We start from the raw sequence: 115,343 nt of genomic DNA, 5'->3' as shown, positions 1-115,343 counted from the left end.
TCCTCGTCCGAGCTCACGTCCGCGGTGAACGCCCGGGTCCCCGGACCCAGCCCGGCGAGTTCGTCGCGGACCCGCTGGACGTCGGCGGCGGAACGTCCGCCCACGAAGACGATGTGGTCCCGTGCGAGGTCCTGCACGATGGCCCGGCCGATGCCGCGGGTGGCGCCCGTGACGAGCGCGGTGCGGACGGTGGTCGTGTGAGTGCTCTGCTCAGTCATGACGCCATGCTAACGAGCGCCCCGGACACCATGGGCGGCGCATACGGCCGCGGCCGGCCCGGGACGGTACGCACGGCGCACGGCGCACGGCGCACGGTGAAAAACATGTGAGCGCCGAGTGGCATTCACTCCCCCGCGCGAGGCTCCCGTTCGGAGGGCTCGCCCTCAAGGTACTCCCGCACCGCTCGCGCACCGGCGTCCCTGGCGGCCACGTTGAAGTCCCGCAGGCTCTGCCGGTCCAGTGTGACCTCGATGACCCGCCGGCCGGCCACGGGTGCGGCGAGCGCGGCGGCGAGTTCGATCGCGGTGTCCGCGCCCACGTACTGGACCCCGTACGCCGCACACAGCTCCGCGATCCCCACCGTGTGGGGGGTTCCGAAGAAGCGCTCCACGGTCGCGGTGTAACGCGGGTCCCGGCCCAGGTCCCCGTGTTCCAGGGTCTGGAAGATCCCGCCGCCGGAGTCGTTGACCACGATCATGTGCAGGTCCGGAACGCGTTCGCCGGGTCCCAGGAGCAGTCCCCCGGCGTCGTGCAGGAACGTCAGGTCCCCCATGACGGCACGCACGGGCCGCCCCGTCCCCAGTCCCACGCCGTGCGCGGTGGCCACGGTCCCGTCGATCCCCGCGAGCCCGCGGTTGGCGATCACCGCCAAGGGCCCCCGGGCGCGGGCCACGAGATCCAGGTCCCGAACGATGTTGGAGGACCCCGCCACGAGTACCGACCCGTCCGCGCACGCTGCGTCCCACACTGCCCGCGCTACGTGCAGGCGCGTCAGCGAGGGTTGGTCGTCCGCGAACCGCAGCACCGCGGCGTCGGCGGCGGCTCCCGCCTCGCGCCACGCCTCGAGCCACCCGGGTTCCGCGGGTCCGACGGCGCTCGCTGCCTCCTCGAACGAGCCCACCGCGTCCTCGGGGCGCCTGCCGTGCTCGAACCACGGGGCGGGATCGGGTCGCACGGCGATCACCCGCACGTCGGGGCGCTTGAGCAGCGCCGAGACACGGCGACTCAGGGTCGGGCGGCCCACGAGGATCACCGAGTCCACGCGCTCACCGAGGGGTGAGTCCAGCACGCTCTCGTAGGACGCGATGGCGGCCTCTCCCGCGCGCGCCTGGGACGAGGGTTCGGCGAGCAGGGGCAACGAATGCTCCAGCGCGAAACGCTCGGTGGTAGGCCCCGCGCCGTCGCCGGCAAAGATGAGGGGATGCGCGGTGCCCGCGGTCGCCGAGGGTGCCGGGGGCGCCGAAGACTCAGAGTCGGAAGACACCCGCCGCGCGGCATTGGAACGCATATCCGCGCCGTCGGCCTCGGAAGTCACACGCACGGGCTCGTTCCATGGCGCCGACTCCGCGATTCGCACCGATTCGGCGGGCGGGAGGAACGGCTCCAGGAGCACCGACCACGGGTGCACCCGGATCCGCGCGGCACCCACGGAACGCACGGGCCGCACCTCCCTCGCGAGGTCGCGGGCCCAGCTGCGCAGGTGACGGTGGTCGTCGTCGCACACGGGGTACAGCGGATCGCGCAGGGCCACGTTCACATGCACGGGTCCGGGCGGATCCTGCGCATCGCCAGGTAGGGCGGCCAGGACGTGATCCAGCAGGGACTCGGTGTCCTCGCAGTGCTCCGCCCACGACAACTGCGGATCGTCCGGCGGCAGCAGGTCCACCGCCGCGCGCACGAAGTTGGCGAACATCCCGGGTTGCCGCGTGGTCTGGTTCGCGCCGGTGCCGCGCAGTTCGGGCGGGCGGTCGGCGCTGAGCACCACCAGGGGGACCCCCGCGTGGGAGGCCTCCATGACCGCCGGGAGCAGCTCACCCACGGCCGTCCCGCTCGTGGTCACCACGGCGCACGGCAGGCCCGTGGAGCGGGCGATGCCGAGGGCGGTGAAGGCGGCGTCGCGCTCGTCGATCCGCACGTGTACCGACAGTGCACCGCTGGCCTGCGCTGCGGCCGCGGCATATGCCAGCGGCGCGGAACGCGACCCCGGGGACACCACGAGGTGTTCCATCCCGCGCATCGCGAGGGCGCGCAGGACGGCGGTGGCCGAGACGTGGCTGGGGCTGATCACGCTCCAGAGCGTACCGACCGGCACCGACACGCACAGCGGCCCCGGTGCCGCGCCGTCGTCGACGACGTGGACCGGGGCCGCAAAGGTCACTCAGGGACGGCTCAGATGGCCCACTCCCCCGCGTCCGCGCGGAGGTTACCCAGCACACCCGGGGTGTTGACGCTGTCGTCCTGCACCATGCCCGCGGCCTGCGTGCGACCGGACTGTGGGTCGATGAGCAGGAACGAGCCCAGCGCGTGCGACTGCGTGTACGCAGTGGTGAACAGCGGTTCGGCCACGCGCACGGTCACCCGGCCGATATCGTTGAGCTCGAACGACTCCACCGATTCCGCGGCGAGGCTCTCGAGGTTCAGCCGCCCGTCGAGCGAGCCCACGATCCCGCGCACCACGCGCGTGGTGTGCTTGAGCAGCACGCGCTGGCCCTCGCGCAGGGGCTTCTCGTCGTCGAGCCAGCACACCACGGCCTCCACCGACTTGGTGCCCGACGGCGCCCCGGCCGGTTCCGCGATCAGGTCACCGCGCGTGATGTCGATCTGGTCCGCGAGCGTGAGGGTCACGGACTGCCCGGCCACGGCGTACTCGGCGGGAGCCCCGGCCACGTCGATGCGCTCGACCGTGGTGGTGCGCCCGGCCGGTTGCACGGCGACCTTGTCCCCCACGGCCACCGAACCGGAGGCAATCTGGCCCGCGTAGCCGCGGTAGTCCACGAACTCCGGGGACAGTGCGGCGGACTGCGGGCGGATGACGCACTGCACGGGCAGCGCGAACCGTTCCGCCTGGGTGAGCTCGGACGAGTCCGGGAGGTTCTCGAGCCAGCTCAGCAGGGACGGACCGTCGTACCACGGGGTGTCCTGGGAGGCCTCGACCACGTTGTCGCCGCGCAGCGCGGAGACCGGGATGATCCGCAGGTCCAGCACACCCAGTTCGTCCGCGAGTTCGTGCAACTGTCCGCTCAGTTCCCGGAACGCTTCTTCCGCATCGGGCAACAGGTCGATCTTGTTGACTGCGACGATCAGGTGCGGCACTCCCAGCAGGGCTCCGACAGCCAGGTGGCGCCGGGTCTGCTCCATGATCCCGTGGGTGATGTCCACGAGCACGATCAGCGCGTCCGCGGTGGAGGCACCCGTGACGGTGTTGCGCGTGTACTGCACGTGCCCCGGGCAGTCCGCGAGGATGAAGCTGCGCGCGGGCGTCGCGAAGTAGCGGTAGGCCACGTCGATCGTGATGCCCTGCTCGCGTTCGGCCCGCAGCCCGTCCGTGAGCAGCGCGAGGTCCGCGGCGTCCAGGCCGCGGGACTGGCTGACCCGTTCGATCGCGTCGAGCTGGTCCACCAGGATGTTCTTGGTGTCGTGCAGCAAGCGGCCCACGAGCGTGGACTTGCCGTCGTCCACGCTGCCGGCCGTGGCGATCCGCAGCAGGCTTGCTCGGTTCTCGGTGCTCATCTCTAGAAGTAGCCCTCTCGTTTGCGGTCCTCCATGGCGGCCTCGGACACGCGGTCGTCCGCGCGGGTGGCCCCGCGTTCGGTGAGGGTGCTGGTCATGACCTCAGCCAGCACCTCCTCCGCGGTCGTGGCCGGGGACTCCACGGCACCCGTGCAGCTCATGTCACCCACGGTGCGGTAGCGCACGGTGCGCTGCTCCACGGTCTCGTTCTCCCGCGGGCTCACGTACTCACCCACGGCGAGCCACATCCCGTCGCGGCTGATCACGTCCCGCTCGTGGGCGTAGTACAGCGGGGGCAGGTCGATGCCCTGCTCGGTGATGTAGGACCAGATGTCCAACTCGGTCCAGTTGGACAGCGGGAACACCCGCACGTGCTCACCGGGGCGGTGGCGCGTGTTGTACAGGCTCCACAGTTCGGGGCGCTGGTTACGCGGATCCCACTGGCCGAACTCATCGCGCAGGCTGATGATGCGTTCCTTGGCGCGGGCTTTCTCCTCATCACGCCGGGCGCCGCCGTAGACGACGTCGTGCTTGCCCTCCGTGATCGCGTCCAGCAGGGGAACGGTCTGCAACTGGTTGCGGGTGCCGTCCGGGCGCTCAGCCAGGCGGCCGTCGTCGATGTAGTCCTGGACCTTGGCGACCTCCAGACGGATCTTCAACCGCTCCACGGTGCGGTCCCGGAACTCCAGGACCTCCGGGAAGTTGTGCCCGGTGTCCACGTGCAGCACGGGGAACGGGATGGGGGCCGGCCAGAAGGCCTTGGCGGCCAGGTGAAGCATGACCACCGAGTCCTTGCCGCCGGAAAACAACAGCACGGGGCGCTCGCCCTCGGACGCGGTCTCGCGGAAGATGTGGATGGACTCGGCCTCGAGACGCTGCAGCTGGGAGAGTGTCACGGACTCGGAGGTGGTCGTGGTCATAGGTGGATCCCGCATTCTGTCTTGCCCACACCGGACCAACGACCGGCGCGGGGGTCTTCTCCGGGCGCGACCTTGCGCGTGCACGGTGCACACCCGATGGACGGGTAGCCCTGGCCCAGCAACGGGTTGACCACCACGAGGTTCTGCTCGGCGTAATCGACCACGTGGTCGAAGCTCCAATCCACCACAGGGTTGAGCTTGACCATCTGGTGGTGCTCATCCCACTCCACAGGCGCGGCGTTCGCGCGGTGGGGTGTCTCCTCGCGCCGCAGCCCGGTCACCCAGGCCTCGTAGCCGGCCAGGGCCTTGTCCAGCGGCGCGACCTTGCGCATCCCGCAGCACAGGCCCGGGTCACGGTCGTGGAGCTTGGGACCGTACTTGGCGTCCTGCTCGGGCACGGTCAGCTCGGGCAGCAGGGTCCGCACGTTCACTGGCCAGTCCGAGGCGAAGCGATCGCGGGTCTCGAGGGTCTCCGGGAAGTGGTAGCCCGTCTCCAGGAAGAGCACGTCCACGTCCTTGACGTGATTGCTCACCAGGGCGGGGACCACGGTGTCGGAGGCCATGGAGCACGCGACCGCGAGCTTCTTCCCGAAGGTCTCGGCGGCCCACGCGAGCACCTCGTCCGGGTCCGCATCCCGCAGTCCGAAGCGCTGCTGCGCCTCCTCGACGAGCGCCTTGAGCTCCTCGACGGAGCGGGTGCGTCCGGGGGAAGCGGCCGCGGGGTCCTGCTCGATGGTCGTGGTGTGAGCGGACGACGACGCGTCCGCCGCGCCGCTGTTGCCTGCGGTGTCGGTCCTGGTCATTTCAGTGAATCCTCCTGGGCGTTCAGGGCCCACTCGGCGAAGCTCTGGTGAGCCTCGCGCTCGTCGAGGAACGTGCGGGTGACACGCTCCACGTAGTCGGACAGGTCGTCTGCGGTGATCTTCAGCCCGCGCACGGTGCGACCCAACCCGCCCTCCTCGCGGTCCGGGGAGGCCAGGCCGCCGCCCAGGTGCACCTGGAACACGTACTCCTCACCGATGTACTGGCCCTTGAGGCCGATGTCCGCGGTCTGGATACGCGCGCACGAGTTGGGGCACCCGTTGATGTGCAGGGAAATGGGGGTGGGGATCTCCACATCCTGGAGGCGCTGCTCCATGTCGTCGATCACCCGTGCGGCAAGACCCTTGGTCTCCACGAACGCGAGCTTGCAGAACTCGATCCCGGTGCACGCGATCGTGGACCGGCGGAACGGGCTGGGCTTGGCGTGCATCCCCCACGGGCGCAGCGCCTCGATCAGGGAATCCACGTTCTCCGGGGCCACGTCCAGCACCAGGACCTTCTGGTGCGGGGTCAACCGGATCCGGCCGGAACCGGCGGCCTCGGCGGCGTCGGCGAGCGCCACGAGGGCGTCACCGCTCAGGCGACCCGCGGTCAGCGCGAAGCCCACGTACTTCTTGCCGTCGTTCTGTTCGTGGACCCCCACGTGATCCGCGTGACCCACGGCGCGCTCGGGGGCGGGACCGTCCGGCAGCTCGCGACCCAGGTACTCGTCCTGGAGCACCTGGCGGAACTTCTCCGGGCCCCACTCGGCGAGCAGGAACTTCAACCGGGCCTTGGTGCGCTGCTTGCGGTAGCCGTAGTCGCGGAAGATCGCAGTGACCCCGGCCCACACGGGCACGACGTCCTCCGGCGCCACGAACGCACCCAGGCGCTCCCCCAACCGCGGGGACACGGACAGTGCACCGCCCACCCACAGGTCGTAACCGGGACCGAGTTCCGGGTGGTTGACCCCCACGAAGCTGACGTCGTTGATCTCGTGCACCACGTCCAGGGTGCGGCTGCCGGTGATCGCGGTCTTGAACTTGCGCGGCAGGTTCACGTAGTCCGGGTTGCCCACGAACTCTGTGCGCAGCGCCTCGAGCTCGGACGTGGGATCGATGATCGGATCCGCCTCGACGCCCGCCACGGGGCTGCCCAGGAACACGCGGGGGGTGTCACCGCACGCCTCGAGGGTCGTGAGCCCCACCGAGTCCAGCCGTTCCCACATCTCGGGGACGTCCTCGATGCGCAGCCAGTGCAGCTGGATGTTCTGCCGGTCGGACACGTCCGCGGTGCCGCGCGCGAAATCCCGGGAGATGCCACCCAGCACGCGCGTCTGCTCCGTGGTCAGCTGTCCGCCGTCTAGGCGGATGCGCTGCATGAAGTACTCGTCCGAGAGCGATTCGGCGTCCAGCTTGGAGGTCGACGCACCGTCCACGCCCTGCTTGCGCTGCGTGTACAGGCCCAACCAGCGGAACCGCCCGTGGACGTCGTCCGCGGGGATCGAGGCGTACCCCGTCTTGGAGTACGTGTCGATGATCCGCTGCCGGACGTTGAGCGAGTTCTCCTCCGCTTTGAACTCCTCGTTGTGGTTCAGCGGCGTGCGGCCGCTAACCTTCCACTGGCCCAGATCGGTGCCCTTGCGGGGTCCGCGCACGCGGCCGGACGCCGCGGCGGGGGCCTTGTCCTGGGTGTCGGCGGAGGGTGTCATGGGTGCTCCTTGGGTGAGGGGGAGGCAAGTCGCTCCAACGTACCGAGCGAGCCCTCAGTGCAGCGATTCACCGTCACAAACCCGTCACATAGCCGGCATTCCCCCTGGTCACCCGCGGGTACAGGCCGACGTCGCTCGACCGGCACCGCGGCGTCGTCGCCCGCTGTTCCCGGGCACGACGACGCGGGCGGAACCGCGGTCCCCGCGATCCCGCCCGCGCATGCATGTGGTGGTGCTACCAGCTCAGCCCTCGAAGGACTTGGGCGCCTGGCGAGCGCGGCGCTTGAGCTCGGCACTGCTCTTGCCCTGGTACCCGCGGTACTTGGGGCCGTTCTTGCCGTTCTTGCGGCGCTTGTCCTGGTTGCGGCCCTTACCCGGCTTGTCGCTCACGCCACCGGGGAACTCGGGCTGGTCCTCGCGGTTCTTGTGGAAGACCTGGACCACCGCGGGGCGCGGCATGGAGAACTCGCCGGCCCCGGCGCGCGTGGGCAGCACGTAGTCGGGGAAGTACGAGCGGGGCTGCTCGAACGTGCCGTCCTCACCGGGGTGCTGCACGGCCACGTAGACCATGCCCTCGGTGTCGTGGATCACGGGACCGCACGTCTCCGCGTCCTGCGGCACGGCCAGGAACTGCTGCACGCGACCGCGATTGGCACCCTGGAGGTCCACCTTGAACAGACCGTCGTTGTAGCCGATCTTGGAGGGCGCACCGTCCGTGGAGATCCACAGGTTGCCGGCCTTGTCGAAGGCCACGTTGTCGGGGCACGAGATCGGGGAGACCTTCTCCTTGGGGAACCCGCCGAAGTACGTCCCCGAATCCTTGGTGGGGTCACCGCACACGAGCAACAGGTTCCAGTCGAAGCGCGTGGCCTGGGGCCGGTTATTGCGCTCGGTCAGTTCCAGGATGTACCCGTCACGGTTGCCGGTGCGGGGATTGGCCTCGTCCACGTCCGCCTTGCCGGGCTTGCCGCGATCGGAGTTGTTGGTCAGCGCCGCGTACACCTTGCCGGTGTGGGGGTTGGGCTCCACATCCTCCGGGCGGTCCATCTTGGTGGCGCCAGCCTTGTCCGCGGCGAGGCGGGTGTAGACCAGGACCTCCTCCACGGACATGCCGCGGACCATGGACTTTCCACCCTTGAGCAGGGGCAGCCACTCGCCGGTGCCGTCGAACTCGCCGTCGCGGGGCAGCTGGCCCGTCCCAGTGATCTCGGGGGCCTGGGAGTTGCCGCGCAGCCGGGCCACGTAGAGGTCGCCCTCGGAGAGCAACTTCATATTGTGGGCCTTGTCGCCCTTGCGGTATTTGCGGGACGAGACGAACTTGTAGATGTACTCGAACTTCTCGTCGTCACCGGAGTACGCGACCACCGTGCCGTCGTCACCCACGCGCACGTTCGCGCCCTCGTGCTTGAAGCGGCCCAGCGCGGTGTGCTTGATGGGCGCGGAGTTGGGGTTCTGCGGGTCGATCTCCACGATCCAGCCGAAGCGGTTGGGCTCGTTCTTGTACCCCTCGATCCGGGCGTCGAAGCGCTTCTCCACCTCGGGCCAGCGGCGGGACGGCATGGTCGTGGGGAAGCCGTAGCGCTTCTCCTCGGCGGTGCCGGAGGTGATGAAGTACTGGTGCACGTTCTCCTCACCGGAGAGCACCGTGCCCCACGGTGTCACACCGCCAGAGCAATTGTTCTGGGTGCCCAGCACACGCTTGCCGGTGGGGTCGTCCTGCGTCTTGAGCAGATCGGACCCCGCGGCGGGCCCGTCCATCACGAACGTGGTGGTCAGCGTGATGCGACGGTTGCGAGCGCCACCGCGCACATAGGTCCACGGCTCCCCCACCTTGGTGCGGGAGATCTCCACGACCGACATGCCGTGCGCCTGGATCGTGGTCTTGACCATGTTGGTCAGGTTGGTCTTGTCGTAGCCCGCCGGGAACATGGTGTTCTCGTTGGTGTACTCGTGGTTGTTCACCAGCACGCCCGTGAGCCCGTTCGGGTCCGGGATGATGTCCAGATAGTCCGAGTTGAACCCGAACTGCTTGGCTTGCGCTTCGGGGGTCTGGTTCTTGGGGTCGAACTCCGGGGAGTCGTAGAACAGGGGGTCACCCCAGCGGATGATGGGCGACCAGTCGTAGCCCTTGGGCACCGAGAGGTCGTCCACGGTCATGTCCACGGGCTTGATGGGCGTGAAGTCCAGGCGGGCACGGCCCTGACCCCAGTAGGCGTAGGTGGCCTCGGCCGGCTGGGCAGTCGCGGCGACCACACCCACGGTCACGGCCCCGGCCATCCCCAGCCCCAGGGCGGCACGGCGGCTGACGGCTGCGGAGATGACGTCGTGCACGTACTCGTTGCCGGATGTGTTCGCGTCCGGGGTCATGCACTGGCTACCGCACTTGAGTTCACACGTGAGCGGGCTTCGCTTGCCGTTGACGTGGCCCAGCATGGGCAACAGGCGACGGCGTTCGGGTGCTTGGGTCATGGCGTGGCTCCCTGGGTGGGACATGCGTTGATGCATGTCAGCGAGTGGTTCCGCTGCTCAGCCCACCATCACGGCGTAATCGCCACGCAACCACCGGGCGAACGACGGGTTAATTGCGCGTCTGTCACGGACCACCTTCGGGGCCCCGCACGCCGCGTGCCGCATTGTGGCGACTTTGGGTCCCGGGCTGCATACAGGGGCGGGTTTCACCCCCCCGTTGACGTGCTGGGGAAAGTTCGAGCCACCTTGGCCCCTCATCATGGATCGGGACTGCTGTACGGGGGGGGTGACATCTGATCTGGCTTGCCCGTCGGGCGGCCTGGAAGGATATGCACCATGCCCGCTGCATATCCCCGAGAGTTCCGCGAAGACGTCGTTCGTAAGGACGCGTTCTGCGGGCGGATCGTGGGCTACTCCATGGATTCCCGGATGAAGGCCCGCCTCGCGGTGAACGCACTGGTCAATGCGGCCACGCGGCGCGGGAATCTTTCTTCGCGTTGCTGCAGAAGAACGTCCTCGATCGCCGTCGCTGGCGGACCCGTGACGAGCTGCGGATCGCGATTATCACCTGGATCGAACAGGCCTACCACTGGCGCCGTCGACAGGTTCGCCTGGGCCGTTTGACCCCGATGGAATGCGAGACCATCATGAACCCAGCCGTGGACCTCGCGGCTTGACACTACAACTGTCACCTCACCGTGCAGCAGTGCCCATGCCTACATGGAGGATTTGAAGGCGCTGCACGGCGACCGTATCGAGGTTCACCTGGATGATCGGGGGAGAACTCTGGATGTCGTTGATCTCGTGAGCAACGTTGCCGATGGCACCGAGCTGTACATGTGCGGACCCATTCGCTTGATGGATGCTGTCCGCAGGGCGTGGTCCGATAACGGCCTGGACCCTACCAATTTGAGGTACGAGACGTTCGGGAACAGTGGATGGTACGAGGCCGAGCCCTTCGAAGTCCATATTCCCCGATTGAACTTCAGGACCACCGTGAATTCGGATGAGTCGATGCTCGAAGCGCTGGAACGCGGAGGTGTGGACACCATGTCGGATTGTCGCCGGGGAGAGTGTGGTCTCTGTCAGGTGAAGATTCTGGAGCTTTCCGGGGAAGTTGATCATCGAGACGTCTTCTATTCCGACCGCCAGAAGGCCCCGAACGCTACAATGTGCTGCTGCGTCTCCCGCGCAGTAGCAACTCGACCGGATTCAACTCCGGAAAACCTCGCACAGTCAGCCCTCGTAACCATCGACGTTCCCTGAAAGGCATGTTTTGGACATTCGCCGTAAGATCGACATTTCCAAGATGTCGGCATATCAATGGGTCATTGTTGCACTAGCCGCGTTTCTCAACGCCCTCGACGGGTACGACGTGTTGGCAATGGCCTTCACCGCGACCTCCGTCTCCAAGGAGTTCGAACTCACAGGAGCCCAGCTGGGCTGGCTGCTGAGTTCCGGTCTGATCGGCATGGCTGCTGGGTCACTCTTGCTGGGCCCGTTCGCTGATCGTTTCGGACGTCGCAAGATCTTGTTGGTCGCGGTTGGCATCAATGCCGTAGGTTTGTTCCTTTCCGCCACGGCGAACTCCGCCCTTGAGCTGGGCGCATGGCGAGTCATCACCGGGCTGGGTGTGGGCGGCATCCTCGCAACGGTTACGGTCATCACCAGCGAGTACTCCAATGTGAAGAATCGCGGCATGGCCATCAGTATCTACACCGCCGGCTACGGGGTGGGTGCGACACTGGGTGGAATGGGCGCCACCCAGCTGATTCCCGCTTTCGGATGGCGCTCCGTGTTCCTTGCCGGCGGCCTTGTGACATTGTTCGCAGCCGTTTTGATCCTGGTGATCCTGCCAGAATCTGTTGATTACTACCGTGTCCGACGCCCCAAGAATGCCGAAGAGAAGTTGGCTGGAATTGCCCGACGGATCGGGCTCAAGGGGGACGTTTTCCTGGGGGATGCACCCACCACAACCAATTCGTCACAGGGTAGCGTAACTCAGCTGCTTGGTGGCCGGTACCGGGTTTCGACCATCCTGCTATGGGTATCGTTCTTCGTCATCATGTTCGGCTTCTACTTCGCGAATTCGTGGACGCCGAGACTTCTGGTTGAATCCGGGATGACGGAGCAACAAGGCATTGTGGGGGGTCTGATGCTGACCATGGGTGGAACCTTCGGTTCGCTGATCTACGGTGTTCTGACCATTCGGCGTAACGCGCGCAACACGCTCGTGGTGTTCACTATTCTTGCGGCCGTGCTATTGGTGGTATTCATTACTACTACATCAATTCCGGCTCTCGCATTCCTGAGTGGTGTTGTCGTGGGAATGCTCATCAACGGCTGTGTTGCGGGACTCTACACCGTGGCGCCTCAGACGTATGCGCCGGAGGTGCGAGCAACCGGTGTCGGATGGGGTCTCGGAATTGGCCGGGTGGGAGCCATTCTGGCACCCATTCTGGTGGGCACCCTCCTCGACGGCGGCTGGTCACCGACCCAGCTCTACATCGGGGTTGCGGTCGTGGTAGCTCTAGCAGCCTTCGCGGCCTCGCGCTTGAAGCCCCATATCGATACTCCTTTGGTTGAATCCGCCACCGAGGAGCCCACTCCGGCTGCCCGTCGCTGAACCGGACTTGCCAAGAAGGGGCCGATCCTACCCATGCGTAGTGTCGGCCCCTTCCGCCGTCTAAACGTCCCCGCCCCGCAGCACCTCGTACGTGCGGGAGATCCGCTCGAGCCACCAGTCACGGCGCGGGCCCGTGACCGCGTGTTCCGTCAACAGATCCTCCGAGACCGCCACGTCCCGCACCGGGAGGTAGCCATCCACCGGGCGCAGGGGCTCGGCGGTGACGTCCGCGGTCATCAGGGACAGCGTCCCGAGCCCGCACGCGTACGGCAACTCCGGTAACGCCGCGGCGAGTGCCACGCCCGCCCGGATCCCCACCGAGCTGTCGATCGCGGAGCTGACGACGGCGGGCAGCCCGGCCTGCGCCACGATCTCCAGCGCCCGGCGTACCCCGCCCAGGGGTGCGACCTTGACCACGATCAGATCCGCCGCGTCGGCCCGAGCCACGGCCAGCGGGTCCTGCGCCTTGCGCACGGATTCGTCCGCGGCGATCAACAATTTGTTCCCCGCGTCCCGCAGCCGACGGCGCACGTTGGCCAGCCCCGGCACGGTGGCCACGGGTTGCTCGGCGTACGCGAGCTCGAACTCGCTCAGGGTGGTGAGTGCGCATACGGCGTCGTCCTCGCTCCAGCCCATGTTCGCGTCCACGCGCAGTTGCGCGTCCGGGAGGGCGGCGCGCACGGCGGCGACGCGAGCGACGTCGTCCGCGAGGCTCTGTCCGCGTTCGGCGACCTTGATTTTCACGGCGTGCACCGCGCCGCCGTACCCCGCAAGGACCTCCGGGACGCGCTCGGCGGGGACGGCCGGGACCGTGGCGTTGACGGGCACCCGGGTGCGCACGGGGTCGGGGAACCCGGTCCATGCCACCTCGATGCCCGCGCGCAACCACGACGCCGCTTCGGCGTCCTCGTACTCGGGGAAGGGGCCGAACTCGCCCCAACCCGCCGGGCCGTGGAAGACCACCGTTTCCCGGGCGGTGACCCCCCGGAACCGCACGCGCATGGGCAGGGAGACCACCCGAGCGGTATCGAGCAGATCGGACAGTGGGGGTATGGGCGTCACCGAAGAGAGCATGGCCCTAGGGTACGTGTCCGCCTTGATCGAAACGTCGGTTACTGTCCCCTGTTTGGCGTTACTGCATAGAGTTTGAGCCCATAACTTTTTGTGTAAATGCATTTGTTTACATGCGAAACGCACCTTTATGCCGCTGCGCGCCGGAAGTCTTCCCTCGACACCCCACACCCCGTGGGCCGTTCGGCCCACGGAGCGTTCGCAGTCGCAATTACGTGCCACAACGCATGGTTGTGCCCGACGTATTCTGGAGGGGTCACAGGTGTCGTGAGTCCGGGGGGATGATCGCGACACCACAGGGGGAATCGGGGGATTCGTGTTGCATGTCTTTGCGCTGTCCGAAATCGCGTCCGTGGGGGAAACGTTGCAGGCGTTCCTGCAGGGCGGCAGCCGCGTGCTGTTGATGATCGCCATGGTGCTGTTCCTGGCGTACCTGCTGTTCTTCCTCAGCACGGTGTCCATCGCGAGCGCCATCACCACGTGGCACCAGATCCGGCGCAGGCCCCGTCAGGCCGCGCACCCGCGCGAGATGGCGCCCGTGACCGCCGCCGAGGACCAGCCGTACCAGGAGCTGCCCGCGCGCGGTCGGCACGCGCTGAAGGTGAAGGGCTGAACCGTGATCCTGGTCTTCGGTCATCGTATCGACCTCATCCTGGTGCTCGCCGTGGTCCTCGTGGCCCTGAGCGTCCTGTACGGCATGTTCATCCTGGTGCTCTCCCGCTTCGAACCGCAGCGCTCGCAGCACCGTAGGGTGAAGATCGCCACCGTCCCCGGCCACCACAAGGTGGTCTTCGTGATCCCGTGCCTCAACGAGGAACGCGTCCTGCGGCCCAGCCTCGAGCGGCTCGTCGGCTTGGACCACCCGGACCTCCAGATCATGGTGATCGACGACGGTTCCGACGACGGCACGGCCGAGATCGTGCGCTCGTTCCCGGACCCGCGCGTGCACCTGTTCCAGCGCACCCTGCCCCACGCCCGCGAGGGGAAGGGCGAGGCGCTCAACGCCGCCATCCAGTACCTGCGCACGAGCGATCTGATCGCCGGGACGTCTCATTCTGACGTGGTCGTGTGCGTCATGGACGCGGACGGACGTCTGGACCCGCACGCCCTGGACGACGTCATGCCCCTGTTCAAGGACAACCGCCTGGGCGCGGTGCAGATCGGCGTGCGGATCAACAACCGCCAGCAGAACCTCCTGGCCCGGATGCAGGACCTCGAGTTCGTGCTCTACACCCACGTGTTCCAGCGGGGCCGCCGACACCTGGGCAGCGTGGGACTCGGCGGCAACGGCCAGTTCGTCCGGCTCTCCGCGCTCGACGGGCTGGGTGTGTCCCCGTGGTCGCGCAGCCTCACCGAGGACCTGGATTTGGGCGTGCGACTGCTCATGGACGGGTGGCAGACCGAGTTTGTCTCCACCGCGTCCGTGCACCAGCAGGGACTCGTGGACGTCAAGCGCTGGGTCAAGCAGCGCACCCGGTGGTTCCAGGGCCACCTGCAGTCCTGGAACCTGGTGCCGTGGGTGCTGCGGGACCTCACCGGCAGCCGCCGAGCGGATCTCTTGTACCACCTGACGAGCCCGTTCCTATTGCTGCTTACGTCCTTCCTGTCCCTGGCGTTCGCCTTCTGGGTGCTGGACCTCGCGGTCGGGATCGTCACGGGTCACGCCGTGGTTTCCGGGTGGTGGCTCTCGTCCTACCTGATCGCGTTCGGACCCGCGCTGCTCTACGGGCTGGTGTACTGGTCGCAGGAACGTCACAGCGGTCTGAACCCGGTCAAGGCCGTGGGCCTGGTCCACCTCTACGTGCTCTACGCCATGCTGTGGTACGTGGCCGGCTGGAAGGCCGCGTGGCGCGCGGTGCGCGGCCACAACGGCTGGGCCAAGACGGAACGCGTGGTCGAGAACCAGGAGCAGGTGGACTCCTCGGCCCGGGAGCTCACGGTGGAGGCCCATGCATGAGGAAACGCGGCGTCGTCGTACTCGTCGCGACGATCGTGCTGGTGCTCGCGGTGATGGCCGTCATGAATAACCTGTGGCGCGTGCAGCCGTGGGCGGACGGGGAGGTGCACGGGCGCTGGCAGGTCATGTACACGGGCTACGGCACCGTGAAGGGCAACGACCGGCAGGTGCTGCTGGAACCCCACACGGCCGAGGCCGCCATCGTGACCCACGGGGCGCTCGTGCACACGGTGGAGAACTACGACGACGCCGACTTCGCCGTCACGGTGCGCACCGAGGAGCAACTGCGCCGCAATGACGAACCCAATGCGTGGGAAGTGGGCTGGGTGCAGTGGAACCTGCGTGACAACGACCACTTCTACGCGGTGGCGCTCAAACCCAACGGCTGGGAGATCTCCAAGCAGGACCCGGCCTACCCGGGGGCGCAGCGGTTCATCGCGTCCGGTGGGGACCGGACCTTCCCGGTGGGCAGGGACTACCGGGTGGAGATCACGCAGGACTGGCCCAGGATGACGGTCACGGTGGACGGGACCGAACTGGCCACCGTCACGGACGAGGAGACTCCCTACCGAGGTGGCGCGATCGGGTTGTACACGGAGGACGCCAAGGTCCTGTTCCACGATTTCGAGATCATGGGGCAGGGCTGACGGGATCGTCCGCGCCGGGCTGGCGCGGGGTGCGCACGGCGTGCTCTTCGACAACACCGGTGCCGCCGCGGACGCCAACGCCATGCACGCGATCGCCACGGGCAACCTGCTCACACACTTCGGGAGGACCGAACTCAAGCCGGTGGCCGACTACACGGACGCCATGGTCGAGAACTACGACGCCGCGGTGTACATCGGCGCCGACCACCGCGTCCCGCTCCCCCAGGCCTTCCTGGACGACGTCCGCTCTACCGACAAGCCCGTGATGTGGTTGGGCCGCAACATCGAAGCCCTCGCGGGTCCCGACGGCGCGCAGAACGCCCAGTTCCGGGACAAGTACCGCTGGGACCCCCGCGCCGCGACCACGGTGGACAGTTCCAAGGTCACCTCGGTCGAGTACCAGGGCGAGAAGGTGCACCGGGAGACCCAGGGTGCCCCTGAGATCGTGGTCCCGTTCACGGGCACGAACGACAAGGTGGAGGTCCTGGCGACGTCGCAGTGCACCGAGCGCGGTAAGCCCACCTCGTGCACGCCGAACGGTTCCCCGGAGGCCCCGTGGGCCATCCGCTCCGCGAACCTCACCTATTTGGCCGAGGTGCACCTGGACTACATCGACGCGAACGACGTGTACCTGGTCTACACGGATCTCTTCTACGACCTCGTGGGTTCGGACGCCCCCGCGGTGAAGCAGGCCGCGGTGCGCCTGGAGGACGTGGGCCCGGAGTCCGACCCGAAAGACCTGCGCCGCGTGGCCCAGGACGACGTGGACGAGTGGAAGGACCGCCTGGACGCGGGACGCTCCGTGATGGAGCACGCCGGTCTGGGTGAGCCCACGATCTTCGAGACACCGCACTACGGCGGTTCCGTGAACTCGTACGTGGCCATGGCCCAGGAGTACGACGCGCGCTACGAACAGGGCGACTACTACGCGGGCATCCTCACGGGGCAACCCTCCGAAGCCGGTAAGTCCTACAGCCAGCAGTTCCCATTCACGGTGAGCGATATCTACGGCGGAACGGTGTACCCCGAGAACCTGGGCAACATCACCGAGGGCGAGCAGAACAACCATGCCGCCCGCACCCCGGAGTTCCTGGTCTCACGGGCCAATGCGAACCTGACCGTGCGCGAATCCACCGCGAGCTTCTTCTTCCACCCATACCTGGACATTGAGTACCTCAAGAAGACGGTCACCGGCATCAAGAAGCTGGGGTACGAGTTCCGACCGGTCACGGAGCTGAAGTAGCGTCCGGGTCGGCGCCCCCGGGCGGGCACCCTGGACCCAGAACGTGCGAACACCCGGCCAGGATCACTGACCGGGTGTTCGCACGCGTGTGAACGTCAGGGGTGGGCGGCCTTCGGCGGCCGGGAGCCCCGCACGGTGATCATCCCACCGCGCCCGGGCCCACCGAACTCACCAGGGGTCCGTTCACCCCCGGAGCGTTACTCGCTGATCTCGGAGTTGCTCGTGGGGTCCTCGTCCACGCCCATGCCCGGAACCTCGGGGTTGGCGGCGTTGGACTTGACGGCCTCCTCGATACGCTGACCGATGTTCTCGTCCACGTTCTTCCAGTACTGGAAGGCGTTCGAGAGCACCGGCTCCTCGACACCTTCGAGGGCGCCGGCCACGGTCTGCACGAACCGCGCGCGCTGCGCGTCGTTGAAGACCTCGCGGATCAGGGTGCCCGGCTGACCGAAGTCGTCGTCGTCCTGACGCAAGGTGTAGGCCTCGCGGACCAGAGCGCCGTCGTCCTCCCAGCCATTGTCCACGGGGCCGGTCTCGTCCGACCAGGAGTCACCGAAGGAGTTCGGGGCGTACACCCGCCGGGCACCGCTGTGGTGATACGTCATGCTGCCCTCGAAGTTGTAGGTGTGCACTTCGTTGATCGGGCGGTTCACCGGCAGCTGCTGGAAGTTGGTGCCGACGCGGTAGAGCTGGGCGTCCGCGTAGGCGAAGGTGCGCCCCAGTAGCATCTTGTCCGGGGAGTTGCCGGTGCCCGGGACCATGTTCGCCGGGGAGAAGGCCGCCTGCTCGATCTGGGCGAAGAAATTCTCCGGGTTGCGGTTCAGGGTCATGGTGCCCACCTTGTGCCGCGGGTAGTCCTTCTTGGACCAGGTCTTGGTCAGGTCGAAGGGGTTGAACCGGTAGGTCTTGGCCTCCTCGTACGGCATGATCTGGAAGTACAGGTCCCACTTCGGGTACTCGCCCCGCTCGATCGCCTCGAACAGGTCGCGACGGTGGACGTCGCCATCGGCTCCGGCCAGGCGCTCGGCCTCTTCGTTGCTCAGGCTCTCCACGCCCTGCCGCGACTCGAAGTGCCACTTGACCCAGAACTTCTCGCCCTCGGCGTTGACCAGCATGTAGGTGTGCGAGCCGTAGCCGTTCATGTGGCGCCAAGTCTTGGGCAGGCCGCGCTCACCCATCAGGTAGGTGACCTGGTGGGCGGACTCGGGGTTGTTGGTCCAGAAGTCCCACTGCATGGTGCCGTCACGCAGCCCGGAGTCCGGCAGGCGCTTCTGCGAGCGGATGAAGTGCGGGAACTTCATGGGGTCGCGCACGAAGAAGATCGGGGTGTTGTTCCCGACCATGTCGAAGTTGCCTTCTTCGGTGTAGAACTTCAGGGCGAAGCCACGGACGTCACGCCAGGTGTCCGGGGAGCCCAGCTCGCCGGCCACGGTGGAGAAGCGGGCCAGCATCTCGGTCTTCTTGCCCGGCTGCAGGAAGTCCGCCTTGGTCCACTGCGAGACGTCCTCGGTGACCTCGAAGGTGCCGAACGCGCCGGCGCCCTTGGCGTGCGGACGACGCTCGGGGATGTTCATCCGGTTGAAGTGCTGCAGGGTCTCCACCAGCTGGTGGTCATGCAGCACGATCGAACCGTTGGGGCCGGTGGTCAGCGAGTTGCGGTCGCTGACAGCGGGGATGCCGGCCTGGGTCGTGGACCCGGTGGCGTGCGGGGTGGGTTCCGTCATCGCGTACTCCTTGATGGGGTTGGGATGGGTGGGTGAACCGGTGGCCCAGATGGGTTCCCGGAGCTCAGGGGTCTAGACGGGCACCGCGGTCGCACCGGCCCGCTGGGCCGAGCAGTCGGAACACACGCCTTGGTAGACGACATCGGCCACGTGGATGCTCATCCCGTGGGTCTCGCTGGGAGTCAGGCACGGTGCATGCCCCACGGCACAGGCCACGTCCTCGATGCGTCCACACACCGTGCACACGGCATGGTGGTGGTTGTCATCGACCCGGGTCTCGTACCGCGCCGGGGAGTTCGCCAGGTCCAGTTGGCGCAACAGTCCGGCGTCCGTGAGCGAGTGCAGCACCACGTAGATGGACTGCACCGTGATCTCCGGTAATGCCGTGCGCACGTCCGCGAGCACCTCGTCCGCAGTGGCGTGCTGGTGGCGCTCGAGCGCGTCCAACACCGCCAGCCGGGGCTTGGTGACCCGCAGTCCGGCCGCCCGGATCCGATCGGTCCACGGCACGGGCACGACGGCGCCGCCGCCGTTCTCCCGTCCCCCGGGCTGATCGGTCAGAGTGGTCGAGGTCATAACTTCACTATGTCATGTTTTGAGTTACTCATCAAAAGGTTGCGGGGGGTGCCGGACGACGTAGGGGTGACGGGAGGGTGAACCCTCGGGGAGGGCGGCTTCCCCCTCCTCACCCTCTAGCGCCGCGGCAAACGCTCTCCACTACATCCATGCCGCGATCCGCACGGTTTTTCCTTGTTTTCTGGTCGTTCTGCACCACAGATGTTCCCACCCGCTGTCCAGCGGCGCGTCCGTTCGCGCGGGCCATCGACGACGCCGCCCGCGGCCTCCGCGGCGCCCAATGGCGGGCGGCCGTACTACCTGTCCGGGTGCTTCACGGCAAGGTACAAACCCGCGAGCCCACAGAGGGTCTCCAACAGGGGCAGGTCACACTGTCACGAGTTCGTGCACCAGACCCATTTGGTTCCCCTGGTCGGCCGGCACCAGATCCGGGAACCTTCAGCTCACAAAAGGCGGCGAAGAAAACAGCTTCTCATTGCCCCCCTCGTAGACTGCACGGTAGACCCCCGCCCCACCGAGTAAGGCAGCCACCCACCGTGTTTAACCACGCGTCCTTCATCTGGGGTGCCGCGGACATCCTGCGCGGCACCTATAAGCAGCATCAGTACGGGGATGTGATCCTGCCGTTCACGGTCCTGTTCCGCCTGGACGCTGTGCTGGCCCCCACCAAAGAGGACGTCCTCGAGGCCATCGGCCCCACCTACGTGGACACTGAGCCGCCCCTGGCGATGATCCGCAACCGCACCAAGCAGGCCGGCAACGAGCACACGTACAACTTCTTCAACCGCTCCCGCCACACCCTCAAGACTTTGCAGGGTGACCCCGACAACCTCGAGGAGAACCTGCGGGACTACGTCAACGCCTTCTCGGAGAACGTGCGCGAGATCTTCCAGAAGTACGAGTTCGAGCAGACCATCTCCGGCCTCGCCCAGCACGATCTACTCCTGCAGGTCCTGCAGCACTTCACCAAGGCCAACCTGCACCCGGACGCGGTGTCCAACGAGCAGATGGGCCACATCTTCGAGGAACTGATCCGCAAGTTCGCGGAGGCGTCCAACGAGACCGCGGGTGAGCACTTCACCCCGCGCGAGGTCATCGACCTCATGGTCACGCTGCTGCTCCACGACGACGAGGAGCTCACCACCCCCGGCATCGGCCGCGACGTCTACGACCCCACCGCGGGCACCGGCGGCATGCTCTCCGCCGCCGAGAACAAGATCAAGCAGTTCAACAGCGAGGCCTGGGTCAACCTGCTCGGCCAGGAGATCAACCCCGCCTCTTATGCAATCTGCAAGGCGGACATGGTGGTCAAGGGCCAGCCCATCGACAACATCGTCCTGGGCAACACCCTGACCAATCCAGCCTTCGAGAACCGCACCTTCCACTACTGCCTGTCGAATCCACCGTTCGGCGTGGATTGGAAGCAGCACCGCAAGGCCGTGGAGACCGAACATCAGATCGCAGGGTTCGCCGGCCGCTTTGGCCCCGGCCTGCCCCGCGTCTCGGACGGCTCGCTCCTTTTCCTGATGCACCTGATCTCCAAGATGCGCGAACCCAGCGCCACGGAGGAGAACCAGTCGGCCGGCCGCGCGGCCATCGTGCTCAACGGCTCCCCCTTGTTCACGGGCGGTGCCGGTTCCGGGGAGTCCAACATCCGCAAGTGGGTGCTGGACAACGACTACCTCGAGGCGATCATCGGTCTGCCCACGGACATGTTCTACAACACCGGTATCTCCACCTACGTCTGGGTGCTGTCGAAGGACAAGGCCCCCGAACGCCGCGGCAAGGTCCAGTTGATCGACGCCACCGGCATGTTCGTGAAGATGCGCAAATCCGTGGGTTCCAAGCGCAAGGAACTCTCGAAGGAGAACATCAAGGAAATCGCCGACCTCTACGCCGCGTTCACCGAGTCCCAGCACTCCAAGATCTTCCGCACCGAGGACTTCTTCTACCGCACCATCACGGTCGAGCGCCCCCTGCGCCTGAACTTCGCGTTCACCGCCGAGCGCATCGAGCGCGTCATGGCCTCCAAGCCGGTCGCCAAGCTCCCCGAGGACGACGCCGCCGCGCTCCGTTCCGCCCTTCACACCCGGTCCCAGCGCGCGGCCGGTGAGGTCAGTACCAACAAGAGCGCGTTCACGTCGGAACTTCTCGATGTCCTGGTCGAGGCCGGGCTGCAGCTGAAGCCCGCGGTGCTCAAGGCCATCGTGAATGAGCTGAGCGAACGGGACGAGGACGGCGAGCTGCAAACCAACCGCGTCCTGAATCCAGAACCGGACTCGACACTCCGGGACACCGAGAACGTCCCGTGGGATCAGGACATCCACGAGTACCTGGAACGCGAGGTCAAACCCTTCGTCCCCGACGCCTGGATCGACGAGTCCAAGACCAAGGAGGGCGCGGAGATCCCCTTCACCCGCCACTTCTACGAGTACGTCCCACCCCGACCGTTGGATGAGATCGACCGCGACCTCGACGAGGTCCTGGGCCGCATCCGCGCGCGTTTGGAGGAGGTGAAGCGGTGAACTGGTCATGGACAGAAGCCGCCGCGGGTCGGGATGGGTCTTTGTCGCTGCCTGCTGGCTGGACGCAGTCAAGAGTCGGCCATGTGTCACGGATTATCAACGGAATGCCGTATGACTCAAAGTATTTCGGCACAGATGGCGAACCGCTCATTAGAATTCGCGATCTTTCCACTACTGATGTTGAGACTCGTTACAACGGCCCGCAACTCACCGAATATCGTGTCTCAAGGAATACGCTTCTAGTAGGAATGGATGGCGAATTTAATACTGGTCGATGGAGTCTTTCAGAGCCCGCATTGCTCAATCAACGAGTGCTTGCCATCGAATCCGGTCCATACTGGAGCAAATGGCTTGAATATTGTCTACCATTCGCTCTCAATGTTCTAAATGACCTGGCGTATTCCACAACCGTCAAACACTTGAGTTCCTTTGAAGTGGCCAGGGTCCGCATACCCACCCCGCCCGAGGGCGAGATGAAAAAGATTGCAAATTACCTCGACCACGAGACCGCCGAAATCGATGCTTTGATTAAGCAGCTTGCCGAAGTAAAGACTCTTATCAGTGACCGGCGGCGAACGATAATCGATAATTCGTTCGCGCACGCCGCGTGCCCTGAGGTCGCGCTGAAATATCTCGGGGTACTTCATTCCGGTCTCACGCTGGGGAAACGTTATGAAGTCGCTACCCAGAAATACCCCTACCTTCGCGTGGCTAACGTTCAGGCTGGGTACGTGGACCTGTCGGAAGTAGCAGAAATCGATGTCCCACCCGCGGTAGCAAGTGAGAATCGCCTTGAACCCAATGACGTATTACTAACCGAGGGCGGGGATCGCGACAAACTGGGCCGCGGCGCCCTTTGGAAGGGACAAATCGATCCCGTCCTGCATCAAAATCATGTTTTCGCTTTCAGGTGTAACTCAAAACTCCTTCCCGAGTACTTGGTTTATGCACTGGAGTCCACTTCCGCGCGGATCTACTTCGATCAGACGGCTCGACAGTCAACGAACCTAGCATCCACCAATTCGACAGTCGTCAGGAATTTCAAGTTTCCTGCGCCCCCTACTGTCGATCAGCACTCGATTGTCGAGCGCCTGGATCATGAAATGTTAGAAATGCAAGAAATGCTCGCGAATTCCAATAGGGTCATCGACCTCGCCCGCGAGCGGCGCGCCGCGCTCATCACCGCCGCGGTGACCGGGCAAATCGACGTGACCGCTAAGAACAAGCCTGCGGCCGAGCAGCTCGAGGACGACGTCGCGCAGGGTCTGCACAGGGAGTACGCATGAGTGCACCGCATCAGGAAAAACCATTCCAGAGGGAGATCGCGGAGTACTTGGAGGGGCACGGGTGGTCCCACTCCCGCAATTCCCAGGGCTACGACAAAGAGCGGGCGCTGTTCCCCGAGGACGTTCTCGGGTGGCTGCAAGACACCCAGCCGGAGCAGTACGCGCGGATCGTGCCCGAGCACGGGGATGACGCCGCGCGGGCCAAGGGCGAGCGCCGGATTCTGGACCGTCTGGCATCTCAGCTGGAGCAGTCGGAAAAGGCCGGCGGTGGCACCCTCAATACGCTTCGTCGCGGCTTCTCGGTCCCCGGGGCGCAGCGGTTCAGCATGCTCACGGCTCCCCCGGCGGACGACCGCAATCCTCGGATCACGGAGCGCTACGCGAAGAACCGGGTGCGGGTGGTGCAGGAGGTCGGCTACTCCACGCGGAAGAGCGACCGCATCGACCTGGTGCTGTTCCTCAACGGGCTGCCCGTGGCGACCGTCGAGATCAAGACGAACTTCACGCAGTCGCTGCAGGCGGCCATCGAGCAGTACAAGACGGACCGCACGCCAGCCGGTGAACCGCTGCTGACCCCGCATCGAGGTGCACTGGTGCACTTCGCACTCACCGAGAACGACGTCTACATGACCACCCAGCTCAGGGGCGCGGACACATTTTTCCTGCCCTTCAACCAGGGGCATGACAACGGAGCTGGTAACCCGCCGTCGCATGACGGTGTACCCACGTCCTACTTCTGGGAGCACATCCTGGACAAGGACACGTGGATCACGATTCTCACCAAGTTCGTCTACGTGAACCACGAGAAGAAAACCGATCCCCGGACCGGGCGGATCACGGAGTCCAGCCAAATCCGCTTCCCCCGCTTCCACCAGTGGCGCGCGGTCACCAAGCTGACCGAGGCGGCCCGGACTGAGGGCCCGGGGCAGAAGTACCTGATCCAGCATTCAGCGGGTTCGGGCAAGACGGACTCCATCGCGTGGACCGCCCACCGCATGGCCTCCCTGCACACTCCGGAGGGCGAGAAGGTCTTCGACACCGTGTTCGTCATTGCGGACCGGCAGGTGCTGGACCGCCAGCTCCAGGACGCGGTGGATCAGCTGGTCGTGACCACGGGAACCTTCGAACCCATCACCTCCGGTTCCGAGGGCTCCAAGACCGAGCGCCTGCTGGAAGCGTTGCGGGCGGGCACGCAGATCATCGGCGTGACCCTGCAGACCTTCCCGTACGCCCTCGCCAAGATCCGAGAAAAAGGCGGCACGTTCGAGGGCAAGCGCTTCGCGGTGATCGCGGACGAGGCGCATTCGTCGCAGACGGGGGCCGCGGCGTCGTCGGTCAAGGACCTGCTGTACCGCAACGACCCGACCGCGGCGCAGACGGGCGAGGAGACCGAGCTGGAGCCGGGCGCGGACCAGGACGCCCTGGTCCAGATGGCCGCACAGGCGGACGACGGTCGTCGGATCAGCTACTTCGCGTTCACCGCAACCCCCAAGGCCAAGACCCTGGATCTGTTCGGCGTCCCGGGTCCGGACGGTAAGCGACAGGCCTTCGACTTGTACTCCATGAAGCAGGCCATCCAGGAGGGGTTCATCCTGGATGTGCTCAAGAACTACACCACGTACGAGATGGCCGCCCGGATCGCCCTCAAGGGTGCGGACCCCGAAACGGTGCCCGAGGGCAGGACGGGGACTGCGGCGTCGTCGACCGAGGACGAGGTGGACGTGCGCAAGGGGACGCGCGCGTACATCGGGTTCGTGGAGCTGCACCCCACGAACGTGGATTCCAAGGTGGACGTGATCCTCAAGCACTATCAGCACACCGTGAAGAAGGAGCTGGGCGGGCGCGCGAAGGCCATGGTGGTGACGGGGTCGCGTGCGTCCGCGGTGAAGTACCAGCGGGCGTTCCAGAAGCACATCGAACGCGAGAAGCTGCCGCTGCAAACCCTCGTGGCATTCTCGGGCTCGCTGCCGGATCCGGATGTTACCGCGATCGGTAACGCGGCCGTGCCGGAGGTGACCGAGGCGTCCATGAACCCGGAACTGCGCGGGAGGGACCTGGCCGGGGTGTTTAGCCAGGAGGACCAGAACATCCTGATCGTGGCGAACAAGTACCAGACGGGCTTCGACCAGCCGCTACTCACGGCCATGTACGTGGACAAGCAGCTCTCCGGGATCGCCGCGGTGCAGACGCTGTCGCGGCTCAACCGGCGCGCGGACGGCAAGAAGAACACGTACGTGCTGGACTTCGTCAACGACCCCGCCCAGATCCTGGCGGCGTTCCAGGACTACTACGAGGACGCGCGCATCGAAACCGATTCGGACCCGGACCTCGTGGCCAAACAGATGACCAAGCTGGATGCCGCCAACATCTACACGCCCGCGGAGGTCGACCGGGTGTGGGCGGCGTGGTCGGACAGGAACGGCAAGCGCGGCGCGCTGACCTCGGCGCTGGTACCGGCGGTCGAGCGGTTCACCAACCGCTGGTCCCGCGCCGTGTACGACGACGACGCCGCAGCGCGCGACGAGCTCGACGAGTTCCGTTCCCTGCTGGGCCAGTACACGAAGTCCTATGCGTTCTTCTCCCAGATCCTCAACTTTGGGGACACGTACTACCTCAAGCTCTCCGTGTTCGCGGATCTGCTGGCACGCCTGCTGCGCGAGCAGCTGGACGGCGGCGAGCGCGAGACGGTGACTGCGGACGACGTCGTCCTCACCCACTACCGGCTCGAGAAGCAGCGGGGCGAGGACCTGCAACTGGAAGACGGCGAAGCGCGGGGTCTGCAAGGCATGACCGAAGCCGGCATGGCCCGCCAGCAGGAACGCGAACGCGCGGCCAAGGCCGAGCTGGTGGAGAAGGTCAACAGGTTCCTCGGGGGGCTGGATGCCAGCGATGAACACAAGGTAAGCGCGGTGGAACTACTGGTCCGCGAGGCCGCCGAGAACACTGACCTGCAGCAACAGGCGCGCAACAACACCAGGGCGGACTTCTCGCATTCCCCGCAGGTGCGTCTTGTGCTGGAGGATTCCGTATGGAATCAGAACCGCCAGTCCGAGGCGATCGCCAAGCGACTCCAGGAGCTCCCGCCCACCGATCTGGTGGAACTGGCCATGGCGTTCGATTTGTGGGAACGGTCGCGGGCAGGGTAGGGCTTATCCCTGAAAGCACGTGTTAGGGGGCCGCGAGGCCGGGGAGAACTCAGGAGTACGAGTGAATACGACACGACGCGGTGGCACGGGGGACGTGACAACCGCAACGGACGGGGCGCCGCGCAAGCGGCGACTGGTGGGGATCGATGCCACCCGGGGGCTGGCACTGATCGGGCTCATGGCCATCCACCTGCTGCCCGCGTGGAACGAACAGACCGGGGAGGCCAGCTGGTCCTGGCGGTTGTTCTCCGGGCACTCGGCGGCCCTGTTCGCACTGTTGGCCGGAGTGGGCCTGGCGCTGGGCTCCGGCGCCCGGCAACCACGCGAGGGGCGAGCCCTGACCGCTGACCGGGTGAGTGTCCTGGTCCGCGCCCTGCTGATCGTCACGGTGGGTATGACCGTCAACGCCGCGATGCCGGAGGACCCTCCCGCCTACAACATCCTGTTCTACTACGGCATGTTCTTCATCCTGGCCATCCCGTTCCTGCATGTCCGCCCCAAGACGCTGTTCATCTGGGCCGCCGGGTTCGGGATCCTCTCGCCCCTGCTGATGCAGCGCATGCTGGATGTCCTGCCGGAGTGGTGGTATTACAACCCCACGCTGCCCAATGTCCTCAGCAACCCCGCGGGCACGCTTTCTCAGCTTCTGCTGACCGGCAACTACCCGGCGCTGCCGTACATGACGTACCTGCTGGTCGGGATGGGGCTGGGCCGCTTGGATCTACGAGTAGTGCGCACCCAGGTCCGCTTGGTGATCGTGGGCGTCGCGCTCACCGTGTTGGCCCAGCTCGTGTCCGCCGTGCTCCTCTACGGCCTCGGGGGCTACTCCGTATTGCAGGAGGCATCGCGCTTAAGCGAGTCCACGCTCGACGAGATCCTGGTGTGGGGTACCGACTCGCTACCAACCGACACCGGGTGGTGGCTGGCCATCACGACCCCGCATTCCAACACGCCGCTGGCCATTGCGACCAGCCTCGGGCTGAGTCTGGCGGTGCTGGGGGTGTTCCTGCTCATCAGCCAGAAGATCGGGGACTGGCTCGTGCCGTTGTCCGCGATGGGATCGATGACCCTTACGCTCTACTCGGCGCACCTGCTGGCCCTGTCCCTCGAGCTGCATTATGACTCCCCCTACCTCTGGTACCTCGTGCACGTACTGGTGGCCGTCGTCTTCGCCGTCATCTGGCAGCGGACTCTTGGGCAGGGACCGCTCGAGCGGGTGGTCGCCTACTGCGCGAAGGGGACGCGCCGCCTCGTCGCCGGGCGGGGCGGCAATGCCAATCCTGGAAAGACCCGCAACTCCTAACTGGCGTCAACCTCATCCCGCGGTACCCGCTCTGGCGTTCGACCTATTGGAGCGGCTGCGGCAGAGCGAGGGCTGCTGATCATCTGGGAATCTCCCGGCCAACACTGGTCAAGCTGCTGGAGCAAGGTGATATCCCATTCACCAAGGTCGGAAGGCACCGCAGAGTCCTGCTGACTGATCTCATTGCCTACGAAGAACGCCTCGAGAAGACACGCCGCGAAGGTCTCCGACAGGCAACTCACGAGGCAGCGAACCACGGCACATACTTCGACATCCCGGCAGACCCGGCCACCCGGTAAATCCCCATGTCGTTCCCGGTGGTTCTCGATGCATGCGTATTGATTCCCATGCCTATCGCAGATCTACTACTGCGTCTGGCCACGGCCAAGCAATTCAGGCCGCTCTGGTCGAGAACTACGAGAGCCTCGTGCCCGCCATGACCAATGACCCCAAGGACAGACATGTGCTGGCGGCAGCGGTCCGTTCAAGAGCCGAGCTCATCGTGACATCCAACGAGAAGGACTTCCCGGCGACCGCCCTCAAGCCCTATGACGTTGCGGTGCGGTCTCCGGATGACTCCTTACTCGACCAGTTGGATTTGGACCCCTCAACCGTGGTCCGCATCGCCAAAGAAGTGGTGGCTGACATGCGGAATCCGAAGATCACGTGGAATGGGTACCTCGAGGGTCTCGCTCGCGTCGGCTTGCCTCTATTTGCTACGGAACTCGAAAAGCGGGCCGTAGGAGTCGGCTAGAAGCCAGTTCCAGGGGACACCCCACAATGCGGACTCCCCATCCTCATCGTCCCGGCCGTCGCTACGCCGGCGCTCGCTCCCCCACGCTCATTCCTCGAGTGCTCATGAGGGAACCCTATGCCGGACCCACTTCCCCGCGGGGCATCCCGTCACCGCAGCCAGCCGGGGTGGGCGTCACCCGTCAGCGCGGTCAGCCAGTAGTCCGGCAGCAGGTCCGCCAATCGCTTCCACACGACCGCCGTGGGATCGTCCCGGTCCGCCACCGCCGCCAGGACGTCCGGCCCGTACGCCGCCAGCCGTTCCCGGCACACCCCGCACGGGCTCAGCACGACGACGCTGCCATCCGCCCTGCGGTGCACACACACCGAGGCCACCACCCTGAGGTCCAACCGGTGGGCGGCACAGTACGGTTCGATCTCGTGGCACACCTCGACCGCGGCATTCGGCATGTCCGGGGCGGTTCCGGTGACCACGGTGCCGTCCTCGAGCAGCATGGCCGCCGCACCGTGCTCCGACCCGTCCGGAAACCGGGTTTCGAGTAGTGCCTTGCACTCGGTCACGACGTAGTCCAGAGCGGAAGTGTCCATGGCCGGAGCCTATCGGGGAGCGCGCCGCACGGGTCGATTGGCCAGTCGGCCAGAGTTGCCCGCGGTGCGACCATGTTCCGACGCCGGCCCGGCGGATGATCGAACCCTCGAACCGACCGAGGTGACGGTCGCACGGTGGAGCTGCAGCGGCGTCGTCTCCTCGCGGACCTGCGTGTCCACCAGGCCGCGATGCGACGTCGCGAGAGCGACACCCCGCCCACTGCCTGACATCTGAGGCACTCTCGAGCCACCGGGTGCACTTTCAGGCGCGTCGAGGCCAGGAATATCCGCTGTTCGTGGCTTCAACGTGCCTCACAGTCCGGGGGCTGGCCAGAACGTGCCTCAAAATGCGCACGTTGGTCCAAACGCGCCCCAGAGTTCGAGGACTGGCAGGGACCCGCCGCCGTCACCGTGACGCATTGCCCCACCTGACCCTCGGCGATACTGGTTAGGCATCAATCGGCCGGAAAGTGTCGTGGGTCACGCAATTGGCGGTATGAATGTACCCACCGGTCGAACCGACCCCCGCGCACCCTGCGGCGGCGTCGGGCCGGTGGGTCCATCGCATCACTCCCGTGGAGGCACCATGACACGAACCCTCAGCCGACGATCGTTGCTGGCCGCAGCGGCGTCGTTGCCCGTGATCGGGGGCCTGTCGGCCTGCGCGGGAGGCCCGCGCGCGACCGACCGCACGCATCAGCTGGTGTGGTCCACCTACGGCGTGGGCACCGGGACGTACAACGACCTCGCGGCGGTCGCGAACACCCTGACCCAGCGCACGGGACGGCAGATCCGGTTGATGACCTCGGACACCGGCATCGGGCGCCTGGCCCCGCTGATCAACGGCACGGCCCAGTACTCGCGCACCGGGGACGAGTACTACTACGCGTTCGAGGGCAATGACGAGTACTGCTCCGAGCAGTGGGGCCCGCAGGCGCTGCGCCTCGTGTGGACTCCCCCGGGCAACTACGGGGTGCTGGTGCGCAAGGACAGTGGCATCGAGACCGTGGCGGACCTCAAGGGCCGCAAGTTCCCCAAGCTGATCGCGAGCACGTCCATCAACCGCAAGATGGAGGCGATCCTCAACTACGGCGGCCTCACCGGCAAGGACGTCCAGATGGTGGACGTCACCTACAGCGGCCAGATCGAGGCACTGAAGACCGGTCAGATCGACACCCTCTACCAGAACGTGGTGGGCGCCAACGTCTCCGAGCTGGCCTCCCAGTACCCCATCCGCTGGCTGGGCCTGGGCGGCGGCACGCCCTCCCAGTACGCCACGTGGAAGGAGCTGGCGCCGATGGTCAAACCCGGCGAGTTCTCCAAGGGTGCGGGCCTGACCAAGGGGGAGACGGCGGTGAACATGCAGTACACCATCCCGGTGGTCGCCCGCGCGGACCGCCCCGCGGACGAGGTCGCCGCACTGGTCGCGGACATGGACCGCTACTACCCGGACTACAAGGACACCACCCCAGACGCCCACCGCTTCGGCACGGACCAGATCCAGCTCACGCCCCTGGTGATCCCGTTCCACGACGCCATGGTGGAGTTCCTCACCAGCAAGGGCCGCTGGAGCAAGGACCTGCAGACCCGCCAGGACGCCCTGCTGGAGCGCGAGCGCCGCATGCACGAGGCCTGGCCCGCGTTCTGGCAGGACCACAAGGACCGTGAGGACCCCAAGTCCACGCGCAAGGAGTGGGTGGACTGGAAGAAGGCCAACCTTCCCGAGCTCCCGGACACCCCCGGCACCCTGCCCGGCACGTCGTCCACCACCGCACCCTCCGGAGGCCACGCATGAGCACCCCGTACCAGCCTGCCGACACCGTTGGCCCCGCCGATGCCGTGACTCCCGCCGGCACCGCCGGGCCCACCACCGCCCCCGGGCCGGCCATCGACCCCCGCACCGGCGCTGAGATCACCGCCACGCACCCGCACGGGGGCGACGACGCCGCCCAGCCCACCATGCCCTCGGACGTCTCCCTGCACGATGCGAGCCCGCGCCTGACACCGTTCTGGCGCAGCCTGGTGATCGTGCTGACCATGGTGGGCGTGCTGCTGACCATGAACCAGGTGTTCTTCTGGAACGTGGGCGGGGTGACCATCCCCACCAACTCGTTCCTGTACCTGCTGATCGCGGTGTTCGTGCCGATCGTGTTCATCGTGACGCCCATCCGCAAGCACGCCCCCGGGGCCGCGGCTCGGCAGCGGCGGGGCGTGCCGTGGTACGACGTGCTGCTGCTGCTGGCCGTGGTGGGCACCAGCGCGTACTTCGCGGTGCATGGCATCGAGATCCAGGAGTACGGCTGGCAGTACATGGCCCCCACCCTGGCCACCGTGCTGAGCTTCGTGTTCTGGGCCCTGATCCTGGAGACCCTGCGCCGGGCCGCCGGGCTCGTGGTGCTCGTGATCGCGTTCCTGTTCTCCGTGTACCCGCTGTTCGCGGGGATCATCCCGCTGTCCTTCCTGCAGGGCATCTCCTACGACCTGCCCACCCTGGCCCAGGTGCACACCATGGGCGTGGACAGCGTGCTGGGCCTGCCCCTGCAGACCGCGGGCACCATCCTGGTGGGCTTCCTGCTGTTCGGCGTGGTGCTGCAGCACACCGGCGGTGCGGACTTCTTCCACGAGCTGTCCATGGCCGTGTTCGGCCGCTACCGCGGCGGCTCCGCCAAGGTGGCCGTGGCGAGCTCCGCGGCCATGGGCATGATGAGCGGCTCGGCGGTGTCCAACGTGCTGACCACGGGACCCATGACCATCCCGGCCATGAAGCGCTCCGGGTTCAGCGCCCGGGTGGCCGGGGCCGTGGAGGCCACCGCGTCCTCCGGCGGCTCCATCACTCCGCCCATCATGGGCACCGCGGCGTTCCTCATGGTCTCCTTCGTGGGCGTGCCGTACACGTCCATCCTGGTGGCGGCCACCATCCCCGCGATCCTCTACTACCTGGGCATCTTCCTGCAGATCGACGGCTACGCCGCCCAGCGCGGACTGCGCGGCACTCCCAAGAACCTGCTGCCGCGCGCCCGCCACGCCCTGGCCATGGGCTGGCCCTACCTCGGCGCCCTGGCCGTGCTCACGGCGCTGCTGTTCACCACGGACTCCGAGGCCCGGGTGCCGTACTGGGTGGTGGCCATCCTGCTGCTGATCGCCCTGGTCAAGCCCAGCGTCAGGTTCGGCCCCCGCCAGTGGGTGGACATGGGCGTGGACGTGGGCAAGACGCTGGCGCAGATCGTGGGCATCATCGCGGGCGTGGGCCTGATCCTGGGTGGGCTGACCGCCACGGGCGTGGCCCTGTCCCTGTCCCGCGACCTGGTGGCCCTGGTGGGCGACAACGTGGTGCTCATCCTGATCGCCGGCGCCGTGGTGTGCTTCATCCTGGGTATGGGCCTGACCATCTCCGCCGCGTACGTGTTCCTCGCCATCGTGATGGTCCCGGCCGTCACGGCCCTGGGCGTGGACCCGATCGCCGCACACCTGTTCGTCATCTACTGGGCGTCGGTCTCCTACATCACCCCGCCCGTGGGGCTCGCGGCCTTCGCGGCGGCCGGCATCTCCAAGGCCTCGCCCATGGCCACGTGCTTCTCCGCGATGAAGCTCGGCGCCGTGAAGTACGTGGTGCCGTTCGGCTTCGCGCTCAACCCCGCACTGGTGGCCCAGGGCGAGCCCGTGCACATCGGGCTGGCCTTCCTCTCCAGTCTCGTGGCGGTCTACGCGATCGCCGCGGCCATGGGCGGCTGGCTCACCTTCGTGGAGCGGCAGCTGCCCATGGGCCTGCGGGTGGTTCTCGCCGTGGGCGGATTCATGATGTTCTTGCCTGGGGCCCCGGTCACGCTCATCGGTCTGGCACTGGTGGTCGCGGCCGCGGTGCTCGCGCGCCTGCGCCGGCCGCGCAACGTCGTCGACCCCGAGACCGGGCAGATCACCAGGGTGCCGGAGGGAGCCGAGGTTCCCGACGCCGCCCGCGGCACGCACGGTACCGGCGGTGTCCCCGCGGGTGCGCACGCCCCGCACGAGAACACGAAGGAGAACGCATCATGAGCGCAGAGAACACCGACGTCCTGACCGTGGACGTCACGGACGGGATCGCCCTGGTCACCGTGAACCGGCCGGAGGTGCGCAACGCGATCAACGCGACCGTGCTGCGGGCCATCACCGAGACCCTCTCGCAGCTGGCCGAGAACGACGACGTGCAGGTGCTGATCTTCACCGGCGCCGGGGACAAGGCGTTCGTGGCGGGCGCGGACATCAACGAGCTCGCCGTACGCACGCCCAAGGACGGGCTGAAGGCCACCATGCAGGGCGTGTACGAGAAGGTGGAGCAGTTCCCCAAGCCCACCATTGCAGCGGTGAACGGCTACGCGTTCGGCGGCGGGCACGAGCTCGCCCTGGCATGCGACATCCGCGTGGCCTCCACGAACGCGCAGTTCGCGCTACCCGAGACCGGGCTGGGCATCATGCCCGCCGCGGGCGGCACGCAGCGCCTGGCCAAGCTCGTGGGCCTGGGCCGGGCCACCGAGATCGTGCTCACCGGGCGACGTGTGAAGGCGGACGAGGCCCTGGACATGGGGCTGGTGACCGAGGTGGTGGAGCCGGACGAGCTGCTGGTTACCGCCCGTGAGACGGCGCAGGCCATCATGGCCAAGGGCCCGCTGGCCATCCAGCTGGCCAAGACCGTGATCCGCCACGGCTTCGACGTGGACCACCAGACCGGGATCCTGTTGGAACGCCTGGCCCAGTCCGTGCTCTACAGCAGCGCCGAGAAGGCCGAGGGAACCACCGCGTTCCTGGAGAAGCGGACCCCCGATTTCCACAGTGCAGCACAGAAGGACGTGAGCAAGTGAGCGAGAACCCCCTGAAGGAGATCCAGCACATCACCGTGATCGGTGCCGGGGCCATGGGCTCCCAGATCGCCATGGTCTGCGCCCTCGCCGGGTACGACACGGACGTGGTGGACATCAAGCAGGAAGCCGTGGACAAGGCCTCCGAGCAGCTGCACTCCCGCATGGACCGTGACGTCAGCAAGGGCCGGCGCACCCAGCAGGACGTGGACGCCGCGTTCGAGCGCCTGACGTTCTCCACGGACCGGGACGCGTGCGCCGCGCAGGCGGACTTCGTGATCGAGGCCGCTGTGGAGGACCTGACCATCAAGCGTCAGGTCTTCGCGGAGCTGGACGCGGTGTGCCCCGAGCACACCATCCTGGCCACCAACTCCTCGAACATCGTGTCCTCGCGCGTGGCGGACGCCACCCACCGCCCGGAGAAGGTGTGCAACGTGCACTTCTTCAACCCCGCGCTGGTGATGAAGTGCGTGGAGGTGGTCCCCCACGAGGGCACCTCCCGTGAGACCGTGGAGACCGCCATGGAGCTGGCCCGCTCGATCGGCAAGGCCCCCGTGGAGCTCAAGAAGGAGGTTCCGGGCTTCGTGGCCAACCGCCTGCTCGGCGCTCTGCGCACGGAGGCGCTGAAGCTCTACGAGGACGGGGTGGCGGACTACAAGGACATCGACGTGGCCGCCAAGACCGCCCTGAACCACCCCATGGGCCCGTTCGAGCTCATGGACATGGTGGGCATCGACGTGGTCTACCTGATCCGGCTGGCCGAGTACGAGCAGACCGGTGACCCCGCGTCCCTGCCGGCCGAGTCCATCAAGGCGAAGTACGAGGCCGGTGACTACGGCCGAAAGACCGGCCACGGCTGGTACGACTACGAGTAGGACCCGCTAGGTTCCGGGGACCTCTGCGGCCTGGCCGCGGGGGTCCCCGTAGAGGTTCTGGGCCAGGCGCACCACGGCACACAGCGCGGGGTTGGGGTCCGCCGCGCGCCACATGAGCTGCACGTCCAGGGGGCGCTGCGGCTGGGCGAGGGGCCGGAACACCACGCCGTCCGAGGCGACGTTGTCCCGCACAGTGTCGAGGCTCAGGGCGCAGCCGATCTGGGCGGCCACGAGCACCACCAGGGTCCACGAGTCCGGCGCCACCTGGGCCACGCGTGGCACGAAACCCGCCGCTGTGGCGAGGGAGGTCAGCCGGTTCTGTAATGCGGCCCCCGGACCCGAGGGCAGGATCACCCAGGACTCCTCGGCCAGCTGTGACATCTCCACCCGGGGCGCGTCCGCCAGCGGGTGGTTGCTGGGCAGCACCACCATGACCTCCTCGTGGCCCAGCACGGACGAGCGCAGCTCCGAGGGGATGAAATCCCACCGCCCGATGGCCACGTCCAGGGAGCCGCCCAGCACCTTCTGCATGGCGGTGTGGGAGAACTGCGAGCCGTGCAGCTCCAGGTGTACCCCGGGGCGGTGGGTGCGCACGTGGCGGGCCAGCTCCCCCACCTGCCGGTTGATGGACGCTCCCGCGAACCCGAGGCGCACGCGCCCGGTCTCTCCGGTCATGGACTTGGCCACCGCGGTGCGGGCCTGTTCCGAGGCCGCCACCAGCTCGCGCGCGGGCTCCAGGAGGGCCGCCCCGGCCGGGGTGAGCGAGACCTGCCGAGTGCTGCGCTCGAACAGCTGAGCACCCAGGGACTTCTCGATGCTCTTGATGAGCCGGCTCAGGGGTGGCTGCGCGATCCGCAGGTTGGCGGCGGCGCGCCCGAAGTGCAGTTCCTCGGCAACCGCCAAGAACGCCTTGGCTTCGTGGACTTCCATGGGCGGAGCCTACGTGATTGTTGCCACACGCGCATCAGTCCATCGCTCTTCTTGTATTGGACAGAACCTAATGACGGTGATTGTGTGGGATGAAACACATTCCCCGTCCCAGTGGAGCGTTCATGTCCCTCACCCAGGATCCTGCGACCTCCGGGCCGCTCAGCGGAGTGGTCGTCGCGGACTTCTCCCGCGTGCTCGCGGGGCCTTACTGCACCATGCTGCTCGCGGACATGGGCGCCACCGTGGTCAAGGTGGAGAGCCCCACCGGGGACGACACCCGCGGGTACAAGCCGCCTAGCCGGGACGGGGTGGGCACCTACTACCTCTCCGTGAACCGCAACAAGCACTCCATCGTGCTGGACCTGCGCGATCCGGCGGACCTGGAGACCGCCTACGAGATCATCGACGCCGCGGACGTGTTCATAGAGAACTTCAAGCCCGGCGGGCTGGCCCGCTACGAGTTGGATCCCGAAGCCGTGGCCGAGCGGTGGCCCGGGCTCATCCACACGAGCATCACCGGATTCGGCACGGACCGCGGCGCACACCTGCCGGGCTACGACCTGTTGGTCCAGGGCGTCTCAGGCTTCATGTCCGTGACCGGCTCCGCGGACGGCCCACCCCAGCGGGCGGGCGTGGCGATGTTCGACGTCCTCACCGGGCTGCACGCCGCAGTGGCCATCCTGGGCGCCCTGCACGAGCGGGACGTCTCCGGCAGGGGCCAGCACATCCATCTGGATCTGCTCTCCTGCGCGCTGTCCTCCCTGGTCAACCAGACCACGGGCTACGCGGCGTGCGGCAACGACCCCCAGCGCATGGGCAACGACCACCCCAGTCTGTTCCCGTACGGACCGTTCCCCACCGCGGACAAGGACCTCATCATCACGGTGGGCAACAACCCCCAGTTCCGGCGTTTCGTCACGGTGCTGGGCCTGCCCGAGCTCGCGGAGGACCCGCGCTTCGACACCGTGGAGAACCGCAACCAACACCGTGAGGAGTTGCGCCCGCTGCTCAACAAGGCGCTGTCCTCGGACACCGCCGAGGTGTGGGCGTCCCGGTTGCAGGCGGAGGGCCTGCCGTGCGCCCCCATCCTCACCATCCCCGAGGGCGTGGAGTACGCGGCCTCCCTGGGCCTGGACCCCGTGGTGCAGGTGGGCGAGGGCGACGAGGCCGTGCCCCTGATCAAGAACCCCGTGACCTTCAGTCGCACCCCGGTGCGCTACGACAAGGCCCCGCCCGCCCTCGGTGCGGACGGCACCGATGTCATGGCCTGGCTGCGTTCCCGTCGCGCCGCCCACGACGACACCCCCGCACCAGAGCGCGCGGCCGTCGGTGCAGTGCTCGCCGCCGCGCACGACGGCGCCGCCGGTTCCCCGAGCGACGCCCCGAACCGCGCGTAGCCCCTCCCCACACCAGAATCTCGCGCCGCAGCGAGGCGGAGCCCCGCCTCCCGGCCACCGAAAGGACCCGTGATGAGCGAACTGCTCGAGAACCCCGACTTCTTCCTGCTGGACCAGGAACTCTCCGCCGAGGAGATCGCCCTGCGCGACCGCGTGCGCGCCTACGGTCAGGAGCACGTGCTGCCCGCGATCAACGCGTTCTGGGAGCGCGGCGAGCACCCCCTCCCCGCGTTCAAGGGCCTCGCCGACCTGGGGGTCGTGGGAACGTTCATCGAGGGCTACGGCTGCCCCGGACTCTCCCGCCAGGCCGCCGGGTTGGTGGCCCGTGAGATGGGCCGGATCGACGGCTCCGTGAACACGTTCTTCGGCGTGCACTCCAACCTGTGCATGGGCAGCATCTACATGCTGGGCAATGAGGAGCAGCGCCAGCGGTGGCTGCCCACCATGGCGAAGATCGAGACGACCGGTGCGTTCGCGCTCACCGAGCCCACCCACGGCTCGGACTCGGTGTCCCTGGAGACCTCCGCGCGCCGGGACGGGGACCACTGGGTGCTCAACGGGCACAAGCGGTGGATCGGCAACGGCCACGCCGCGGACGTGATCGTGCTCTATGCCCGGGACGAGGCGGACGGACAGGTCAAATGCTTCGTGGTGGAGAAACAGGAGGACGGCGAGTACCCGCAGGGCTACCTCCCCACCGTGATCGACGGCAAGATCGGCAAGCGCGCCATCAACCAGGCGGACATCGTGATCGAGGACCTGCGGGTCCCCGAGGAGAACCGGCTGGAGAACTGCCACAGCTTCAAGGACGTCAACAAGGTGCTCAAGGCCACCCGCGGCGGTGCCTCGTGGGAGGCCGTGGGGCACGGCATGGCGGCGTTCGAGATCGCCGCGAACTACGCCCTGGAGCGTGAACAGTTCGGGATGCCGATCGCCAGCTACCAGCTGGTGCAGGAGCGGCTGGCCACCATGCTCTCGGACCTGACCTCCATGCAGCTGCTGTGCACCCGCATGGCGCAGTTGCAGGAGCGCGACCAGCTCACGGACGCCATGGCCTCCATGGTCAAGATGACCACTTCCCGCAAAGCCCTGGCCATGTGCCGCACCGCCCGGGACATGCTGGGCGGCAACGGGCTGTTGCTGGAGTACCACATCGGCCGTCACCTCACCGACATGGAGGTGGTCTCCACGTACGAGGGCACCGACTCGATGCAGGCGCTCATCGTGGGCCGGGAGATCACCCGGATCTCGTCCTTCACGCGCACGCGCAGCTGACGGGTCCGGGCTGGTGGGTACGCCGTAAGGGTTCGTGAGTTCTGTTCCGGGCCTCGCCGCGAGAAGATGATGGGCATGGTTAACCGCGTAGGTAGTCAGTCCTTTGCGACGAGCAGTACCGCTTCGACCTCATTCGTGGGACGTCGCAGGGAACTGAAGGAAGCGCGGGCCACGGTGTCCCGCTCGCGGTTGACGACCCTCACGGGTCCCGGAGGCGTGGGCAAAACCCGCCTGGGGATAGAAGTCGGTCAGCGCTTGCAGACCCATTTTCGCGACGGTGCGTGGATGGTGGATCTGGGATCCCTCAACCCTGGTGCCCCCATCAGCCCGATAGTCGCCTCCGCCCTGGCCATTCAAGACCAGTCGAATCGCGGGGCGCTGGAACGAGTGACGGACTACCTGCAGGACAAGGAGTTGTTGCTGTTCCTCGACAACTGTGAACACGTGCTGCCCGGGGCCGGGGAGTTGGTGGACCGTGTCCTGGCCACGGCCCCGGGGGTGAGGATCCTCACCACCAGCCGTGAGCCCCTGAGCATGGCCGGCGAGGCGATCTATCCCGTGCCTCCCTTGGCGACACCCTCCGTGGAGGACGACCATGCGGTTCAGGACCTTGAACGCTTCGAATCGATTGCCTTGTTCGTGGACCGTGCACGGAACGTGGTGGGTGACTTCGCGATCACTCCCGAGAACCAGAGGGCCGTGATCGAGTTGTGTACGCGCCTCGACGGCATGCCACTGGCCATCGAACTCGCCGTTGCGCGGTTGCAGAGCATGTCCGTGACCCAGTTGCTCGATCGCCTGGACCAGCGCTTCCGATTGTTGAGCCGCGGGTCTCGCACTGCTCAGCCCCGGCACCGGACACTCCAAGCGTTGATCGACTGGAGTTACGAGCTCTGCACCCCGGAGGAGCAGGTGCTGTGGCAACGGCTGTCAGTCTTCCCCAGCAGTTTCGATCTGGAAGCCGCCGAGGAGATCTGCAGTTTCGATGGTCTCGTCCCGGATCTCGTTCTGGACTTGTTGGATCGCCTTGTGGCCAAGTCCATCCTGCTCACCGAACGCAACGGGGAGGCAGTGCGCTACCGCCAGCTCATGACCGTGCGTGAATACGGCGCCGACCGGCTGAACGACGGCGCGGCCACTGAGCTGCGCCGTCGTCACCGGGATTGCTTTCTTCGCAGGGCGGAAACCATGGTCGAACAGTGGTCTACTCCGCGCCAGGGTGAGTTCATCCTGCGCGCTCGCACGGAACGCCCCAATTCCATGGCGGCATTGCAGTGGTCCGTAGCCACCCCCGGTGAGATCAACGCTGCTGCACGCCTGGCGGTGGCGTTGCGTCACCACTGGGTGTCGGACGGTTACCTCAGCGAAGGACGTTTCTGGCTCGACCGTGTCCTGGGCGAGTACGACGACGCCCCGGAACGACACGAACGAGGATCCGCGTTGTGGGTGGTCGCCTGGGTCAGCCTGTTGCAAGGCGATCACGAAGCTGGCGCGGAATACCTCGCCGAATGCCGACGGGTAGCCACGGCCCTCGGGGACGACGGCCTGCTTGCTCACACGGAGCACTGGAGCGGTTTGTACGGCATCTTCACAGGGGACCTCTCCTCCGCGATAGTTCACTATGAACGCGCAGTAGCCGCCCACGACCGCGTGGGCGATCTGCACAGCCCTGACGACCGAACTGCTCTCGTGGGTTGCCGCTTCCACCCGTGATTTCCCGCGCGCCGTGGAACTCTCTGGCGCCGCGGCCTCCGTGTGGCGCAGTCTGGGAACCACGATCCGGGCGTTCGGGCCCCACATCGACGAGATTTCCCGGGCCTCCGCCAAGCGTGTCCGACAAGGACTCGAACCGGGAACGTCGGATTCCTCACCCTTCGAGCACAAGCGCTTGACCAAGGAGGAAGCGATCGCGGTGGCACTCGCCGAACCGCAGGATGCCGATCAGGAGACGGACATCCAACCGCTGACCCGCAAGGAATGGCAGGTCGCTCAACTGGTGGCTCGGGGGCTGACCAACAGGCAGGTGGCCGAAGAACTGGTGGTCTCGCCGCGCACCGTGGACGGCCACGTGGGTCGCATCCTCACCAAGTTGGACGTCACGACCCGCATGCACATCGCATCGTGGGTCGACGGCAGACGAGGAATGTAAGGCGCGAAGCACGACATGCACTGGCGCCCCGGATCGAGAGGTCCGAGGCGCCAGTGTCAGCCGGTCAGCGCGTGAAGAAACGCTGGTGCGGCTGGGACTCAGACGGTGATCATTGCCGCGGAGCGCACCGAAGGAAATACGCCTGAGAGGAACTCCTCGATCTCCGCCGTGTCCCCCAGCGGGAAGATGCCGGCCACGTACTGGTCGGGGCGAACCACTACCACCGCACCGTCCGCGCTGATACCGCGCTCCTCGAAGATGTCGTGCCCCTCCAACGTGCCAAACACCTTCTCCATGTCCGTCAGTCGGAACGTGCCGGTTTTGGGCTTGAACGCCTCCGGCACGTCCGAGACATCGAATTCGGTGTGCCGCTGGCGGTGGATCAACTTGGTGTCGAACAGATCGGGAGACAGCGATCCTTCAGCCCAGTGGGCCCAATCCTGGAGGGTCTGGGAAACTCCCGGAGCTGCGTCGTCAGCGAAAACGTAGACACGCCACCGACCGTCCGCGAAGTGATCGTGACCGATGTGCATGGGCACCAGATCGCACACACGGCCCACCATGGCGGACTTGAAACGCCTACCGAGCGGGTATCCCTCAGCGAGTTCCTGGTGCTTGGTGTCCGCCGTGATCATCGATGGCTCGTACTCGGTGAGGTAGCCCGCGTTGAACTCGGCGTTCTTCGTGTAGAAATCCTCCAGTTCGTTGGGGTTCTCGAACTGGTCACTCGGCTGCGCCATGAGGGTGGACCATGCCTTGTCGAACTCGATCAGACGATGGGCGATGTCCTTGCGCTCCTCCGCGTAGGTGCGCAGCAGTTCCACGGGGCTGTTTCCGGAGAGCACGTGGCCCAGTTTCCACCCCAGGTTGAACCCGTCCTGCATGGACACGTTCATACCCTGCCCCGCCTTGGCCGAGTGCGTGTGGCACGCATCCCCGGTGATGAACACGCGGGGGTCCTGGCTGGAGGTCTTCTCCGAGGCGCGGTCATCGAAATGGTCGGAAACGCGGTGACCCACCTCGTAGATCGAGTGCCACACCACGTTCTTCACATCCAGCTTGTACGGGCTCATGATCTGCTGCGCAGTGGCGATCACGTCCTCGAGTGGAGTCTCACGCACGGAACGATCACCCTCCGCCACTTCACCCAGATCCACGTAGAGCCGGAAGAGGAACCCGCCCTCGCGCGGGATGAGCAGGATGGTGCGACCGGTCGAGGACTTGATGGTGCACTTCTTGCGAACGTCCGGGAAGTTGGTGTCAGCGTAGATGTCCATCACGCCCCACGCATGGTTGGCCTGCTTGCCGTGCAGTCGATACCCCAGGGACTTGCGCACATTGCTCCGAGCGCCGTCCGCCCCCACCACATACTTGGTACGCACCTGAAGCTCTTGGCCCTCGTCGGGTCCGGCCGTGCGGCGCAGGGTCACCGTGATCGGGTATTCGCGGTTCTCTTCCTCGGGGGCGACTTCCATGTCCACGAATTCGTAGCCGTAATCCGGTTCCATCCGAGTGGGCGCGTTCTTCATGAACCGATTGAAATGATCGATGATGCGCACCTGGGTGATCAGCATCATGGGCCATTCGCTGAATTCTTCCGGCAGTTCGCGGGTGCTCATCTCGCGGATGATACGTTCCGGGTCCTGGGATCAGGCTTCCAGAAAGCCATGTCCGTGATGGTGTGCGCTTCTTCGTAGATCTCGTGGGCGAAGCCGAACGCCTGGAACGTCTCCATGGTCCGGGAGTGCACGCCATCCGCATTGGCCAACGGCAATCGGTGTCCCCGGCGTTCGATCAACCTGGTGTTGACCTCTGGGAACCGGGACAGCTGTGCTGCGGTGATCGACCCGGCGGGACCGCACCCCACGATCAGCACATCCATGGTGTCGGGCAACTCGGCGGGACGATCCACCCCCGAGCCCTGAGCGGGCATAGTCATGGGATCACCGGTTTGATAGCCATCTACATGAAACTGCATGATATCTCCTTGGAGGAATGGAATGACATTCTGTGTTTTGTCTCACACGATATGGATCTCACTCGGTAACTCACAAGCAGTTCAGTCGCTACAGACAACATCCGCCTCAAAAACTGGATCGGCTAGCATGAAATTGGCGTTGTCGTAAGGGTAGGACTACGCAATTCGACCATTCGGACGAAATTCATATTGATTAGTTACCGAACGCTTTTGATATCTGGCAGATCTCGCCGTCGGAATTCGCCCCCAATGAGCACGCTAGGTCCGAATGTCGCCCCAGAACTCGTTCGCCCACTGAGCCCCCCTGGTGGCGCTCTCGGCCCGGGCGGCCCACCCCGGAACTCACAGCACCGTCCGGGCGGAACGTGTCACCATGGGGACGGGCCCGCCACACCCGGGTGGGCCCACCTGTCCTTCTATCGGTGAGGTAAGTCTTCCGTGTCCCACGCCCCCTCCCCCCGCGGCCCCGAGGCCTCCTATCCGCAGTTCGCCGGCCCACCGGCCGGGACCTCCGCTCGCTCGGTGACCACCCGGACCGTGGTCGGTGCCTTCCTGGCGCTCGCGGTGCTGTGGGGTCTGGTCATGCTCATCGCGTACGGCAGTCTGCACACGGTCACGGGTCAGGCACTCGACGAGGTCGCCCTGGCCCAGGCCAAGGCCGACCGCAATGTCTACTTCCCCGGCGCGGCCCTCGTCCTCGCGCAGTACGTCCCGGAGCTCGGGGCGGTGGCCGCCGGTGTCCTCGCGCTCGTGTGGGCCGTGCGCTACCGCCGTTGGACGGCCGCCGTATGTGCCGCGGGGGCGGCGTTCGCTGCGAACGTGACCACCCAGTTCCTCAAGCACGGGGTGCTCGACAAACCCGATTTGGGGATCCAGCAGATCGCGTCCAACTCGTTCCCGTCCGGTCACACGACCGCGGCGGCCTCCGCGCTCATGGCCGTGCTGCTCGTGGCGCCTCCCCACCTGCGGGCCAGGGCGGGGCGCTGGGGAGCCCTGATAGCGGCGGTCATTGGCATGCTCACCATCCTCAACGGTTGGCACCGTCCCACGGACGCCGCGGCCGCGCTGCTCATCGTGGGCGGGTGGGGCGTCGTGGCAACCCTCGTGGCACGCGCCGTCGACGCCGCTCTCTCCCGTACCGACGCCCGCCCCGGAGCGGCATCGCTCCAGTTCTACCGGCAGTTCCGGAAGAACCGTTCGCGTAGACGCCAGGACATCGAATGGAGCGAGGACCGGGGCGAGAGTGCCTATCTTCCGCCGGCCCACGAGCGCGCCGAGCGGCAGTTCGCGGAACAGCAGCGTGGTGAGCAGGAGCGGGCGGCATCGTACCCGCAGGCTCAGCAGGGGTACCCGCACGCGCAGTACGGGCACCAGCAGCCCCAGCCGACGTGGTCGCAGCCCGCCCCCTACGGAGCGCCCGTGTACCGCCCGCGATTCCCCGCGCGACCCCGGTTGGGCACCGCGATCACCCTGACCGTGGTGGCCGCGGCATTGCTCGCGGCAGCAATCTGGTGGCCCTCCCCGACCGTGGCGGGCACGCTCGCCGGGCGGGTCACGCTCACGGCGGGGTACGTGGGCATCGCGGCAGCCGGGGCCCTGGGGTGGTCGCTCGTGGCGCGGCGACTGCGCGACACGACCCGGTGACTACGAACGCAACTGCTATCGAACGTCCGGGAGTGACGACCGGCTAGATCGCCGCCAATCGGTCCAGGAAAACCCTGGCCACGCCGGCCTGGTACGGCAAGCGGTACATCGAGGCGGTGGACGGGCCCTCACCGGAGAGGCCCACGTCCCGAGCGCGCCGGATGGCCAGCTCCATGGTGTCCGCCTGCTGGGACACGAAGTTGCCGGTCACGGGCGAGCCGTGGCCCGGCACGAACACCCGGTAGCGTTCCAGAGTCGCGAGCGCGCGCAAGGACTCCACCCAGCGCTGGGGGTAGGCGTCCTCGAAGTTGGGGTCCGCCCCCTCCTCCACGAGATCACCGCAGAAGACGACGTCGTCCACGCCCACGCACACGTCGTTGTCCGTATGACCGGGGCCCAGGAAGAACAGGGTGACGGGGCGTTCCCCCAGGTCGATCCGGGTCAGGGAAGGCCTGCGACCGTCCCCCGGAAGAGTGTTGGTGGGCATAACGAGCTGGGTGTCCATGCCCTGGCCCTCACCCATCTCGGGTTCCTGCGTGCTCACGAAACTGCGCTGGTACTCGCCGACCTCCGCCATCGCGGCCGCGCACGCCTTGTGCGCCCAGAACTCGGTGGCCCCGGCGCGCGTGAACACCGCGTTACCCATGTAGTGGTCGTAGTGCGCGTGCGTGTTCACCACGGTGAGCGGTAGCTCCGTGAGCTCACGCACCGCGGTCAGGATCTCCCGGCCCTGGCGAGGCCCCGCACCCGTGTCGATCACCAGGGCGCGCTGAGTGCCCAGCACCAGACCGGAGTTCAATCTCCAGTTCTCGGTGCCGATCACATAGACGCCGGGGCGCAACTCCTGGGTGCGTGCCATGGGGCTCACTCTATCGGCAACCCCGCACCCTCTACGTATCGCCGCAAGCCACCGGGGCATGTGGCACGACGCCGCTCCGGCCGCCCCGCGCGACGGGAACCCGCGGCGGGGCGGTGCTACTGTGTGCCGCGTGTTTTCGACCAACCCCGACACCCCCGTGACCCCGGCGGGCCGCTTCGCGCCGTCGCCGTCGGGGGACCTGCACCTGGGAAACCTGCGCACGGCCCTGGCCGCGTGGGGATTCGCGCGGGCCACGGGGCGCCGCTTCCTGTTGCGCGTGGAGGACCTGGACCGGGTCAAGAAGGGGGCCGCACAGCGCAACGTGGCGGATCTGCGGGCGATCGGCCTCGACTGGGACGGCCCCGTGGACCACCAGTCCGAACGCATTCCCCGATTCCTGGACCGCGTACAGGATCTCACCGAGGCGGGCCTCACGTACGAGTGCTTCTGCACGCGCAAGGAGATCCACGCGGCGGCCTCCGCTCCCCACGGCATCCCGGGCGCGTACCCCGGCACGTGCCGGAACCTGAGTGCGGCCGAGCGCGCGCGACGTCGTACCCAGCGACCCCCCGCCATCCGGCTGAGGGCGCAGACGCGGGAGTTCACGGTGCACGACCACTTCGTGGGCGAGTACACGGGAGCCGTGGACGACATGGTGCTCGTGCGCAACGACGGGACGCCGGCGTACAACCTGGCCGTGGTCGTGGACGACGCCGAACAGGGTGTGGACCAGGTGGTGCGCGGGGACGACCTGTTGCCGTCCGCTCCGCGACAGGCGTATCTCGCGGGGCTGCTGGGGCACCGGGTTCCCGAGTACGCCCACGTGCCGCTGGTGCTCGGTCCCGCCGGGGCGCGGCTCGCCAAGCGGGACGGCGCCGTCACGCTCGGGGAGCTCGAGGACATCGGGTACACGGCGCAGGACGTGCTCGCGTGGCTCGCCGGCTCTCTGGGCATCGTCCACCCCGTGCGCACCGCCGCGGACGTGCTGGACCGCTGGGACCCGAGCTCGTGGCGGCGCGAACCCGCGACCTTCACACCGTGGCCGGTGACGCGTCCGTAGGGCCTCCGGAGCGGTAGGGTTGTGAACTGTTTCATACGGCTCACATGGGATCTGCGTCACCTCCCCTATACAGTGGACGCAGTCCAACGACCCCGTACCGGAAGGCACGAGTATGTCCGATCAGGCGTACCAACTCCTGGCGATCCTGGCATATTTCATCGCCATGATCTGCATTGGCCTGTGGGCCAACAGCAAGACCAAGAACCTCGACGACTACATGCTGGGCGGGCGCAACCTCAAGCCCGGCGTGGCTGCGCTGTCGGCCGGCGCGTCGGACATGTCCGGATGGCTGCTCATGGGTCTGCCCGGTGCCGTGTACCTCTCGGGTCTCGTGGAGGCGTGGCTCGCGATCGGGCTGACCATCGGTGCGTGGGTGAACTGGAAGATCGTGGCACCGCGGCTACGCGCGTACACCGAGGTCTCCCACAACTCCATCACCATCCCGTCCTTCCTGGACAACCGCCTCAAGGGCAACACCCGCGTGCTGCGCGTGATCTCGGGTGTGATCATTCTGGTGTTCTTCACGTTCTACGTCTCCTCCGGCATGGTGGCCGGCGGTGTGTTCTTCCAGTCCTCGTTCGGCACCAGCTACCTCACGGGCATGCTCCTGGTGGCCGGGGTGACCGTGCTCTACACATTCTTCGGAGGCTTCCTGGGGGCGTCCTACACGGACCTGTTCCAGGGTCTGCTGATGCTGGGCGCGCTGCTGCTCGTGCCGATCGTGGGCATCTTCCTGGTGGGCGGGCCCGGTGAGATGGCCACCCGGATCGAGAACGTGAACCCCGACGCGCTGTCCCTGTTCGCGGGCGGCACTGCGGTGGGCATCATTTCCTCCCTCGCGTGGGGCCTGGGCTACTTCGGCCAGCCCCACATCATCGTACGCTTCATGGCGCTGCGCACCCCCGCGGACGCCAAGTCCGGGCGCCGGATCGGCATCGGCTGGATGATCCTCACGGTGCTGGGTGCCATCGGCACCGCCCTGGTGGGCATGGCCTACTACGGCAACCGCCCGGGCCAGGAGCCCACGGACCCGGAGGCCATCTTCCTGGACATGTCCCAGGTGCTCTTCCACCCGCTGATCGCGGGCCTCGTGCTCGCCGCCGTCCTGGCGGCCGTGATGTCCACGATCTCCTCGCAGCTGATCGTCTCCTCCTCCGCGCTGGTGGAGGACCTCTACAACCTGGCCGTCAAGCGCACCCCGTCCCCCAGTGCGCAGGTGTGGCTGGGCCGCGGTGGCGTGCTGCTCGTGGCCCTCGTGGCGGCCGCTCTCGCGTGGGAACAGAACTCCACCATCCTGGACCTCGTGGGCTTCGCGTGGGCCGGCTTCGGTGCCGCCTTCGGCCCCGTGGTGCTCATGAGCCTGTTCTGGCGCAAGCTCACCAACGCGGGCGCCATCAGCGCCATGGTCGTGGGTGCCGCGACCGTGTTCCTGTGGCAGTACACCCCGTGGAGTGACCTCTACGAGATCATCCCGGGCTTCATCCTGGGTGGTCTGGTGGGCATCATCGTCTCGCTGGCCACCCACCGGGAGAACCCCGAGATCCAGCGCGAGTTCGACGAGACTCTCCGCCTGGTCCACCACCCCGAGCAAGCCGATCCCACCGCCGCGGCCAAGGCGGCCGCCGGTGGCACCACCCCCGGGACCGTCTGAGTTCCACGGCCTGCGCCGCGGCGCAGACGGACGACGCCCTCGCACCGCACGGTGCGAGGGCGTCGTTCATTCCTGCGAAACCCGTTCCGCCGGGGCGCGCGGGCTCAGAAGCCGAGGTCGTGCAGCGAGGACCGCATGGTCCCCGCTGACGCGCGCAGCTGCTGCTTCTCCGGCTCGCCCATGGGAATGCGCAGCTGCTGGCCCACACCGGCGCCCCCCACCACGGACGGCACGGACAGGGCCACGCCGCTCACGCCGTAGTAGTCCTCCAGCACGGTGGACACGGACAGCACCGACTGCTGGTCCTTGAGCACGGCCTCCGCGATACGCACCCCGGCCAGGCCGATCGCGTAGTTGGTGGCGCCCTTGCCCTCGATCACACGGTAGGCGGCGTTGACCACCTGGTCCTTGAGCTCGTCCAGGCGCTCGGTGGTGAAGGGCCGGCGCCCGTCCACCTCCCACTCGCTGAGCGGTACCTGACCGATGCTCGCGGAGGACCACACGGGGAACTCGCTGTCCCCGTGCTCACCGATGATGTAGGCGTGCACGCTGCTGGTGTTCACCTGCGCCTCGCTGCCGATCAACCAGCGCAGCCGGGAGGTGTCCAGCACGGTTCCGGAGCTCATGATCCGCTGGTGGGGAAGCCCGGTGATCTGCTGGGCCACCACGGTGAGCACGTCGCACGGGTTGGTCACCAGCACGAAGACCGCCTGCGGCGCCTGCTCCACCAGTTGCGGCATGAGCGACTTGAGGATCGCGGTGTTCGCACCGGCCAAATCCAGGCGGGTCTGCCCGGGGCGCTGCTTGGCGCCGGCGGTCACGAAGACGATGTCCGCGTCCTTGAGCACGGCGACGTCGTCCGAGCCCTCCACCCGGACGCCCGGGGCGAACATCTGGCCGTGGGAGAGGTCCAGTGCCTCGGCCTCCACCTTGGCGGTCTGCAGGTCGTAGAGGGCGATGTCCGTGGACGTGCCCCGGATCATCGCGGCGTAGGCCAGGGATGTCCCCACGGATCCCGCCCCCACGATCCCGATCTTGGTTCGGCGCACGGTAGTTTCGTTTGACGGGCTCACGGCTCATTCTCCATTCGACGCACTCGGTCCGACCGCGCCCGCGGGGGACCCGCGAACCCGGATCAGCTGACGGGGACGGCGACGCCGTTCGGTGGCGTCCCGCGCGGTGGGCACCGCGCGGTCCCCACCCCATTTTCGGCCGCGACGGCGATGCCTGGCAATGAGCAGCCCACGTCGGGGCGGTGATGTCCCGCGCCGTCGTGGGCTGCGCTCTTCGAGTGTGCTTCAACGCGGAGGCCACGGCCGACTTTCCAGACACTCCCAAGCCACGGCCACGTTTGAAGGCGCTCCCGGGTCCGGGCCACACGCCCTGCCCAGGTCAGCAGTGGTAGGTGTCGGTGGGGGCCTCGAAGTGCATGTCGTAGCCCTCCGGCAAGCGCATCCCGAATGCCGACGCCAGCCCCAACACCTTGCGGGCCCGGGCCAGTCGGGGCAGGTCGGAACCGTTGCGGATCTGACCGCCCTCGGCCTCGAACTCCCCCAGGAACTCGGTGGCCCAGGACAGCTCGCTCAGGGACGGGGACAGGCCCTCGTTGACCGTGGCGGTCTGCTCGGGCATGAGGCACAGCTTGCCGGTCATGCCGAACTCGTCCGTGACGCCGGTGGCCTCGGCGAGCTTGGCACCCAGCGCGCCCACCGCCGGGCCGTCGATGGGACCCGGGAGGTTCGCGGCGCGGGAGGCGATGGTGAACTGCGAGCGCGTGTACGCCAGCGCCATCGGGTTCTCGCCGAAGCCCGTATCACGGCGGTAATCGCCGATCCCGAACGCCAAGCGATACGTGGAGCGCGCGGTGGCGATGTCCTGCAGGTTCTGCACCCCGCGGGCGGTCTCCACCAGGGCCACGATGCGGGTGCCGCGCAGTATCTCTGCGGTGCGGGTCACGTGCTCGGGGGACTCGGTCATGGCCAGCATCACGCCGTCCAGGCCGGGGACGTCCCTCAGCGCCAGGAGGTCGTCCTCCCACCAGGCGGTGCCGAAGCCGTTGACGCGCACCCACGCGCGGTTGACCTGACCCTCCTGGTTACGGGAGCCGAGCCACGCGATCACGTTCTCGCGGGCCTGGGCCTTGTCCGCGGGTGCCACGGAGTCCTCGACGTCCAGCACCACGGCGTCCGCGGCACTCTGCGCGGCCTGGTCGAAACGGGACGTGTGGGAGCCGTTGACAAGCAGCCACGAACGGGCCAGTTCCGGGCCCACGGCGGGGGTCTCGGTGGGATCGATGGTCATGGTGGTTTCCGCAGTGGTGGTGGTCATGAGAGTCACTTCGCGATCTGTGTCTGAGAACGGACACGCCCCCTCTGACCTCGGTGTCCGGGCACGTGCGGGCGGTGAGCCGCGGCTGCGCGGGTGCTCTCCGGCCCTCCCGTGCGGCGTGACGGGTGAGGTGGGGTAGCGCGGGCAAGCCGATCACACGGACCGGCCTGGACGATGAGGGGCCGGTGCGGGTCGTCTGCCAGTCGTGCTGCCCGGTGCTTCCGCGCCGTGAGGTGAACGGTCGGACCCAGGGCGCACGTGGTGATGCACTCCGGGGTGGGGCGAAACTTCACCGTAACGCAGCTCACAGCGGATCTCAAACGGGGTGTCCACGGCCGTCCCGTCCGCACCGCACCACCTCCGTGGTCAGGCTTCAGCAGCCTCCACCCACCTGCACCGCCCCGGCCCGGCGCAACCGTCCAAACCCCCCACCGCCCGGGCCGCGCTCGCACACCGGGCCCGCGCTGTCCGCCCGCGCACGGGCCCCGCTCAGCCGTCCCGCCGCAGCGCGCGGGAGGTCTTGGCTGTGGCCACCGCGTTCCACGGGTCCTCGGGCCAGGGGTGCTTGGGGTAACGGCCACGCATCTCGGCCCGGACCTGGGCGTAGGGCCCCGACCAGAAGGACGCGAGGTCATCGGTGATCGCGAGCGTGCTCCGCCCCGGGGAGAGCAGGTGGAACTGCACGGGCACACGCCCGGCCACGACGCGCGGCGTCTGCGCCCATCCGAAGCACTCCTGCAGTTTCACCGCGACCACCGGCGGACGGGCGGGTTCGTCCTCCGAGAAGACCGCCGGGTAGTCGATCCGGGCGGTGTTCCCGCTGGGAACCATGAGCCGCTGGGGGACCAGCTCGTCCAAGCGCGCCGCCTCCGGCCAGGGCAGCAGCCTGCGCAGCGCATCGACCACGCGGATCGACCGCAGCGACCCGCCACGCGCCACGTCCCGCAGTTCGGGGGCGAGCCATTCGGTCACGCGCTCGACCAGGGCGGCGTCGTCGACCCCGGGCCACGGCTCCCCCAGGTGACGACGCAGCAGCGCGAGCCGGGCGCGCAGCCCGCGGGCAGCGTCGTCCCACGGCAGCAGGTCCAGGCCCTCGGCGGCGAGCGCGGCGCGGATGGCGGGCACGGCCGTGTCCGGATCCGCGCGGACGGGCGTGGCGGAGAGCTCGATCGCGCCCACCGCACGCACCTCGCGGGTGCTCACGCGACCGTTCGAGAAGCTCGCGCGCGTCTCAGTGCGGGCAAGCGGACCGGCGGCGAGCTGCGCGTGCGCCAGGTCCAGGGGTGCCGCCGCACGGATCACCGCGCCGGTGCCCGCGGCAACCCTGCCCGCGGCGCGCGTCAGTTCGGCGACGGCCAACCACTCGTGGTGACGCAGCGGGCTCCCGGTCTCCAGCCCCGCGCGTGTTCCGGAGGCGAGCAGCCATTGGTCCCCGTGGGCATCCATCCGCCGGGCAATCCACTCGGGCCGCGCCAGGGCCACGACGACACCCTCCCGGACGTCGTCGGGCACGTCCGATTCCGGCCCGCGGGGCGGCGCGTCCTTGTTCTCCTCGGCTCCCTCCGCCGCACCGTCGCCCGCCAGCGCGGGGTGCGCCGCCATCCGCTCCAACCGCTGCGCCTCGCGGCGCCACCGAGCGGACTCGCCACCGCGGGAGGAGCGCAGCCCGCGCACCAGCGCGGGGACGTCCGCAGCGGGCACGCGGACGCCGTCGGAGACGGCGGCGATGACCTCCGCCGCCGTTCTAGCACCCACGAGGTCCGCTCCGTCCAACAGGGCGCGACCCCAGCGGGGTTCCACCGGCAGGGAGACCAGCAGGCGTCCGAGGCCGGTGGCGCGGCCGTCCTCGGCTACCGCGCCGAGGCGCGTCAGCTCGGCTTCGGCGTCCGCGCGGGCACGGTGCGGCAGCGGGTCCGGCAGGGCCATCCCCTCACCTCCCGGTGAGCCCCACACGGCGAGCGCGAGGCACGCGGCGGTGAGGTCCGCCGTGCGCACCTCGGGAACGGAGTGGGCGGGCATGGCGCCCCAGGCGGCGTCGTCGTAGCAGCGCACCACCGTGCCCGGGCCCTGGCGAGCGGCGCGGCCGGCGCGCTGCTCGGCCGACGCCTTGGACGCCGAGACCGTGACGAGCCCGGAGATCCCGCGCCCGGCGTCCCGGTGGGGCTGGCGGGCCAGACCAGAGTCCATCACGAGGCGCACGCCGTTGACGGTGAGCGAGGACTCTGCGAGGGACGTGGTGACCACGATGCGCGGGCGCTCCCCCGGCGCGCGGCCCGCGACGGCGCGGTCCTGCTCGCGCGGGCTGAGCTGACCGTGCAGTTCCAAGACCTCGGCGTCGGTGAGGCCGCGCAGCTCGGCCGCCACACGGGAGACCTCCCGGGCGCCGGGGAGAAACACGAGGGCGTCCACGGTCGGGTCGGTGGCCACGGCGCGGGCATGAGCCGCCGCGGCGGTGCGGGCCACATGAGCCAGGAACGCGGGGGTGACACCCCGTTCGTCGAGGCGCTGCGGGCCCGGCGCCCACTCCACTGTGAGCGGATGCAGCGCGGACGGGCAGTCCACCACCGGAGCGGGCGCGTCCCCTCCCAGCAGGGCCGCAAACCGTTTCGCCTCCACCGTGGCGGACATGGCCACGAGCACGAGGTCCTCCCGCAGCTGCCGCAGCTCCGCGAGCATCCCCACGAGCAGGTCCGACTCCACGCCCCGCTCGTGCACCTCGTCCAGCACCACGGCCGCGGTCCCGGCCAGTTCCGGGTTCTGCAGCAGTCGGCGCAGCAGGATGCCGGGGGTCACGAACTCCACCCGAGTGGCCTTCGACGTCCTGCGCTCGCCCCGCACGCTCCAGCCGACGACGCCGCCCGGCTCCGTCACCGTGAGCGCGGCCAGCCGGCGCGCGGCGGCCCGAGCGGCCACCCGGCGGGGCTGGACGACGACGACGCGGCCGGTGACGGGATCAGCATCCGCACCGGACGCCCCTACGAGGTTTTCCCGGACCGCGTTGGACACCATCGGCGGCACGAGAGTGGTTTTGCCCGTCCCGGGCGGGGCCTGCACCACGGCCGCGCCCCCGCGCAGCGCCTCCTGCAGAGCCGGCACGGACTCCGCGAACGGCAGGCCCCGGCCGATCCGGCGGACGTCGAACGGGGCGGCACTCATGGGTTCCAGTATGGCCGAGCCCTCGGACGTGGTTGTTAGGGTGGGCAGCCCCCGACGGAGAGGTGGGCATGAACTCGACCGCGAAACGTGGCCGCGCACTGGGCATCGGCGCGATCGTCGCCGGTGTCATCCTGTTGGTGGTGACAGCGGTGACGGGAATGCTCACCTTCACGTTCCTCACCTTGACGTTCGTGGCCGTGGTCGTCGGCGCGTGCGCGGTCGCGATGGCGGGCCGCTCGAACGGCCACGACCGAGCAGTGTCGGCGGGCACAGCGACGTCAACGGACCCGACGCCGAGTGGGACGGCGCCCCGGCCACCTGCCTAGAGTGGTACCCATGACCAACGCGCAGCTTCCCGAGCAGGTATCCGAGATTTTCGACCCGCAGCAGTGGCGTCCGGTGCAGGGCTTCGAGGACCTGCAGGACATCACCTACCACCGCGGGGTGGAACGGGACGGGGACGTGGTCAGGGATCTGCCGTGGGTGCGGATCGCGTTCGACCGGCCCGAGGTGCGCAACGCATTCCGTCCCGGGACCGTGGACGAGTTGTACCGCAGCCTGGATCACGCCCGGATGTCCTCGGACGTTGGCGCCGTGATCCTCACGGGCAACGGCCCCTCCGCCAAGGACGGCGGGTGGGCGTTCTGCTCGGGCGGCGATCAGCGCATCCGCGGCCGGGACGGCTACCACTACGCCGAGGGTGAGACCGCGGACTCCATCGACCCGGCCCGCGCCGGGCGCCTGCATATCCTGGAGGTCCAGCGTCTGATCCGCACGATGCCCAAGGTCGTGATCGCCGCGGTCTCCGGTTGGGCCGCTGGCGGCGGCCACTCGCTGCACGTGGTGTGCGACCTCACCATCGCGTCGAGCGAGCACGGCAAGTTCAAGCAGACGGACGCGACCGTGGGTTCATTCGACGCCGGCTACGGCTCCGCCTTGCTGGCCCGCCAGGTGGGCCAGAAGTTCGCACGAGAGATCTTCTTCCTCGCGGATGAATATTCCGCCGAGGACATGCACCGGATGGGCGCGGTCAACCGGGTGGTCCCGCACGCGGACCTCGAGACGACGAGCGTCGAGTGGGCCCGCAAGATCACCGCTCAGTCCCCGCAGGCCGTGCGGATGCTCAAGTACGCGTTCAATCTCCCGGACGACGGCATGGTGGGCCAGCAAGTCTTCGCGGGCGAGGCCACCCGCATGGGCTACATGACCGACGAGGCCGTCGAGGGCCGGGACGCCTTCCTCCAGAAGCGCGACCCCGACTGGTCCGCGTTCCCCTACTACTTCTGAACATCACGGCATGTCGGATTATCCGAATGATCCCGCGCTGCCGGGTGAGCCCGTGCCGGCACCCGAGGCGCGGGCGCTGCCGAGCGACGTCGTCACCCTGGACGGGCCCGTCCCCGGGGACCCACTCGAGCTCGTACCGCGCCTGACCGCAGCCCTGTCCCGACCGGGCCCTGCGGTGGTCGTGGCGACGTCTGGCTCCACCGGGCGCCCCAAGAAGACCGTGCTGAGCACGCAAGCTCTCACGGCCTCCGGTCGCGCCACCGAGCGTGCCACGACAGGCCCCGGTCAATGGTTGCTGTGCCTACCGGCGCACTACGTCGCGGGCATCCAGGTGCTGGCGCGCTCGGTGCTTGCGGGCACGCGCCCGGTCGCGATGCCCACCGAGCATTTCACCCCCGCCGCGTTCGCGGACGCCGCGCAGCGGCTCACCCATCCGGTGCGCTACGTCTCGGTGGTGCCTACGCAGCTGCAGCGCATTCTGGACCCGCGCGACGGCGCACCCGACCCGCGCGCCGTCGCCGCCCTCGCCCGCTTCGATGCCGTCCTCGTGGGCGGCTCCGCGCTGTACCCCGACCTCGCCGCGCGCGCCGCGGACGAGGGCGTGCACGTGGTGCGCACGTACGGGATGTCGGAGACGTGCGGGGGCTGCGTGTACGACGACGCCGCGCTCGACGCCGTCACCGCCGGGATCGTCCCCGACGGTGCACCGTCCAGCGCCGTACCCGACCCGAACGAGCGCCGGGAGGGCCGGATCTGGCTGGGCGGGGCGGCCGTGGCCGACGGCTACCTGGACGATCCCGCCCAGACCGCGGACCACTTCCGTGTGATCGGCGGCGTGCGCTGGTACCGCACGGACGACCTCGGTGTGCTGCGGGAGGACGGGACGCTCAGGGTGCTGGGCCGCACGGACGACGTCATCAACACCGGCGGTGTGAAGGTCTCCGCGGGACTGGTCGCGGCCGAACTGCAGCGTGATGAGCGGGTCCGCCAGGCACTCGTGCTCGCGGTGCCGCACCCGGAGTGGGGGCAGGCGGTCGCGGCGTTGATCGCGCTGCGGGAGGGCTCGGACCTCAATGCCGTGGAGCGTGAACTGTCCTCGGCGATCCGGGACGGGCTCGGAGCCCCCGCGGTGCCCAAGCTGTGGCGTCACGTGGCGCAACTGCCCATGCTGGCCACGGGGAAACCCGACCGCCGTTCCGCCGAAGCGTTGTTCGCCAGCCCCGATGTATAGCGCGCCGGCGTTCCACGGGGCCGGGGTGTGGCTGCCGACCGCGACAGGCCGGGCGGTCCTGCGTGACGAACCCACGGACGGGACGAGGTGACATCATGCCCGCGCACTCCCTCGACCTGGTGCTCTCCCCCGCCTCAGATGATCTGATCCGCTCGCGGTGGGCGGCACTGCACGGGGCCGGTCTACCGAGCCTCGCCACGCATCGCGGTGCGTCCAACGCCCCGCACATCACCGCACTGTCCGCGCCCTCGATGCCCGAACACGTCCTGGCCCGAGCACGGGAGATGTTCTCCGCATTGTTGCCGTGTTCCGTGGACATCCCTGGGTTGCTCGTTGTGGGGCACGGGCCGTTCGTGCTCGCGGAGTCGGTGATTGTGCCACCCGGGGTCACGGAGGCCGTCCGCGAGCTGGAACGGATCGCGGCGGAGTCCCGACCCCCGGCGCGCCCGTGGGTTCCGCACCTGACCCTGGGTAAGCGACTCACCGCGTCTCAGGTGGGTAAGGCCTTGGAAGTACTCGCAGACGTGCCCGCACCGCGCGCGGTCGAGATCACGGGCCTGCGACGGTGGGATCCCGACCAGCGCGTCACCGCCATGGTGGTGGGCTGAACCGGACCGGGCGGCTTACCGCGTTCGCGCCGTCGTCATCCCTTGGGCTCGGCGAGACCGCGCATGTCTGACGCACTCAGGCGCCCCAGCGCCCGACCGGAATCCGCGACCGCCTCCACGGCCGGGCCGCTGAGACCGCCTGGGCTCATCGTGTCCCCGGAACGTGTGCACGTGCACAGCGCGTGAAACAATGACACGAACCCGTCCCCGTTCTCGAAAGGTTGCACCGTGGCCACACCAGCTCAGTGGGTCGAGGGAGCACGTCTGCGTACGCTTCCCATGGCCGCGGCCCCCGTGATCGCCGGCACCGCCGCCGCCCAGTGGATGGCTGCCGCACGGTTGGGCCCCGCGGTCCTCGCGCTGCTGGTCGCGCTGTTCCTGCAGATCGGGGTGAACTACGCCAACGACTACTCGGACGGCGTGCGCGGGACGGACGACGATCGCGTGGGCCCGTTGCGTCTGACCGGCTCCGGTGCGGCATCCCCCCGCGAGGTCAAGACCGCGGCGTTCGTGTGCTTCGGGCTAGCCGCGCTCGCGGGCATCGCGCTCGTGGTGGTCTCCCAGCAGTGGTGGCTCGCCGCGGTGGGTGTCCTGGCGATCCTCGCGGCATGGGGCTACACGGGTGGCAAGAAGCCCTACGGGTACATGGGACTCGGCGATCTCTTCGTGTTCATCTTCTTCGGTCTCGTGGCCACCCTGGGTACCACGATCACCCAGGCCGGGCGGCTCAACCTGGAGTCGTGGGTCCTGGCGATCTCCACCGGGCTGTTCGCGTGCGCGCTGCTCATGGCCAACAATGTCCGGGACATCCCCGGGGACCGCGCCGTGGGCAAGAAGACCCTGGCCGTGCGTCTGGGCGATCCGAAGGCCCGGCTCACGTTCACCACGGAGCTGTTCGTGGGGATGGTCCTGCCGTTGCTGCTCGTGCCCCACAACCCGTGGGTGCTGCTGATTTATGCCGTGACGCCACTGGCCATCGGCGCGGCCGTGACCGTGCTCAGGACCACCGACCGGCGCGAGCTGATCCCCGTGCTCAAGCAGTGCGGTTTCATCAACCTGGGTGTGACCGTGCTCTACGCGATCGCAGTGCTGGTGCACCAGTACCTGGGCTGACACTCCCCGCCGCTTGAATCACGGCGTCGCGCTCCGGGTGTGCGCCACCGCGATCGCTGAAGTGCCCCGGGCCAGAACCCCGCGGGCGGACGCTCAGACGTCCTTGCGAGCCTCGCGGTCCGTGTAGGAGTCCTCGATCTCCTGGTCCTCCAGGGCCACCCGGTTGGTGGGCTTGGGGGTGCGTGAGATCCAGCGGTGGAAGTCCTGGCCCGCGGCGTAATGCAGCTTGGGGAAGAAGATGTAGCAGATCGCGAAGGCCGCCACCACGGCCGCGATCCCGGAGAAGACCAACCCCAGCCCCAGGTACATGCACAGCAGGAAGAGCACCACCAGGATGCCCAGGCGCAGCAGGGAATACTTCACGAAGTTCACCCGACCATTCTACGGGCCCGCCCTGGGTGCTTCCCGGGCACCGTGGTTGCCTGCGAAAAGCCCCGATCTGGACAGGACGTTGCCCGTGCGGGGCATCGGCCTCGAACGCCCTCCCCGCTCAAGGCCCGGCCCTGGTCAGGACGCCTTCCTGCCCGGGCTCGATCCGGACGGGACGTGCTCCCGCACCCGCGAGGTTGACCCGAAGAGGAACTGCCCAGTCCACTCCCCTAGGATGATCCGCATGGGCAGAGCGATCCTGATCATCGGAGCAGGCGCCCTCGCTGTGGGCGTCATCATTTACGCGCTCATCGAGTGCGCGCAGTCGGACAAGTACGCCGTGCGGGCCATTCCCAAGTGGGGTTGGCTGTTGGTGATCCTGCTGTTGCCGGTGGTCGGGGCGGTGCTGTGGCTCTTCTTCGGCCGCCCCCGCAAGGACGACGCCGCTCGCGAACCCCAGCGCGGCCGCGGCCCGGACGACGACCCCCAGTTCCTGCGCAACCTCGAGGAGCGGCGCAAGCAACAGGAACGCGCTCGCAAGCTCCAGGAATGGGAGAACGAACTCAAGCGCACCGGTCGCGCCCCGGGCGAACGCCCCGACGCCGAGGAACCGGTGTTGGATCCCTCCGACCCGCGCCTCGCTGCTCCCTCCCCCGACCACCCGGCGGGTGATGTCCGTGCGGACGGCCCGGACGACGCCGCCCCCCGCAGCGGCTCCCACTCGGAAGACTCAGACGCTCCCCGGGCCGATCCCGACGCGGACGGCCTGGACCCCGACGATCCGCGCGGCGACGACTCGCGTCCCGGTGGTTCCACTCCCCGGTAACGAGCCCGAGATACCCCCTGAACATGACGTGAGCCCCGCCCCATGAGGGACGGGGCTCACCTGTTTCGCGAACTCATGTCACGGGCTCATGCCCGCGGAGGACTCACAGGCCCGAGTACGAGTGCAGGCCCGGGAACAGCGTGTTGACCACCGTGAAGTTGAACACCACGCACAGGTAGCCCGCGATCGACAGCCACGCGGAACGATTGCCGTTCCAGCCGCGGGTCACGCGCGCGTGCATGTAGGCGGCGTAGACGGTCCACACCACGAAGGTCCAGACCTCCTTGGTGTCCCAGCCCCAGAACCGACCCCAGGCCTGATCCGCCCAGATGGCACCGGCGGCCAGGGTGAAGGTCCAGAACACGAATCCCACGGAGTTGAGCCGGAACGAGAAGTTCTCGAGGGTCACGGACGTGGGCACGGCCCGCAGGAAGCCCAGGCGGGCGTCCTCGCCGGTGGCCAGCTTCTTCTCGCGGCGGGACTGCAGCAACTGCAGCACGGCCATCGCGAACGTGATGGTGAAGATCCCGGAGGCCGCGACCGCGATGGACACGTGGATGATGAGCCAGTAGGACTGCAGCGCGGGCTGCAAGGGGGACACGGGGGTCGGGAACGCGATCGTGGCCAGACACAGCATGATGAGCACGAGGCCGGAGACCATGGGTCCCACGAAGCGCAGGTCCTTGAAGAACAGCGTCACGAGGTACACGCCGGCCACCACCAGGGCGCCCGTGGTGCAGAACTCGTACATGTTGGCCCACGGCACACGGTCCGCGGCGACACCGCGGGAGGCCACCGCGAACGCGTGCAGCAGGAACGCGATAACCATGAGGGTCACGGCCACGCGCGCAGCCGGGCGGCGGCTGTTGTGCTGGTAGTCCAGCGCCTCGAACTCGTTCACGCCTTTGGCGCCGTCCGCCGAGGTCCGGAACTCATCCGCGACGGATTCACCGGTCCCCGCGCCGTCGCCCGACGCACCCCCGGCGGAAGAGCGAGTGGACGCGGAGCGCGACACCGTGGAACCGACCGTGGCGGAACCCGCCGCCCGGGCCCCGGAATGCGCGGCCGTGGCGCCCACGAGTTCCTTGGCCTCGCCCTCGGCGGTGTCACGCCGGGCACGTTCAGTCAGGCCGAGGGTCTTGGAGTGGGAGGCCATGTCCCATACGAAGGCCACAAACACCACCAGGTAGGTCATGGCGGCCAGGAGCATGAACCATTCGCTCCAGTTGCCCAAGGTCACGTTGATGTTGCTACCCATTAGTTCACGCCTTCGAATTCAGGTGGAACTCCCGCACGCCGCGGTCCTCCCACAATGACGTCCACAGAGCTGTCAGTTTTTCCGCTTCCGCGCCCAAGCGGTGGTCCTCGCCACGCGCCAACAGTCCGTACTCCAGAACAGTACACCGCACCCCGTTGGCGTCCTCCGTGGTGGTGGCCCGCACCCACGCCCTCCGGCGCGCGATGAACAGGCTCATGATGAGCCCGATGAACGCGAGCACGAAGGAGATGAACGCGGGGATCCGCCCGGGGTCGCTGTGCACGTCCAGACCCACGTAGCGCTTCACGTCCAGGAACTCCACGCTGCCCTTGCCGTTGGGCAACTGCACCTCGCGGTGCTGACCGTCCAGCAGGATCGGGCCGTTGGCCGAAGTCATGGAGTTCAGTTCCGTGAGGTTCTCGGTGTTGAGCACGTACACGTTCTGCGGTTGCCCGCTGTCCAGGCCCAGGTCCCCGTAGAACGAGGACAGGATCAGCGCGGGGTTGTTCAGTGCGGGGTCCGCGGAGCGCGGGATCTCCCCCGGCTCCGAGACGGCCGTGGGCAACAACAACCCCACGAACCCGAGCTGATCGGGGCGGGCGTCCGGGACCTTGAGGGTCAGCGAGGACGTGTACACGGAGTCCGAGGGGACCGTGACCACGGGGCCCTCGTAGGCCACGTTGCCCTCCCCGTCCGTCACGCGGATCACGGGCGCGTAACCGTTGCCTACCAGGTACACCTTGGTGCCGTTGACGTTGAGGGGCTTGTTGACCGCGAGGTTCACGTCCTGGGGTGTGGCCCCGGGTTCGTCCGTGACGGTCAGGTCCGCGTTGAAGTCGGTGGGCTGACCGTAGTGCCGGGGATCGGAGGTGTCCCGGTTGAACGTGGCCTGGAAGTTGTTGAGCCGCACCGAGAAGGGGTTGAGCCAGTCCGGGTCGAAATTGGTCCCCGGGTTGAAGGAGTCGTAGTCCACGAGGGTGTTCACGAAGGACTCCCCCTCCACGATGATCTTCTGCCCCTTGTACCCGAACAGGGCACCGATCGCCACGGAGACCAACACTCCCAGCAGCGCTACGTGGAAGAGGATGTTGCCCACTTCCTTGAGCATCCCGCGCTCGGCCGCGACCGACGGCGCCGCGGAGCCCAGGTCCTGTGTCTGCACCCGGTAGCCGCGCTTCTTCAGGGCGGCGGCGGCCTGCTCGACGGCGTCGTCCGGGGAAGGTGCGGCAGCGCCGTCGCGCCCGCCCAGCATGACCTTGCGGTACTGCGGCAACCGGGAGATCCGGCGCGGGGTGCGCGGCGGCTTGGAACGCCACGCCTTGAAGTGCTGGACGGCGCGCGGGAGCACGCAGCCCACGAGCGAGATGAACAGCAGGAGGTAGATCGCGGAGAACCAGTAGGAGGAGAAGACGTCGAACAGCTGCAGGCGGTCCAGCCACGGACCCATGGTGGGGTTCGCCTCGATGTAGCTGGTCACCGCGTCCGGGTCCTGGACCCGCTGGGGGAACAGGGATCCCGGGACCGCGGCGATCGCGAGCAACAACAACAGCACGAGGGCCGTGGACATCTTGGTCAGTTGCCGCCAGGCCCACCGGGCCATGCCGAGGGGACCCAGCGAGGGGACCTCCACGTCGGAACGCTGCGCCTTCTTCGGGCGTGGCGTGCGCGTCTCGGTCATATCGGCATCACCCAATCGGTTACGAATTCGGACTGGACCCACGAGACCAGTGCGGACCACACGCCCGTGGCCATGGCGGCCCCGATGAGCACGAGCACGGCACCGCCCACGCGCTGCAGCGTGAGACGGTGCCTGCGGAAGAAGGACATGGCCCCCATGCCCCGGCGCAACGCCAGGGCGATCAGCACGAACGGGACGCCCAGTCCCAGGCAGTAGGCGGTGGTGAGCACCACGGCTTTGCCGGTGGACGCGCCGTCCACGTAGACGAGCGCCTGCACCGCGGCGAAGGTCGGGCCGATGCACGGGGCCCACCCCAGACCGAAGGCCATCCCCAGGAGGGGCGCACCCCACAGCCCCGGGGGCGGGCGGCGCTCGATCTTGCGGTCACGCTGGAACCACGAGAAACCACCCATGAAGACCACGCCCATGAGCATCACCAGGATCCCGAGCACCACCATGATCCACTGCTGGCCCAACAACCACGCGAACGCGCCGAGCTGCGCGAGCACCACGGACATCAGCACGAACACCGCGGAGAACCCCAGGACGAACAGCACCACGCCCGTGAGGATCCGCCCGCGCCGTTGTTCCCGCAGGTCCACCCCGGTGAGCCCGGTGATGTAGCCCAGGTACCCGGGCACTAGGGGCAGCACGCACGGTGAGGCGAAGGAGACGAATCCCGCGAGCAGCGCCACGGGCAGCGCGGCAATCAGTGAACCGTCGAGGACGACCTCGGCGAAGGCATTGCCGTTCATGCGGATTCAGCCACCGTGTCCTTGATCAGGGCGTCCAGGGTGGATTTGTCCGCTTTGCCCAGCACGCGGGCGGCCACGCGACCCTGCTCGTCCAGAACAAGGGTCGTGGGGACGGCCTGCGGCGGGACGTAGTCGCTCAGTGCGAGCAGCACGGCCCCGTTGAGATCGGACGCGGAGGGGTAGTCCACCCCGTAGTTGCGTTCGAACGCCTCCGCGGTGGGCTGCTGGTCGCGCAGGTTCACGCCCAGGAACTGCGCGCGGTCCTGGTACTCGTGGTGCAAGGCCACGAGGTCCGGGGCCTCCGCGCGGCACGGCGCGCACCCTGCGTACCAGAAGTTCACGACGGCGGGCTTGCCGCGCAGGCTCTCGGCGCTCACGGTGCTGCCGTCGAACATCTCGGCATCGAACTGCACGGGCTCCCCGCGCTGCTCCGGCGCGTACTCGCTCACGGAACCGTCACCGGCCACGTAGCCCTTCTCACCGCCGGCGTTGGCCTGCTGGGCGAGGCTGTCGTTGCCCGAGGACGAGCACCCCGCGAGCGCGAGCCCCAGACACGCCACCACGGCGACCGCTCCCGTGCGCACTCGGGCACGGGCAGGCAGGGAACGGGCGGATGAACAACGCGGAGAAGTCACGGGGAGAACACCTGGGAAGAGGTCGTGGGGTGAGAGATCAAATTATGAGCCGGGAAGCTGATTGACGCCTGGATAGAGGTGGGCGGCGGGTTCCCGGTAGGAGACCTCCGGGACCTGCGCGGCGTCCACGTCCTCGAACGTTAAGGACGTCAGGGACGCGAGGTTGCACTCACGCCGCCGCGGGTCGTGCGGCAACGGACGGCCCTGCGCGGACAACCGCGTGAGCCAGATCGGCAACTGGTGGGACACGGCCACGGCCTGGGCGCCGTCGCCACCGCGGCGCACCGCGTCCCGGGCGAGTTCCCGCACGGCCTGTGCCATGCGCTCGACCTGCGCCTTGTAGGGCTCACCCCACGAGGGCCGCAAGGGGTTGAGCATGTAGGGCCAGTGCTTGGGCTTGGCGAGCTCACGCCCGGTCACGTGCAGACCCTGGAAGTGGTTGGCCGGTTCGATCAACCGCTCCTCCGTGCGTACCTCGAGCCCCAGCTCGCGGGCCACGGGTGCGGCAGTCTCCCGCGTGCGGGTCAGCGGCGAGCACGCCAGCAGAACGATCCGATCGCCATCCTGGACCCGCCGGGCCAGGTCCGCCGCGGCGGCCTCGGCCATCCGAGCGCCCTTCTCGGACAGGTGGTAGTCCGGGAGCCGCCCGTAGACCACGTGCGCGGGGTTGTGGACCTCGCCGTGGCGCAGGAGGTGAACGGTTGCTGAAGGCATGCCCCCAGTGTCTCAAACCCCGCTGTCAGCCCCCAATCGGTCCCGTCGGCACGGAACTGACCCCGTCAGGACAGCACTGCGCGTCAGGACAGCACGGCGCGCAACCGGGCGGCGTCGATGCGCAACCGGTCCCACGGGGCTCCGTCCACGAAGACCACGGGGATGTACTCGGCGTAGTCGCGCAGCAGCTGCAGATCGCCCGTGATGTCCCGCTCGCGGTACTCGCTGCCCGTCTGCTCGCACACCCCGGTCACGACCTCGCGCGCGTCCTCGCACAGATGGCATCCCGGTTTGGTCAGCAGCGTCACTGTGTGCGCCGGGCGCGGGCGGGTCCAGTCCGCGCCGGAGAGCAGGGGCGTACGACGTCGCTCGCGCCCGTCCTGCCTCCCCGCGGCACCGGCGCCCGCGCCGGTTTCACGCGCCGTCGCCGTTGCGGGTTCCGCCTGCACGGCGGGGCCCGGTTCGGCCGGACGGGCGGGATCGAGACGGTCGGGGCTCACGGGCTGCTGCGTCATGCGGCCCATGCTACGCACGCGGACACTGCGCACACGATGAAGGCCCCGTTCCCATAGCGGGAACGGGGCCTATCACGGGCGCGCTTACTTCTTGTTACGGCGCTGGTGACGAGTCTTGCGAAGCAGCTTGCGGTGCTTCTTCTTGGACATGCGCTTGCGGCGCTTCTTGATGACCGAACCCATAGGATCCCTCACAGTTCTCTGGACAGTGGTATTTGCTGGGGGCCGCGGGTGAACACCGCCCCGCCCCTGCTAACGCGGGGGCAACATACGTTTAACGGCAAACTACTGGCCTACCTTACCGTGCGACCCCGCCGGGCCCGAAAACGGGCGCTCAGGCGCTCGCGCGGCGATCGGCGTCGAGTTCCTCGTCCTGCTCTGGCCGCCCGTCCTGCTCCGTGACGGAACGCCCCCGCGGCGTGGCCGTGCGCTTGTCCCGGGACGACGCCACACGGTCCAGCGAGCGTGGTTCCGCGACCGAGGCGCGGGAGTCGTCCGGGTCCACGCCGGCTTCCTCGTACTGGTAGGTGATGTGTTCGGCCACGAGGCGGGCGGCCAGGTTGTGGTCCCCCGCTTCGAGGGCGCCCACGATGGCCCGGTGTTCGGCGCGGATGCGGCTGGACGTGGTGCTCCACAGCGGCACATGACCCACGAGTGCCAGGGTGTACTCGTAGATCGAGTCCCGCAGGGCAGTGAACAATGCCGCGTTCACCGCGTTGCCGCCCGCCTTGACCAGCGCGATGTGGAAGCTCACGTAGAGGTGGTGGAACTGCTTGAGCCCCAGGTCCTCGTCCATCTGCGCCATGATCGCGTGCAGTTCCTCGCGCGGGATGCTGTGCTTCTCGGCGTTCTCGAGGGCCGAGGTCTCGAGCATCACGCGAGTCTGGACGATGTCACGCAACGGGTGCTGCGACGTCGCTATGTGCAACTGCAGTGCGGGACCCGCGGACGCGGCCGGTTCGCGCACCAGGATGGGGAGAATGCTGCGGTGCGGGCCCTCGAAGAGATTGACGATGCCCTGGGCCTCCAGGATCTTGAGGGTCTCACGCATGGAGTTGCGGGACACCCGGAAGATCGCGGCCAGGTCCTTGTCGGTGGGCAGTCGTTGACCCAGCACCAGGTTTGCGTCGAACAGCTCGTTCTCGAGCCATTGCAGAACCTCTCGATGCGTTGCCATATATCCCACCCTAAACGTCGTACGGCGCCCGACCGCCGTATGGCACGGTCGGGCGCCCGGCGCGCCGCTCTCCGGACGCGGCCGTGCTCAGATGATGCCCTGGGCCACCATGGCCCGGGCGACCTTGAGGAACCCCGCGATGTTCGCACCGGCCACGTAGTTGCCCGGCATCCCGAACTCCTCGGCGGTCTCTGCGCAGCGATCGTGGATCCCGCGCATGATCTCCCGCAGGCGTTGCTGCGTGTAGTCGAAGCTCCACGAGTCGCGGGACGCGTTCTGCTGCATCTCGAGCGCGGACGTGGCCACACCGCCGGCGTTGGCGGCCTTACCCGGCGCGAACAGCACGTCCGATTCCTGGAACCGGTGCACGGCCTCGGTGGTGCACGGCATGTTGGCACCCTCGGCGACGGCCACGATCCCGTTCTCGAGCAGGGTCTTGGCCTGACGGCCGTTGAGCTCGTTCTGCGTGGCACACGGCAGCGCGACCGTGCCGGGGACGTCCCACACCGAACCGTCGGAGACGAATCGGGCACTCGAGCCGCGCCGTTCGGCGTACTCGCTGATCCGGGCCCGCTCAACCTCCTTGACCTGCTTGAGCAGCTCGAGGTCGATGCCGTTGCTGTCCACCACGTAACCGCTCGAGTCCGACGCCGTGAGCGCCTTGGCGCCGAGCGACTGGGCCCGCTCGATCGCGTAGATCGCCACGTTGCCCGAACCGGAGACGATCACGTCCCGGCCCTCGAGGTCCAACCCGCGGGTCTTGAGCATCTCCTCCGCGAACATCACCGCACCGTAGCCCGTGGCCTCGGTGCGCACGAGCGAACCGCCCCAGGACAGGCCCTTGCCCGTGAGCACACCGGACTCGTAGCGGTTGGTGATGCGCTTGTACTGACCGAAGAGGTACCCGATCTCACGCCCGCCCACGCCGATGTCACCGGCGGGGACGTCCGTGTACTCACCGATGTGGCGGTACAGCTCGGTCATGAAGGACTGGCAGAACCGCATGATCTCCGCGTCACTGCGCCCGGACGGGTCGAAGTCCGATCCACCCTTGCCGCCGCCGATGGGCATACCGGTCAGCGCATTCTTGAAGATCTGCTCGAAACCCAGGAACTTCACGATGCCCAGGTACACCGACGGGTGGAACCGCAAGCCACCCTTGTAGGGACCCAGCGCGGAGTTGAACTCCACCCGGAACCCGCGGTTGATGTGCACCTGGCCCTGGTCGTCCATCCACGGCACACGGAAAATGATCTGACGTTCGGGTTCGCAGATACGCTCCACGATCGCGGAGTCCAACAGATCCGGATGGCGAGCCACCACGGGACCCAACGACTCGAAGACCTCGTCCACAGCCTGGTGGAACTCGGACTCACCCGGGTTGCGCGCCGTGACGATCTGCCGGATGGGGATCAGTTTCTCGTGCATGTCTCTCCTGCCCTCTTGAAAGGTCTGCGGCTCCCACTCAACCGCGGCGTGAACCGCGGTTGCGTCGCCGGAAACCCGTCAGAGTGGACAGCAGACCGCTCTGACGGCGATGCGCGGCCCCGCGAGGTCGGATGAGCTCCGCGATCTCGGGCGAGTTCGTCTCCGGGGAGACAGCGCGGGGCTCTGCATCGTGGGGCTCGGCATCATGCGCGGCACGGGGCTGCGCAGCGGGCTCGGTGTGGGCACCATCGTCCACAGTATCCCCTGTGACCTGGGCCTCCCGTTCGTCGGCCAGGCCCTCCGGATCAGCGGAATTGATAGCTTCTTCGGTGACCCCCGAGCTGAACTGCACGACTTTCTCGGACCCCTGGGATGATTCGTCGAAAAACTCGGCTTCTACGGGCGTCTCTGCTTCCCCAGAATTTTCTTCCGGACGGGGATCATCGACCGGGGATCCGGGGGCGACCGTGGGAGCGGGGATGTCCAGGACCTCGGGATTGTCCGAGGTGTTGGTGGCCTCCGTCGTGACGTCGGTGACCTCCGCCGTGAACCACGGCAGGGACCGCTCGGGGTCGCGCACAGGTTCCTGGGCGGCGTCGACGTCAGCGGCCTCGGCGCGTACGGGCTCCGGGCGCGGGGCGTCCTCGGGCGACGGCGCGGCGTCGTGGTCGGTCGACTCGGCGGAGGCGTCCGTGGTCAGCTGTGCAGCGTCGTCGACGGCCAGCTGCGCAGCGACGTCGTTCGCCATGGCGGGCTCATCGGACTCGGCCGGGGCGGACTCATGTGTATCCGTCACGGGAGTGTCCGCCTCGTTCGCGGCGGCGACCAGCTCGTTCACCCAGTCGAGCACGGCCACGAAGGGCTCGGCGGTGAGGTTGTAGAAGCGCTTCTGTCCCTGGGCGCGGGTGGTGACCATCCCGGCGTCGCGCAGGACCTTGAGGTGCTTGGACACCGTGGGCTGGGAGACCTCGAGCGCGGTGACCAGCTCGCCCACCGGCCGGGGCCCGCCGCACAGGGCCGTGAGGATGCGGCGTCGGGTGGGGTCGGACAAGGCGGAATATGCGTCGTGGGACATGGGATTCACCTTAGACGGGCTGCCCACCCTGACCCAATCAGACCTTCCCGTCACGGGTCGGTCCCACCAGCGTCAGCCCTGCCAGGGTCAGTCGTACCAGGGGTCCAGTCCCCACTGGGGAAAGACCTCCTTGCGCGTGGCCATGATGCTGCGGTCGGTCTCGTCACTGGGGTCGTAGCCGATCTCCCACGAACGCCACCAGATGTCGACGTCGTCGCCCATGCGCTCGGGCGGGCGCCCGCCGTACTTTTCGGCCATGTAGCTGCGCCACGCCTGCGGGACCGGCGTGTTCACGTCCACGGGGTATCCCGAGGCGACCCCCACGAGGTGCGCCCACGAGCGGGGAACGGCGTCGTGGCAGTCGTACCCGCCGCCACCCGTGGCGATCCACCGGCCCTCACATAATTCCGCCGCGAGCTCGGACACCGCCAACGCGATCTGACGCTGCCCGTCCACGCTCATGCGTAAATGGGTCAGTTCGTCCTGGAAGTGGGAGTCGCAGCCGTGCTGGGAAACGATCACTTCGGGACGGAACTCGCGCGCGATCGGGGGGACCACGGCGTCGTACGCTCGAAGCCACTGGGAGTCGTCCGCGCGCGTGGGCATGGCCACGTTGACCGCGGTGCCGGCCGCCGCCCCGGAGCCGATCTCGTTGGCGAAGCCCGTGCCCGGGAACAGGGACAGGCCCGTCTCGTGCAGGGACACGGTCATGACGCGGGGCTCGTCGTAGAAAATCGACTGGGTGCCGTCCCCGTGGTGGCCATCCACGTCCACGTAGAGCACGCGCTGCACTCCGTTGTTCAAGAGGTGCTGGATGGCCACGGCGCAGTCGTTGTACACGCAGAAACCTGAGGCCTTGTCCGCCGCGGCGTGGTGCATGCCACCGCCGAAGTTCACGGCGTGGACCACGGAACCGCTCAGCAGGTCCGCGGCACCCTGGTAGCTGCCGCCCACCAGGCGCGCACTCGATTCGTGGATGCCCTCGTAGCCGGGAGTGTCCTCGGTGCCCAAACCGCATTCGGGGATCTGCCGCGTGGGGTCCTCCGAGACGGCGCGCACGGACTGCACGTAGGTCTTGGTGTGCACGAGTTCCAGGACGGGGTCGTCCGGGACCTCGGGGACGGTGACCCGCACGTTGGGCGCGCTGTCCAGGCCCAGGTTCTGCACCAACCGCATGGTCGCGTCTAGGCGGGTGGGGCTCATGGGGTGGTAGTCCCCGAAGTCGTACTGGAGCAACCGGGGATCCCAGTAGACACTGGTGGGGTAGACGGCATCCTTGCCCGTTGTCGCGGAGCTCACACCTCCATTAGAACACTCACGCGCATGCGGCAGTCGCTGCAGCGCACTGTGACGGGGGATACTGGGGGTCGTTGCGCCGATCCACCCCCGCGGGACCGTAGGATTCCGCGTGACCCGACCGTCCATCGGATCCCGCGAGGAGGTGCCGTGAGCGAGCTCGAACAACCCAACGCCGTCGAGGAGCCTGCATCCCCCGCGCCCTCCGGTGAACCGCTGACCACACGCACGGCGCGAGGCATCCGGGACTTCGTGGACCAGATCGCGAGTTCCTCGCCCGCGCGGCTCGCGGTGATCGTGTTCGTGATCGTGGACCTGGGCTTCGCGGCCCTGTTGTGGCTGCCCTTGTCCGCCAACCCCGGTCAGGAGACCCGGTTCGTGGACGCCGTGTTCACCGCGACCTCCGCCGTGACCGTGACCGGACTGACCACGGTGTCCACGGCCGCGCAGTGGTCCGTGTTCGGCCAGGTAGTCATCCTGATCGCCATTCAAGTGGGCGGTCTGGGCACCCTGACGCTCACGTCCATCCTGGCGCTGGCCATCGGGCGCAAGCTCGGGCTCAAGTCCAAGCTCATCACCCAGGAGGCCCTCAACATCGGGCGCCTGGGTGAGGTCGGCTCGCTGCTGCAGATCATCGTGATCACCTCCGTGAGCATCGAGGCCGCCCTGGCGCTCGTGCTCTCCGTGGGGTTCCTCGCCGAAGGAGAACCCCTGGGAACGGCCCTGTGGCACGGGGTGTTCTACGCGATCTCGAGCTTCAACAACGCCGGGTTCACGCCCCACACGGACGGGCTCGTGCCCTACGACCACGCCGGGCCCACCGCGTGGCTCATCCTGCTGCCCGTGTGCATCGGGGTGATCGTGGGGTCCCTGGGCTTCCCCGTGATCTTGGTGCTGCGTCAGGTGGGGTTCCGGTTCACCCGGTGGAACCTCAACGCCAAACTCACCGTGGTCACCACCGCCGCACTGTTGCTGCTGGCGTGGGTGCTGTTCACGGCCATCGAGTGGGCCAACCCGGACACCCTGGGCGGACAGTCCGTCCCCGAGCGGATCTTCCAGGGGTTCTTCGCGTCCGTGATGATGCGCTCGGGCGGTTTCAACCTGGTGGACATGACCGACACGTCCCAGGTCACGCTGTTGCTCACGGACGCCATGATGTTCGCCGGCGGCGGTTCCGCGTCCACGGCCGGCGGGATCAAGGTGACCACACTCGCCGTCGTCTTCCTGGCCATCCTCGCGGAGGCCCGCGGCGACCAGTCCGTGATCGCGTTCTTCCGCACCATCCCTGACTCCGTGCTGCGCATCGCGATCTCCGTGATCATGATGGGCGCCTCCGTGGTGCTGCTGGGTTCGAGCATCATGGTCGCCCTGACCCACATGCCCCTGGACCACGTACTGTTCGAGGTCATCTCCGCGTACGCCACGTGCGGTCTCAGCACCGGTGTGTCCGCGGGCGCCCCGGACGCCGGGAAGTACGTGCTGTCCGTCATCATGCTCATCGGCCGCATCGGTACCAACACCGTGGCCACGGCCCTGGCCCTGCGCTCGCGGCGCCGGCTCTACACGTACCCGGAAGAGAGGCCCATCATTGGCTAAGAACTCCTCCCACTCCGTCCCCGTCCTGGTGGTGGGCCTCGGGCGCTTCGGCTCGGCCACGGCCCTGCAGCTGATCCAGCAGGGGCGCGAGGTCCTCGGCGTGGAACGCGACGCCGCCCTCGTGCAGAAGATGTCCGGCCAGCTCACCCACGTGGTCGAGGCCGACGCCACGGACATCGACGCCCTGCGCCAGCTCGGCGCCGCCGAGTTCTCCTCCGCCGTGGTGGGTGTGGGCACGTCCATCGAGTCCTCGGTGCTGACCACCGCAAACCTCGTGGACCTGGGGATCGACCGGATCTGGGCCAAGGCCATCTCCCCCGCCCACGGCAAGATCCTCGCGCGCATCGGCGCCCACCACGTGATCTTCCCCGAGGCCGACGCCGGGCGCCGCACCGCCCACCTGGTCTCCGGGCGGCTCCTGGACTACATCGAGTTCGACGACGACTTCGCGATCGTCAAGATGTACCCGCCCCGGGAGACCCAGGGGTTCACGCTGGGCGAGTCCGACATCCGCTCCAAGTACGGCGTGACCGTGGTGGGTGTGAAGTCCCCGGGCGAGGACTTCACCTACGCCCGCCCGGACACCACGGTCAGCTCGCGGGACCTGCTCATCGTGTCCGGGCACGTTGACCTGATCGAACGGTTCGCCGCACGCCCCTGACCCGGTTGCGTCTCGGCGGGCCGTCGTGATCCGGCATCACGGCCCGACGCCCCTCGGTGCCGGTCAGCGTCGACCGGCACGCGCTCCTCGGTGACCGGCGTGACCGACGCCCGCGAGCGACGTCGTCCCCCGCTATGGCGCACGCGCGTGACGCTACCCCGCGTTACTCAGCATCCGACGGCGCGGCCGTCATGGCCCGCGTGGCGAGCGCCATGATCCCGGGGACGCCGGCGCGGCCGAAAGCCCGGCGCTGACGGCTCGCCCCATTACCGCGCTCGAGGATGTGGTGCACCCCCGCCTCGGCGAAGCGACGGTCCTCCTGCGAGGTGTAGTGCCCGCTCACCCGTTCCAGCAGGGTGCTCACGAGTTCCTCGGCTGGGACCAGGGTGGCCGTGACGGGATCCAGGAGCCGGCCGCTCAGCCCCCACCGGGCGGACTGCCACAGTGCGATGTCCAGGTACTCCTGCGTGAACGCGACCGCGGGCGACGCCTCGAGCGCGTAGTTCGCGAGGGCGCGCGTGAGCACCGCGATGGCCACCGAGTCCTGGGCCTCCAACTGGACGTCGCACGCGCGGATCTCCAGGGTGTCGTGGCGGTGGGACAACCGGGCGAGCCAGCTGAGACTCGCGGGGCTCTCCACGGCGTCGAACGCGGTGAGCATGGCCACGCGCGAGTCGTAGTCGTGCAGGTCCTGGAAGTGGGGCGGCACGCCGTTGGTCATCCAGCGGCGATAGTGGATGGAACGCCAGCTCTCGAACCCGGATTCCACGCCCCGCCACACGGGCGAGTTCGCACCGATGGCCACGAGCACGGGCAACCAGCCCCGCAGCCCGTTCAGGGCACGCACCGCGGCCTCCAGGTCCGGGAACCCCAGGTGCACGTGCATCCCGCTGATGTACTGGTCCGCCGCGATGGCCGGGGTCTGGCCGGCAAGTCGCTGGTAGCGGGCGTCGTGGGTGATCTGCGCGGGTTCGGGCCGCACGTCCGGGGCTGCGGCGACGCCCACCACGTCCATGCCCATGGCGTTCGTGGCCTCGCGCAGCGCCGTGCGGAACTCCACGAGCGAATCCACTGCCGTGGCGGCGTCGCGGAACACCGGGGAGGTCTCCTCGACCTGACACGAGAGCCATTCCGGGGTGGCCGCACCGCCGCCAGCGGTCAGCGACATCAGTTGCGCCGACTGTTCCGGCGTGGGCCGTGCGGGGAGGTTGTCCCCGCGGTCCACCAGCAAGAACTCTTCCTCGATGCCGAACGTGCTCATGGTGCTACCGCCTTGCGTGGTCTCGTGTGGTGGGCCGGGCGGTTCGCGTCATTCGCCGCCGTATTCCTTCTCCATGTGGTCACCCTTCGTCGCGGACGCCTCCGCGCCGGCCGCGATGATCTCGCGCAGGCCCTTCTCGTCGAACGTGGTGATCGCCTGCTCCGTGGTGCCGCCCGGGCTGGTGACGGCCTTGCGCAGGGCGGCGGGATCAGCGTCGTCGGGAGCGAGCAGGACGCCCGCGCCGGAGACCGTCTCCTTCGCGAGCACGCGCGCCGTCTCCGGGTCCAGGCCCAGCTGCTCCCCCGCGTGCTGCATGGCCTCGGCCAGGTAGAACACGTACGCGGGGCCCGAGCCGGACACACCCGTGACCGCGCGGATCAGGTTCTCGGGCACCTCCACGACCGTGCCCACGGCGGCCAGCACGTCCTTCACCGCGTCCAGCTGCTCACGGGACACGTGCTCACCCGGGGTCACGGACAGCACGCCACGGCCCACGCTCGACGGCGTATTGGGCATCGAGCGCACTACCGGCTGCCCCTGCGGCAGGGCCTTCTGCAGGGCGTCCAGCGTGACACCGGCGGCCACGGACACCACCACGGTCCCGGGGTCCAGAGCGGGTGCGATCTCGCGCGCCAGGTCCAGGATCGCGTACGGCTTGACCCCCAGCAGCACGACGTCCGCGCCCTTCACGGCAGTGCGGTTCGCCTCCGCGTCCTCCTCGCCCGCGAACACGGTCACGCCGGTCTCGTCACGCAGCTCCTCCCCCGACGACGCCGATCGGGTCGTCGCGCGCACCGCCCCCTTCTCGGTGCCGCCCGCCAGGACCCCTCGCAGGATCGCACCGTTCATGGAACCGGTTCCCAGGAACGCCAGGGTCAGCTCGCTCATGCCATCAGTCCTTTCACACCCGCCCGGGGGCCCTCTCGTGCTGTTGCCGCGCAGTAGGGCTCACGGGGTGTTGTTGCGGTCACGGAACTCTCCTTGAACGGTATCGCGCGGCGGACGGTCCCCGCGAGCGCGCCGGATGGGACTCCGTGCCGTGGAGGTCGGCGGGGAGCACTCCATACGGGGCCGGGGAAGCACCGCGCCCCGCGGCTGCGAACATTCATGGCCCGAAAAGACACGGATCCCGTGTCCAGGCAGCTGTTCCGGGACTTATGTGTATCCACCCCTGGTGACCGGGCGGAAGCGGCAACCTCAGCCCGCTCCCACGCCGGTGCGGCCCGGGACATCCTCGCTGCAGAACGCGCGGACTCGGGGCCGAAACCGTGCGTATCGCAGCGCAGATGTGCGCGCCACCCTGGACGGGTGGCGGTGCAAGGCGGTGTGAGGCGGAAGGGGTGGCGGCACCGGCCCGCCGCGGTGCACCGGGTCCGGGGTCCGACGGGCTAGCCCTCCACCGTCATGTGGCGGCGCGCGAAAGACAGGGCTTCGGCGAGCCACTCGTCCCGCTCGTCCGCGTCCTTGGTCTTGCGTGTAGAGACCTCGACCCCCACCACACCCTGCCAGCGCTGATCACGCAGGTACTCGAGGGTCTCGGCGACCGGTTGTACGCCCCGCCCCGGCAGGAGGTGCTCGTCCGCCATGGTCTGACCGGAACCGTCCGTGAGGTGCACGTGGCCCAACCGGGAACCGAGTTCCTTGACGGCCGCGAGCGAATCCATCTTGGCGGTGGCCGCGTGGGAGAAGTCCCACGTGACCCAGTCGTAGTCCTGACCCAGGGGGCTGTAATGCGGCGAGTAGACGACGGCCTCACGCCCGCCCACGCGCCACGGGTACATGTTCTCCACGGAGATCTTGGTGTCGGTCATCCGGGAGACCTCACGCACACCGGCCACGAAGTTGCGCGCGTACTTGCGCTGCCACCGGAACGGCGGGTGGGCCACCACGACTTCCGCGCCCACCTGGTGCGTGAGCTTGGCGGCCATCTGGATCTTGGTCCACGCCTTGCCCCACACCTGTTGCGTGAACAGCAGCGTGGGCGCGTGGATCGTGGAGATGGGCAGCTGGTACTTCTGGATGTTGTCCAGCAGTTGGTGGGTCAGCTGACTCATGCGCTCGTGGGTCACGAGCACTTCCACGCTGTCGTAGCCCAGGCGCTGGGCGGCGTCGAACGTCTCGGGGACACCCTGCGGGTACAGCGAACTCGTGGACAGGGCCACGTGCGGGCGGTAGACGGGTGTGTCGGTCATGAGCTGGTCACCAGGTCCTTGGGATCGACGGTCGAGCTCGTGGAGTCCCGCAGCAGCCGGTCCATGCGCCGCAGGATGAGTCCTTCCCGCAGGGCCCACGGGGAGATCCGCAGCGACTCCACCTTGAGCAGGTCCATGGCGGTCTCCGCGACGATCGCCCCGGCCACCACCTGCGCGGCACGGTGTTCGGAGACACCGGGCAGGTCCGCGCGTTCGGCCACGGTCATGGCCTCCATGCGCCGCGTCCACAAGCGTAGGTCCTCCAGGTGCATGACGCGTTGCACGTACGGTCCCTGGCCCGACGGCGCCGCCCCGCAGATCCGCGCGAGCGAGCGGAACGTCTTGGACGTGCCCGCGACCAGATTCGGTTGTCCCCCGGCGGCGATCCGGTCCACGGCGGGACGCAGCGTGGTGCGCACGTGCTTGCGCAAGGCCTTGAAGCGGGCCGGGGGTGCGACGTCGTACCCCGCGAGATATGCCCGGTACAGCCGACCCGCACCGAGCGGGACGGACGTGGCGACCGTGGGCAACGCGTTGGTGCCGATCGCCATCTCGAAGGACCCTCCGCCGATGTCGAAATCCAGGACGCGTCCGGCGCCCCAGCCGAACCAGCGGCGCACCGCGGAGAACGTCACGGCCGCCTCCTGGTCCCCGGACAGTTCCGTGAGCGTGACCCCGGACGTGGACTGGACGTGGTCCAGCACGGCGTTGCCGTTGGTGGCCTCCCGGATCGCGGAGGTCGCGAACGCGAGCAGGTCCTCCGCGCGGTGCTCCACGGCAAAGTCACGCGCCTCCACCACGAACCCGGTGAGCAGGTCACGGCCCTCGTCCGTGATCCGACCGTCGTCGTCCTGGTAGTCCACGAGCCGTAGCGCCATCTTGTGGGACGCGTACGGTTCCGGCCGCGACCCCGGATAGACGTCCAGCAGGAGCAGGTGCACCGTGTTGGAGCCGACGTCCAGGACGGAGAGCCGCATGTGAGTTCCTTCGCTCGCTGGGTGGAGGCGTTGGGTGGGGCCGTTGGGCCGGACCGGATCGCGGGGCTTCGGGACGACCGCGGGGACGACGCCGCCGGGACGCCGCCGCACGAACCGGTCCTACTTGCTCGCGGAACGCCCCGCGCCGGCGGTCTTGCGCGTGGTCTTCCTGGCCGCGCCACTCTTGGTAGTCGCACCCTTGGCCGTGGAACGTTTCGCCGTCCCGCTTTTGGCCGTGCCGCTCTTGGCCGAGCTGCGAGAGCGCGACGTCGTCTTGGCGGGCGCCGGGCCCTTCGCCCGCTTCTCGGCGAGCAACTGGGACGCGCGGGCCGCGGTGATCTGCTCGATCGCCTCGGCACGCGGGACCGTCACGTTGGTCTCCCCGTCCGTGATGTACGCGCCGAAGCGGCCTTCCTTAATGACCATGCGCTTCTCGGTCAGGGGATCCGCACCCAGATCCGCGAGCGGGGGCTTGGCGGCCTGGCGACCGCGCTGCTTGGGCTGCGCGTAAATGGTCTTGGCCTCGTCCAGGGTGATCGTGAAGATCTGGTCCTCGGAACCGATCGACCGGGAGTCGGAGCCCTTCTTCAGGTACGGGCCGTAACGCCCGTTCTGCACCGTGATGGTCTCACCGTCGGTGTCCTCACCCAGTACCCGGGGAAGGGACAGCAGCTTGAGGGCGTCGTCCAGGGTGATGTCCTGCAGGTTCATGGACGAGAACAGGGATGCCGTGTTGGGCTTGGGCCGCTCGACCTTCTTGGGCTTGGGCTTGCCGTTCTTGTAGTACTCGGTGGGGATCGCGTCCAGTTCCTCCTGCGTGGGCTCCGGGATCACCTCCGTGACGTAGGGACCGTAACGGCCGTCCTTGGCCACGATCATCCGACCGGTGTCCGGGTTCACGCCCAGCTCACGGCCGTCCGCCTTGCCGATCTCCATGAGTTCCCGCGCCTTCTCGGGCGTGAGCTCATCCGGGGCGAGGTCCAGCGGGACGTTCGCGCGCACCGGGTCGGTCAGTTCCCCCGTCTCCGGGTCCACCGTGCCACCGGTCTCGAGGTACGGACCGAACTTGCCCACGCGCAACGTGATCTCGTCCGTGACGGGGATCGAGTTCACGGCGCGGGCGTCGATCTCCCCGAGGTCGTCCACGAGCGGCTTGAGTCCTGGTTCGGAGGCGGTGTCACCGAAGTAGAACCCCTCGAGCCACTTGACCCGCTCGGCCTCGCCGCGGGCGATCCGGTCCAGGTCCTCCTCGAGCTCCGCCGTGAAGTCGTAGTCCACGTAGTCGGAGAAATGCTCCTCCAACAACCGCACCACGGAGAACGCGAGCCAGGACGGGATCAACGCCGAGCCGCGCACCTGCACGTAACCCCGGTCCATGATCGTGGAGATGGTCGCGGCGTACGTGGAGGGCCGCCCGATCCCCAGTTCATCCAGGGTCTTCACGAGTGAGGCCTCGGTGTAGCGGGCGGGGGGCGTGGTGGTGTGCCCGTCCGCGGTGACCTCGGAGGCGTCCAGGGCGTCACCCTCGGCCATCACGGGCAGCCGCTTGTCCTCGGACTTCTCGGACTGCTTCGAGTTCTCATGGGCGAGATCCGGGTTCACGTCCCGGCCCTCCTCGTACGCGGCCAGGAACCCCCGGAAGGTGAGGACGGTCCCGGAAGCCGAGAACTCGGCGTCGGCCCCGGAATGCTCCCCGGCGGCGGAGGTGGCCGTGGCGCCCAGGCGGACGGTCGCGGTGCTGCCCTTGGCGTCCTCCATCTGGGAGGCCACGGTGCGCTTCCAGATCAGCTCGTAGAGCTTGAACTCGTCCACGGACAGCTGCGAGCGCACCTGCGACGGGGTGCGGAAGGTGTCCCCCGCGGGGCGCACGGCCTCGTGGGCCTCCTGCGCGTTCTTGGACTTGGACGCGTACACGCGCTTGGAGGCGGGGACGAACTCCGCGCCGTAGAGCTCCTTGGCCTGCGAGCGCGCGGCGTTGACCGCCTGATCGGACAGCGCGACCGAGTCGGTACGCATGTACGTGATGTAGCCGTTCTCGTACAACCGCTGCGCAACCCGCATGGTGGTGCGCGAGGTGAAACGCAGCTTGCGAGCGGCCTCCTGCTGCAGCGTGGAGGTGGTGAACGGTGCGGCGGGACGGCGCGTGTAGGGCTTGGTCTCGAGCGAACGGACCGAGAACTCGGCGTCCTGCAATCCGGCCGCGAGCGCCGTGGCCACGGTCTCGTCCAGCGCGGCGGGGGCGTTCTGCCCGGAGGCCTTGAGCTCGCCGCGGTCCGTGAAGTCCTTGCCGGTGGCCACGCGGCGGCCGTTCAGGGAGCTCAACCGGGCGGTGAAGGCCCGCCCAGCGTCCTGCCCCTCGGGCCGGGAGAAGGTGCCGGTGAGGTCCCAGTAGTCGGCGGGCACGAACGCGATCCGCTCCCGTTCGCGCTGGACCACCAGGCGGGTGGCCACGGACTGCACGCGCCCGGCGGAGAGCCCCGAGGAGACCTTGCGCCACAGCACCGGGGAGATCTCGTAGCCGTAGAGCCGGTCCAGGATGCGGCGGGTCTCCTGGGCGTCCACGAGGTCCTGGTCGATCTCCCGCAACTGCGCGAACCCGCGCTCGATGGCCTCCCGGGTGATCTCCGGGAACGTCAAGCGGTACACGGGGACCTTGGGCTTGAGCACCTGCAACAGGTGCCACGCGATCGCCTCACCCTCGCGATCACCATCCGTGGCCAGGTACAGGGCGTCCGCGTCCTTGAGCTTGCGCTTGAGCTCCGTGACCTTCTTCTTCTTGTCCGGGTTGACCACGTAGTACGGGTCGAACTCGTGCTCCACGTCCACCGCGAACTTGCCGTACGGGCCCTTCTTCATGTCCGTCGGCAGCTCGGAGGGCTGCGGCAGGTCACGGATGTGGCCCATGGAGGACTCCACTTCATAGGCGTCCCCCAGGTACCCCGCGATCGTCTTCACCTTGGACGGTGACTCCACGATCAGCAGGCTCTTGCCCGTACCGGCGTTCTTGGTGGCCTTGGATGCCAAAGGTGCTCCTCGTCATGACCCGTGGTTGCGGGGCGGGTCTGTGTTCAATGCTGGCCGTTCATGCTGATCGGCCGGTGGGCGTGGGCGACGGCGCTCGATTCCTCCGCGTGCCGCGTTCACTCCGTGCCCGGGACGTCAGCGTACGACACGCTGGATCACTACAGGTCGTGATCCGGTTCCTCACCCATGGTGAATTCGCGTCCGGTGGCGTCGTCCGGCTCCAGGACCACGTAGTGGAACTTGTAGTTCGGTGCCCATGGGGTCAGCGGCAATTGTTCCGCCGCCTCCACCTCCGCCCGGGTCTCCAACCGGCGCGCCCGGCCGTGGACCACCGCGGATTCAACGTGGGTGCCCTCGACCTTGTCCACCTCGAATGCCACGTGGTTGTTCACCACCAGGCTGGCCAGCTTGGTGCCCTGTGACGTGCGGAAATAGATCTTTCGCTGACTGACCACGTGATTGACCGGGAAGATGTCCACGAGGCCCGCGCCCTGGACGGCAAGGCGGCCGTACGGCATGTCGCCCAACAACTCCCAGACCCGCTGGGAATCCATGACCCGGAAGGGATTCAGGTTCTCGCTCATGGGTTCAGTCTTACACCTCCGTCAGGAAGCCATGTGTGATCAGGCCTTTGATTTCACGCAGCAGCTGGGGTGCCGGGCCGTCCTGCCACCCCAGCAGCGATCCGAGGGCCGTGAGGATCTGCCCCGCGCTGAGCTCGCCGTCGCACACGCCCGCGAAGCCCGCCGCCTCGCTCGAGAGGATCACGCTCCGACGCAGTCCCGCCCCCTGCCGCAACAGGATCAGGGCCGGGTCCGGGGCCCCGGGTGTGCCGTGGCGTTCCTCGGTCACGTCCTGCGCCACGGTGTAGTGCCGCGCGAGCCACGCGGGATCGGTGTCCGACGCCGCTGCCGGGCCGCGAGCGCCGTGGTCCGCCTCGTCGCGCGCCATGCGCAGCATGCGCTCCCACTCCGCGGCGAGCGCCGGGGCGATGGGTTGCTGGATCGGGTGCGGGACGGTCTCGAAGATCCGCGGTGCAATATCCGGTGTTTCCTCACCCGGGCGGTACAACCACACCATGCCGAAGCCCACCGCGGCCACGTCCCGGGAGTCGAAGTCGTCCAGGTAGGCCGCGTAGGCACGTTCGTAGTCGGCGACGTCGCGCTGCTGGGACGCGTCCCGCAACCAGGTCTCGGCGTACTCGCACGGGTCCTGCACTTCACGTTGGACGAGCCACGCGCCGGTTCCCGGCGGCACCCACGACGCCGGCCCGCGGGACCACGTGGTCGAGGGCTCCTCGTGCGGATCGCGCGGGATCTCCCAGTTCGCGAGCAGGTGCGCGGTGGCCCCCGGGTTCAACACGGTGGGCAGCGCGCCCAATAATTCCCGCACGAGCCGGTCCCCCGGCAGACCGCCGTCCCGGTAGGTGAAGCGGTCCTCGGCGTGTTCGTCCGGGCTGCGCGGCGTGATCACGAAGGGCGGGTTGGACACGACCATGTCGAACCGGCGATCCGCCACGGGCTCCAACAGGCTCCCCCGTTCCAGGCTCACCCGGGCGGGCAAGTCCCACGGGTCCACGTCCAGTGCCTCGGCGTTGAGGATCAGGTTGAACCGCGCGGTGGCCAGTGCGCGGTCGGAGATGTCCGTGGCCGTGACGTGGCGCGCGTGGGCCAAGAGGTGGAAGGTCTGGATCCCGCATCCGGTCCCCAGATCCAGGGCGGTGTCCACGGGCCGGCGCGGTGTGGACTGCACGAGGGTCAGCGATGCACCCCCGATGCCCAGCACGTGGTCATGGCGCAGCACGCCCGGTCGCTGGAACGCACCCAGGTCGCTCGCGACGTACAGCTCGGCCGAGGAATCCGTGGCGTAGGGCCGCAGATCCACCGCGGAACGCACTGTGACGGAGGGCGCGGGGGTATCCGCCGCTGCGCTCTCGTCCGGGTTCGCGTGGGACGGGCAGTTCTCACCGAGCCCGCGCACAGCGGCCTCGACGGCGCCTTCGGCCGACTCGGTGGCGGCATCGGCGGCACCACCGGCCGGCTCAACGCCGGCCTCGACCAGATCCAACCGTTGCAGGCCGGAAGCGCCCACGGAGGGCAGCGCGGCGTCGAGCGATGTGGCCGTTACGGGGTCCCCGAGCAGGAAGAACGCGGCGAGGGTGATCAACGCGGCGACGTCATGGCCCGCGGAATCCGCAGCGTTGCCGACGCCGCGCGGTGAGGAGTGAGTATCTTCCGCACCGCCCGGCACCGAACGGAGGTCCTGCGAGCGCCGTTGCAGGGCGCGACGGGCAGGGACCGCCTGGTCCCGCGACCACGCGGACATGGCCTGCTCGCCCACGAGGTCCGTGACCCCGTCCACCGTGAACCCCGCGGCCACGAGGTCGTCGTGGAGGCGGGCGATCAGCTCCGGGTCATCGGAGCGCGGGGCATCCGGGACCACGCTGAACGCGGGCCCGGGAGCGGCGTCGTTGGGACAGGAAGAGACCACCCGTCAGTGACCCAACCGGAAGGCGCGACCCGTGATGCGCGTGGGCGTGATCTCCACGAACTCGATCTTCTCCGTCTCCAACCACGGTCGCAGACCAAGCTCTTCCACGTACGCGATCCGGTCCGTGTCCGTGATCATCTCGGCCGTGCCGCGCACCACCACGGAGTGCGCTTGTGAACCGGCGGCGCGGTCGATCTCGACCGTCACGTTCGGGTTCAGTTGCAGGTGCAGGACCTTGGTGCCCTTGGCGGAGCGGAAAAAGATCTTCTCGCCGTCGGTCACGATGTTCAGCGGGGTGATGTCGATCTCGTCGCCGTCGCGAGTCGCCAGCCGCGCGAAGCGTGCCTGCTTGAGCAGCTCCCAGCTCTCCTGTTCGCTCAGCTCGGTGATGGGCGGGACCTGGGACGCGTCATCGTGCTCGTGGGCGATGTTCATGGGGTGCGGGTGCTCAGCGTTACTCATACCCCCATGATTCCACGCGGGTGCGGGACGTGGGCCAGGTGGCGGTGTCTTCCCCGCATCGGATTCCGGCACCGGGTCCCTGCACCGGCAGGGAGCCGACGACGCGTGGCGGGCCCCGCGCATTGGTAGCCGGGCGGCGTCGTCCCCGCCCGGTGTGGGCCACAATGTCACGGTGACGACTTCGCAGGAGATGGTGGACCTGCTCGGACGCGGACCCCGCCCCGAGCAGGTACGTCATGTGCGCGAGATCCCGGAACGCGAACCCACCCACGCGCCCTGGCCCGAATGGCTGCACCCGGACGTGGTCAGCGCATATGAACGGCTGGGTATCCATGAACCGTACGCGCACCAGGTCGCTGCGCTGACCGCTCCGCGACACGCGATCGTGGCCACGGGCACCGCTTCGGGGAAGTCCCTGGTCTACCAGTCCCTCGTGCTCGACGCCGTGCACCGGGGCAAACTCGCGGTGGCCGAACGCCCCGGCCTGCTACACCATCCGGACGAGACCACGGCCCTCTACATCTCGCCCACCAAGGCCCTGGCCGCGGACCAGCTCACGTCCCTGCGTGCACTCGGCTTCGCGGACGTGCGCGCGGCGACCTACGACGGGGACACCGATCCCGGCGAGCGCCGTTGGATCCGGGAGCACGCGGACGTGATCCTGTGCAACCCGGACATGCTCCACCACGGGATCCTGCCGCATCACATCGGCTGGTCGCGGTTCTTCCGGCGGCTGCGGTTCGTGATCGTGGACGAGGCACATTCCTACCGGGGGGTGTTCGGTTCGCACGTGGCCGTCCTGTTGCGCCGACTTGTCCGGGTCGCGGCGCATTATGGGGCCTCCCCCGTGTTCGTGGGGGCGTCCGCCACGAGTGCGTCCCCGCAGCAGTCATTCGCCAAGCTCATCGGCGCGTCCGAACAGGACGTGACGGCGGTGACCCGTGACACCTCGCCCCACGGTTCGCGCACCGTGGTGCTGTGGGAGCCGGAACAGTCGCCCGGCGGTTCGGACAACGGCGCGCCCCGTCGCCGCACGGTCACAGCCGAGGCCTCCGACATGCTCACCGACCTGGTGCTGCGTCAGATCCGCACGATCGCGTTCATCCGTTCCCGCCGCGGCGCGGAGACCATCGCACAGGCGGCCCACCGGCAGCTCGAGGAGGTGGACCCCTCGCTCGGTCATCGCGTGGCCGCCTACCGTTCCGGATTCCTGCCGGAGGAACGCCGCGAGCTGGAACAGCAGTTGCGGGACGGGCGGTTGCTGGGGGTCGCGAGCACATCCGCACTCGAGCTCGGGATCGACATCGCGGGGCTCGACGCCGTCCTGGTCGCCGGGTGGCCCGGCACCCGCGCGTCCTTCCTGCAGCAGATCGGCCGCGCCGGGCGGGCGGGCCAGCACGCCTTGGCGGCACTGATCGCCGGTGACGATCCCCTGGACGGCTACTTGGTCAACCACCCCGAGGCAATCTTCGACGTCCCCGTGGAGGCCACGGTGTTCGAGGCCTCCAACCCCTACGTGCTCGCACCGCACCTGTGCGCGGCCGCCGCAGAACTGCCCCTGCGCCCCGACGAACTCGAGCTGTTCGGGCCCACCGCGCGCGACGTCGTCGACTCCCTCACGGGCGCGGGGCACCTGCGCCGACGCCCGAGCGGGTGGTTCTGGACCCGGTCCGAACAGCCCGCCACCATGGTGTCGATCCGTTCCGGGGACGGCGGTCCCGTGCAGATCATCGACTCGGAGACCGGCTCGGTGCTCGGCACCATGGGCGCTCCGCAATCGCATTACCAAGCCCACCCGGGCGCGGTCTACGTGCATCAGGGCCGAACCTATCTGGTGGAGGAACTGGACGAGGGACTACACGTGGCGGCGGTGCGCCGCGCGTTCCCGGACTTCTACACGGTCGCGCGGGACATCACCGAGGTCCGCGTGCGGGACGTGCGCGATTCGATGCAGTGGGGTCCCGTGAGCATTCACCGCGGGGCCGTGGACGTGACCACCCAGGTGGTCAGCTATCAACGCAAACTGGTGGCGTCCAACGAGGTGGCGGGTGAGGAACCCCTGGATCTGCCGCCCCGCCAGTTGTCCACCACGGCCACATGGTTCACGGTCTCCGGGGGTCAGCTGGCCGCGATGGGGATCGAGGAACCGGACATCCCCGGCTCCCTGCACGCCGCGGAACACGCGATGATCGGGCTCCTGCCACTGTTGGCCTCCTGTGACCGGTGGGACGTGGGCGGGCTCTCGACCGCCCTGCACGTTGACACCGAACTGCCCACGATCTTCGTGCACGACGGCCACCCCGGCGGTGCGGGCTTCTCCGAGCGCGGGTACGACATGTTCCGGCACTGGATCACCGCCACCCGGGACGCGATCGCGCAGTGCGAATGCGAGTCCGGTTGCCCCTCGTGCGTGCAGTCCCCCAAGTGCGGCAACCGCAACAATCCGCTCGACAAGGCGGGGGCGCTCAAGCTGCTCAACGGGGTGCTGTCCTTCGCGCCGTGATGCGCTCGCGGCTGCCACGCGGCGGGTGGCCGTCCCGCAATGGCTGACTACTCCGAGGTGGGGGACCACTCCGAGGTGGGGGACCACTCCGGGGCGGGCGCCTGCTGCGGGGCTGATGGCTGCTCCGGGGGTGAAGTTCCCGGAGCTCACGGCTCCCCCGGCGGCGGTCCGGCCCGGGACACCCCGGTGGCCGGGCCCAGTGACGCGAGGGGTTGTGGCAACTCGATCACCGCGGTGACGTCCACGATCGTGTTCTCAGGGGCCACCACCGCGCACTCGGACAACTGCGCCCCGTTGTCGGCGGCCACCCGCGCAGCCACATCGCACGGGACACCGGGGCTCAGGCCGCGAGCGACGTCGGCCGCGGCGAGTGCTGCCAAATCCGCCGCCTTGGCCGCACGGTGCGTGAGGATCGCGGCCTGCCCGACGAGCAGGACCACCACGAGGACAAAGCACAGCGTCACGGCCAGTGTCAGACCGTGCACCGTGCCGGACCCCTCGTCGCGATGATCTCCCGCGCCCACTGCTCGAGTCCGACGATGCTCGTGCACCTCGTCCGACGTCATGTCACGGCCTCGCATGATCAAGCGTCCCCGGCCCGGCGCTCGGACCCCCGGTGGTTCCGAGAGCGGTGTCCACGGCCGCGCTGCCCGTGGCCTGCAAGCGCCAATCACTCCACGTCCCCAGGATCCCCGGGGCGGGGCCGTTCACCGCGACCGTGACCCGGTCGTCCGCGACGCTCACCCGGACGACGGCGGTGTCCCCGGCGATCTCACGCGCCGTGCGTTCCACGACCTCGGCGGTTTCTCCCCGGGCGGCGGCGCGCGCGGAGGCCCGGGCGGCTTCTTCGTAGCGCACGGTCGTCATCCCGGCAGCTGCGGCCGCGAGCAGAACGGCCAGGAGCAGGACGAGACCGGGCATAATCACGGCCGTTTCCACCGTGACCGCTCCGGCATCCGGATGTCGTGGTGGGTGCTCCGGCTGTCCCGGTGGGGCTTCGGCGCGATCGTGCACCGGCACGGTTCTTGACCTTCTCATGGGAGTCCTCCTTCTACGGACGGCCACGCGCTCGGTCACCGGCACTCCACGGTGTTCGAACCACGGTGTGACTGGAGACCGTGGCAGTTCCGGGCGGCGTGGTGGTGGCCCCACTCCGACGAACGGGTCCGCCGGAACAGAAGCGCGGCGGGACCGGGGGCTCGGAGTGGTTCGGGTGTATGCGGTTCTGGCACCGGGCCCGGGCCGCAGGGTGGCCGGTCCTACGCGGCCCTCCCGCGGCCCGGGCCCGGTGGGTGCGCGGTTCAGACGGCCAGGGCCTTCTGGATGATGCCGAGCAACATGCCCGACACGGAGTCCGAGGACAGCACCGCGGCCATGACGCCGCCGAACGCGGCGGCCGCGAGCACGATGACCGCGTACTCCGCCGTGGACGCCCCGAGGTCCGGGTCGTCCGGATCGACGGCGGTGCGGGGCCGCACCTCGGCGGTCGGCATCGGTTGGGTCGCATCCTCCACGGGGATCTCCGTGGGATCGTCGAACGCGGTGGTGCAGGCGGGAAGCGTGATCATGGACATGGTGATATTCCTGTTCGTTGGGTGTTCGTGATGTGTTGAGGGGTGAGATGGCAGCGGTGTCGCGCACCCGCCTTCGTGACAAGTGGAAGGTTGCAAATACGTGCCTAGATCGGGGCGCAGCGTCCTGCGGGCGGTCCCCTCCCCCTCCCCGCAGCGTGAGCGCCGTGCAGGCGCGCGTGGCCGGTCATGATCCGAAGACCCTGGGCAGCAAACTCATGAGCACGGGGACCACACCCCAGCACATGAACGCGGGCAGGAAGCACAGGCCGAGCGGCAGCACGAGCTTCACGGCGAGCGCCTCGGCCGCCCGTTCGGCGCGACGGTACTGCGCTCGCCGCACGAGGTCCGCCTGACCACGCAGGACGGACGCCGAGGCCGTGGCGGAGGTGGCCGTGAACTCGAGAGCGTCGCGGAAGTCGCGCATGTCCCGGGACAGTTCTTGATCCGCGGGCCACGCCGCGTCCCACGGGAGCCCGAGTCGCAGGGCGGCCGCAACCCGACCCAGCTGCTGGTGGACAGCTCCAGCGCAGCTGTTCGCGAGGACGGACACGGCCTCCGCGAGGGGCAGTCCGGTCTCAAGCTGGCATGCCGTGAGTTCCACGAGTGCCGCGGCGGGTAGAGGGGGGATCGACGTCGTCGTCGCAGTTGCTGCACGGACCGAGGGACCCAGCGATGCGTCCGCCGGCATTGCCCAGGTCGCCACACTCCGAGCATCCCCGGTCGCTCCCGGGGTCGTGGATGACCCAGACGACCACCCGTTCGCCCCGGTCGATCCGATGTCCCCGCCCCGGGCCAATCCGCCGTGAACGGTCGACGTGGCCCTTGAGCCAGGACGAAGAAACCCACCGTTCAACCCCGAACGGGACGACCCGAGCTCACGCGGGGAACGTCGTCGTCCGCGGGGGATCCGCAGCCGCGAGCCGGGAGAAAGCCACACAAGTACACCGCATCCCGCGAGAACACCCGCCATCAGCGCCCCGATCATGACGCGCTCTCCACTTCGGCGCGATGCATCAGGGCCCGGGTCCACAATCGCCCGGCGATGCTGAGGGCGGCACCCGCCGCGAGCGCGAGCCGACCCCACCACGTGGTCAGCAGCGTGGTGATCGGATCCGTGCCCATGAGCACACCGAGCCCCAGCGCGAGCACGGGCAGCCACGACAGCGTCCGCACCGTGACCCGCGGTCCTGCCAGGGCACTGTCCCGGGCGGCCTGCGCGTCCAGCTGCGATTCTAGGGACTCCGCCACGCCCGAGAGCGTGCGTCCCAGGGGCGCCCCGGAACGCTCCGAGATCTCCCAGCACGCGGCGAGCTGGGCGCACACGGACCGCGCGGTGGCTGCGAGGGCGCGATCACCCACGGGCACGGGAGCACTCGCGAAGCGCGTCAGACTGGCGGACACCGGGATCCCGACCTGGGCGGCGGCGTGGACGTCCCCGCACATCCGGGCGATCCACCGCCCCGTGGGTCCCGAACCCGTGGAGACCGCGGGCAGTTCGCCGAACACCCGGGCGGGTGCCCGCCCCGCTTGCAGCAGCGCGGCCAGTCGGCGCACCACGGTCACCCATTGCATCGCTTCCGCGGCACGATCACGACGACGCCACCGTGCGAACACGCCCGTGCCCACCGAACGCTCGGCACCGCCGTCGGCGTCGTCATCACCCGAGCGGTGTGCGGGTACTGCGAGGCTGCCCCCGCGCGCGCCGCCACTGCTCCAGACGAGCAACGCGGCCGCGGTGAGGACGAAGAGGAGAAACGCGAGCATCATGATGCGTCACGCCCTCGGGCCAGCAGCCGTGCCAGCTGTGACCACCCGGGCCCCTCGACCGGATGCCCGGACTCCACGGTCAGAGCGGGCCGGGTGCTCAGCACACCGTCCTCGAGGTGGAGAGTGCACAGGGAATCCAGCCTGCGTCCGGCGGGGGTGCGGCTCACGTGGGCCACGAGGTCCAGCGCGTTGGCAGCCTGCAGATCCACGGCGCTACGGCTGAGTCCCGCGAGGGACCCCAGGGCGGCGAGCCGGGCCGGAACCGCCCGCGCGGAGTTCGCGTGCACGGTTCCCGCACCGGAGTGCCCCGTGTTCAGGGCGGTCAGCAACTCGCGGACCTCCGCGCCACGGCATTCCCCCACCACGAGCCAATCAGGGCGCATCCGCAACGCTTGCCGGACCAGGTCCGTGAGGTCCACGGAACCGGCCCCCTCCACGTTCTCCTGCCGGGACTGCATGCCGACCACGTGGGGATGATCGGGGTTCAGCTCCGCGGCGTCCTCCACGAGCACGAGGCGCTGTCCCGGCGCGCACTGGGACAGTAGCGCGGACAGCACGGTGGTCTTTCCGGAACCGGTGGCGCCGCTGATCATGAGATTCGCCCGTGCGGCCACGGCATCCGTGAGGACGTCCGCGAGGAACGGGTGCACGGTCCCGGAATGCACCAGATCCGCGAGCGACAGCCGCTGCGGAGCCCGGAAACGGATGGACAGCAGTGTCCCCGACGTGGACACTGGCGGGATCACGGCATGCACCCGTAGCCCGGTGGCGGTCTGCACGTCCACGCACGGGTGGCCGTCGTCCAGCCTTCGCCCGGCCGCGGTCACGAGCCGCACCGCGAGCGCACGCACGTGCGCCTCGGACGTGAACGGGCTCGTGACACGCTGGATCCCGTCGTGGGTCTCCACGAAGACGTTCTCGTGGCCGTTGACGTAGACGTCGCTCAGTCCGGTCGCCGGCAGTAGTGGCTCCAACGGCCCGAGCCCGGTCAATTGCGCCTTGACGTGCTGGGCGGCCCGGACGGAGCCGACGGCCCCGAGCACCCGGCCCGTCTCCCGCACGGCCTTGGCGATCCTGGTGTCGGTGACCGGACCGCCCTCGACCAGGAGGCGTTCGCGCACCTGGTCCACGAACGCGGCGTCGTGCGCGGCAGCTTCCGGTCCTGGCGTGACGCACGGGCCGGACCGGGTTGCAGTGTGGTCGACTACTTCCGACCCCGACGCGTCGCGCGGACCGGGCCGGGCGGCGTCGTGATCGTGGGATACCGTGCATGAGACCGTCATGACAGCTCCTCCAATGCCCGGGCGATCTGCGCCACGGTCTTCGCGTGGCGGGTGTGCCGGCCGCGACGTAGGACGGTGCCATCGTCGAGGTGCTGGGGCACGCGAGCGTCGAACGCAACGGCCGCGACGCACGGCACGCCGGTGGCCTCGGCCACGACCGGGGGATCCACGTCCGCGACGTTGACCCCGCACACCGCACTCACCACGGGAACGGGTGCGCAACGCCGCACCGTGTGTTCCGCGGCCAGGATCCCGCGCACGGTGCGGGAAGCCAGGACCAGCACGGCATCGCACCAGCGCGCTTGCCGTTCGAGGTCCGAGCGGCACAGATCCACCACCTGGACCGCAGCGGCGCCACGCAGCGCGGCGATCACTGTGGCCATCGGAACGGTGTGCGCTAGGCTCGCGTGGCGATCCCATGAGAGGTACCGCAGGGCATCCAGGCGCGGCATGGCCGCCCACAGTTGATCGGCCGCCACGGTGCCCGAGAACTGATTGAGCTCGGGCCACCGCAGCCCGTCGGCGGTTTCCTCCCCCAGCGCGAGATCGAGGCCCGCGCCCAGGGGGTCACCGTCCACGAGCGCGGTGTCCACCCCCCGGGCCGCGAAGTGCCCCGCGAGCCAGCACGCCACCGTGGACGCGCCCACTCCCCCGGTAGCGCCGACGACGCCGTACACCCGCCCGGTCGTGCGTGGCAGTTCGGAATCGGACGAGCGGGAGATCATGTCCGCGAGCCACGCGGCCGCGTGCGGTAACACCACCACGGCGGACGCCCCGAACCTCACCGCGGTGTCCCACGCGTCGGCGTGTTCGGTGAGCGCCACGACCACCGCCCCGCGGGGTACGACGTCCCCGGCCCAGGCGGCATCCACGAGCACGACGTCCGACGACGCCGCTCGCGCCCCCGCACCGTCGTCCGTCACCCTGAGCGCAACCCCGGCGCCGATACACACGGCCTCAACGGCCTCCACGAGGTCAGGGGTGGTGCTGAGCAACTGCACGCCGCGGGTCCCGTGCAACTCGGTGCAGGCCAGCGAACTGCCCGCCGAGGCACTGCCCGCGGCGACACCACCCGATGCCGCGCTGCCCGTCGCCGTGCTTCCCATCGGTGCACGTCCCCCCGCTGCGCTGACCCGCGAGCGCGCCGCGATCGGGGACTCGCGATCCGCAGGGACCGGCCCGGCAGGGAGCGGACCACACCCCTGATCGCCATGGCCACTGTCAAAGGCTGCGTAAGACCGACTGGCCGCGCGGCGGGCTCGACGCGAGGCACCCGGAGGGTCGACGGGAGCCGTGATGGATGCGGTGTTCATGGCACCAACCTGGCCGGTGACACCCACGTTCCGCGCCCGCTGGCCCGCACTGTGCAGCGTTGCGGGCACCCGCCGCGGCGCGCCGGGTGCTGTGCAGATCGCCCGCCGCGGGGACGGAGGGTTGCCTCCCGTCGTGCGTGCTCGCCGAGTATTACGGGACGGTAACCGGTGGTGCGCAGCTGTCCGGGGAAGTGCCACCATGACCTGATGGACCTCAACCCTGTGACACGAACATCGGCCGTCGCGGCGCTGATCCTGAATGTGCTCTATTGCCTGCTGGTGCTCGCCCTGCTGCTCTGGGTGTTCCACTGGGGCCGGGTCAGCATCATAGTGGTGGCTCTGCTTCTCCTGGCCGTCATCATCCCCGGGTTCTTCGCTCTGCGCCCGCAGACCGAGCGGGGCGAGGACTACATCATCACCTCATACGGTGCCCGCGGCCAAGGGAAACTCACGGTACCGGTGCCCGTCTCCGAACTTCCGAGACTGGTCGAGCGTGCCTGCGCCCAGCACGCGAAACTGGGCTTGCGAGAACTCGATGCGCAGGGCGGGCGGATCTCGGTGGGAATCACGTTCTCGTCGTGGGGCGCGCGCGTCCGATTCGTCTTGCGACCCGTCTCGGAGACCGCGTCGCAGATCGTGGCGACTTCGCGTCCTCGGATGCCACTGGAACTGTTGGGTCGCGCCCGGAGCGAAGGAAACCTGTCCCTGCTGTTCCGCGGCGTGGCACGGGAGGCCGAGCGCACGCACACGAGCGTGACCTGAGCACCGCCCGACCGGGCGCGGTGCATGCCCCATGAGGCCCGGCTCTCAGCTGAGCCGCCGCTCAGGCGGGTTCCACCCACCACGCCCGGGTGGTGTCGGTGGGGCCGTCCAGCTCGGTCAACCCCGCGTCCGTGACCGTGACCGGCCTCTGGACCCCGTCCCACTCCTCCCGCGAGGGGAACTCCACGCGCACCCGGTAGTCGTCCACGCGCCAGCGTTCCCGCACTGCTTCGGGCATGGCCTCCCACGCGAGCTGCGCGGCGTGCCCACACTGCGCCGCGAGCTTGCCGCTCGAGATCCCGAGTCCCGGGGCCACCTCCACGGTGACCACGGCATTCTGCGTGGCCGAGGCCCCGACGGCCGGGAATTGCGTGCCGGACACCTGCAGCTTGTGCAGTTGCTTGGGCAGGGGCTGCACGGGTGCGGGCACGAATGCCCTCACGGCCGCGGTGCCGTGCTCGTCCGCTGCCGTAGTCGGCGCCTTCTGCGCCACCGTGACCCCGGGTAACGCCTGCACGTCCTCCCAGCGCTTGCCGTCCGCGCGCCGCACAAGTTTGCGGATCTGCACGTCCCGCCACGTTCGCACGGCCTCGTGCCATGGCCCACCCGGGGCGCTGCGTTCGTCGCCCAGCAGCATCACGACGGCGCGCGCCGCCGCTTCCGCGACGTCCACCTCCCGTGCGGGGCGCCCACGATCCCGGTACACCACTAGTTGCATGGCCCAGGGGACGTCGTGGGTCTCAGTCGGCTCAGCACTCATGGCCCCGAGTCTCCCACGCGGATCCGCAGCGCGAGCTCGCCCGCGGACAGCGCGTGCGTGTCCGGGACCACGGGGACCATGAGACCGCGGTCCGTGGCCGTGGCGATCCCCAGGTGCACGCGGCGAGAGACCGAGATCTGCTCACCCTGCAGCGAGGCGTTGAGCTCCGGAGTCCGGTGCAGGGCCCAGCACATGGCCCGCGAGAGCACGGCCAGGGGGTTGACCCGGGCGTATCCCTCCGCACCGCGGCTGCGCGCCACGAGCTCCATGGTGCGCGTGACGTCCACGTCCAGGAACTCGGTGACGTGCGGCGCGGTGAACGCAGAAGCCACCATCGCCTGCGCCGTGGCCCTGCGGACGCCCTTCAACGGGATGGTCCACGTCTCGTCGCCCTCCGGGGCGCCGGGCGACGTCGTCGGCGCGACCTCCGGGAGACCACCGGTGCCTACCAGGTGCTGCGCGAGGTCCTTGCGGGTGACCTCGCCGGCCGCACCCGTTCCGGTCAGCGCGGCGAGATTCACCCCGGCGTCCTCGGCCACGATGTCGATGATGGGCGTCCCCACCTCCACCGTGGCTCCCTCGGGGGCGAGCAGCGCCGCCACCGATCCCGCGGTGGGACACGGCAGTTCCACGACCGGCTTGGCGGTCTCGATCTCCACGATCACCTGGTTGACCTTCACGGCGTCACCGGCGGCGACTTTCCAGGTCAGGATGTCCGCTTCCGTGAGGCCCTCGCCGACGTCGGGGAGCTTGAACTGGGCTGTATTCATGATCTCCTCCTCAATACTCGACAGCCCGGTCGATCCCGTCGAGGATTCTGTCCACGTCGGGCAAGTCGTGGTGCTCGGAACGCGACGCCGGGTACGGGGTGTGGAACCCGCCCACGCGGATCACGGGTGCCTCGAGGTCGTAGAAGCATTTCTCCCCGACCCGCGCGGCGATCTCAGCGCCCTCACCGAAACTCGTGGGCGCTTCATGGACGATCACGAGACGACCCGTCTTGCGCACGGAGGTCACCACGGTGCCCGCTTCCGCGAGAGGAGCATGGATGACCCGCTGGTCGCCGAAGTCCTTCTGCAGTCCGTCCGTGATGAGGAAGACCCCGCCCAGCACGCCGATGTCCTCCCCGAACAGCACGACCCTGGGATCGTCCTCGAGGGCCTTGCGCAGTCCCCGGTTGATGGCAGCGGCCAGGGTCATGGTGGTGTTCTCGGCCCCGGGTGCCTGGGCCGCGGTCCCAGCTCGCCCTGGTGCTGGAGAGCCGTGGCCTCCTGGTCGAATCTGCGTAACAGGACCATGGATCGGTACATGGTCATCAGGTCGGTAATCTCGAGGGTATCGAGCTCGTATCCGTTCGGGGACAGACGCTCGCCGCTGGGACTGATCATCTGCACGGGATGAGGTTCACCCAGTCCCGTTCGTTCCGGATCCATCACCTCGTTGTGAACGTTCATGTCACTTCTCGAAGTAGCGCGTATTCAATTGTCACTAGGTCTCTGTGATGCAGGTCGCTACGCCTATCCCGCGCGGCTCCGCCAGGGGGCCCGGGTGTACCCGATCCACGCCCCATACTGGGAGCATGCACATCGTGGTGGCCGCCGCAGAGCCCGGGTCCTGGGTGTTGCGGGTGGTCTCCGCGAACGGCAAGCCCGCCGGGGAGCCGCACACCGTCACGGACGAGGGCCTCGCCTTCGAGGTCGCCCGGCGCGAGAACGCGGCACGTGCCGCGGGCGTGGTGCCTCCCGTGTGGACGTGGCTCGAGACCTCCGTCCCCGCCGCACTGCTGCTCGCCGCGGGCGTGTGGGTGACCCGCTGCCGGGACCTGGGACTGTGCGCCACGATCCTTGCCACGGCCGCGACCGCCCCCGGATCCGGCGCACCCGATCCCACCTCGGACGAACCCCGCCCACTCGACTACCGTCCCGTGATCGAACCCGCGGACCCGCGCCGCGTGGCCGGTCCGCGCGCCCCGGCCGAACCGAGCAGCCAGGGGTCGCTGTTCGCCGTCGTCGAGCAGCGCGGGCACGGGACGGACGAGTTGATCGCGGAGCTCGCCGCGCAGAACCGGGCGTGCGAGACCGCGCGCTATCCCCGGCGGATCGAACGCCTGCTGGCCCTCGAGTCCCAGGGCGCGTTGGTGGCCGCGGACATGCGCCACCACGGCGTCCCCTGGAGCCCCCGGGCCCACGAGGAGATCCTCGAGGAGCTGCTCGGCCCCCGTCCGGTCGGTGAGGAGCGGCCCGCGCGCATGCAAGAACTCGCCCGGCGGGTACGTGACGTGCTCGACGCCCCCACCCTCAACCCGGACTCCCCCGTGGAGCTGCTCAAGGCCCTGCGCAACGCCGGGGTGGACGTGGACACCACGCGCGCGTGGAAACTGCGGGACTGGGCCCTCGTCAACGGCCGGCCGCAGGAGCAGCGCGTGGCCATCGTGGAACCGGTGCTCGAGTACAAGAAACTCTCCCGGGTCTTCTCCGCGACCGGGTGGCACTGGTTGGACACATGGGTGCGGGAGGAGCGCTTCCACCCCGAGTACGTCGTGGGCGGCGTCGTGACCGGACGATGGGCCGCGCGCGGCGGCGGTGCGCTGCAGATCCCCAAGTACATCCGCGGCGCCGTGCGCGCGGATCCCGGCCGCGCGCTCGTCGTGGCCGACGCCGCCCAGCTCGAGCCGCGCGTGCTGGCCATCCTCGCGCGCGACGACGCTCTGGCCGAGGCGTCGCGCGACCGTGACCTCTACGAGTCCATCGCACTACAGGGCGAGGCACGCGGTTCGGAACTCAAGGAGCGGGCGCACGCGAAGCTCGCGCTGCTGGGCGCGATGTACGGTGCGACGTCCGGGGCCGGCGGGCGGTTCATGCCTCACCTGGCCCGGATGTTCCCGCGCGCCGTGGGTTACGTGGAACACGCCGCGCGCGTGGGCGAGCTGGGGCACCAGGTCTGCACCTACCTGGGCCGCTGGTCACCCGTTCCCGGGGCGGAATGGTTTGAGGTGCAGCGCGCCACGGCCACCCAGGCCGGCGAGCGCCGGGCCACCCAGGCCGCGCGCGGTCACGGCCGGTTCTCCCGGAACTTCGTGGTCCAGGGCTCGGCCGCCGAGTGGGCGCTCGCGTGGTTGGGACACATCCGACAGGGTCTGCACGACGCCGGCCTGGACGCACAGCTCGTGTTCTTCCTGCACGACGAGGTCATGGTCCACTGTGCCGAGCAGCATGCGCCCCGGGTGCGGGACCTCGTGACGCAGGCGGCCGAACAAGCGGTGATCACGGTGTTCGGCAGAGTACCCGTGGCGGTCCCGGTGGCCACGACGGTGGTGACGTCGTACGCGGATGCGAAGTGACCGCGGCTGCGCGCACCGGCATTACGCTGAGACGTCCCGCTCCTGAATAGCGTCCTGCTGGTGACCTCGCGGACCGTCCGCACCATGCGCCTCGACGGGGACCGAGGGTGAACGGCGCTGAAAGGGTTACGCCTTCGGCCCGAACCTCGGCGCGGGGCGCTTGATCGAGCGGTCCCACTCCACGGACCAGCCGAGCCAGTCGAGCACGCGGTCGATGATGACGCCGGTGAACCCCCACACGGTGATGGGCTCGGCCACGCCCGCCACGCGCACGTCGAACGCCGGGGACTCGTAGGTGTGCTGCCCGCGGGTCACGGTCGCGTAGTACCGGTAGGCGGGGTTGATCAGGTCCAGCACCGGCACCCGGAACACCAGGGAGGACTCGGCGTGGTCCACCACGTCCACGGGGGACGGACTGCGCCACCAGCCGATCACGGGCGTAACCAGGTGGTTGCTCACGGGCAGCGGCACGGGGTGCAGTGCACCGAGGACCTCCACGCCGTCCGGGTCCACCCCGGTCTCCTCGTGGGCCTCCCGCAGTGCCGCCCGGACATGGGGTGCGCTCACGCGCCCGCCGGGCACGTCCAGGAAGGTGCCGGGTTCGCCGTCGGGCGGATCGAGGCGCCCGCCCGGGAAGGCGACCTGGCCGGGGTGGGCACGCAGGGTCGCGGCGCGCTGGACGAGCAGCACGTCCAGGTCACGTCCCGGCCCGTCCGTGTGCTCGGCGTAGTGCGAGGGCACGGCGTCCAGCGCGCCGAAGAGGATGAGCACCGCGGAGTGCCGATGGTTCTCGTCCAGCTCGCCGATCCGCCACGGTTCGCGGTCGTGCATGATCACGGAATTACCGTGCCGGGCGAGCTCCACGAGCTGATCACGGGGGTCGGCCCCGTGAGGGTCGGTGGGGGTCATGCGAAGTCCTTTCACGCGCCGAGGGTGTGTCCGTCGGCGCGCAGTTCGCGGCGCGTGCGCCCGGCCAGGAAGCCCGCGAGCAGCTCCTCGCGGCCCGGGGCGAGTTCGTAGGCCAACAGTTTCCGGGCGGCCAGTGGATCGGTGGGGCCCGTGCCGTAGGAGGGGCACAGATCCGCGACCGGACACACTCCACACGCTGGTTTGCGCGCGTGGCACATCCGCCGCCCGTGGTAGATCAGTTCGTGGGACAGCTCGGTCCACACCGCAGGCGGGAACAGGGCGGCCACGTCCGTCTCGACCTTGACAGGGTCCTCCTGGTCGGTCCAGCCGAAGCGGCGCGCGAGCCTGCCGAAATGCGTGTCCACCGTGATCCCGGGGACCCCGAACGCATTGCCGAGCACCACGTTCGCGGTCTTGCGCCCCACGCCGGGCAGGGTCACGAGCTCGGCGAGCGTACCCGGGACGCGGCCGTCGTACTCGTCCACGATCCGAGTGGCCAGCCCCTGGATGGAACGCGCCTTGGACCGGTAGAACCCGAGCGAGCGCACCCGTTCCTCGACGTCCTCGGCCGGCGCCTCGGCCAGCTCCCAAGGCCCGGGGTATGCGGCGAACAGCCCCGGCGTTACCGAGTTGACGCGCACGTCGGTGGTCTGCGCGGAGAGCACCGTGGCCACGAGCAGCTGCCACGCGTCGTCGAAATCCAATTCCGCCACGGCGTACGGATAGCTGCGCGCGAGCTCGCGCTGGATTCGCCGCGCGCGCCGCGTCGTTGCCAACCGCGTTTCGCCCCCGGTACGACGACGCCGCGCGGCCGCCTGCTCGGCCTGACGCGGGGGCACGAAGCGCACGTGGGCAGCGGCGGCCGGGGAGTCCATGTCCTCGATCATGGTGGCCGCCGTGGCGGGGGTCAAACCGCGCGGCCGCCGTGACGGTGCGCGCGACACCGGCCGCCATGGATCGAGCACGGGCGGGAACCTCGACTACGCTGGAGAACAAGAATGTGAACTGAACCACGTGCCCGCGAGCGGCACGAGACGGCCCAGGTAAGGAGCACCATGTCCCCGGAATCCGCAGCATCCCAGTCGAAGACCTACGCACCCAGCGAGGAGTTCGCCACCCAGGCCAACGCCACCGCGGAGCTGTACACGCAGGCCGAGGAGCAGGGTGAGGAGTTCTGGGCGGACCAGGCCCGCGAGCTGCTGACGTGGTCCACCCCGTTCACCGAGGTATTGGACTGGTCCAACCCGCCGTTCGCCAAGTGGTTCCAGGACGGCACCCTGAACGCCGCGTACAACGCCGTGGACCGCCACGTGGAGGCCGGCAACGGGGACCGCGTGGCCCTGTACTTCGAGGGCGAGCCCGGGGACAGTGCGTCCTACACGTACGCGCAGCTCAAGGACGAGGTCTCCAAGGCCGCGAACGCGTTCGAGGCGCTCGGCGTGGGCAAGGGCGACCGCGTGGCCGTGTACCTGCCCATGATCGCGGAGGCCGTGGTCACCATGCTCGCGTGCGCGCGCATCGGAGCGATCCACTCGGTGGTCTTCGGCGGCTTCTCCGCGGACGCCCTGCGCTCGCGCATCGAGGACGGCGAGGCCAAGCTCGTGGTCACCGCGGACGGCTCCTACCGCCGCGGCAAGCCCACGACGCTCAAGCCCGCCGTGGACGCCGCCCTGGAGAAGGGCGGGAGCTCCGTCCAACACGTGGTGGTGGTCAAGCGCAACGGCGAGGACGTCGCGTTCCAGGACGGCCGTGACGTGTGGTGGCACGAGGTCACCGAGAACGCCTCCACCGAGCACACGCCCTCGGAGCAGAACGCCGAGGATCCGCTGTTCATCCTCTACACCTCCGGCACCACCGGCAAGCCCAAGGGCATCCTGCACACCACCGGCGGCTACCTCACCCAGGCGGCGTTCACCCACAAGAACGTGTTCGACCTCAAGCCGGAGACGGACGTCTACTGGTGCACCGCGGACGTCGGGTGGGTCACGGGCCACACCTACATCACTTACGGGCCGCTCGTGAACGGCGCCACCCAGGTGATCTACGAGGGCACCCCGGACTCCCCGCACCGCGGCCGGTTCTGGGAGATCGTGCAGAAGTACGGCGTGAGCATCCTCTACACGTCCCCCACCGCCATCCGCACCATGATGAAGTGGGGTGAGGAGATCCCCGGCGAGTGGGACCTCAGCTCGCTGCGCTTGCTGGGCACCGTGGGCGAGGCCATCAATCCCGAGGCCTGGACCTGGTTCCACCGTGTGATCGGCGGCGAGCGCTGCCCCATCGTGGACACGTGGTGGCAGACCGAGACCGGCGCGATCATGATCTCCCCGCTGCCCGGGGTCACCCACGCCAAGCCCGGTTCCGCGCAGGTCCCGCTGCCGGGGATCGCGGTGGACGTCGTGGACGACGCCGGCAACTCCCTGCCCAACGAGACCGACGGTTTCCTGGTGGTCCGCAAGCCGTGGCCGTCCATGCTGCGCACCATCTGGGGGGACGACGACCGTTTCGTCAACACCTATTGGGGCCAGTTCGGTGACAAGTACTTCGCCGGCGACGGCGCCAAGCGGGACGCGGACGGGGACGTCTGGATCCTGGGTCGCGTGGACGACGTCATGAACGTCTCCGGCCACCGCCTGTCCACCCCCGAGATCGAGTCCGCGCTGGTCTCCCATCCGTCCGTGGCCGAGGCTGCCGTGGTGGGCGCCCAGGACGAGACCACGGGCCAGGCGGTTTTCGCCTTCGTGATCCTCTCGGACCAGGCCACCGCCGAGAACCGGGACGCCGCCGAGCTCGCCGAGGAGATCCGCGCGCACGTGGGCCGGGAGATCTCCCCGATCGCCAAGCCCAAGAAGGTCTTGATCGTCCCCGAGCTGCCCAAGACCCGCTCGGGCAAGATCATGCGCCGTCTGCTCAAGGACGTCGCCGAGGACCGTCCCGTGGGTGACGTCTCCACGCTCGCGGACCAGACGGTCATGCAGCAGATCGTGGACTCGCTCGGCCAGAAGTAACCCCGGCCCCGGCGCACGACGCCGCTGCGGTGCCTCGCGTGAAGAGGTCATCGTGGCGGCGTCGTCCGGTGTTGTCAGGGTGTTCGACGACGCCGCACTGTTCGTCGGTGCCGCACTGTTGGTCGGCGCCGCCTTGTTCGGAGGTGCCGTGTCGCTCCACGTGACCGTGTTGTTGAATGGAGCCATGAGTGAGCTGCCGATCCACGTCCTGAATGGGCCCAATCTCAACACCCTGGGCACCCGCAAGCCCGAGATCTACGGGCACACGACCCTTGCGGACGTCGAACGCAATGTGCGCGTCCGCGCGCAGTCGTACGGGCTGGACGTGGTGTTCGAGCAGTCCAACTATGAGGGGCAGCTCGTGGACTGGATCCAGCGGGCGCGCACCGAGGCGTGCGGGATCGTGATCAATCCCGCGGCGCTGACCCACTACTCCGTGGCCCTGCACGACGCCCTGGAGATGTGCGAGATGCCGATCGTGGAGGTGCACATCTCCAACGTGCACCGCCGGGAGGCCTTCCGGCACACGTCCTTCGTGTCACCGCAAGCCACGGCCGTGATCGCCGGTGCCGGTGTCCTGGGGTACGAACTGGGCGTGCAGGTGATCGCCAACGAACTGGGTAAGAACATCGAGAGTTAGGACGCACCCATCACCGCAGCAGATCCACGGTCCGGTGTGCTCCTGGTCCACAGGCGCATCGACGAGTCCTTCCACCATGTGGCCGCCGCCGGGGACGTAGAGCTCTTCGCCGATGCGTGGTTGCCCGGCGGCCACGAGGTGTACTGGGAGCAGGTCAAGGACACGTGCGTGGAAGCCGCGGTGCTCTACGAGGGGTGCATGTTCTCCTGGGCATTCCGGCCCATGTCCCGGAGGAACTGGTCTCGTCCCTCGAGGAACTGGCCAGGCCCGAGGTGGCCGAGCGGATGACCACGCTCACCGTGCAGGGGACCATTCCCGGGACCGGTCTACCATGCGCTCCGAGAAACTCATCGGGGCCTACGGACTGGCTGCGCTGGGGTGGCGCCAGGAGATCGGTGACCCGCGGGCCATCATCGACACGGTCGACCGGCGCATGGCGGACGAGGACTGGTTCGTCACTGCCCTGTGGCAACCGCAGTACCTTTACGACGTGTACGACCTGCGCCCGCTGCGTGATCCCCTGAATGCGTTCTTGGCCCCGGACCGCGCCTCCCTGCTGGCGCACTCGGTACCCGGCCACCGCTCGTCCGTGCTCGACCGCCGGTCATCGGTGCTCAGCCGCTGCTTGTCGGTGTTCAGCTGCTACCGACAGGATGTCCGCTCAGGACACCACGCACTGACCCGTGGGGACGGACTCCGTGGAGTCCCCCGCCGCGGCGAGGATCTCGGTGACACGAGCCACGGGGATCGCATACCCCACCTGGTCCGTGACGGCCTTGGCGAAGACCACGCCCACGACCTCACCGTCCGCGTTGAGCAGCGGACCGCCCGAGTTGCCCTGCTCCACGTTGCCCGCGATCTGGATGATGCTGCGGGTCTGGGTCTGCCCCGTGGTCACGTTCTGCACGGGGGCCACCGCCTGACCCTGGATCGTGGCCGGGCGCAGCGTATAGGGACCGCCCAGCGGGTAGCCCGCGAAGGACACGGTCTGTCCGCTCGTCACCGAACCCTGCAGGGCCAGGGGTGCCTCGGGCAGATCGGGGACGCGCAGCACCGCGAGGTCGGACGCGGCGTCGTACTGCACGGCCTGCGCGCGGTAGACGCGACCGTCGCGCGTCTGGACCACGGGCTGGTCCACGCCCGCGACCACGTGGGCGTTGGTAACCACCGTGCCGGGCTGCGCCACGAATCCCGAACCCGTCTGGTTCTGGGCGCACTGGGCGGCCGTGCCGTAAACCTGGACCACGGACTGGCCCGCGTCCGCGACGCTCTGGGTGTCCGGGGTGTCCGTGGGGTCCGGGGCGGCCTGGGACGGGAAGAGCAGTTCGTCCAGCTGCCGGATGCCCTGGGCGCCGCTGATCGCGTTGCGGGTCTGTGTCATGGCCTGGCGCACGGGCTCCGGGGTGACCCGCTCGATACCGCGCAGCACCTGCGAGGACGCGACCTGTTGGGACAGTGCGGGAAGGCCCAGCTGACCCACGAGCGAACCCACGAGCCCCATGACCAGGGCGGCCACGACCACGTTGAGCACCCCGCCGCCCACGCGGTCCAGGATCCCCAGTCCCGTCCTCTCGGTGATCCGCGCGAGGGCATTACCCGCGATCGACCCCAGCCACTGACCCAGGGCCAGGGCCACGAGGACGGTGAGCAGCACGGCCGGGATCCGCCATTCGTCCGAGACGTACGCGGACACCACGGGGCCGGCCCAGAACGCCACCACGGCGCCGAGCACTAGCCCCACGAGGGACGCGAACGAGCGGAAGAACCCTCGGCTCAGCCCTGCGACGAGATACGCCACCAGCGCCACGATCAGCAGCACGTCCAGGATGTTCAGGGACAGGGTCATCGAAGTCCTCACGGAGGGGGAACACGCGGGGATCGGGTGCGTGCTCAGCCGAGCATACGGTGGGGGGCTGGGTAAATCGTGGATCGTGAACGGTGGATGAACACGAGCGGGAACACCCGGAACTCGCAGCGCGTTCACACCGGGCATAACCAGCGGGGTGGACCCGGGCGGTGTGAAATTCGTTACGATGGAACGTACTCAGATCATGTGCCCCTGTCCGGGCTCATCCGCAATCCGTGAGGAGTTTTACCTTGGATACAGACGTCCTACGCCGCGCTCCGCTGTTCGCTTCCTTGGACGATGAGGCGTTCGCCGCTCTGACCGAGGAGATCACCGAGGTGAACCTCTCCCGCGGTGCCACCCTGTTCTACGAGGGTGATCCGGGGGACCAGCTCTACTTCATCGTCTCCGGCAAGATGAAGCTTGGGCGCACCGCGAGCGACGGTCGCGAGAACCTCGTGGCCGTCATGGGTCCCGGTGAGATCTTCGGCGAGATGGCCCTGTTCGACCCCAGCCCCCGCTCCACCTCTGCGACCGCCGTGTCCGAGACCCGTCTGGACGGGCTCAAGCACGAGAACCTGCGCAAGGTCATCCAGCGCTCCCCCGAGGTCTCCGCGCAGCTGCTGCAGGCGCGCGGCCGGCGCCTGCGCCGCACCAACGAGAACCTCGCGGACCTAGTGTTCTCGGACGTCCCCGGCCGCGTGGCCAAGGCCCTGCTGGACCTCGCGGACCGGTTCGGCCGCCCCGCCACGGACGGCATCCTGGTGGCGCACGAGCTCACCCAGGAGGAACTCGCCCAGCTCGTGGGTGCCTCTCGCGAGACCGTGAACAAGGCCCTGGCCGAGTTCGTCCAGCGCGGTTGGATCCGCCTCGAGGCGCGCGCCGTGGTCATCCTGGACCTGCAGCGCCTCAAGCAGCGCTCCCGCTGACGCCGGTTCTTCCGCCGACGGCGCTCGTGGCACCCGCCACGGGCGCCGTCGCCTTTCACACGGGATGCGTGAGGGGTGCGTGAGGGCGCGCGGGACGCGACCCACCCGGGAGGTCACTCGTCCAGGACGAGGACGGGTTCGCCGTCGCGCAGATCCAGTCGGGGACTCTTGACCCGCAGGTCCCGCCGGGCCGCGAGGAACGCCACCGCCGAGCCGGCGTGCGCAACCGCCTCGAGGGCGCACTGCACCCCGGGGGTCGTGAGCTCGTTGAGGTCGAAGTGCCAGGGGTCGTCGGTGAGGCTGGCTTCCTCCGACTGGCGCCGGAACAGCTCCGGCACCGGTGTGGACCACGGGTCCTCGAACAGGGCGCGCGCGTCCACCCAATCGAGCCACGCCATACCGCGCTGCGTGGCCAGCGGCACGGGTCGCTGGCCCACGGGAACGGCCGCCGAATAAAACTGCAGGTCCACGCGCTGGTGGATGAAGTCCGAGGTGATCCAGTGGGACAGCGGCCGGAGGCATTCGCTGTGGAACGTGAGACTGCGCTTGGCCAGCAGGTCCGCGAAGGAGAACTCCTCTGCTGCCAGCCGTTCCCGCGAGGTCATCCAGTCCGCGCCGTCCACGCTCTCGGCGACACCGTGACCCGGGGTTCCCGCGAGCAGGATCCCGGTCTCCACGAACACCTTGCGCGCGGCGGCCACCACGCTGCGGCGCGTGCGGCCGATGTCCTCCGAGAGCACCTTGTGGGCCCACTGCGCGGGGGTGGGGCCGTGCCAGTCCAGGGGTTCGTCGTCGCTGGTCTCGCACACCCCGCCGGGGAACGAGAGCGTGCCCATGGACTGGCGGCCCGGGCGGTGGAGCATGAGGGTCTCCACGCCGTGCTCGCCGTCCCGCACGAACACGGTGGCGGCGCCGTGGCGGGGGGCGGAACCGTGCAACCCCAACCCTCGTTCCATCCAGGCCCGGGCGGCCGTGGAATAGGCGCGGGGCACCGCGAAGATGCGTTCGTTCCCGCGGCCCCCGCTCATCGTCAGTGGAACTCGACGATCAGTTCGACCTCCACCGGGGAGTTCAGCGGCAACACGCTGACACCCACGGCGGAGCGGGCATGCACGCCGGCGTCCCCGAACACCCGGCCCAGCAGGGTGGACGCGCCGTCCACCACGGCGGGCTGACCGTAGAAGTCGGTCGCGGAGGCCACGAAACCCGTGACCTTGACGATGCGTTGGATCCGGTCCAGGTCCTCGATCTGGGCCTTCACCGCGGCCAGGGCGTTGAGCGCGCAGCGTTCGGCGAGCTCGGCGGCCCGTTCCGGGGACACGGTCCCCTCGGCGCCGGAATCGCTCACCACGCCGGTCTCGAGTAGTGACCCGGACACCAGCGGCAGCTGGCCTGCGGTGTAGACGTGCTTCCCGCTCACCACGGCCGGGGCGTAGGCCGCGAGCGGCCGGGCCACGCTCGGCAGTTCCAGACCCAGCTGCGCGAGCCGGTCTTCGTAGCTCTTGTCCATGATGTCCTCTTCCCCGCGGGTCAGTTCTTGGGCCGCTTGAAGTAGGCGATCGGGTTGGTCTGGACGGGGGCGTTCACGTTGCCCGCGGGGGTGTCCGCGGCCTGCGTGCCGGGCAGGACGGTCACGAGCTCCCAGCCGTCCTCACCCCAGTTGTCCAGGATCTGCTTGGTGGCGTGGATCATCAACGGAACGGTGGCGTATTCCCATGTGGTCATGGCCACCACACTACTGGTCCCGCCCCCCGCAGCGCGCCGGGAGCGTTCCCGCACGAGGTTCGCGGGCCGTGTGCCCCCCTCACCGGTACACGATTCGCACAGGACCCGGCCTATAGACTGGCCCAATGGCATCACGCAACAACTCGGGCTCCGAGCCCACCTCGGTACTGGGCAACATCGTGGCGTTCATCGCCGTGTCGGTGGTTGCCGGGGTGGTGGCGGCCGGACTCCTCGTTCCCCCCGCCGCGGCCGCCGGACTGGCCGCCAACGCGTCCATCGGCTGGTTCAAGTCCCTTCCCGCGGACATGGAAATGGGCCCCCTCTCCCGTTCCTCCACCGTGGTGGCCAAGGACGGTTCCGAGATCGCCACGTTCTTCGCGCAGAACCGGGAACCGGTCTCCCTGAACCAGATCTCCCCCAACATGAAGAAGGCGCTGCTGTCCATCGAGGACCGCGACTTCTACGACCACGGCGGTGTGGACCCCTGGGGCATCGTGCGTGCCATGGGCAATAACGTGTTGCGCCCCAGCAACCGCCAGGGTGCCTCCACCGTCACGCAGCAGTACGTGAACAACCTGATCATCGATCAGCAGGTCCGGGCCGGCGAGCAGGCCAGCACCATCGGTGCGGACAAGGGCATCGTGGATAAGATCAAGGAAATCAAGCTCGCGCTGTCCATGGAGCAGGAGAAGTCCAAGGACGAGATCCTGGAGGGCTACCTCAACATCGTGCTCTTCGGCGGGCAGAACTACGGTGTGCAGGCGGCCTCCGAGTACTACTGGGGCATCCCGGCCTCCCAGCTGAGCATCGCGCAGGCCGCCACGCTCGCGGGCATGGTGCAGTCCCCCAACTACTACGATCCGCAGGTCAACCCGGAGGCCTCGGTGCAGCGGCGCAACGTGGTGCTGGACACCATGGTGCAGACCGGCGCGATCACGCAGCAGCAAGCGGACCAGGCGGCCCGCGAGCCCCTGAACCTGGACATCCACCCCACGAGTTCCGGGTGCTCGGCCGCGCGGACCGCTCCCTACTTCTGTGACTACGTGGAGAACCAGGTCATGCAGTCCAACTCGTTCGGTGCCACGCCGGAGGAGCGCCTGGCCACGCTGCAGCGCGGTGGTCTGACGATCACCACCACCCTGGATCCCAAGGCCCAGCGGGCCGCGGACACCCAGGTGAACGCGACCCAGCCCAAGGACGACAACCCGGACAACGTCTCCACGGCGTTGGTCTCCCTGGAGCCGCGCAACGGTCACATCGTGTCCATGGCGCAGAACACCAACTACTCCGCCGCGGAGGGCACCTCCAACACGACGTACAACTTCAACGTGGACAGCTCCATGGGCGGTGCCGGTGGGTTCCAGGTGGGCTCCACGTTCAAGCCGTTCACCCTGGCCCAGTGGATCAACGCGGGCAAGGGCATCAAGGCCAGCGTGGACGCGCGTCGTCTGCACTACCCCGCGGACTTCCGTTGGAAGGCCTCGTGTCTGCCCAACGGGTACAAGATCGAACCGGGTGAGGACGGCAACGGGTTCAGCTTCCAGAACGCGACCGAGGGATACGCCCGGGTCATGGACGTGGACTACGGCATCTACAACTCCATCAACTCGGCGCTGTACGCCATGGCCGCGGACCTGGACCTGTGCGAGATCGGTGAGTTAACCAAGGCCATGGGCATCCACGACGGCAAGACCGGTGATCCCGTGGACACCACCGTCCTGTCCTCCCTGTTGGGTGGTTCGGTGGACATCTCCCCCATGACAATGGCGCGTGCCTTCTCCGGCTTTGCGAACGACGGCGTGATGTGCGAGCCCCGCGCTGTCACCAAGGTCGTGGACTTCACCGGGAAGAACTACGACGTCCCCGGTGACAGCTGCCAGCAGGTGATCAAGAAGGAGGTGGCCCAGGGCGTGAACGAGGTGCTCAAGCAGGTGCTCGTGCGCGGTTCCGGGTACCAGCGCTCGATCGGGCTGCCGGATGCCTCCGCCGCCAAGACCGGCACCACCGACAACTCGACCCAGACCTGGATGCTCGGCTACACCAAGGGCCTCGCGACCGCCTCGTGGGTGGGTAACTACGAGTTCGGTTCCCGCTCCCTCAACGGCCTGAGCATCGGCGGGCGGACCGGCGGTTCGGGTACCGAGTGGGTGGACGGTGCCACGTACGCGGGTGGCCAGTGGCAGAACTACATGCGCACCGTGGCCCCCGACTACGACACCTCCCGGTTCTCCTCGCCGACGCCCAGCGTGATGTCGGCGCGCAAGTAGTGGCGGACTCCACCGCATCCACCCCGGTCGCCCGCTCCCTCGCCGCGGCCGGAGCGGGCTTGTTCGCCGCTGGCGCCGGGACGCTCGCGTGGGCCTCACTCGGGGAGCGGCGTCGATTCCAACTGCGCCAGGAGACGGTGCGTGTGCTCCCGGAGGGCTCCCGGCCCGTGCGGATCCTGCACATCTCCGACCTGCACACCGTGCCCGGGCAGGAGGCCAAGAAGCACTTCGTGCACTCGCTCGCCGCACTGCGCCCGGACCTCGTGATCGACACGGGTGACAACCTCTCGCACCTGCGCGCCCTGCCGTACCTGCTCGAGATCCTGGAGCCGCTGTTCGCGTTCCCCGGTGTTTACGTCCCGGGGTCCAACTGCTACTTCGCGCCGCAGCCCAAGAATCCCGCGCGCTACCTGTGGCGCACCACGAGCGGCGAGAAATCGGACGAGGCCCCGCGGTTGCCCACCGAGGACATGCACCGCGCGTTCGACGAACGCGGCTGGACCGGGCTCATCAACCGCGCCGAGCGGCTCAACATTGCGGACACCGTCATCGACTTCTCCGGCGTGGACGACCCCCACCTGCGCTTCGACCGGCACCCGGGCTTCCCGCGTGAACAGGACGGGCCGGCCCACGTGCGCATCGGCGTGGCGCACGCGCCGTACGTGCGCACGCTGGACCGTTTCGCCGCCCACGGTGCGGACATCGTCTTCGCGGGTCACACCCACGGCGGTCAGGTCTGCCTCCCCGGGGGCCGCGCGCTGGTGAGCAATTGCGACCTGGATCCCGCGATCTGCAAGGGATTGATCTCCCACAGGGGCGTCCCGGTGAACATCTCCCAGGGCCTGGGCGAGTCCCGCTTCGCCCCGGTGCGGCTTTTCTGCCCCCCACAGGCCGTTCTGGTCACGCTCACGGACTAAGGTTCTTCCCATGGCACCGATCCGACTCCCCCTCCCCACGCGCCGACCCGACGATACCGCCCCGGCTCTCAACGACTCTCCGCTGGACCGCGCGGTGGCGAGGATCGAACGGGAGTGCGGCAGCGGCGTCGTCGTCACCGGGGAGCTGGAACGGCGCGCGGTGGCCCACGACGCCTCCCACTACCTGATGCAGCCCCGCGCGGTGCTGCGCCCACGGGACACGCACGAGGTGGGGCGGATCTTCGCCGCGGCCGCGGACACGGACGCTGGCCTGACCCTGCGCTCGGGCGGCACGTCCCTGTCGGGGCAGTCCGTCACGGACCAGATCCTCGTGGACGTCCGCCGCCACTTCAAGAGCGTGGAGGTCCTGGATCGGGGTGCCCGCGTGCGCGTGCAACCGGGGGTCACCGTGCGCCAGGTCAATGCGCGGCTGGCTCCGCACGGGCGGGCGCTGGGCCCGGATCCAGCCAGCGAGTCCGCGTGCACGCTGGGCGGAGTGGTGGCCGACAACTCCTCCGGGATGGCGTGCGGCACCGAGTTCAACACGTACCGCACCCTGGAGTCCATGGTGCTCGTGTTGCCCTCCGGCACGGTGCTGGACACCGCCGCCCCGGATGCTGGTGAGCAGCTGCGGGCCCGAGAGCCCGACCTGTTCGAGGGCCTGCTCCGGCTGCGGGACCGCGTGCGGGGCAATCCGGAGTCCGTGCGGACCATCCAGCGACTGTTTGCCATGAAGAACACCATGGGCTACGGGCTGAACTCGTTCCTGGACCACGAGGACCCCGTGGCCATCCTGGAGCACCTCATGATCGGCTCGGAGGGCACCCTGGGGTTCGTGGCGAGCGCGACCCTGCGCACCGTGCCCGTGCACCCGCACGTGGCCACCGGCCTGCTGGTGTTCCCCACCGTGGTGGCCGCCACGAGTGCCGTTCCGGAGCTGGTGGGCTCGCAGTGCGCCACTTTGGAGCTGATGGACGCCACGTCCCTGGCGGTCTCGCAGCGCACCGGACTCGCGCCGCCCGCGATCATGGACATCCCGGTGGGCCAGCAGGCCGCACTGCTCGTGGAGTACCAGCACGACACCGCGGCAGGTGTGCGGGAACTGGCGGAGGCGGCGGCGTCCACCTTCGATGCGCTCGAGCTGGCCGGGCCGGTGGCCCTGACCACCGACCCCCGCGAGCGCGCGAGCCTGTGGACCGTGCGCAAGGGGCTTTACACCACTGTGGCGGGCAACCGACCGCAGGGCACCAACGCGCTGCTCGAAGACGTGGTGGTGCCGGTGGACCAGCTGGGCGGCACGTGCGAGGAGCTCACCGGACTCTTCGACGCCCACGGCTACCGGGACTCGGTGATCTTCGGCCACGCCAAGGACGGCAACGTCCACTTCATGCTCAACGAGCAGTTCGATGATCCCGCTTCGCTACGCCGTTACGAGCAGTTCACCGAGGAGATGGTGGAGCTCATCCTGGGCCGCGGGGGTTCGCTCAAGGCCGAGCACGGGACCGGGCGGATCATGGCCCCGTTCGTGCGGCGGCAGTACGGGGACGAGCTGTACTCGGTGATGGTGGAGCTGAAGGCCCTGATCGATCCCGGCAACCGCTTCAACCCCGGGGTGATCCTCACCGAGGACCCGCGCGCGTACCTGCGTGATCTCAAGACCGCGCCGGCCGTGGAGGAGGAGGTGGACCGGTGCGTGGAATGCGGATACTGCGAGCCGGTGTGTCCATCCCGGGATCTCACGCTCACGCCGCGCCAGCGCATCGTGGGGCGCCGCGAGATCGCGGACGCCGAAGCGCGCGGTGAGCACGAACTGGCCGGTCGGATGCGGCGCGAGTTCGACTACGACGGGCTGCAGACGTGCGCGGTGGACGGCATGTGCGTGACCGCGTGCCCCGTGGACATCAACACGGGTGACCTGGTGCGTCGGCTGCGGTCGGAGAACCGTTCCGCCGTGGCGGACCTCGTGTGGGCGGGGCTCGCCCGGGCGTGGCCCGTGACCGTTCCTGGTGCGGCCTTCGCGCTGTCCCTGGCCCGGCGGATGCCCGCCGCGCTCCCGGTCAGCGCGACGTCGGTGGCCCGCGCCGCGCTCGGGACGGACACCGTCCCCCGCTACTCCCCTCGCCTGCCCGCGGGCGGTCGCTCCCGTGCCGGATTGACGACGGCGCCCGCGAACGTCCCTGCCGACCGCGCCCGGGCCGTGTTCTTCCCCGCGTGCATCGGGGCCATGTTCGGCACGGTGCACGGGGAGGGACCGTCGGTGTCCGAGGCGTTCCTGATGTTGTGCGAGCGCGCCGGAGTGGACGTACATGTTCCCGAGGGCATCACCTCCACGTGCTGTGGCACGCCGTGGAAGTCCAAGGGCCTACCCTCCGGATACGAGACCATGTCCCGGCGGACCCTCGAGACCCTGTGGGAGGCCTCCGAGCACGGCACACTCCCGGTGGTGTGTGATGCCTCCTCGTGCACCGAGGGGCTCGTCACCATGCGAGAACTGGCGGCGAACTCGCCCCGGTACGCCGGACTGCGGTTCGTGGACGCGGTGCAGTTCGTGGCCGAGAACGTGCTGGACCGGCTGACCGTGTCCTCGCCCGTGGGCGCGCTCGCGGTGCACCCCACGTGCTCGTCCGTGCAACTGGGGATCAACGATCACCTCCTGCGCGTGGCTGGCGCATGTGCCGAGCACGCCACCGTTCCTTTCGCGTGGGGGTGCTGCGGGTACGCGGGCGACCGCGGCATGCTGCATCCCGAGCTCACGGCGGCCGCCACGGCTCCCGAGGCGGCGGAAGTACAGGCCGGAGATTTTGATGCATATGCATCTTTGAATCGGACGTGTGAGCAAGGCATGACCGAGGCCACGGGCAAACCCTACGAACACGTCCTGCAGGTGCTGGAGCGGGTCAGCCGCTGACACCGCGCTCGGACGTTTTCGGTGACTCGGGGATTTCACATTCCTCCCGTGCTGCCGCTATGCTGGAGCAGTTGTTCGCGGCTCTGCCGTGTGACATCGGGATGTGGCGCAGCTTGGTAGCGCGCGTCGTTCGGGACGACGAGGTCGCAGGTTCAAATCCTGTCATCCCGACCACATGAACACCCGGACCCATGAATCGTGGGTCCGGGTGTTCTGCATTTCCCCACGGACCCGGATCCCGGAAACCCATTCCGAGCCTCTTCCCGGGACATGTTCCGGCCCGGCGATACTCGGCAGCGGCACATAGAAGCCTATGCATAATCATTCATTGTCTGAACCGATATGCATTCGGCTCACGCTGACGGGGTCGGCCGGCGTTTCGGCACGGATTCCCGGCATACCGATGAATTGCAGGCTGACAAGCACTGACAGCCAGTGCGTCCCGTTCAGACACAATTCATCTCCGTGTTTGCTAGTGCACACATAAACTGTATATATTCACTGCGGCGACAGCGGAACTGGCCTCATCGCCTTCACATCATTTGCATGGGGGAATTCTCGTCAGCGGGGGCTGACGGGAAGCGCCAGGATCCCCGGGGGACAGCTGTGACAGCTCTGAGAACTTTGGTGCACGATTCTTTCAGTCGCACTCGTACCGCCACGATCGTCGTGGCCCTATTGCTCACGGGGCTGGTCCCCGTGGTGCTTGAACTCCTGGGCTCACACGCCGAGGTCCTGGTCATCGCGGGCGGACTGCTGGTGTTGCTCACCGCATTCCTGGTGCTGCGCGGCTCCCGTCCGGTGGACGCCGAGCACGCATCGGAACCCGCCGGGAGCTCCCGCGGCGGGGTGGAGCTGTTGCTCTACCTCTCGCCGGTGATCTTCCTGAACATCGTCTTCCCGCTCGTGAGCCCGCGCATGGCGGAGGCGACCGTGGGTGGGGTCCAACTGACCCACGTGGTCCTGGCCTCTTCCATCACCGTGCCCTGGCTCGCGCAGGCCGCGTGCATGCCCGCGTACCGCGCGATCGGTGACCTCATGGCCGAGCGGGACATGCAGAAGATCACCCAGCGCTTTTGCGAGGTGTGGCCGGCCATGTTCCTGCAGACCCTCCCGCTCGCCGCGCTGTTCGCACTGCCGCTGTGGCTGGCCACCGGCTGGTCCTGGCAGGCCATGGGCGCCTACCTGCTGTTGCTGGGCGCGCACGTGCTGTTCGTGCAGTCCCTGGTCCTCGCCAACGTGGGAGAACGCCGCGGCCTGTGGGCCGTGGCATGGGGCGCCTACGCCCTGGCGCTGGCCGTGGTTCCCACCGTGTGGATCCTTCCGCCCCTGGTCGCCGCGGCCACCCAGATCGCGGCAATGGGCCGTCAGCTGTCCCACGTGCGGGTCTTCGAACGCCTGGACCACCGCAACTTCGCCGCGGACGCCCTGCGCGGATTGCTGCTCGGATCGGTGTTGTGGGCGGACAAGTTCGTGCTGTTCCTGGCCACGGACGGGACCTTCCAGGTGATCGTGGTGTTCATGGCCATGCTCCCCGCGGTGCTCGCCTACAACTTCTACTTCGTCAACATGGCCCCGCACGTGGACCGCGCCGTCAGCGGACTGCACCGGGCCATCGAGAAGGAAACACTGCCCGTGCTGGCCTCCCGCTCCACGCTGCTCAGCTACGTGGTGGACCGCTCCGTCCTGCGCACCGGCGCGGTGGGCATGGTGCTGACCCTGGCGGCCGCACTGCTACTGGGCGGCTTGCAGCCCAACCACGTCCTACTCGCGGTGACCGTGGCCGTGGCCTCATGGACATTCATGATGCTCACCCTGTTGAGCTACGAACTGGACTACATCGGGGAGAAGATCACGGCCCAGGCCCTGGGTGCGGTGCACCTGGTCGTGAGCGTCCTCGCGTTCGCGGTGTTCTCCACCAACGGGGCGTACGCCCTCCTGTTGCTCGCGGACCTGGTGCTGGTCGCCGGTGCCTGGGCGCTGTACAAACGCCACTGGGCCCAGCCCGAGTACACCCTCTTCTGGCGCCACGCCACGTCCTGGTAACGCAGTCCACGTAAGCGCTTCCTATCAAGCGCATCCGCCGCGCACGGGCGCAGTCCTGCCCGGTCCCGGCCCCACTGCACGTCCCGACTGGTCGCCACATTGCGCCCCCGGACCCTTTCATCCCGTGAGGAATAGCCGACATGTACCCTTTCACGCGCTCACACGCCAAGCACCGCGCCACCAAGTCCGTGGCCGTCGCGGAACCCGCCCGTCTGTCCCCCGCCGCGCAACAGCGCCAGAAGCAGTACGAGGACGTGGACGTCGCCATCGTCATGGAATCCACCTACCCCTTCCTCAAGGGCGGGGTCTCGGCGGTCGTCCACGACATCGTCACGGGTAACCCCGACCTGAGCTACGGGATCATCCACATCTCCTGGGACTCCGAGGCACCCCAGGAGGACCTCTACTCCATGCCCGAGAACGTGAAATGGGTCCGCGTGGTCTACCTGAGCATGCAGGAGCACCGGGACGACTTCATGTCCGTGCGTCCCAAGGACCTGCGCATGACCGCGGAGCAGCGAACGGTGCTGTCCCACCGGATCTTCGACGCGATCTACGCCCTGGCCGGTGCCCGGGACACCGAGCCACTGTGGGAGCTCATCGACGAAGGACTCAATGAACGTACCCGGCAGTACCCCCTGTGGGCCGTGCTGGGCTCCCGCGAGTTCCTGCATGCGCTGACGGAGCGGATGCCGCAGCTCGGGCTCCCCCTGTCCGAATCGTTCTGGTTGCTGCGCGGATTCTTCTCCCTGGCCCACGCGATCCTGGGCGAGACCATGCCCCGGGCCCGGGTGTACCACGCGCACACGACCGGCTACGCGTCCCTGCTGGGTGCCGCGGCCGCGCGCGATCACGGCACGTCGTTCCTGCTCACCGAGCACAACCTGTACGTGCGCGACACCGTGAACACCCTGCTCGACCGCAACATGGCGCTGTCGATCACGTCCGAGGACTACCGCACGTTTGACGTCAGTGCCGAGGACCGGGCGTGGATGGCGTGGTGGATCGAGATCGGGCACTTCTGCTACCCGAGCGCCGAGCTCGTAACCTACCTCTACCCCACGGCCATCACGGAGGCCGCGAGCCTGGGCGCGGACGTGGACAAGTCCGTGGTGCTGCCCAACGGCATGATCATCGAGGAGTTCGAGGAGAAGTACCACGCCCGCCAAGCCGCGGTAGAGCGCATTGCGCAGTCCCCGGAGGAACACACCTGGCGACTCGTGTACATCGCCCGCGTGGTGCCCATCAAGGGACTCATGGATCTGCTCTCCAGCATGGACATCCTGCGGGATCGCGGGTACCCCAACATCCACCTGGACGTCCTGGGCCCCACCGAGCATGTGCCCGAGTACTACGAGGCGTGCCTCGAGAAGATCGAGGCCCTGGGCCTCCACGACCTCGTGACCATCCACGGGACCGTGAACGTACGGGACATGCTCGACCAGTTCGACCTCCTGGTGCTCCCGAGCTACAACGAGGGCCAGCCGATCGTGGTGCTCGAGGCCATGGCCGCGGGCATCCCCACGGTGGGTTCGGACGTGGGTGGCATGAGCCAGCTCGTGGGCGACGACCTGGTGACCCCCGACGGCCGCACGTGGGGACCGTGCGGTGAACTGCTCGCACCCGGTGACATCGTGGCCATGGCGGACAAGGTCCAGGCCGTGATCGGGAACGTGGACCGTTACCGCTCCTACAGCACCAACGCCCGCGGCCGCGTGGAGGACTTCTTCCAGCTCCACGAGGTCATGTCCTCCTACAACAAGATCTACCGGATGCTCGGCAACATGGGTGAGAAGCGCAACTTCGAGTACTCGGACCTGCGTCAACCGGCGCTCGACGCGCCGTTGGCGGGCGCGGGCGAGTGAGCGGCGTCGGCGCCTGGATCCGGTACGGGGGCCCGATCAGCCCCGAGCAGCTCGACTTCGCCGCGCAGCACTACCGGGCGGCGATCCTGCAACCGTGGGAGACGGCGGCGGCCGCGGACCTCAAGCGGCGCCGCCCGGACATGACGGTGCTGTGCTACAAGTGCCTGTCCTCGACCCGCAGTTACGAACCGGGCCCGATCCACAGTTCCGGGGTCTCGTACGCCGAAGCCCCGGACCGGTGGTTCGCGCGGCGCCTGGACGGTGAACGCATCGAGTGGGCCCGCTACGGCGGACACTGGCAGATGACCGTGTGGTCGCCCGAGTACCGCGAGCGCTGGGTGCGCAACGTCGTCGCCGAGCTGCGGGATTCGCCGTTCGACGGCGTGATGGCGGACAACGACGTGTTCGACGACTACTACGGCCTGGACCTGCCCATCCGTCATGCCCGGACGATGGCGGATTTCCGCGACGGTGCGGGCGAATTGGTGCATGCCGCGGGCACGGCCCTGAACGAGGTCGGTAAGATCCTGGTCCCGAACATCGCGGAATCGCGACGCGAGCCCGGCCGCTGGGCGAGCCACGCGGCCTACGGCGGCGGATTCGAGGAGGTGTGGCTGGGTTTCAGCCCGGTGGACCTGTTCGACCCGGAGACCACCGAGACGCAGCTGCCCCAGGCGGACGGGCCGGGCCTCAGCATCCTGCGGGTGCCCACGGACGGCGACGACGACCACCCCAATGTCGAGTACGGTCTGGCCGCGTTCTGGATCTTCGGGGCGGGCCGCGGCGCGTACGCGGCCACGGCGCACGACGACTACAGCCGCACCCAGCACACCGCGCAGCTCGATTGGGATCTCGGCGCGCCGGTGCAGGACCCCGTGCGCCGCGGTCACACGTGGTGGCGCGAGTTCACGCACGGCTGGGCCGCGGTGAACTTCAACGCCGACCGCCGACGACGCCGCCGCGTCCGGGTGCCGCGCGGCATGGTCGACGTCCGGGGTCGGGCGGCGGGGTCCCACCTGGTGCTGCAGCCCCGCCGCGGGGTGGTGCTGCGGCGGGGGTGAGCCCACCGGGGGTGCGGGGCACGGGGGGCGGCCGCCCCGCCCGGCCGCCGGGGGGGGGGGCCTGGTGGGTGGGGGCCGCCCCG

The 115,343-nt window shown here is 68.5% G+C and carries 96 protein-coding genes, 1 tRNA gene and 3 pseudogenes (1 of these 100 running past the window's edge); 47 read left to right on the top strand and 53 right to left on the bottom strand.

The window, feature by feature from the left end:
• From A5728_RS08920 to A5728_RS08890, 7 genes are all read right to left on the bottom strand, one after another.
• Positions 1 to 218, bottom strand: partial view of an SDR family oxidoreductase gene (locus A5728_RS08920; protein ID WP_064846687.1) — the beginning only. Its footprint begins 529 nt before the window's first position; only the first 218 of its 747 coding nucleotides appear in the window; the start codon lies at positions 216 to 218; its stop codon lies off the left edge, out of view.
• A gap of 125 nt (positions 219 to 343) precedes the next feature.
• Complete coding sequence (gene menD, locus A5728_RS08915) at positions 344 to 2,287, bottom strand: 2-succinyl-5-enolpyruvyl-6-hydroxy-3-cyclohexene-1-carboxylic-acid synthase (protein WP_064846721.1); 1,944 nt, start codon at positions 2,285 to 2,287, stop codon at positions 344 to 346.
• 101 nt (positions 2,288 to 2,388) lie between these two features.
• Positions 2,389 to 3,729 carry a sulfate adenylyltransferase subunit 1 gene (locus A5728_RS08910; protein WP_035960185.1) on the bottom strand — a complete coding sequence of 447 codons (1,341 nt, stop codon included), beginning with the start codon at positions 3,727 to 3,729 and terminating at the stop codon, positions 2,389 to 2,391.
• A gap of 2 nt (positions 3,730 to 3,731) precedes the next feature.
• Positions 3,732 to 4,664, bottom strand: coding sequence for a sulfate adenylyltransferase subunit CysD (gene cysD, locus A5728_RS08905; RefSeq protein ID WP_035960192.1), 933 nt, complete (start codon positions 4,662 to 4,664; stop codon positions 3,732 to 3,734).
• Complete coding sequence (locus A5728_RS08900) at positions 4,646 to 5,452, bottom strand: phosphoadenylyl-sulfate reductase (protein ID WP_231885587.1); 807 nt, start codon at positions 5,450 to 5,452, stop codon at positions 4,646 to 4,648. The genes cysD and A5728_RS08900 overlap by 19 nt, the downstream gene beginning before the upstream one ends.
• Positions 5,449 to 7,161 (bottom strand): nitrite/sulfite reductase, encoded by a 1,713-nt coding sequence (locus tag A5728_RS08895; RefSeq protein WP_064846686.1) that lies wholly within the window; start codon positions 7,159 to 7,161, stop codon positions 5,449 to 5,451. Before A5728_RS08895 ends, A5728_RS08900 begins: the two co-directional genes overlap by 4 nt.
• Positions 7,162 to 7,404: 243 nt before the next feature.
• Positions 7,405 to 9,630 (bottom strand): PhoX family phosphatase, encoded by a 2,226-nt coding sequence (locus tag A5728_RS08890; protein WP_064846685.1) that lies wholly within the window; start codon positions 9,628 to 9,630, stop codon positions 7,405 to 7,407.
• Between the two features lie 381 nt (positions 9,631 to 10,011).
• On the opposite strand from A5728_RS08890, the pseudogene A5728_RS14160 reads away from it, so the two are divergent.
• The 3 genes and pseudogenes from A5728_RS14160 to A5728_RS08880 form a co-directional block, all read left to right on the top strand.
• A pseudogene (locus A5728_RS14160) lies at positions 10,012 to 10,307 on the top strand (IS3 family transposase); the annotation flags it as partial.
• 43 nt (positions 10,308 to 10,350) lie between these two features.
• Complete coding sequence (locus tag A5728_RS13625) at positions 10,351 to 10,896, top strand: flavin reductase family protein (protein WP_082943356.1); 546 nt, start codon at positions 10,351 to 10,353, stop codon at positions 10,894 to 10,896.
• 10 nt (positions 10,897 to 10,906) lie between these two features.
• Positions 10,907 to 12,256: an MFS transporter gene (locus A5728_RS08880; RefSeq protein WP_064846683.1), complete on the top strand. Its 1,350-nt coding sequence runs from the start codon at positions 10,907 to 10,909 to the stop codon at positions 12,254 to 12,256.
• Between the two features lie 60 nt (positions 12,257 to 12,316).
• On the opposite strand, the gene A5728_RS08875 is transcribed toward A5728_RS08880, so the two are convergent.
• Positions 12,317 to 13,330 carry an o-succinylbenzoate synthase gene (locus A5728_RS08875; RefSeq protein ID WP_064846682.1) on the bottom strand — a complete coding sequence of 338 codons (1,014 nt, stop codon included), beginning with the start codon at positions 13,328 to 13,330 and terminating at the stop codon, positions 12,317 to 12,319.
• Positions 13,331 to 13,643: 313 nt separating this feature from the next.
• Here A5728_RS08875 and A5728_RS08870 point away from each other — a divergent pair, with 313 nt between their 5' ends.
• From A5728_RS08870 to A5728_RS08855, 4 genes are read left to right on the top strand one after another with little or no spacing between them, the layout of a single operon-like run.
• On the top strand, positions 13,644 to 13,940 hold the full coding sequence (locus tag A5728_RS08870; RefSeq protein WP_064846681.1) for a hypothetical protein: 297 nt from the start codon (positions 13,644 to 13,646) through the stop codon (positions 13,938 to 13,940).
• Positions 13,941 to 13,943: 3 nt separating this feature from the next.
• On the top strand, positions 13,944 to 15,284 hold the full coding sequence (locus A5728_RS08865) for a glycosyltransferase family 2 protein (protein WP_064846680.1): 1,341 nt from the start codon (positions 13,944 to 13,946) through the stop codon (positions 15,282 to 15,284).
• Positions 15,281 to 15,931: a family 16 glycoside hydrolase gene (locus A5728_RS08860; protein WP_064846679.1), complete on the top strand. Its 651-nt coding sequence runs from the start codon at positions 15,281 to 15,283 to the stop codon at positions 15,929 to 15,931. The genes A5728_RS08865 and A5728_RS08860 overlap by 4 nt, the downstream gene beginning before the upstream one ends.
• Positions 15,932 to 15,971: 40 nt before the next feature.
• Positions 15,972 to 17,174 carry a DUF2334 domain-containing protein gene (locus tag A5728_RS08855; RefSeq protein WP_064846678.1) on the top strand — a complete coding sequence of 401 codons (1,203 nt, stop codon included), beginning with the start codon at positions 15,972 to 15,974 and terminating at the stop codon, positions 17,172 to 17,174.
• A 197-nt stretch (positions 17,175 to 17,371) separates the two neighbouring features.
• Here the strand turns inward: A5728_RS08855 and A5728_RS08850 are convergent, their stop codons facing one another.
• Positions 17,372 to 18,898: a catalase gene (locus A5728_RS08850; RefSeq protein ID WP_064846677.1), complete on the bottom strand. Its 1,527-nt coding sequence runs from the start codon at positions 18,896 to 18,898 to the stop codon at positions 17,372 to 17,374.
• 72 nt (positions 18,899 to 18,970) lie between these two features.
• On the bottom strand, positions 18,971 to 19,474 hold the full coding sequence (locus A5728_RS08845) for a Fur family transcriptional regulator (protein ID WP_231885586.1): 504 nt from the start codon (positions 19,472 to 19,474) through the stop codon (positions 18,971 to 18,973).
• Between the two features lie 536 nt (positions 19,475 to 20,010).
• Between A5728_RS08845 and A5728_RS08840 the strand changes: the two genes are divergently transcribed.
• From A5728_RS08840 to A5728_RS08820, 6 genes are all read left to right on the top strand, one after another.
• Positions 20,011 to 21,999, top strand: a complete 1,989-nt coding sequence (locus A5728_RS08840) for a class I SAM-dependent DNA methyltransferase (RefSeq protein WP_064846676.1) — start codon at positions 20,011 to 20,013, stop codon at positions 21,997 to 21,999.
• On the top strand, positions 21,996 to 23,285 hold the full coding sequence (locus tag A5728_RS14155; RefSeq protein WP_156523421.1) for a restriction endonuclease subunit S: 1,290 nt from the start codon (positions 21,996 to 21,998) through the stop codon (positions 23,283 to 23,285). Before A5728_RS08840 ends, A5728_RS14155 begins: the two co-directional genes overlap by 4 nt.
• Positions 23,282 to 26,431, top strand: a complete 3,150-nt coding sequence (locus A5728_RS08830) for a type I restriction endonuclease subunit R (protein ID WP_064846674.1) — start codon at positions 23,282 to 23,284, stop codon at positions 26,429 to 26,431. Before A5728_RS14155 ends, A5728_RS08830 begins: the two co-directional genes overlap by 4 nt.
• 61 nt (positions 26,432 to 26,492) lie before the next feature.
• Entirely contained in the window at positions 26,493 to 27,734 is a 1,242-nt protein-coding gene (locus tag A5728_RS08825) for a heparan-alpha-glucosaminide N-acetyltransferase domain-containing protein (RefSeq protein WP_231885585.1), read from the top strand.
• Positions 27,659 to 28,033 (top strand): helix-turn-helix domain-containing protein, encoded by a 375-nt coding sequence (locus A5728_RS15120; RefSeq protein ID WP_082943360.1) that lies wholly within the window; start codon positions 27,659 to 27,661, stop codon positions 28,031 to 28,033. The genes A5728_RS08825 and A5728_RS15120 overlap by 76 nt, the downstream gene beginning before the upstream one ends.
• A 32-nt stretch (positions 28,034 to 28,065) precedes the next feature.
• The gene (locus A5728_RS08820; RefSeq protein WP_197493136.1) at positions 28,066 to 28,488 is read left to right on the top strand and encodes a hypothetical protein; all 423 of its coding nucleotides are present in this window, start codon (positions 28,066 to 28,068) and stop codon (positions 28,486 to 28,488) included.
• Between the two features lie 149 nt (positions 28,489 to 28,637).
• Here A5728_RS08820 and A5728_RS08815 read toward each other — a convergent pair whose 3' ends face one another.
• A complete protein-coding gene (locus A5728_RS08815) occupies positions 28,638 to 29,075 on the bottom strand; it encodes a cytidine deaminase (protein WP_082943355.1) in 438 nt (145 codons plus the stop codon).
• Positions 29,076 to 29,661: 586 nt separating this feature from the next.
• On the opposite strand from A5728_RS08815, the gene A5728_RS08810 reads away from it, so the two are divergent.
• The 4 genes from A5728_RS08810 to A5728_RS08795 are packed head-to-tail and all read left to right on the top strand — an operon-like array spanning position 29,662 to position 34,782.
• Complete coding sequence (locus tag A5728_RS08810) at positions 29,662 to 30,870, top strand: TAXI family TRAP transporter solute-binding subunit (RefSeq protein ID WP_064846673.1); 1,209 nt, start codon at positions 29,662 to 29,664, stop codon at positions 30,868 to 30,870.
• A complete protein-coding gene (locus tag A5728_RS08805) occupies positions 30,867 to 33,107 on the top strand; it encodes a TRAP transporter permease (protein WP_064846672.1) in 2,241 nt (746 codons plus the stop codon). Before A5728_RS08810 ends, A5728_RS08805 begins: the two co-directional genes overlap by 4 nt.
• Positions 33,104 to 33,910, top strand: coding sequence for an enoyl-CoA hydratase/isomerase family protein (locus tag A5728_RS08800; protein ID WP_064846671.1), 807 nt, complete (start codon positions 33,104 to 33,106; stop codon positions 33,908 to 33,910). The genes A5728_RS08805 and A5728_RS08800 overlap by 4 nt, the downstream gene beginning before the upstream one ends.
• Complete coding sequence (locus tag A5728_RS08795) at positions 33,907 to 34,782, top strand: 3-hydroxyacyl-CoA dehydrogenase family protein (protein ID WP_082943354.1); 876 nt, start codon at positions 33,907 to 33,909, stop codon at positions 34,780 to 34,782. The genes A5728_RS08800 and A5728_RS08795 overlap by 4 nt, the downstream gene beginning before the upstream one ends.
• Before the next feature lie 6 nt (positions 34,783 to 34,788).
• Here A5728_RS08795 and A5728_RS08790 read toward each other — a convergent pair whose 3' ends face one another.
• Positions 34,789 to 35,712 carry a LysR family transcriptional regulator gene (locus A5728_RS08790; protein ID WP_064846670.1) on the bottom strand — a complete coding sequence of 308 codons (924 nt, stop codon included), beginning with the start codon at positions 35,710 to 35,712 and terminating at the stop codon, positions 34,789 to 34,791.
• A gap of 122 nt (positions 35,713 to 35,834) precedes the next feature.
• On the opposite strand from A5728_RS08790, the gene A5728_RS08785 reads away from it, so the two are divergent.
• The 4 genes from A5728_RS08785 to A5728_RS13615 all read left to right on the top strand — a co-directional run bounded on the left by A5728_RS08785 (position 35,835) and on the right by A5728_RS13615 (position 40,533).
• Positions 35,835 to 37,109, top strand: coding sequence for a CaiB/BaiF CoA-transferase family protein (locus tag A5728_RS08785; protein ID WP_064846669.1), 1,275 nt, complete (start codon positions 35,835 to 35,837; stop codon positions 37,107 to 37,109).
• Positions 37,110 to 37,181: 72 nt separating this feature from the next.
• Entirely contained in the window at positions 37,182 to 38,384 is a 1,203-nt protein-coding gene (locus tag A5728_RS08780) for an acyl-CoA dehydrogenase family protein (protein ID WP_064846668.1), read from the top strand.
• A gap of 135 nt (positions 38,385 to 38,519) precedes the next feature.
• Entirely contained in the window at positions 38,520 to 40,097 is a 1,578-nt protein-coding gene (locus A5728_RS08775; protein ID WP_156523420.1) for a hypothetical protein, read from the top strand.
• Positions 40,098 to 40,110: 13 nt separating this feature from the next.
• Positions 40,111 to 40,533, top strand: a complete 423-nt coding sequence (locus A5728_RS13615) for a LuxR C-terminal-related transcriptional regulator (RefSeq protein WP_197493135.1) — start codon at positions 40,111 to 40,113, stop codon at positions 40,531 to 40,533.
• A gap of 98 nt (positions 40,534 to 40,631) precedes the next feature.
• On the opposite strand, the pseudogene A5728_RS08770 reads toward A5728_RS13615, so the two are convergent.
• Positions 40,632 to 42,511 (bottom strand): annotated as a pseudogene (locus A5728_RS08770) (FAD-dependent monooxygenase).
• Positions 42,512 to 42,949: 438 nt separating this feature from the next.
• Here A5728_RS08770 and A5728_RS08765 point away from each other — a divergent pair.
• Entirely contained in the window at positions 42,950 to 44,155 is a 1,206-nt protein-coding gene (locus tag A5728_RS08765) for a phosphatase PAP2 family protein (RefSeq protein WP_231885583.1), read from the top strand.
• A gap of 43 nt (positions 44,156 to 44,198) precedes the next feature.
• Here A5728_RS08765 and A5728_RS08760 read toward each other — a convergent pair whose 3' ends face one another.
• Positions 44,199 to 45,014, bottom strand: a complete 816-nt coding sequence (locus A5728_RS08760) for an MBL fold metallo-hydrolase (protein WP_035965106.1) — start codon at positions 45,012 to 45,014, stop codon at positions 44,199 to 44,201.
• 130 nt (positions 45,015 to 45,144) lie between these two features.
• Between A5728_RS08760 and gluQRS the strand changes: the two genes are divergently transcribed.
• Positions 45,145 to 46,074 carry a tRNA glutamyl-Q(34) synthetase GluQRS gene (gluQRS, locus tag A5728_RS08755; RefSeq protein ID WP_064846667.1) on the top strand — a complete coding sequence of 310 codons (930 nt, stop codon included), beginning with the start codon at positions 45,145 to 45,147 and terminating at the stop codon, positions 46,072 to 46,074.
• 112 nt (positions 46,075 to 46,186) lie between these two features.
• A complete protein-coding gene (putP, locus tag A5728_RS08750) occupies positions 46,187 to 47,725 on the top strand; it encodes a sodium/proline symporter PutP (RefSeq protein ID WP_064846666.1) in 1,539 nt (512 codons plus the stop codon).
• 104 nt (positions 47,726 to 47,829) lie between these two features.
• Here putP and A5728_RS08745 read toward each other — a convergent pair whose 3' ends face one another.
• The 3 genes from A5728_RS08745 to hrpB form a co-directional block, all read right to left on the bottom strand.
• On the bottom strand, positions 47,830 to 48,798 hold the full coding sequence (locus A5728_RS08745; protein ID WP_064846665.1) for an L-lactate dehydrogenase: 969 nt from the start codon (positions 48,796 to 48,798) through the stop codon (positions 47,830 to 47,832).
• Positions 48,799 to 49,117: 319 nt separating this feature from the next.
• Positions 49,118 to 50,053, bottom strand: a complete 936-nt coding sequence (locus A5728_RS08740) for a CoA ester lyase (protein WP_064846664.1) — start codon at positions 50,051 to 50,053, stop codon at positions 49,118 to 49,120.
• Positions 50,054 to 50,542: 489 nt separating this feature from the next.
• A complete protein-coding gene (gene hrpB, locus A5728_RS08735; RefSeq protein ID WP_064846663.1) occupies positions 50,543 to 53,209 on the bottom strand; it encodes an ATP-dependent helicase HrpB in 2,667 nt (888 codons plus the stop codon).
• Positions 53,210 to 53,277: 68 nt separating this feature from the next.
• Here hrpB and A5728_RS08730 point away from each other — a divergent pair, with 68 nt between their 5' ends.
• From A5728_RS08730 to A5728_RS08710, 5 genes are all read left to right on the top strand, one after another.
• Positions 53,278 to 53,535 (top strand): hypothetical protein, encoded by a 258-nt coding sequence (locus A5728_RS08730; protein WP_064846662.1) that lies wholly within the window; start codon positions 53,278 to 53,280, stop codon positions 53,533 to 53,535.
• 10 nt (positions 53,536 to 53,545) lie between these two features.
• Positions 53,546 to 54,496, top strand: a complete 951-nt coding sequence (locus A5728_RS08725) for a 1,4-dihydroxy-2-naphthoyl-CoA synthase (protein ID WP_064846661.1) — start codon at positions 53,546 to 53,548, stop codon at positions 54,494 to 54,496.
• A gap of 10 nt (positions 54,497 to 54,506) precedes the next feature.
• Positions 54,507 to 55,727 (top strand): AMP-binding protein, encoded by a 1,221-nt coding sequence (locus A5728_RS08720; protein WP_064846660.1) that lies wholly within the window; start codon positions 54,507 to 54,509, stop codon positions 55,725 to 55,727.
• 95 nt (positions 55,728 to 55,822) lie between these two features.
• A complete protein-coding gene (locus tag A5728_RS08715) occupies positions 55,823 to 56,335 on the top strand; it encodes a 2'-5' RNA ligase family protein (RefSeq protein WP_064846659.1) in 513 nt (170 codons plus the stop codon).
• A 228-nt stretch (positions 56,336 to 56,563) separates the two neighbouring features.
• Positions 56,564 to 57,448: a 1,4-dihydroxy-2-naphthoate polyprenyltransferase gene (locus A5728_RS08710; RefSeq protein ID WP_035965116.1), complete on the top strand. Its 885-nt coding sequence runs from the start codon at positions 56,564 to 56,566 to the stop codon at positions 57,446 to 57,448.
• 93 nt (positions 57,449 to 57,541) lie between these two features.
• On the opposite strand, the gene A5728_RS08705 is transcribed toward A5728_RS08710, so the two are convergent.
• Positions 57,542 to 57,820, bottom strand: a complete 279-nt coding sequence (locus A5728_RS08705) for a DUF4229 domain-containing protein (RefSeq protein ID WP_035965117.1) — start codon at positions 57,818 to 57,820, stop codon at positions 57,542 to 57,544.
• A 241-nt stretch (positions 57,821 to 58,061) separates the two neighbouring features.
• On the opposite strand from A5728_RS08705, the gene A5728_RS08700 reads away from it, so the two are divergent.
• Complete coding sequence (locus tag A5728_RS08700; protein WP_064846714.1) at positions 58,062 to 58,643, top strand: PLDc N-terminal domain-containing protein; 582 nt, start codon at positions 58,062 to 58,064, stop codon at positions 58,641 to 58,643.
• Positions 58,644 to 58,746: 103 nt separating this feature from the next.
• Here A5728_RS08700 and ccsB read toward each other — a convergent pair whose 3' ends face one another.
• From ccsB to A5728_RS08650, 11 genes are all read right to left on the bottom strand, one after another.
• Entirely contained in the window at positions 58,747 to 59,901 is a 1,155-nt protein-coding gene (gene ccsB, locus A5728_RS08695) for a c-type cytochrome biogenesis protein CcsB (RefSeq protein ID WP_231885582.1), read from the bottom strand.
• 4 nt (positions 59,902 to 59,905) lie between these two features.
• Complete coding sequence (locus A5728_RS08690) at positions 59,906 to 61,579, bottom strand: cytochrome c biogenesis protein ResB (RefSeq protein ID WP_064846658.1); 1,674 nt, start codon at positions 61,577 to 61,579, stop codon at positions 59,906 to 59,908.
• A complete protein-coding gene (locus tag A5728_RS08685; protein ID WP_064846657.1) occupies positions 61,576 to 62,334 on the bottom strand; it encodes a cytochrome c biogenesis CcdA family protein in 759 nt (252 codons plus the stop codon). The genes A5728_RS08690 and A5728_RS08685 overlap by 4 nt, the downstream gene beginning before the upstream one ends.
• Positions 62,331 to 62,969: a TlpA disulfide reductase family protein gene (locus A5728_RS08680; protein WP_064846656.1), complete on the bottom strand. Its 639-nt coding sequence runs from the start codon at positions 62,967 to 62,969 to the stop codon at positions 62,331 to 62,333. Before A5728_RS08680 ends, A5728_RS08685 begins: the two co-directional genes overlap by 4 nt.
• Positions 62,970 to 63,011: 42 nt before the next feature.
• Positions 63,012 to 63,683: a histidine phosphatase family protein gene (locus A5728_RS08675; protein WP_064846655.1), complete on the bottom strand. Its 672-nt coding sequence runs from the start codon at positions 63,681 to 63,683 to the stop codon at positions 63,012 to 63,014.
• An 83-nt stretch (positions 63,684 to 63,766) separates the two neighbouring features.
• Positions 63,767 to 64,198, bottom strand: a complete 432-nt coding sequence (locus A5728_RS13610; protein ID WP_082943349.1) for a glutaredoxin family protein — start codon at positions 64,196 to 64,198, stop codon at positions 63,767 to 63,769.
• Positions 64,199 to 64,282: 84 nt separating this feature from the next.
• Positions 64,283 to 64,381 (bottom strand): 30S ribosomal protein bS22, encoded by a 99-nt coding sequence (locus tag A5728_RS13605; RefSeq protein WP_005504750.1) that lies wholly within the window; start codon positions 64,379 to 64,381, stop codon positions 64,283 to 64,285.
• Positions 64,382 to 64,532: 151 nt separating this feature from the next.
• Positions 64,533 to 65,375 carry a FadR/GntR family transcriptional regulator gene (locus tag A5728_RS08665; RefSeq protein WP_082943348.1) on the bottom strand — a complete coding sequence of 281 codons (843 nt, stop codon included), beginning with the start codon at positions 65,373 to 65,375 and terminating at the stop codon, positions 64,533 to 64,535.
• Between the two features lie 87 nt (positions 65,376 to 65,462).
• Positions 65,463 to 66,803: an NADP-specific glutamate dehydrogenase gene (gene gdhA / locus A5728_RS08660; RefSeq protein WP_064846654.1), complete on the bottom strand. Its 1,341-nt coding sequence runs from the start codon at positions 66,801 to 66,803 to the stop codon at positions 65,463 to 65,465.
• Positions 66,804 to 66,840: 37 nt separating this feature from the next.
• The gene (locus A5728_RS14490) at positions 66,841 to 67,878 is read right to left on the bottom strand and encodes a helix-turn-helix transcriptional regulator (protein WP_064846653.1); all 1,038 of its coding nucleotides are present in this window, start codon (positions 67,876 to 67,878) and stop codon (positions 66,841 to 66,843) included.
• Between the two features lie 87 nt (positions 67,879 to 67,965).
• Positions 67,966 to 69,177: an acetoin utilization protein AcuC gene (locus tag A5728_RS08650; RefSeq protein ID WP_064846652.1), complete on the bottom strand. Its 1,212-nt coding sequence runs from the start codon at positions 69,175 to 69,177 to the stop codon at positions 67,966 to 67,968.
• Between the two features lie 147 nt (positions 69,178 to 69,324).
• On the opposite strand from A5728_RS08650, the gene A5728_RS08645 reads away from it, so the two are divergent.
• Together A5728_RS08645 and A5728_RS08640 are read left to right on the top strand one after the other, a co-directional pair.
• The gene (locus tag A5728_RS08645; protein ID WP_064846651.1) at positions 69,325 to 70,770 is read left to right on the top strand and encodes a TrkH family potassium uptake protein; all 1,446 of its coding nucleotides are present in this window, start codon (positions 69,325 to 69,327) and stop codon (positions 70,768 to 70,770) included.
• Positions 70,763 to 71,431 (top strand): TrkA family potassium uptake protein, encoded by a 669-nt coding sequence (locus A5728_RS08640; protein ID WP_035965130.1) that lies wholly within the window; start codon positions 70,763 to 70,765, stop codon positions 71,429 to 71,431. Before A5728_RS08645 ends, A5728_RS08640 begins: the two co-directional genes overlap by 8 nt.
• 163 nt (positions 71,432 to 71,594) lie before the next feature.
• On the opposite strand, the gene A5728_RS08635 is transcribed toward A5728_RS08640, so the two are convergent.
• From A5728_RS08635 to A5728_RS08600, 8 genes are all read right to left on the bottom strand, one after another.
• Complete coding sequence (locus tag A5728_RS08635; protein ID WP_064846650.1) at positions 71,595 to 72,692, bottom strand: YbdK family carboxylate-amine ligase; 1,098 nt, start codon at positions 72,690 to 72,692, stop codon at positions 71,595 to 71,597.
• Between the two features lie 48 nt (positions 72,693 to 72,740).
• Complete coding sequence (proC, locus tag A5728_RS08630; RefSeq protein WP_064846649.1) at positions 72,741 to 73,580, bottom strand: pyrroline-5-carboxylate reductase; 840 nt, start codon at positions 73,578 to 73,580, stop codon at positions 72,741 to 72,743.
• A 500-nt stretch (positions 73,581 to 74,080) separates the two neighbouring features.
• Positions 74,081 to 74,884, bottom strand: a complete 804-nt coding sequence (locus A5728_RS08625; protein WP_064846648.1) for a sugar phosphate isomerase/epimerase — start codon at positions 74,882 to 74,884, stop codon at positions 74,081 to 74,083.
• On the bottom strand, positions 74,881 to 75,861 hold the full coding sequence (locus tag A5728_RS08620; protein ID WP_064846647.1) for an exopolyphosphatase: 981 nt from the start codon (positions 75,859 to 75,861) through the stop codon (positions 74,881 to 74,883). The genes A5728_RS08625 and A5728_RS08620 overlap by 4 nt, the downstream gene beginning before the upstream one ends.
• Positions 75,862 to 75,981: 120 nt before the next feature.
• Positions 75,982 to 78,885 (bottom strand): type I DNA topoisomerase, encoded by a 2,904-nt coding sequence (gene topA / locus A5728_RS08615; RefSeq protein WP_064846646.1) that lies wholly within the window; start codon positions 78,883 to 78,885, stop codon positions 75,982 to 75,984.
• 158 nt (positions 78,886 to 79,043) lie between these two features.
• The gene (locus tag A5728_RS08610; RefSeq protein ID WP_064846645.1) at positions 79,044 to 79,469 is read right to left on the bottom strand and encodes a pyridoxamine 5'-phosphate oxidase family protein; all 426 of its coding nucleotides are present in this window, start codon (positions 79,467 to 79,469) and stop codon (positions 79,044 to 79,046) included.
• 10 nt (positions 79,470 to 79,479) lie between these two features.
• Complete coding sequence (locus tag A5728_RS08605) at positions 79,480 to 81,210, bottom strand: methyltransferase (RefSeq protein WP_193519312.1); 1,731 nt, start codon at positions 81,208 to 81,210, stop codon at positions 79,480 to 79,482.
• Positions 81,211 to 81,378: 168 nt separating this feature from the next.
• Positions 81,379 to 81,837: a pyridoxamine 5'-phosphate oxidase family protein gene (locus tag A5728_RS08600; RefSeq protein ID WP_082943346.1), complete on the bottom strand. Its 459-nt coding sequence runs from the start codon at positions 81,835 to 81,837 to the stop codon at positions 81,379 to 81,381.
• A 172-nt stretch (positions 81,838 to 82,009) separates the two neighbouring features.
• Here A5728_RS08600 and A5728_RS08595 point away from each other — a divergent pair, with 172 nt between their 5' ends.
• A complete protein-coding gene (locus A5728_RS08595) occupies positions 82,010 to 84,340 on the top strand; it encodes a DEAD/DEAH box helicase (RefSeq protein WP_064846643.1) in 2,331 nt (776 codons plus the stop codon).
• A 146-nt stretch (positions 84,341 to 84,486) separates the two neighbouring features.
• On the opposite strand, the gene A5728_RS08590 is transcribed toward A5728_RS08595, so the two are convergent.
• From A5728_RS08590 to ssd, 7 genes are all read right to left on the bottom strand, one after another.
• Positions 84,487 to 84,906 (bottom strand): Rv3654c family TadE-like protein, encoded by a 420-nt coding sequence (locus A5728_RS08590; RefSeq protein ID WP_064846642.1) that lies wholly within the window; start codon positions 84,904 to 84,906, stop codon positions 84,487 to 84,489.
• A 1-nt stretch (position 84,907) separates the two neighbouring features.
• On the bottom strand, positions 84,908 to 85,267 hold the full coding sequence (locus tag A5728_RS08585) for a TadE family type IV pilus minor pilin (protein ID WP_276401456.1): 360 nt from the start codon (positions 85,265 to 85,267) through the stop codon (positions 84,908 to 84,910).
• 374 nt (positions 85,268 to 85,641) lie between these two features.
• Complete coding sequence (locus A5728_RS08580; protein WP_064846641.1) at positions 85,642 to 85,914, bottom strand: DUF4244 domain-containing protein; 273 nt, start codon at positions 85,912 to 85,914, stop codon at positions 85,642 to 85,644.
• Positions 85,915 to 86,098: 184 nt separating this feature from the next.
• Positions 86,099 to 86,617 (bottom strand): type II secretion system F family protein, encoded by a 519-nt coding sequence (locus A5728_RS08575; protein WP_064846640.1) that lies wholly within the window; start codon positions 86,615 to 86,617, stop codon positions 86,099 to 86,101.
• A gap of 278 nt (positions 86,618 to 86,895) precedes the next feature.
• Positions 86,896 to 87,681 (bottom strand): type II secretion system F family protein, encoded by a 786-nt coding sequence (locus tag A5728_RS08570; protein ID WP_064846639.1) that lies wholly within the window; start codon positions 87,679 to 87,681, stop codon positions 86,896 to 86,898.
• Complete coding sequence (locus A5728_RS08565) at positions 87,678 to 88,964, bottom strand: TadA family conjugal transfer-associated ATPase (RefSeq protein ID WP_082943344.1); 1,287 nt, start codon at positions 88,962 to 88,964, stop codon at positions 87,678 to 87,680. The genes A5728_RS08570 and A5728_RS08565 overlap by 4 nt, the downstream gene beginning before the upstream one ends.
• Entirely contained in the window at positions 88,961 to 90,070 is a 1,110-nt protein-coding gene (gene ssd, locus A5728_RS08560; RefSeq protein WP_082943343.1) for a septum site-determining protein Ssd, read from the bottom strand. Before ssd ends, A5728_RS08565 begins: the two co-directional genes overlap by 4 nt.
• A gap of 414 nt (positions 90,071 to 90,484) precedes the next feature.
• Here ssd and A5728_RS08555 point away from each other — a divergent pair, with 414 nt between their 5' ends.
• Positions 90,485 to 91,039 carry a hypothetical protein gene (locus tag A5728_RS08555; RefSeq protein WP_064846638.1) on the top strand — a complete coding sequence of 185 codons (555 nt, stop codon included), beginning with the start codon at positions 90,485 to 90,487 and terminating at the stop codon, positions 91,037 to 91,039.
• Between the two features lie 61 nt (positions 91,040 to 91,100).
• Here the strand turns inward: A5728_RS08555 and A5728_RS08550 are convergent, their stop codons facing one another.
• The 3 genes from A5728_RS08550 to A5728_RS08540 are packed head-to-tail and all read right to left on the bottom strand — an operon-like array spanning position 91,101 to position 92,999.
• Entirely contained in the window at positions 91,101 to 91,799 is a 699-nt protein-coding gene (locus tag A5728_RS08550) for a peptidyl-tRNA hydrolase (RefSeq protein WP_193518983.1), read from the bottom strand.
• Positions 91,796 to 92,569 (bottom strand): 2-oxo acid dehydrogenase subunit E2, encoded by a 774-nt coding sequence (locus tag A5728_RS08545; RefSeq protein ID WP_064846636.1) that lies wholly within the window; start codon positions 92,567 to 92,569, stop codon positions 91,796 to 91,798. The genes A5728_RS08550 and A5728_RS08545 overlap by 4 nt, the downstream gene beginning before the upstream one ends.
• A 10-nt stretch (positions 92,570 to 92,579) precedes the next feature.
• Entirely contained in the window at positions 92,580 to 92,999 is a 420-nt protein-coding gene (locus A5728_RS08540) for a transketolase C-terminal domain-containing protein (RefSeq protein WP_064846635.1), read from the bottom strand.
• Positions 93,000 to 93,378: 379 nt separating this feature from the next.
• On the opposite strand from A5728_RS08540, the gene A5728_RS08530 reads away from it, so the two are divergent.
• Entirely contained in the window at positions 93,379 to 95,139 is a 1,761-nt protein-coding gene (locus tag A5728_RS08530) for a bifunctional 3'-5' exonuclease/DNA polymerase (RefSeq protein WP_064846633.1), read from the top strand.
• A 126-nt stretch (positions 95,140 to 95,265) separates the two neighbouring features.
• On the opposite strand, the gene A5728_RS08525 is transcribed toward A5728_RS08530, so the two are convergent.
• Together A5728_RS08525 and nth are read right to left on the bottom strand one after the other, a co-directional pair.
• Positions 95,266 to 96,048, bottom strand: a complete 783-nt coding sequence (locus A5728_RS08525) for a CoA pyrophosphatase (RefSeq protein WP_064846632.1) — start codon at positions 96,046 to 96,048, stop codon at positions 95,266 to 95,268.
• 11 nt (positions 96,049 to 96,059) lie between these two features.
• On the bottom strand, positions 96,060 to 96,923 hold the full coding sequence (nth, locus tag A5728_RS08520; RefSeq protein ID WP_064846708.1) for an endonuclease III: 864 nt from the start codon (positions 96,921 to 96,923) through the stop codon (positions 96,060 to 96,062).
• A 180-nt stretch (positions 96,924 to 97,103) separates the two neighbouring features.
• Here nth and acs point away from each other — a divergent pair, with 180 nt between their 5' ends.
• The 4 genes and pseudogenes from acs to A5728_RS15115 form a co-directional block, all read left to right on the top strand.
• The gene (gene acs / locus A5728_RS08515) at positions 97,104 to 99,056 is read left to right on the top strand and encodes an acetate--CoA ligase (protein WP_064846631.1); all 1,953 of its coding nucleotides are present in this window, start codon (positions 97,104 to 97,106) and stop codon (positions 99,054 to 99,056) included.
• A gap of 184 nt (positions 99,057 to 99,240) precedes the next feature.
• Complete coding sequence (aroQ, locus tag A5728_RS08510; RefSeq protein WP_064846707.1) at positions 99,241 to 99,696, top strand: type II 3-dehydroquinate dehydratase; 456 nt, start codon at positions 99,241 to 99,243, stop codon at positions 99,694 to 99,696.
• Positions 99,697 to 99,732: 36 nt separating this feature from the next.
• Positions 99,733 to 99,984, top strand: a complete 252-nt coding sequence (locus A5728_RS14795) for a hypothetical protein (RefSeq protein ID WP_064846630.1) — start codon at positions 99,733 to 99,735, stop codon at positions 99,982 to 99,984.
• Between the two features lie 43 nt (positions 99,985 to 100,027).
• Positions 100,028 to 100,249, top strand: a pseudogene (locus tag A5728_RS15115) (glycine betaine ABC transporter substrate-binding protein); the annotation flags it as partial.
• A 108-nt stretch (positions 100,250 to 100,357) separates the two neighbouring features.
• Here the strand turns inward: A5728_RS15115 and A5728_RS08500 are convergent.
• Entirely contained in the window at positions 100,358 to 101,542 is a 1,185-nt protein-coding gene (locus A5728_RS08500) for a MarP family serine protease (protein WP_064846629.1), read from the bottom strand.
• 251 nt (positions 101,543 to 101,793) lie between these two features.
• Between A5728_RS08500 and A5728_RS08495 the strand changes: the two genes are divergently transcribed.
• Complete coding sequence (locus A5728_RS08495) at positions 101,794 to 102,471, top strand: Crp/Fnr family transcriptional regulator (protein ID WP_064846628.1); 678 nt, start codon at positions 101,794 to 101,796, stop codon at positions 102,469 to 102,471.
• Between the two features lie 113 nt (positions 102,472 to 102,584).
• On the opposite strand, the gene A5728_RS08490 is transcribed toward A5728_RS08495, so the two are convergent.
• Genes A5728_RS08490 through A5728_RS08480 form a run of 3 tightly spaced genes read right to left on the bottom strand, consistent with a single transcriptional unit; the run spans position 102,585 to position 104,196 of the window.
• A complete protein-coding gene (locus A5728_RS08490) occupies positions 102,585 to 103,499 on the bottom strand; it encodes a hypothetical protein (protein ID WP_064846627.1) in 915 nt (304 codons plus the stop codon).
• 2 nt (positions 103,500 to 103,501) lie between these two features.
• Complete coding sequence (locus A5728_RS08485; RefSeq protein WP_064846626.1) at positions 103,502 to 103,981, bottom strand: RidA family protein; 480 nt, start codon at positions 103,979 to 103,981, stop codon at positions 103,502 to 103,504.
• Between the two features lie 20 nt (positions 103,982 to 104,001).
• The gene (locus A5728_RS08480; protein ID WP_035965209.1) at positions 104,002 to 104,196 is read right to left on the bottom strand and encodes a DUF4177 domain-containing protein; all 195 of its coding nucleotides are present in this window, start codon (positions 104,194 to 104,196) and stop codon (positions 104,002 to 104,004) included.
• A gap of 125 nt (positions 104,197 to 104,321) precedes the next feature.
• Between A5728_RS08480 and A5728_RS08475 the strand changes: the two genes are divergently transcribed.
• The 7 genes from A5728_RS08475 (at position 104,322) to A5728_RS08445 (ending at position 115,260) form a co-directional block, all read left to right on the top strand.
• A complete protein-coding gene (locus tag A5728_RS08475) occupies positions 104,322 to 106,463 on the top strand; it encodes a transglycosylase domain-containing protein (protein WP_064846625.1) in 2,142 nt (713 codons plus the stop codon).
• Positions 106,463 to 107,380 carry a metallophosphoesterase gene (locus A5728_RS08470; RefSeq protein ID WP_064846624.1) on the top strand — a complete coding sequence of 306 codons (918 nt, stop codon included), beginning with the start codon at positions 106,463 to 106,465 and terminating at the stop codon, positions 107,378 to 107,380. Before A5728_RS08475 ends, A5728_RS08470 begins: the two co-directional genes overlap by 1 nt.
• A gap of 10 nt (positions 107,381 to 107,390) precedes the next feature.
• Positions 107,391 to 110,288, top strand: coding sequence for an FAD-binding and (Fe-S)-binding domain-containing protein (locus A5728_RS08465; RefSeq protein WP_064846623.1), 2,898 nt, complete (start codon positions 107,391 to 107,393; stop codon positions 110,286 to 110,288).
• 97 nt (positions 110,289 to 110,385) lie between these two features.
• Positions 110,386 to 110,462 (top strand) — tRNA-Pro (locus A5728_RS08460).
• A gap of 453 nt (positions 110,463 to 110,915) precedes the next feature.
• On the top strand, positions 110,916 to 112,334 hold the full coding sequence (locus tag A5728_RS08455; RefSeq protein ID WP_231885581.1) for a hypothetical protein: 1,419 nt from the start codon (positions 110,916 to 110,918) through the stop codon (positions 112,332 to 112,334).
• A 140-nt stretch (positions 112,335 to 112,474) separates the two neighbouring features.
• Positions 112,475 to 114,199: a GT4 family glycosyltransferase PelF gene (pelF, locus tag A5728_RS08450; RefSeq protein WP_064846622.1), complete on the top strand. Its 1,725-nt coding sequence runs from the start codon at positions 112,475 to 112,477 to the stop codon at positions 114,197 to 114,199.
• The gene (locus A5728_RS08445) at positions 114,196 to 115,260 is read left to right on the top strand and encodes a putative glycoside hydrolase (RefSeq protein ID WP_064846621.1); all 1,065 of its coding nucleotides are present in this window, start codon (positions 114,196 to 114,198) and stop codon (positions 115,258 to 115,260) included. Before pelF ends, A5728_RS08445 begins: the two co-directional genes overlap by 4 nt.
• Positions 115,261 to 115,343 lie beyond the last annotated feature (83 nt).

Origin of the sequence: Kocuria sp. ICS0012, from assembly GCF_001665945.1 — a bacterium.
Classification (GTDB): Bacteria; Actinomycetota; Actinomycetes; order Actinomycetales; family Micrococcaceae; genus Kocuria; species Kocuria marina.
Note: the sequence above shows the minus strand (reverse complement) of the source record. Positions and strands in the feature narration are given on the sequence as shown.

Excerpts from the sequence above, each read along its gene's own strand:
- A5728_RS08910 (WP_035960185.1), bottom strand. The coding sequence starts at position 3,729 with ATGAGCACCGAGAACCGAGCAAGCCTGCTGCGGATCGCCACGGCCGGC.
- cysD (WP_035960192.1), bottom strand. The coding sequence starts at position 4,664 with ATGCGGGATCCACCTATGACCACGACCACCTCCGAGTCCGTGACACTC.
- A5728_RS08900 (WP_231885587.1), bottom strand. The coding sequence starts at position 5,452 with ATGACCAGGACCGACACCGCAGGCAACAGCGGCGCGGCGGACGCGTCG.
- A5728_RS08895 (WP_064846686.1), bottom strand. The coding sequence starts at position 7,161 with ATGACACCCTCCGCCGACACCCAGGACAAGGCCCCCGCCGCGGCGTCC.
- A5728_RS08890 (WP_064846685.1), bottom strand. The coding sequence starts at position 9,630 with ATGACCCAAGCACCCGAACGCCGTCGCCTGTTGCCCATGCTGGGCCAC.
- A5728_RS13625 (WP_082943356.1), top strand. The coding sequence starts at position 10,351 with ATGGAGGATTTGAAGGCGCTGCACGGCGACCGTATCGAGGTTCACCTG.
- A5728_RS08875 (WP_064846682.1), bottom strand. The coding sequence starts at position 13,330 with ATGCTCTCTTCGGTGACGCCCATACCCCCACTGTCCGATCTGCTCGAT.
- A5728_RS08860 (WP_064846679.1), top strand. The coding sequence starts at position 15,281 with ATGAGGAAACGCGGCGTCGTCGTACTCGTCGCGACGATCGTGCTGGTG.
- A5728_RS08850 (WP_064846677.1), bottom strand. The coding sequence starts at position 18,898 with ATGACGGAACCCACCCCGCACGCCACCGGGTCCACGACCCAGGCCGGC.
- A5728_RS08845 (WP_231885586.1), bottom strand. The coding sequence starts at position 19,474 with ATGACCTCGACCACTCTGACCGATCAGCCCGGGGGACGGGAGAACGGC.
- A5728_RS08830 (WP_064846674.1), top strand. The coding sequence starts at position 23,282 with ATGAGTGCACCGCATCAGGAAAAACCATTCCAGAGGGAGATCGCGGAG.
- A5728_RS08820 (WP_197493136.1), top strand. The coding sequence starts at position 28,066 with ATGCGTATTGATTCCCATGCCTATCGCAGATCTACTACTGCGTCTGGC.
- A5728_RS08815 (WP_082943355.1), bottom strand. The coding sequence starts at position 29,075 with ATGGACACTTCCGCTCTGGACTACGTCGTGACCGAGTGCAAGGCACTA.
- A5728_RS08810 (WP_064846673.1), top strand. The coding sequence starts at position 29,662 with ATGACACGAACCCTCAGCCGACGATCGTTGCTGGCCGCAGCGGCGTCG.
- A5728_RS08805 (WP_064846672.1), top strand. The coding sequence starts at position 30,867 with ATGAGCACCCCGTACCAGCCTGCCGACACCGTTGGCCCCGCCGATGCC.
- A5728_RS08800 (WP_064846671.1), top strand. The coding sequence starts at position 33,104 with ATGAGCGCAGAGAACACCGACGTCCTGACCGTGGACGTCACGGACGGG.
- A5728_RS08790 (WP_064846670.1), bottom strand. The coding sequence starts at position 35,712 with ATGGAAGTCCACGAAGCCAAGGCGTTCTTGGCGGTTGCCGAGGAACTG.
- A5728_RS08785 (WP_064846669.1), top strand. The coding sequence starts at position 35,835 with ATGTCCCTCACCCAGGATCCTGCGACCTCCGGGCCGCTCAGCGGAGTG.
- A5728_RS08780 (WP_064846668.1), top strand. The coding sequence starts at position 37,182 with ATGAGCGAACTGCTCGAGAACCCCGACTTCTTCCTGCTGGACCAGGAA.
- A5728_RS08760 (WP_035965106.1), bottom strand. The coding sequence starts at position 45,014 with ATGGCACGCACCCAGGAGTTGCGCCCCGGCGTCTATGTGATCGGCACC.
- putP (WP_064846666.1), top strand. The coding sequence starts at position 46,187 with ATGTCCGATCAGGCGTACCAACTCCTGGCGATCCTGGCATATTTCATC.
- A5728_RS08740 (WP_064846664.1), bottom strand. The coding sequence starts at position 50,053 with ATGACCACCACCACTGCGGAAACCACCATGACCATCGATCCCACCGAG.
- hrpB (WP_064846663.1), bottom strand. The coding sequence starts at position 53,209 with ATGAGTGCCGCCCCGTTCGACGTCCGCCGGATCGGCCGGGGCCTGCCG.
- A5728_RS08730 (WP_064846662.1), top strand. The coding sequence starts at position 53,278 with ATGAACTCGACCGCGAAACGTGGCCGCGCACTGGGCATCGGCGCGATC.
- A5728_RS08725 (WP_064846661.1), top strand. The coding sequence starts at position 53,546 with ATGACCAACGCGCAGCTTCCCGAGCAGGTATCCGAGATTTTCGACCCG.
- A5728_RS08720 (WP_064846660.1), top strand. The coding sequence starts at position 54,507 with ATGTCGGATTATCCGAATGATCCCGCGCTGCCGGGTGAGCCCGTGCCG.
- A5728_RS08715 (WP_064846659.1), top strand. The coding sequence starts at position 55,823 with ATGCCCGCGCACTCCCTCGACCTGGTGCTCTCCCCCGCCTCAGATGAT.
- A5728_RS08700 (WP_064846714.1), top strand. The coding sequence starts at position 58,062 with ATGGGCAGAGCGATCCTGATCATCGGAGCAGGCGCCCTCGCTGTGGGC.
- ccsB (WP_231885582.1), bottom strand. The coding sequence starts at position 59,901 with ATGGGTAGCAACATCAACGTGACCTTGGGCAACTGGAGCGAATGGTTC.
- A5728_RS08690 (WP_064846658.1), bottom strand. The coding sequence starts at position 61,579 with ATGACCGAGACGCGCACGCCACGCCCGAAGAAGGCGCAGCGTTCCGAC.
- A5728_RS08685 (WP_064846657.1), bottom strand. The coding sequence starts at position 62,334 with ATGAACGGCAATGCCTTCGCCGAGGTCGTCCTCGACGGTTCACTGATT.
- A5728_RS08675 (WP_064846655.1), bottom strand. The coding sequence starts at position 63,683 with ATGCCTTCAGCAACCGTTCACCTCCTGCGCCACGGCGAGGTCCACAAC.
- A5728_RS13610 (WP_082943349.1), bottom strand. The coding sequence starts at position 64,198 with ATGACGCAGCAGCCCGTGAGCCCCGACCGTCTCGATCCCGCCCGTCCG.
- A5728_RS13605 (WP_005504750.1), bottom strand. The coding sequence starts at position 64,381 with ATGGGTTCGGTCATCAAGAAGCGCCGCAAGCGCATGTCCAAGAAGAAG.
- A5728_RS08665 (WP_082943348.1), bottom strand. The coding sequence starts at position 65,375 with ATGGCAACGCATCGAGAGGTTCTGCAATGGCTCGAGAACGAGCTGTTC.
- gdhA (WP_064846654.1), bottom strand. The coding sequence starts at position 66,803 with ATGCACGAGAAACTGATCCCCATCCGGCAGATCGTCACGGCGCGCAAC.
- A5728_RS14490 (WP_064846653.1), bottom strand. The coding sequence starts at position 67,878 with ATGTCCCACGACGCATATTCCGCCTTGTCCGACCCCACCCGACGCCGC.
- A5728_RS08635 (WP_064846650.1), bottom strand. The coding sequence starts at position 72,692 with ATGAGCACGTTCGGCATCGAGGAAGAGTTCTTGCTGGTGGACCGCGGG.
- proC (WP_064846649.1), bottom strand. The coding sequence starts at position 73,580 with ATGAGCGAGCTGACCCTGGCGTTCCTGGGAACCGGTTCCATGAACGGT.
- A5728_RS08625 (WP_064846648.1), bottom strand. The coding sequence starts at position 74,884 with ATGACCGACACACCCGTCTACCGCCCGCACGTGGCCCTGTCCACGAGT.
- A5728_RS08620 (WP_064846647.1), bottom strand. The coding sequence starts at position 75,861 with ATGCGGCTCTCCGTCCTGGACGTCGGCTCCAACACGGTGCACCTGCTC.
- A5728_RS08610 (WP_064846645.1), bottom strand. The coding sequence starts at position 79,469 with ATGAGCGAGAACCTGAATCCCTTCCGGGTCATGGATTCCCAGCGGGTC.
- A5728_RS08605 (WP_193519312.1), bottom strand. The coding sequence starts at position 81,210 with ATGTCCGCGTGGTCGCGGGACCAGGCGGTCCCTGCCCGTCGCGCCCTG.
- A5728_RS08600 (WP_082943346.1), bottom strand. The coding sequence starts at position 81,837 with ATGAGTAACGCTGAGCACCCGCACCCCATGAACATCGCCCACGAGCAC.
- A5728_RS08590 (WP_064846642.1), bottom strand. The coding sequence starts at position 84,906 with ATGACGTCGGACGAGGTGCACGAGCATCGTCGGACTCGAGCAGTGGGC.
- A5728_RS08580 (WP_064846641.1), bottom strand. The coding sequence starts at position 85,914 with ATGTCCATGATCACGCTTCCCGCCTGCACCACCGCGTTCGACGATCCC.
- A5728_RS08570 (WP_064846639.1), bottom strand. The coding sequence starts at position 87,681 with ATGATGCTCGCGTTTCTCCTCTTCGTCCTCACCGCGGCCGCGTTGCTC.
- A5728_RS08565 (WP_082943344.1), bottom strand. The coding sequence starts at position 88,964 with ATGACGGTCTCATGCACGGTATCCCACGATCACGACGCCGCCCGGCCC.
- ssd (WP_082943343.1), bottom strand. The coding sequence starts at position 90,070 with ATGGGAAGCACGGCGACGGGCAGCGCGGCATCGGGTGGTGTCGCCGCG.
- A5728_RS08555 (WP_064846638.1), top strand. The coding sequence starts at position 90,485 with ATGGACCTCAACCCTGTGACACGAACATCGGCCGTCGCGGCGCTGATC.
- A5728_RS08550 (WP_193518983.1), bottom strand. The coding sequence starts at position 91,799 with ATGAGTGCTGAGCCGACTGAGACCCACGACGTCCCCTGGGCCATGCAA.
- A5728_RS08545 (WP_064846636.1), bottom strand. The coding sequence starts at position 92,569 with ATGAATACAGCCCAGTTCAAGCTCCCCGACGTCGGCGAGGGCCTCACG.
- A5728_RS08540 (WP_064846635.1), bottom strand. The coding sequence starts at position 92,999 with ATGACCCTGGCCGCTGCCATCAACCGGGGACTGCGCAAGGCCCTCGAG.
- A5728_RS08530 (WP_064846633.1), top strand. The coding sequence starts at position 93,379 with ATGCACATCGTGGTGGCCGCCGCAGAGCCCGGGTCCTGGGTGTTGCGG.
- A5728_RS08525 (WP_064846632.1), bottom strand. The coding sequence starts at position 96,048 with ATGACCCCCACCGACCCTCACGGGGCCGACCCCCGTGATCAGCTCGTG.
- nth (WP_064846708.1), bottom strand. The coding sequence starts at position 96,923 with ATGGACTCCCCGGCCGCCGCTGCCCACGTGCGCTTCGTGCCCCCGCGT.
- acs (WP_064846631.1), top strand. The coding sequence starts at position 97,104 with ATGTCCCCGGAATCCGCAGCATCCCAGTCGAAGACCTACGCACCCAGC.
- aroQ (WP_064846707.1), top strand. The coding sequence starts at position 99,241 with ATGAGTGAGCTGCCGATCCACGTCCTGAATGGGCCCAATCTCAACACC.
- A5728_RS08500 (WP_064846629.1), bottom strand. The coding sequence starts at position 101,542 with ATGACCCTGTCCCTGAACATCCTGGACGTGCTGCTGATCGTGGCGCTG.
- A5728_RS08490 (WP_064846627.1), bottom strand. The coding sequence starts at position 103,499 with ATGAGCGGGGGCCGCGGGAACGAACGCATCTTCGCGGTGCCCCGCGCC.
- A5728_RS08485 (WP_064846626.1), bottom strand. The coding sequence starts at position 103,981 with ATGGACAAGAGCTACGAAGACCGGCTCGCGCAGCTGGGTCTGGAACTG.
- A5728_RS08480 (WP_035965209.1), bottom strand. The coding sequence starts at position 104,196 with ATGACCACATGGGAATACGCCACCGTTCCGTTGATGATCCACGCCACC.
- A5728_RS08475 (WP_064846625.1), top strand. The coding sequence starts at position 104,322 with ATGGCATCACGCAACAACTCGGGCTCCGAGCCCACCTCGGTACTGGGC.
- A5728_RS08465 (WP_064846623.1), top strand. The coding sequence starts at position 107,391 with ATGGCACCGATCCGACTCCCCCTCCCCACGCGCCGACCCGACGATACC.
- pelF (WP_064846622.1), top strand. The coding sequence starts at position 112,475 with ATGTACCCTTTCACGCGCTCACACGCCAAGCACCGCGCCACCAAGTCC.